Raw genomic sequence first — 90103 nt, forward strand, 5'->3', positions numbered from 1 at the left:
CCCCATCAGAACTTCAACCTGCCGTAACTTCACAACAATATCTTCAGGTTTGGGGCGCTTGATAGCCATCTATGGTCCTCCGGTTTCCTAACTATAGGCGTGGACCACTTCAAAGGGGGAGGCTCAATACGATCTGATTATTGACGAAAATACAGAGCATCCCTCTCAAATTTTGATGAAGATACTACAGGAAGATCAATCGTTTATTCAAACTGATCGCTTTAAACAAGCTTTGAAAATCTTTCGACGGGATTTGGTGCGAGATGCTGTATTATGTCAGGATATTCGCCCATGGAATATTTGTGTTCAGAAACGATCAAACGGAGATCTCAAGCTCATTCTGATTGATGGTGTTGGACATAATAAGAAGCAGTGGTTTGACGGCATCAAGCCATTTATTCAGCTCAAGATGATTTATTACTTCTTTAGCAAATACATCTATCCGGAAAATCGACTCCTGCAATTTTACAATAATCGCCGTAAGAACTATTCTTGGAAGCCTGGCCCTTTGTTCTCTAAGAACACAGATATCAAGGATGAAGCCGATCCAAGTTCATAGATTTCGGAACTCTCAAGATGCCACTTCAAAGAAAAAACTATCTCTGCATTCCTGAGGCAGTTGGTCCATATGTACATGCTGTGGCCCATCAGGGGATATTGCATATCTCAGGCCTGACTGCCTTTGCAACCAAGGCTCAGGCGCAGGAAACAGATCTACAGGCGAGAGAGATTGTCTCTCAAATTTCCGCAATTGCTGAAGAACAACGCGTTAGCCTCGCGAACCTTGTTAAGGTGACAATCTTTGTTACTGATTTGTCAGCTTTAGGAGAGCTGCGCTCAGTTCTGGCTAATGCTTATGGTGATCACCGTCCTGCGAGTTCACTCGTAGAAGTTCAAAAGCTCTTCCATCCTGATCTCAAGATTGAAATTGAGGCGACATTAGCACTCACATAAAGCTAAGAAACTTGCTCTGGTTGGTAAGTTGAGGCATTGTGCGCTTCAGTTTTCTGAACGGATGGAGTACTATTTGATCCCAATAGACGTACTGGCTGGTTTTTTCACTGTCACTGTTTTGCTGGCATTGGCACCTGGTCCTGATAATATTTTCGTGCTGACACAGTCTGCAGTGTGTGGTCGTATTGCGGGTATTGCGGTGACGCTTGGTCTTTGCACCGGCTTGATTATTCACACGACGGCTGTGGCGCTCGGTGTATCAGCGATTTTTCAGGCATCCGAGTTAGCGTTCACTTTCGTCAAGGTGCTAGGTGTTGGATATTTGCTTTATCTTGCATGGGGAGCCTTCAGAGCGAAGCCTGAGCCGGTGCAACAGAATAAAGTCGATCATTCTGCTTTGATCCCTTTGTATCGTCGCGGTGTGATCATGAACATCACCAACCCAAAGGTTGCGATCTTCTTCCTATCGTTCTTTCCGCAATTTGTTGATCCTGCTTATGGTCCTGTTATGCCGCAGTTCTTACAGTTGGGGGCAGTATTCATGCTCTCTGCAATTCTGGTCTTTGGTTCAGTCGCCGTCGCAGCAGGTGCCATCGGCGATCGTTTGAGCAAGTCTGTAACTGCTCAGAAAATTATGAACCGGATTGCCTCTGTCGTCTTTGTCGGAATGGCGCTGAAATTGGCAGCTGCGACCAGATAACATCGGATACAGATGCATCAGATACCAAAAAAGCCGCTGAACATTTTCAGCGGCTTTTTTATTGCAAATTCTTTCTGTTCTTACTCAGCAGGCACCATTGACGTGTCCTTGGAAAAGCGCTTGTTGCCGCGTTTTTCGCGGAACGTATCAGCACTTGTCTTTGCCAGCATAATCACCGGAATGATGCCCACCAACACGATACACAAGGCTGGCAGAGCAGCATCTTCAAACGCTTCACGAGAAGCTGCGTTGTAAACCGTTGTTGCAAGTGTCTCGAAATTAAACGGACGCAGAAGCAGCGTTGCAGGCAGCTCTTTCATGCACTCCACAAAGGAAAGTAGTGTCGCGGAGAGAATGACTGGCTTCATCAACGGCATGTGAACGCGGCCAAGGGTGCCCCACGCGGTCTGTCCCAGGCTCCGAGACGCCATATCATAGTGCGGGGTAATTTTGCCAAATCCGCCATCTATCTGTCCGTATGACATAGCCAGAAAACGGACGACATAAGCGTAGATGAGCGCTGTACCTGATCCAATCAGAAGCAACCCAGTGCCAAACCCAAACAGGGCTTCAAAACCCTCTGAGATCATGTTGTCCAATGCTGCGACGGGGAACAGAATACCAACGGCCAAAATGGTGCCAGGAACAGCGTAGCCAATTGAGGCCACCCGGCCCAGTGTCGTGGTTACTCTGCTTGGGAACAGGCGGTGACGATAGGCAAGGGTCAGGCTGATGCCGATAGAAACAGCAGCGGCCACAGCAGCCAGCCAAAGAGTGTTGCCAGCAGCAGCCCAAAGGGCAGGTTCAAACAGATCTTCCACACGGCGGCTTGCACGGCTCAGGAGCAACAATGACGGAAAGACAAAGCCCAGAATGATAGGCAGCGCACAGACAGCCACAGCAACCCAGCCTCGCCAGCCTCTCAGTTCGTAGCTCGGCAAAGCGCGATAGGTACCCGTTGTCTGGTGAAAGCGCTGCTTGCGACGGCCATAATACTCGATGAACATCAACGCCAGCACAAACACCAGCATGATTGTTGCGATCTGAGCTGCTCCCGTCAGATTAGAACGATTGAGCCAAGTGTCATAAACAGAGAAGGTGAGCGTCTGCACACCGAAAAAGGATACTGCTCCAATGTCGTTCAGGCACTCCATCAGAGCAAGCGTCACACCAACCACAATAGCAGGCCGAGCCAGCGGTAAAGCAACCTTCCAGAACAAGCGAAATGGACCGGCGCCGAGGGTACGGGACACATCCAGAGCGCAAGCTGACTGAATAAGGAATGAGGCGCGCGCACTCAGATAAACATATGGGTAGAGCACAAAACCCATAACAAACATGGCACCACCAAGAGAGCGGATCTCAGGGAACCAGTAGTCACGAGAGGTCTTGAAACCAAAGATATCGCGTATCAGACCTTGCACCGGACCGGTGTAGTCCAGCAGTTCGACATAAGAAAACGCGATAATGTAGGTCGGGACTGCAAACGGCAACAGCAGTGCTAGATCAAACCAGCGCCGCCCGGGAAAACGGCACATGGTAACTAACCATGCTGTGCTGACCCCGACGACAAACACGATTACACCAACACCGACCATCAGCTGGAATGTGGTGGCAATTGAACGCGGCAGAATTGTTGAGACAAGGTGCGGCCAAAGGTTGCCCGAAGACCCCATAGCCATAATTACAATTGCAAGAACCGGCATCACAACGAGGCCGGTCAGAAAGTAGGTCCCAAACGCAAGAAGCCGCTCCCCTCGAGAAGAGGGGGCGGCGGTTCTGTATTGTGGCGATCCACTATGTCCGTGTCTGGATGTCATGGAATGGCTTCAACTCAATTTACCTGTTGGAACTTAGCTGGATGGACCGTTATCAAAGCCAACGATATCAACCAGCTCACTAGCTTTTGCGCGTTGAGCAGCAATCTCGTTGAGAGGAACTTCATCAGCTTTGAAGGAACCCCAGGACGCAACCAGTTCAGATGGTGCGATGCCAGGCTCTACTGGATACTCGAAGTTCTGTGCGGCATAGATAGCCTGCGCTTCATCGGAAGCGAGGAATTCCATCAGCTTTACAGCGTTGTCTTTATTCGGAGCATTCTTCGCCAGAACCATGCCGGAGATGTTCACGTGAGTGCCACGACCTTCGGTGTTCGGGAAGAGAATGCGAACTGACGCTGCCCAATCCTTCTGTTCAGGATCTTTCTCGTTGGTCTGCATTTTACCCATGTAATAGGTGTTGCCCAATGAGATGTCGCATTCGCCAGCGAAGATGGACTTAACCTGTGCGCGGTCATTGCCGGTTGGCTTACGAGCGAGATTATCACGAACAGCTTCCAGCCACTTCTGTGTCTCAGCTTCGCCCTTGTGAGCAATCATGGAAGCGATCAGACCGATGGAATAAACGTGTTGACCAGAGCGGGTGCAGAGACGGCCTTTCCATTTTGGATCAGCAAGCTCTTCATAGGTGATGCTGTCTTGAGCAACACGATCTTTGGAAGCATAGATGACACGGGCGCGAGTTGTCAGACCGAACCAGTGGCCTTCAGAGTCGCGCAAGTTTGCTGGAATGTTGCCATTGATGACGTCGCTAACGACTGGCTGGGTTACACCGAGGTCTTTAGCACCCTGCAAACGGCCAATGTCTACAGAAAGAAGAACGTCAGCTGGAGAGTTCTTGCCCTCAGCCTTCATACGCTCACCAAGACCTTTCTTAGCGAAAACAACGTTTGCTTTGACGCCGGTCTCAGCAGTGAATGCATCGAGAAGTGGCTTGATCAATTCTGGCTGGCGGTAAGAATAGATATTCACTTCGCCTTCTGCCTGAGCTGATGCGACCATACCGGTTGTACCAAGTGCAAAACCAGCTGCTGTTAGCCCAATTCCCTTAAACAACGACTTCATCGGAACATCTCCTGAGTGATCTTGTACGCGTCTGCAAACGCTTGTCATTTGCCGTTATATCGGAAACTTGACTTTCTCTGTCAACTAATAAACTGCGTGAAAACAATGGGGTAGAACTATTCTAAACTGTAAAATTCAGCTTTTAAGGCGCTATCCATCTGCAATTGCGAATGATTTTCAATTGCGGCTTATGTCAACCTCACGGGAAAGTTTACTGAAAAACTCAGAGTTGTTGAAAACAAACGGGTCTGGAGGGAGTGCAGTACCTGCATTCATATGCAGAAACGATTCCAATTTTAAGGAGTTGGAGTGTCTCCTTGCAGCACTCGTGCCATCCAGATGCGGTTCATGTTTTGCCCGCAAAGGATGAAAGAAGCCTTTTTGTCTTGCAGATTGGCACGTTCTTTTGAAAGACCTGCCAGGCCAGCTGCTGCAGCACCTTCGCACGCATTGTGTGTTGTGCGATAGAGCAGGCGGATTGCTTCTGCAATCTCATCCTCGCTGACACGAATAATGCGCTCAGCGCCTGATCTGATTAAGGCAAAAGCTTCCCGGGCAGGCCCCCGCACACAAATCCCTTCAGCAAAGGTATTGGCTGACGACGTGAGTGTATATTCACCAGCTTCAATAGAGCGTGCGCACCCGTCCGCCTTTTCCGCGACCACGCCGATGATCTTCGTCTTCAGGCCAAAGAGGTCACGCACAGAAATTAGTCCGCATATGCCAGTGCCTAAACCAACAGGCACATAGATGGCATCCAGATCCTTAATCGCACGGAAGATTTCAAGCGCGTAAGTCGCGGCTCCAAGAACAAGGTCATAATCAAAACCGGGGGAGAGCACCTGCTTAGAATCCTCGGCCATCTGGCAGGCGAACGTATGGGCTTCTTCAAAGTCTTTGCCGTGCTCTATCAAAAATGCACCGTAGCTTTGGATGGCCGATGTCGTTTCTTTGGAAGTGCCTTGAGGAACAACAATTGCTGCTCGTTGGTGCAACATCTTTGCTGCCCACGCCATACCCAACCCAAAGTTACCGCGTGTGGCTGCAACAAAGCTCGTGGAGCTGACATGCCGTTGTGATTGGCGTAGGAGATAAAGCAAGGCGCATCGGGCCTTGAACGATCCGGTAGGCGCATGGTTCTCGTGCTTGATGAAAACCTCACAGTCCAAGGCGTCATTTAGCAAGGGCCAGCTGTAAAGCGCTGTCGGCGCCATACGGCGCCGCAGTTCCTGCGATGCATCTTCCAAAGCAGCCAGTGTGAGCATGCAAATCTCCTGCGATGGTCAGGCTACCACAGGAGCGCGTTATTCGGCGAGAACTCGCTGCGGTGGGAAAGTGACTTCTGCCAGCGTACCCTCATCCTCTTCAGAATTTATTGAAAACGAAGCACGGTTCGCTTCCACGAGGGCTTTGGTTAATGGAAGACCAAGACCAGACCCTTCTGTTGAAGAAGAGGCATTAAGGCGGCGGAACGGTTGAAGCGCAGCTTCAAGATCAGCCTTCGACATACCGTGGCCAGTATCCCGAACGCGCAAGCGCACTTCACCATTCGGATCAAGCACAAGCGAGATAATCACCTGACCGCCGGACCGATTGAACTTGATGGCATTGGACAACAGATTCAGCGTGATCTGGCGCAGCGTTTTCGGATCCGCCACAATCTTTGGAACAGACAGAGGCGTACTGGCGCGAATAATTACGCGCTGGTCATTCGCCTGAGGTTGCAGCAGTGCCACGCATTCATTGATGATGTCGGCTGCAGAAACAGCTTCAAACGCCAGATCCATCTTGCCAGCTTCAATCCTGGCCAGATCAAGCAGGTCGTTGATCAGTGTCAGCATATGGGAGCAGGAGCGATGGATATCGCGGGCATACTCTTTGTAACGCACATTCCCAAGCTCACCAAAACGCTCTTCCTGCATCACTTCTGAGAACCCGATCACCGCATTCAGCGGCGTGCGGATTTCATGGCTGATTTTAGTCAGATACTCAGACTTGTGAGTGTTGGCTTTCTCCGCCTTGTACCGGGCACTCACCAACTCTTCTTCAGCTCGCTTGAACTGCGTGATATCGCGCAACACAGCACAGAAAAGTTGCTCGTTTGCGTGGCTGACACGCCCCATGCTTAGGAAAGTTGGGAAGATATCGCCGTCCAGTGTTTGGCAAATGACCTCACGCCCGTCATTGAGCACACTGGAAACGCCATTGGCGACCAATCCATCCAGATAATCCAGCGCTGCAATGTGGCTCTCATCTGCAAGGAATGTCGTAAATGGAGCACCCAAAAGATCATCTTCGCCGACATTAAACAAAGCTTCCGCCGATTGATTTGCACTGCGGATGATACCGCGCTGATCCATCACAAGAACGCCATCTGTCGCAGTTGCGAGAACAGATTCCAGCTCTTCAATGCGTGTGTGCAAATGTTTGACTAGAGTTTCGGAGCCAGTCGGAGCCTGAACGTGAGCCGAAGCTGCAGGTGCATCTGCTTCACCCTGCATCTTCTCCACCACAGAGATCATGAGCGCTTGCGCACCATTCCAAGGCACAGCATGCATACGCGCATCAACGGAAAGCACACCACCTTCTGCGAGCCGTACGTGTACTATACGGTCTACAGTTTGAGAGCTCGGAGTAGGGCACTCTTCCGGTTCTGCAAAGATTGCCTCAAGGCCTCCTGCTTCATTCAATCCTTCAAAGCGCTCGTAACCAAGCAGCTCCAGCAGGGTGTCGTTTGCATAAACAACATCGCGGTCGCGAACAACGGCAACCCCAATCGGAAGTCGATCCAGAAGGCGCGGATCGATCGGCGCTACAATCGGTTTGTCTGGAATACGTCCAGTCTTTTCGCGAGCGCGTTCAGCAGCTTCTTCAATATCTGGTGGAACGCGTGGCAGAACCACATGGGTTACGTTGTCCTGCTTTGGCTCAGCTTCAACCTCAACGGTTTCATCACGTGCCGCTGATTCTGCAGGTAACGGAATAATGTTGTCAGTTTTAGCCGCAGTCGCAGGCTTTGGTTCCTCGTGGAATTCCGTCTCCACAACATCAGTTTCAGCTACCGCGAGAGCTGCTGTCTCTTCGGGTGTAGCAGGAACTATTTTTGCGGTTTCAGCTTGTGCCGGAACAGCAGCTTGCTCATCTTTCTTCTCAGCACCCAATGCCCGCGCAATCTTGTCGAAGGCATCTCGCTCTGGTTTGGAAAGTCCAACATTCTCTCTTGGAACAGGATGCATATCTACCAGCCGAACAATGCTGTTGGTCAATTCCGCAAGGCTGCGTGGACCAGTTCTGACTTTCTTTTGTGGCGCATCCGGCAAGTTTGCTATGGCGCGTTCAAAATCGTCTTTACTGGTAGGCTCCGGAATTGGCGGAGCTGCGCTCACCTGTTCTGCTGCCTCTGGAGGGGCATCCTCAATCTCAGTAAGATCCTCTTCAAAAGCCTGTAGATCAGAAACTGCAGGCACTTGCTCAGCAGCTTCCGGAGCAGACTCGGCCTGATCAACTATTTCTGGCTCAGAAATATCCTCTGGCTGCGCTTCGACCACAACGGGAGCGGCAATCTCAAGAGGGTCTGTCGGATCGCGAAGGACATCAGCATCCGTCAGCTGAAGGAACCCCTCATTCTCCTCAATAGCAATTGCTTCTTCGTCATGAAGAAAGTGCAGTCCATTTTCACCTGACTGCGTGTCTGATGCAGGTAGATTCGGTTCTGGAGGAAGGTTGATATCAGCTCCAGTGTCTGTTTCAGGTTCAAGAGTAGCCGTGACTACCACCTCTTCAACCGGAGCAGTCTCAGAAGAGGTTTCCGGCTCAGGATGTTCGGCACTCTCAACGACTTCTTGCTCTTCTTCCTCTGCATCCTCCCTGAAATCAACGATCAACTCTGGAATCTCAGGTTCACTCTGTAAGAAACCTGGGGCTGTAATGCCATCAACCAGCGGTGCCTCAACAATTTCCGTTACCTGATGTGTCTCAGCCTCGGAAAGTGCTTCGATTGGTGCGGCGTCTCCCTGCACAAATCGTTCAGGCTGATCGTGCTCAAGCGTCAGCCCTACATCAGGTTCACTGACCGGAGATTCTGTCTTTGCCGATTCAGAGGTAGCTTCAGCGCCTTCGCTTTCCTCTTTCAAAGAGGCACGTAATTTGATCAGGACTGCAAGCGGATCAACAGGTTCATCAGATTTCTTTGCATCGACGCTGCGGATAACCCCAAATCCGCGCAAGCCATCATACTCACCTGATTTTGTTTCTACTGGCTGAGCAGATAAATCGAGAGGAACAACCTTATTGGAATTGCAGGCGGGCCAAAGTAGTGTTGCACCGCTGACGGCACGTTGTTTTTTAATCGCCTTCGAAATCGCCGGGACCTTACCAATCCTCATCTTTTTGCGGACAGCATCGAAGGGGAGGCCGATCAGAGCGGCATCCTGTGGGCCTAATAGCTCGGCGAACTCCTTCGAGAAGCTACGAAAACAGCCGTTTCGGTCCAGCTCCCAAGTGAAGCGGATCGGCCGTTGTCGGCGTTTGAAGACAAAGTCAGCCACGAGCTCGGTCCCTACTCTGAAGGTTTCCCAAGAAGGGGTTGGTTGAGAAACGCAATCTACTCTCTTTCACAGGCACCAAGACTCAAAATTGGCGGTGCAATCAAATGATATCCGGTTTGAAACGGGCATGTAAGCGACTTCAGCAGTTTTGCTGTAAGCTTACTAAAGAAACCTGCCTCAATTTATCAGGGGTGTATTTTCCCAATTATAGCCCCACTCTACTTTATCTGTAAGCTTTGAAAAACCAGAGCCTGCCATTTATGGCAACCCACCCACCGGCATTTTCAAAAGCTAAATCCTGATAAAGGCTTAGAGTTTAACAAATGAGCGCCGAACTTCGCATCTGTCAATTCCAATAGATACAAGCCACCCAATTATTCACCCCACAATTCCTGTATACTTAAAGTACCGTAAACTGCACTGCTCGTTTAAGCTCCTATTTTCTTTCCCTATGGTTAAGTATAGCATTGCCACATCAGAGTAAACGAGTTGCAAATAGGGGAGGGAATAGGCCCTTTCCACAGTGCGAATGAAACCTTAATCAACAATGGTGGAGGCTTGAGCATGGCAGATACAAAAGTTCCTTTTGAAGTTTCGGATCAAATGCGTGAATTTGCTGATCGAAGCATTGATCAGGCACGCAAGGCTTTTGATAATTTCATGGATGCAACCGAAAATGCGGTGAGCAGCATGGAAGATGCATCAAGCACAATGCATGTGGATTCCTCAGACATGCATCGTCAGGCCCTTTCATTTGCTGAGCAAAATGTGAATTCCGCTTTTGAATTAGCGCAGCGCATGTTTCAGGCGCGCGATATGGAAGAGCTCGTAGGCTTGCAGCAAGAGTACTTGCACAAGCAGATGGAGCAAAGTGGAGCACAAATGCGTGAGATGGGTGAAAAGGCCTCCCGCGCTGTAAAAGACGCAGCAAAGAAAGCATGAGACTTTTGAGGAACCCTGGTTTTAAGGGGGCTGAGTCCTGCCCCACTTAACAGTGGAATGAAGCGTATTGGCGCCTCGTTCGAGAGGTGCCATTGAAACCCACCGCTGCAAATTCACGATTTGCACCACCAGAATAAAAAAGTTTTCTTCTTCGTTTCAGCAGCTTAAGCACGATCGATATTGTTGCGCCGCAAAATAATGTTGCAATGCACAAAATAGCTCCTATATTAATCTCAAGTTGACCTAAGGGGAGACAGTTCTCTCCCTCTTGATCCTTTATGTTTCTCCCAAGACGATAAGGAGCAATCCAAATGACTACTGCGAAAATTGATACTGCTAAATCCGAGAAGAAAACTGAACAGGCTGCTCCAAAAGCCGCCAAGTCTATAGAGAATGAGGTGTTTGCAATGAACAAGATGGAAGTGCCTGCATTTATTCAGGAAATGACCGAAAAGAGCGTTGATCAGGCGCGTGAAGGTTATGCCAAAGTGAAGTCTGCTTCTGAAGAAGCATCTGCAATGCTTGAAGAGAGCATGGAAGTGACACGTGACAGCTTCATGGAAATCAATCTGAAAGCTGTCGATGCAGCGAAAGACAATTCCGAAGCTGCATTCTCTCATATTCGCGACATGTTCGGTGTGAAGAGCTTGTCTGAAGCAATCGAGCTTCAGTCTTCTTACAGCCGCAAACAGTATGATGCGATGAGCCAACAGGTGAGAGAGATGCAGGAAACTGCAACGAAACTTGCAACCACGATGTCTCAGCCTGCAAAAGAAGCTTTCGACAAATCTATGAAAGATATGAAGCTGGCATAATTCCGGCTAAATTTTTTCAAGAACGTACATATCCTCCCGATTGGATTGCACAGCAATTTGCAACTCATACGGGAGGATTTTGCGTTTAAGCCTCTGAAAAACAGAGTGAAACCACCTAGTTAGAGTGTGTAACGAGCGGTTTTTTATCAGTGTTGTGGACTTTTTTCATTTTGATGTTCCAAGGGACTTGCCAACCTCAAAAATTGTACCTATGTTCCGCGCCACTGGCAAGCAGACGTAGCTCAGTTGGTTAGAGCGTCGGATTGTGGCTCCGAAGGTCGGTGGTTCAAATCCACTCGTCTGTACCATCTCTTCTTAAGGCTCCTTAGTGAGATAGTTGAGATCATCTGCTTCGCCAGTTCTTTTCCCTAGTTCCTTGAAAAGACTGGATCATTCCTCAGGTATCTGCTTGGGAATAAGAATGGTATTTGCATTCCTTTCAATAACTTCCCCAAGCCAGAACGCGCAATCGGATTGCTCAAAGAGATCCTCATAGGTTGTTTCGATGTTCGCACCCTGCAGGACATTGAAGTTTGATGGGTTGCCGATTTTCGGCCAGCTCCACAATTTCCAGTCTTTGGATGGTCCCTCTGTGGGTGTCTTTGCAAATTGCGCCCAAAGCGCGTTCATCTTCACAGCAAGGTCTTTGTCTTCTTGTGTCGCGTCCGGTGGCATAGTGTTGAACACGAACGGCAATTCCGAAGCATGGCAGGCGTTGTCCCACTGGTTGTGTGGGCCGCAAACATTATTCACCTTCGGGTTTGTAGGCGGTTTTTCCATATTCTCGACAGATGTCTGCGCAAAGAAATAGAGCCACGTGTTATCGCTCGGCTTTTCCCGCTCGCTGTTGGCGGACATAGTAGGGCAGGTGAGCACTGAGTTCCCAATCAGGTTGGAAAGAGCCGTGGCCGGTGTCTTTGGGCGCAAGCCATATGCAGCAGGAGTTTGTGCACCATATCCAGTACGGCCTACAATCAACATTGGGTTTTCGTAATCCCGACCCAATATCCCATTGAAAGTTACAGCGTTTAGCTTCCCGGTCGCGTCAATGGTGTTCGCGAACAGAACGCCTTCGTTCTTGTTAAAGCCCAACATCAAGGGCTTTTCATTACCCTTTTCCATCTGCACATTGGGCTGCTCTTTTAGGAAACTGCCATCGATGATGGGGGAAAAGGCTATGCTGCCAGGCAGGGCGCTCAGGAACACTCCTTTTTTGAAGAGCGTATCCTGAAGCAAAGCCTGAGCCAGAAGAATTTGTCGCGTATTCGCTTTCTCAAGATCATCAAGCTGTGCTGTTAATGCACATTCATCCGAGTCTGGATTGCGAATGACAGCTCTCAGGCATTTTAGATAGAAGTAGAAGAGGTCACGCCCTCCCTCTTTGTTGCGATACTTATAGGCAGATGCGCTGCTTTGCATGATGCCTGCGCGGAACAGATCCTGAGAGCTATCAGCGCTGAACATATGCAGGCCAACAGCCATCGCGCCGGAACTCACACCATAGATCGTGACCTGCTCAGGATCTCCGCCAAATGATGAAATATGCTTCTGCACCCACTTCAGTGCAGTCTGCTGATCCTGCAAGCCGTAATTGCCACCGTTGGAAGGCTCTTGTCCGGTGATCCCGTCAGTCGCAAGAGTGCCGAGAATGCCAAGGCGGAAGTTGACGGTTACGAGCACAATGTTCTGATCAGCAGCAAAAGACTTGCCGGAATAAAGCTCAATGATCTCTTTATTAGCAGCGTGATAGGCCTTGTCTGCTCCTCCAGCCATAAAACCACCACCATGGAAAAACACCATGACAGGCAGTTTGCTGAGGTTCTTGATAGCGTCAGCCGGTGCCCAGATATTCATATAGAGGCAGTCTTCTTCACCACGCAGCTGATCTTTGGGATTCCAAATCGGTTGCGGGCAACGAGCGCCGTACTGCAATGCCTCGTAGCCGTTGGGCTCATACTCATCAAACACACTGGAAGGCTGCCATCGGGTCGCTTGCCCATACTGCACGCCCTTGAACACGCTAAGAAGCTGGCTTCCGGCATCATCAGCTTTTCCGCAAAGGATCTTCTTATTACTGAGAGTGATGCAGGGCTGCTCAGGCGGTGCTGGTTGGTCAGGGGCAAAAAGCAGTTGGTCATCTGCATTTGGGCTTTGAGCAAATGACCACGTCATGCTGAGAATGCTGAATGCAAGGACAAGCACCGTTTTCATGGAACCCCACCTTCTTATTTGTTTTTGGGCTTCCTTCAGTGTTCATCTTTTAGGAAAAAACGGCGTTAAACAGCATGCTTTAAATTGCCTTGCGGAAATTGTGGCAAATTTTAGAGTGTCAAAAGGCTTTGTTTAATTCAGTGATGATTTGTGTGACTGCCATCACAAACCAAAGAAAATGGCTGTTTTCAGCGACAAATCCGGTGGAATTCAAGGACACACTCCTATTGGGCACTTGTATTAGGCGCTCAGTGGCTTTTGATAGGGTTAATGTTCGATAGGGAGACAGATTCATTGTGATTCATCTGTCCCCCAAAAATTACGATGTGAGAATTTTAAATGAAAAAACTGATGCACGCCGCGTTTGCTATTGTTCTCGGCCTTTCCGTTGCAGCATGTACGACAACCAATCCATACACGGGTGAGTCCCGCGTTTCCAAAACTGCAGGCGGTGCAGGCCTTGGTGCAGCCACTGGCGCAATCATCGGCGCAATCGCTGGCGGTAAAAGTGCTCGTGTTGAAGGTGCACTCGTTGGTGCAGCTGCAGGTGGTCTGATCGGCGGCGGTATCGGTAACTATATGGACCGTCAGGAAGCTCAGCTTCGTCAGCAGCTTCAGTCCTCTGGTGTTTCCGTAACCCGTAACGGCAACCAGATCGTGCTGAACATGCCAAACGATGTGACTTTTGCTGTTGGTCAGGCATCTCTGTCTTCCCGCGCAATGCAGGTCCTCAACAGTGTTGCTCTGGTGGCGAAAGAGTTCCAGCAGACTCGACTGAACGTTTACGGCCACACCGACAGCACCGGTTCCGCTCAGTTCAACCTGCAGCTCTCTCAGCGCCGTGCAGACTCCGTCAGCAACTACCTGTATAATCAGGGTGTAAACGGTGCACGCATCTCCGCAGCAGGTTACGGCCTGACCAGCCCGATCGCGTCCAACGCAACTGAAGCTGGCCGCGCGCAGAACCGCCGCGTAGAAATCGTCCTGTCTCCTCTGAACTAATCTTTCAGACAGGCAAAAGTTTTAGAACGCGGTCCCTTGCTGGGGCCGCGTTTTTTGTTAGTCTCCCGCCGTAAATAGGGGAGGCTGGCACATGACTCAGGACAATCTGGCTGCATCACATTTCCAGAATGCTGGAGAGAGTTACGCAAAGTATCGCCCAACCTATCCTGACGAGCTTGTTGAGTTTTTGGCCTCACAATGCCAGCAGCACAATCTGGCTTTGGATGTTGGCTGCGGGAATGGTCAGTTCAGTAGCATGATCGCCAAGCACTTCAGGCAAGTGCTTGCCACAGATGTCAGTGCCTCTCAAATCGAAAACGCAGCACCTGTTCCAAACATTCGCTTTGCAGTGGAACCAGCAGAGCACTGCTCAGCTGAAGACACGAGCCTCAATCTGATCGTCGCTGCACAGGCTGCACATTGGTTTGACCTGGCCAGCTTTTATGAGGAAGTCAGGCGTATTGCTGCGACAGATTGTGTGCTCGCACTCGTCAGCTATGGTGTTCTCTCCATCAATGATGCCGAATGCAACGCCCGCTTTCACCAGTTCTATTACGATGAAATTGGTCCTTATTGGCCACCAGAGCGCCAGCACGTTGACAACGGATACGCCAGTTTTGATTTCCCCTTTCAGGAGCTGGAGTATCCGGAGATGTCTATTGAGCGGGATTGGACGCTGGAGCACTTCCTCGGTTACGTGCGCACTTGGTCCTCTGTCAAAGTAGCAGCAAAGGCTGGCAAGCAAAGCCTGATGGAAAGCTTTGCAAAAGAGCTGACCAGCCTTTGGGGAGATCTACAGCAACCCCGCAAGATCAGTTGGCCCATCGCAATGCGGCTGGGCCGTCTCTGAGCAACAGCTGCTTTATAGGCTGCTAGGCCATCGTGTGTGTAGGTCGTCAATCTTGAACTCATGCACGTGGCTCTTGCCTACTTTGTCGACGCCCTTTGACCAATGTGGATCATTGTCTGGCAGGTCCTCGTGGGAATGCCGCAACTTCTTTGCATCCTTGCTCGGCCACAGCAGCATTGCTGCGAAAACACTGATCCACGCCAATACCGCCATGAAGAGAAAGCTGACCGGAATGCCCAGACGAGCGCCAACCCAGCCAGCCATTGGATAACCAATCAGCCAGCATATATGGCTGAGCGCAAACTGGCTTGCAAACACTGACGGAAGATCTCCACCTCTCGCAGAGCGTCGTAAAACCCGGCCAGAGGGTGTTTGTGCTGCAGAATAGCCAAGGCCCATCAGGAACCAGAGCGGAAGCAACTGCGTAAAGCTGCTCAACATAAATCCGAAGCTGAGGCAAACGGCCATGACACTGGCGCCCAAGATCATGACGCTTCTGTCTTTAAAACGCTCCAGAACTTTAGGAAGGCTGAGCGCTGTAATCATGGAGCCAGCACCAAAACAGGCTAGAGCAATGGCAACGTCATCAGCTTGCAGGCCAAACGTGCCTTGTACAATCACCACGGTGTTCACAATCACCATAGATCCACCTGCCGCAACAGCCAGATAAACAGCCAACATTCCGCGCAAGCGAGGGGTGCTGAGGTAAATGCGGGTGCCTTGCGTCATGCGCTTGATGGTGCGCTGGTTTTTGGCCGGTTTGAGCTTTGGCAAAGTCACCGAAACAACGAGAGCTGCAGAAGCAAGGAAACCGATCACCGTGCCACTAAACAGACCATGAAAATTGATCACCAACAGCAAGCCAGCCGCAATCGTCGGGCTGAGCAGATTTTCTAGATCATAAGCAAGGCGGCTCAAGGATAGAGCGTTGGTGTAGTCTTTCTCCTCCGGCAGCACATCAGGAATGACGGCTTGAAATGCGGGCGTGAAGGCAGCGGAAGCGGACTGCAGCACAAAGATAAGCAGATAGATCTGCCAGATCTCAGTTACAAACGGCAGGGCAAGAGCAACGACTGCACGGATGAGATCCAGCCCCACCAGCACAGCACGTCGCGGCAACCGTTCAACAAACGCAGCTGCAATCGGGGCCAGCCCAACATAGGCAATCATCTTGATCGCAAAGGCAGTTCCAAGCACTGAACCGGCGTCTTCTCCGGCGATGTTAAATGCCAGAAGACTTAGGGCGACAGTGGCAAGGCCAGTACCAAACAAGGCAATGACTTGAGCAAGAAACAGGTGGCGATAGGTTCGGTTCGCGAGTACGGACAGCACGCGGAAACTCCTTTGGCTTCTTGTTTTCTTGAGTTGACTATATCCCCCTAGAGGTAACGGGAGATTGCTTTGAACTCTTCAATCGTCTGTTCGGAATTTGCATCCGGATTGTTGACCGTGTCATCAAGGCAGTGGTCCAGATGATCGTAGATCAGGGTCTTCTTTGCCTGCATGACAGCCTTCTCAACCGCATGAAGTTGCTGGGCTATTTCCACGCACGGGCGACCATCTTCAATCATACCAATAATGGATTTGAGGTGCCCATCAGCGCGTTTAAGGCGATTAACAATTCCCGGATGGGACTGGTGTGTGTGCTTTTCAGTCATATCTCGCTTTTATCCCCCTAGGGGGATGTTGCAAGACGGCTGAATTTGGCAAATGTGCAGTTAAATCATTTGAATAACCCTTCGTGGTATCTTCCGCCCTATATGGATAACGGCAAGGTGGCCTGAAGACCTGAGGAAACGAGGGCTTGCTCACCAACGCAAAATGCTGAAACTGGCTTTGATTGACGGATACGCACTGCCAAAAAGGCGTGCCAGGAGAATGACGTGCCGGATAATTTTGTTTTTGCAGTGGACACGGATGGCGGTGTTGACGACGCCATCGCGGTCATGATGCTCATTGGCTCAGGCAAGAAGATAGATTTCATCACGACCACATTTGGCAATGTCGATCTGGAGCAGGCAACAAAGAATATTCTGGACACGCTCGCCATCTGCAATGCAGATATTCCGGTCCATAAAGGTGCATCTGATCCAATTTCTGGTGAGCGTATCGATGCGGTTTATGTTCATGGACCAGACGGATTAGGCGGAGTGGAACGCCCCCAGCACCTCCTGAGGCATTCAGGTGAGACAGCACACAATGCTCTCCGGGATGTTCTGCGCAAAGCTGCACTCGGTGGGCCAAAACTTCAGATCTTGACCATTGGACCACTCACAAATCTGGCAGAAGTTTTGCGCGAGGAGCCGGATCTGGTCGAAGGAGTTGATCGCATCTGGTCTATGGGTGGAACCTGCCATGGACGCGGCAACGTTACGCCTGCCGCTGAGTTCAACATCCTCTGCGACCCGGAAGCGGCAAAAGCAGTGTTTTCGCAGGCGATCAACACAACGCTCATTCCATGGGAACCAAGCCTCCATGATGCCCTCCCGGGGGATGTGGTCGATGGTATATTTGAGCGTTTGGGAGATACGATCCCAGCCAAGTTTGCAGAGCATATGTGTACGTTCATGCGAGAGCGTGGCAAGACGTGGTACCACGAAGACCTTCTCATCCTGCCTGATCCATTGGCCGCTGCTGCCCTGTTGGACTCTGAGGTCATAGCCCGAACCATTGTTTGCGGCGTACTCGTTGAAACAGGTGGAGAGTTTGCCCGCGGTGCGACTATTCTGGATCACGAGGGTAAAACGCAGGCACCTATTATCGGCATCATGGAGCGGGCAGACCGCCCTAAAGTGGAACGTATATTGGAAGGAACACTGGCAGCGCTTGCCTCGCGCCACCAGTGAAAACATTAGAGCAGCAAGGACCATGCAGTTGCTGCAAGCATCGCGACTGCCATAGCTATTGTGATGCCGCGCATCAAAGCGCCTTCGCCAATCACCTTAAGAATTGAAACCCCAACCATTGCCCACACACTGTGAGAGATCATTCCGCCGATCAAAAAGCCAGCTGTCAGGATCGCCGCATTCTCATAAAGTCCCATACCATTGGCCGCGAAGAAGCTGGTAAACGCCACCAGGCTCATTGCCCAGGTTTTGGGGCTAAGTGGATGAATGAGCAAACCTTCCCAAAATGTCGGCAAGCTAACTTCGCCCTTTGGCTTGATGTTCAGCTGCACAATGCGCCAGGCTAGGTATGTCATGTAGGCCATCGAGGCAAATTTGAAGGCATTGACCATCAGCCCCCCGCGCGCCATTAATTGCCCCAGTCCGAAAGCCACACAGAGGTTGAGCAGGAGGCTGCCCAGCTCTGCCGCTATGATAACCGGAAAGGCAGTGCGATAACCCGCGCTGGCACCAATCGCCATGAAGGTGAGGTTTCCCGGCCCCGGAGTGCCGGTCATAATGGCTACAAAAATCGCGAATGCGCTGAGCGTTGCCCAATCCATATTGTTATTCCAGTCAATTGATACAATCTACACGATGTGCTAAATTATTGTATCGATCGTATCTATCAATCTCTTTATTGTTATGAATACAATGTGGAAGCCTGACCCAAACAAGCTCTCAAGCCCAAAATACCTAAGTATTGCAACGGCTTTGGAACAAGACATCCAAACTGGCCGCCTTGTGGAAGGTGACAAGCTTCCGCCTCAGCGCGAGCTCGCCTATCAGCTTGGAGTAACGCTTGGTACAATCACGCGGGCTTATGCCGAGGCTGAGCGTAGAAAACTGGTGCGTGGAGAAACGGGCAGGGGCACATTCATTGCCAAGACAGCAAATGTGCATTCACCACTGATGCTGATGCCAAATACAGAAGGCATTCAGAGCTATGATTTAGCTCGCAACTTGGGTCTGGCACACCTCAACCCGGATCTTGGCCAAATACTCAAGCAATTGAGCAATGACCCTCTGGTCAACTCACTGAATGAATACGGTCCGTCTGAGGGGACGTTCTATCATCGGGAGATAGGCGCGCAGTTTCTCTCAGAGTTCTATGGCGCGCCTGCGAATGCCAACCAGACACTCGTTACATGTGGGGCACAACATGGCATTCAGATCGCCATGTTAGCCATGTTCAACCGTGGTGATGTCGTTGCTGTAGATGAGATGATCTATCCGCCTATTCTGTCTGTGCTCCCGGCTCTGGGCCTACAAATTGTACCCATTGAAGCCGAACGGGATGAGAACGGGCATATGGGGGCTATGTCTGCTGATGCATTGGAGGAGGCTTGCACTAAGCATGACATCCGTGGCGTCTTTTTGATACCAAACGCACAGAACCCGACAACTCATACGCTGAGTAATGCCGAGCGCCAGAGACTGGCAACTGTGATCGAAAAGCACAACCTCACGGTTATTGAGGACGATCCCTATACGCCCTTCATTTCCCGCAAGCAGAAGAGCTTTCTTGAGCTGGTGCCAGAGAACACTGTTCTGATCGGTTCCCCCTCCAAAGTCATGTCAGCTGGGTTGCGCACTGGCTACATCCATGTCCCGGGTAATGTCAAAACAGCCTTTGCCAACGCCATTGGTGAAAGCACATGGATGGCAGCTCCGCTCAACGTGGAGATTGTGTCCAGATGGATTACAGGTGGGGAACTGCAAGAAACGCTGCAGAGAAAACGAGAAGTTCTGAGGCAACGCTATCTGCACATCAAAGAGATGTTTCCAAACAACGTGCTGCAAGGCGGTGAGGAAAAACTCTTCATATGGCTGCAACTCCCAGAACAGCAAAGTGCAGAATTGGTGGCGCAAGCGGCTCTTTTGAGGGGCGTGGAAGTCCTGTCGCACCGCAATTTTCAGGCAATGCCACGCACGGACATCAACGCATTGCGTGTCAGCCTGTCAACGATCGCGCATCATAAGCACTTTGAAGAAGCGATATCTCTTCTGAAAGCGTCAATCGAACATCTGGAAGTCATACAGACCCCAAGACCAATGGTGGGGTAGAGCATAAAAAAAAGCCCCCGCCTGTGTTCAGGCAGGGGCTAATCTCTGACCTAAGCCAGCATACTAAGCAAATCTTAGTATGGGCAAGCCATGTCGCTCATGTAGTCATGAACGGTGATTTTGCCGGAAATGATGTCTGCGCGAGCTGCTTCAACTGCTGCTTTCATTTCTTCGCTAACCAGTGGAGCGTTGTTTTCGTCCATTGCGTAGCCAACACCGTCTTCAGCAAGGCCAAGAGACTGGATGCCGGTGGTGAAGTTGCCTTCTTTTGCATCCATGAATGCATTTGCAACCGCAACGTCAACGCGCTTAACCATGGAGGTTAGCACTTTGCCTGGAGCCAGATGGTTCTGGTTGGAGTCAACGCCGATGAACTTCTTGTCTTCATCAACAGCTGCCTGAAGAACACCAAGGCCGGTACCGCCAGCAGCAGCAAAGATTACGTCTGCGCCACGTGCGAAGTGAGACTTAGCAAGCTCGCCACCTTTAACCGGATCGTTCCATGCAGCTGGTGTAGTACCAGTCATGTTTGCGAAGACTTCACCGTCTTTGTTGGTGGTCAGTGCGCCCTGCTTGTAACCACAGGAGAACTTGGAGATCAGCGGAATATCCATGCCGCCCACAAAGCCAACCTTGCCGGTCTCGGATGAGAGCATTGCCATCATACCAACAAGGTAAGAACCTTCCTGCTCTTTAAAGACAACAGAACGTACGTTTGGCAGATCTACAACAGAGTCGATGATAGCAAAGCTGACATCTGGGAATTCTTTAGCAACTTTTTCAACTGGAGCAGCCTGCGCGAAGCCCATTGCAACGATTGGGTTCATGCCACGGCGCGCAAAGTTGCGAAGAGCCTGCTCACGCTGGGAAGCGTTGGAGATCTCAAATTCGCGATACTCGATACCGGTCTCAGCCTTGAAAGCCTCAGCACCATTATAGGCAGCTTCGTTGAATGACTTGTCGAACTTGCCGCCCATGTCAAAGATAACTGCAGGCTTAAAGTCCGCTGCCATAGCAGTTGTGCTCATTGCTGCTGCCAATACTGCAGTTGCAGCGATGGTTTTGATGGATTTCATACCCATTCCTCCGTTATATCCCAATGGGAAATCTTCACGTTGCCCCGTCACCAAGTCCGTCTTCACCACTAAATCCCAACCTGGAGACTCACCTCATTGAGGTGAACGTCTAAGTGCATAACTTCCCCTGCGTAAGTCCAGCTAAGTGTTAGCTTGTCCTTAATTATGCGCTTATAGGTTGTCCAAAACGATCAGGCATGTTGAAAACAGTTATGTGTACGGTCTTTAGTTGGACACATGCCGGTGGTAGGATCAAGGTTAAAATGCGAATAAATATATCAGGACTGCAAAAATTTTCAGTTATCCGCCAATTTGGCTACTTTTATTCGTTAGAAAGATCAAAATTGCTTAGTGAACATGCAGGAGTTTGGGGTGTTCGAATCATTTATTGACAAGGTTAAATTCAAAACCAGAAAAGCCGGGCTATTACTTGGCGCTGGTCTGGTGTTGCTAGGCGTATCTTCTGCTCAAGCCGCAACCTGTGGCGATACAGGGGCAGGCTTTGACCGCTGGCTGTCATCCTACAAAAAGACGCTCCAGTCCCAGGGGATCTCAAAAGCAACGTTAAACAGGTCTCTGAGTAGCGTAACTTATAACCGCAAGGTGATCGGTTACGACCGGAATCAGAAATCTTTCAAGCTCAGCTTTAAGGAGTTCTACAAGCTCCGCGTCAACAACGCCCTCATAAACAAGGGCCGTAGATTGATGAAGAAACACGACAGGCTTTTCACGCGTATAGAGAACGAATTTGGAGTTCCTCGTGAGATCATCACCGCCATCTGGGGCCTGGAGACTGGTTACGGGCGTGGCATAGGCAATATGAGCACCATACGCTCTCTGGCAACTTTGGCTTATGATTGCCGCCGTGCTGATTTCTTCCGCAATGAGCTCTATCATGCGCTGCTCATCGTCCAGAAGGGCGACTTGAAGCCGAGCGAAATGAAGGGAGCTTGGGCAGGTGAGTTGGGCCAGACCCAGTTCCTTGCATCCTCCTACATCAAGTTCGCGATTGACTACAGCGGTGATGGCAAACGGGATCTGCTATACAACACCTCAGATACTTTGGCTTCCACCGCGCACTTCCTCATGTCTTACGGTTGGCGGCCGGGTCAACCTTGGGGACCGGGCACACCTAACTACGGGGTGATCCGCTCTTGGAATCGTGCTGGCGTATATGTCAAAACAATCCAGATCATGGCTGAAAAACTGAGCAAGTAATTCAGCCTGAGAATTACAGAATAGGCCGCTGAGAATAAAACTCAGCGGCCTATTCTGTATGAGTGATGACTGCTAGTCAGCGCGGTTAATTAGTGCATTGAAGAAATTGGTTTTGAGAGCAAGTGCCCTTATCGGGTCCGCGTTGTTGCCTTCAGCAATGTTGGGAGCCATTACAATTCCAATGTTTCGTGCATCCATTTTATTCTTCGATTGATGTTCGAGCACCATCGTTGAAAACTTGATAGCGTCTTGAACCATTTCGGGTAACTCATTTACCGGTGGCAAGTTTCCGGGTCCCGGTAGTAACGAAAGGGGAAGATCGAAGTCTCTCATGAAGGCCAACATTTTTGCAGATTCAGTATTTGTCAGGTTATCTCTCAGATTTTGCTTGAAAACACTTGTGAGGTCGTGTTCTGAAAAGCTTTCAAAATCCACGGAGTGTCGAGCGGCAATCAGCTGCTGAATACTAGCCCGTTGACCAGGTACACGAGCTATCCCCACGCTCTTCAGCAAATCTGGGTTCTTTATAAAGTGCTGAATGATGTTCTTGTTTTGCTCTTCAGCTTCTTGTTTACGCTGTTCAGCGAAGTAGACGCCTGCCGAGATCTGCTTTGCAGTCAAACTGTGTGATTTTCCATCCGTATAACCGCAGGCTTTGCAAGCATACTGGTAAGCCTGACTACCCGACCTTTTGCCGTATTCGTTTTGCAGTGCAGTACGAAAAGTGCCTTGATCGACTGTTTTTCGAGTATGATCAACTGTGTGCTGCTTAACCCAGGAAACCACACGCCCCAAATGTGTCGTTTGGGTTTCCCGTTTTGCTAAGCTGCCATCAGTGATAGTTAGTTTCTGATCCCGACCGACAAAATCAGAGATACCTTGAAAAATGCTCAGATTAATTGCTGTCATACTCTCATACCCAAAGTTTCAAAAGAAGGTTCAGCGATAACAGGCGTAGAGTGTTGCCAGTCCATTTGAAGAGGTGCGGTACTGTTCAGTCGTTCATGCCAGGCGGCAGATGTACTGATGAACAGATCCAGCTTTTCCTGCAGCGTAAAAGAGGACTTATCGGCAATGCTAACCACCTGAGACAGATTGATGTGATCTGTCGCCGGATCAAGGTTGAAGCTCATGCCGTGTCCGTGTGTGAGGACACAGTTTGTCTGCATGAGAGCCTGCAGCTTCTCCAGGTCACTGCAAGGCTGCGTGCACAGCACGGCATTGAACAAGAGCGTCTGTGTCGAATCGCGCCACTGCACGTTCATAAAGAGCTCATGCTCCAGCCCAAGCAAGAGCGTGTTGTCTTCATTCAAAGACAGACCATCAAGGCCAATCCTTCGCCCGATCTCGTTAAAGAGTTCATCTAGTAGTTGATGCATGACTTTCTCAACTTTCCTGAAGCAGACAAACCTTGCGGCTTAAACACTTTCTGCTGTTAAAATCAGACTAGCATTCCTTTTGCGACAATCCTGTTCTGGCCATCAGTAAGCCGACAGACAGTTCCGGCAAGTAGCGCTTTCAATATGCGAGCTTGGATGGATTTCAGATTGTTGCAGTCAGTGCCGCCCTGAACGTCGGCCATCGACAAGCTGCACCACATGATCAGCCTCGTGGTACACCAGTTCTGGTAGACTACCTATCTTGCGAATACCTGTGATGTCTCGGTTTGCGTTATGCATCGTGTTTCCCCTCAAATACGTTGCTTAAGAAGAAGTTAGCGAGTCATCAGTGCCTGCGATGTGCTGAAAGAAACAATCTATTTGAAAATGCAAATAAAAATAAAGTGCTGGAAAGCTCAAGATATTTTGAACTTGAACACCACTACAAATAACAAAGGCCCCGAAGATGTTTCGGAGCCTTATCTATAAATCGATTGCAACTGTATAGGTGAGCCAGAGACAAAGAATGTTTGTCTGGCTGGCGCAGTGCCTTAACCGTTCAGGGCTTCAAAGAGCGGCGGTTCTTCGTCCAGTCCCATCAGGCGGCGCGCGGCGGTCAGGGTATTGCTCATCAGCATTGCGATGGTCATTGGCCCGACACCACGCGGAACTGGGGTGATAGCAGCTGTGTGACCGAGTGCTTCATCAAACGCCACATCGCCCACCAGGCGGGTCTTGCCTTCGCCTTTTTCAGGCGCTGGAATGCGGTTGATGCCCACGTCAATAACAGTCGCGCCCGGCTTCAACCAGTCGCCTTTGATCATCTGCGGGCGTCCCACTGCAGCGATAACAATATCTGCAGTACGAACCACATCAGGAAGATCTTTGGTGCGGGAGTGAGCAATCGTCACTGTGCAGTGCTCTTGCAGCAGCAGCTGAGCAATCGGCTTACCAACAATGTTGGAACGGCCAACGATTACAGCGGTTTTGCCGGAAAGGTTGTTGCCAAGTGCTTTCTTTGCCAGCAATACGCTGCCAGCAGGGGTGCATGGCACAAGCGCACGGTCCGTATTACCGCTGCCCAGCAGGCCAACATTGATCGGATGGAACCCGTCGACGTCTTTCTCAGGCTTAATGAGATCGAGGACCTTATTCTCGCTGATGTGCTTCGGCAAAGGCAACTGAACCAGAATACCGTGAATGGTGTCATCTTCGTTCAGTGATGCGACAAGAGCCAGAAGCTCTTCCTCATTCACATCAGCTGATAGCGTGTGTGTGACGGAGTTGAAACCACATGCTTTTGCGGTTCGGCCCTTGTTGCGTACATAAACCTGACTGGCAGGGTCTTCACCCACAATCACAACAGCCAAACCCGGCTTTATACTTGTCTCAGATTCAAGGCGTGCGACACGTGCAGCAATCTCGTCAGTGACAGATGCAGCAATGGCTTTGCCGTCGATAATAAGAGCCTCACTCATGGTAAGTCCTATTTAAAGATCACGGTACGGTCACCGTTAAGGAGAATTCGGTGCTCCAGATGATAGCGGACAGCGCGAGCAAGAACCTGACTTTCCGTATCACGCCCCTGGGCGATGAGTTCGTTCACCGAATGGAAGTGTTCAACCCGGCTCACGTCTTGCTCGATGATTGGTCCTTCGTCAAGGTCTGCGGTTACATAGTGCGCTGTGGCTCCAACCATCTTGACGCCGCGTGCATGGGCCCGGTGATACGGTTTTGCACCTATAAAGCTTGGCAGGAAAGAGTGGTGGATATTGATCACCTTGCCCGCAAGCTTCTCACAGAGCTCATTGGAGAGAATCTGCATGTAACGCGCGAGCACCACCAGATCGATGTTTTCGCGCTCTACCAAATCAACAATCTGGGCTTCCTGTTCCGCTTTGGTCTCTTTGGTCACTGGCAGATAGTGAAAGGCAATCTGCTCATGCTCAACGCGGGACTGATACTTAGTGTGGTTGGAAGCAACCGTCACAAGATCCATCGGCAGCTGTCCAGTGGAGTTGCGGTAGAGCAGGTCGTTCAGACAGTGCCCCATCTGTGAGACCAGCACCAGAACACGAGGTTTCTTGGAAAGATCATGCACCTTCCAGTCAAAACCATAGCCGGTTGCAACAGGGCCAAAGCCCTCTTCAAACTGTTCTTTGATCATCCCGTCCGGTGCGTTGAAAGAGATGCGCATAAAAAAGCGATCTGTCTCTGCATCGCCGTACTGAGCGCTTTCACAGATGTTGCAGTTTTGAGAAGCGATTGAGTTTGCAACCGCTGCCACGATCCCTTTTCTGTCTCCGCAGGAAAGGGTGAGCACATAGTTGGCCTTGGTGTTCATAGGAGGCTTAATCTACACGTTTGAACTGAATTTGCTGCCGCGCACAATAGGCGGGAGCACCTAATTTTTAAAGGGTAAATCAACACTGGGGCGCAGAAAAAAGCATTGTGCTGCAGCAATGTGATTCTTTTTCATAACCACGGTACAAACCACTAAAACCACTAAGCTTGTGCAGACAGATCCAGATACACAGGAGATAGGGTGCCAAGTAAGGAATTACCCTGATAAATGCATTGGGAGATAATTGGGTATCAAATCAACCAGATTGAGAACAACACCGTAGATTTCTAGATTGAGCTTCGGTGCGTGCTCTTAAAACCAGATTTTTGAGTGTCTGGAGGCGCATCTGTTCGACCGGTGGGCCGGGGGCGCGTCATGAAGCTCTTTATAGTACAGGAAAGCTTCCTTGATGAAGACATTACTGAGATCACCGAGGTGGTCTCCAACGGCCTTGCTGCGCGTCAACACAACATCACTCTGATCACTCTGACGGGCAAACCAAGAGACCTTTCCCACTACTCACCGCGAATTACGCCGGTCTTTCTGGAAAAGGCCAGAGCTGCAGCCGCAGCAGCAGGGGTTGCCAGACTGGTCGAGAAAGAGAAGCCGGATATCATTCTCTCTCACGGCACAGGCAGTAACATAGCTTGTCTGTCCGCGGTCAAGACACGCTCGCGTTTGAAGGTGCCTGTGGCGATCACGCTCCATTCGTCGGTTAACATTTCAGATCGTCTCGCACTGAAAACCCAAAAGAGCGCAGCCACCATAGCAGTGCCGCTGATTTACAGTGAAGCAGAGCGGGTGATCTGTACGCTCAAGTCTATCGAACATGTCGTTGATCTTTGCGAGCAGGTGCCCAAAGAAAAGATCAGTGTCATCTACAATCCTCTTGTCGAAATGAATGTGTTTGAAACGGCAGCAGAGCCGATTAAAGAGGAGTGGTTCGAAACGCACGGCACCAGCAAGGTGATAAGCGTCGGGGCCCCGTCCAGTCGCAATGCCCATCACCAACTCCTCCGCGCCATGGCACTCAGCCGTTACAAGGATAATCTGCGGGCGTATCTGTTGGGTAAGGGAGAGGAGCAGGAAGAACTCCAGCTGCTGGCATCCAATCTGGCACTCGATGATATCGTCACCATGCCGGGCGAAGTCGTCAAACCGGAGAGGTTCCTTAGAGCAGCCAATGTGTATGTCTCAACATCTCAACAAGACAGCGTGTCCGGCGAGTTGGTGCGTGCAATGGCCCTGGGAACACCCATCATAGCGCTCGACAGTGGCGCTGGTGCCCGCGAAGTGCTCAGCGATGTCCGCAATGGCTGGCTCGTTCCATCAGGTGATGCGGACAAACTATCAGAAGCGATCCTCGCCGCAGTGAAATGCGACAGATCTGACGACACTTTGGCCACCAGAGCACGTGATTTCTCTCAGGAACGTGCAATTGATGCCTATGAGAAACTGCTCCTCTCCATGATTTCTGAGCGTGTCACAGATCTGCACTAAGAGTGACCTCCATGGAATTTTCAGCCTAACTAGTTAATATAACTAGGTAAAATAGGGTGCCTCACGTCATTAACGTGGGATAACCCGGCACAGACCACAAGCGTGTTTGACCTGCAAAATCTGCATCAAGTACCATAAGGTCAGCCGTGTTCTTGGCCAGTGTTTGAGTGTGCGTACAGCTTCGTTCTCCGCTAACAATAGATACAGGTCATTGGAGCACCACTGTTGAGTGTCTGGTTCGGTTTTTGTAGCAAGACGAGGAGTTCTCCTGCGCCTACGGTGCGTCGGCGTTCCTCTCTTATGCTGTTCTTCCTGCTGTCAGCCTGCATGGTAGGCCCGGATTTCAAAAGGCCAGAGCTCTCACCAGAAGCCAAGTTTACCCGCAATGATCCCGGAGCAACTGTGTCCGCAGACATACAAGGCGGAGCCTCTCAATCCTTCTCTACCCAAAGAGATCTGCCAGGCGAATGGTGGGAGTTGTTTGAGTCAAATGCCCTCAACACGTATGTCAGCCTTGCCGTCGCCAACAGTCCCACAATTGCGCAGGCAGAAGCCAATCTCAGACAGGCACAGGAAAATGCCTATGTGGCTGGTGCTGGGCTCTACCCAACCGTCACTGGCAATGCAAGCCGTAACAGACAGAAGTTCCCCATAGGTGGCGGCGGAGCAAGTGAGATTGTTGCGAACCTGAACCCTTTCTTCACGACCTACAGCTTGTCATTGGCCATCTCCTATACACTTGATGTTTGGGGGGGCACACGCCGGAACATTGAATCTCAGGTCGCTAACATTCAGTACTCGCAGTTTCAGGTCGAGGCAGCACACCTGACGCTCACATCCAACCTGTTGAATGCCGTCATTTTGGAAGCCTCACTCAGAGGTCAGATCCGCGCAACTGAAGAGATAATCAAGGCACAACAGCGGCAACTCTCCATTCTCCAAGCACAGTTCAGGTTAGGCGGCGTGGATGAAAGTCAGGTCCTGCAACAACTGGCAACGCTTGAGCAAACCAAGGCGACTTTGCCACCACTCCAGCAACAATTGGTGGTGCAGAAAAATCAGATCAAAACGTTGGGCGGCTTCTACCCCACCCAGGACATCGTGAAGGAGTTTGATCTCTCTGATCTGAAACTGCCAAGAAAACTGCCGCTAAGCTTGCCTTCGCAGCTCGTAGCGCGAAGGCCAGACATCCGCTCTGCTGAGGCGCAACTCTGGCAAGCCAGTGCCAACATCGGTGTTGCATTAGCCAACCAGCTCCCAAGCTTCCAGATTACCGGCAACGTGGGCAACGACTCCGACGTGTTCAACCGTCTGTTCTTCTCCGGAACGGGTGCCTGGCAAATAACAACATCCGTAGCTCAAACCGTGTTTGATGCTGGAGCGCTCAACAGTCAGCGTAAAGCTGCGGTTGCAGCGTTCGAGTCCTCTGCCGCTAATTATCGCGAGGTTGTGCTGACCGCATTTGGCGACACCTCCAATGCGGTCAGCGCTTTGAAGAATGATGCCCGCGCCCTGAAGGCCAGTCTTGCAGCCGAACGCTCTGCCAGAAAGAGCCTGCGCCTGACCCAGCAACAGTACAATTTAGGCGCTATCGATCTCACAACACTGCTGCTTGCAGTCCAAACCTATCAGCAAGCGAAGATAAATCTGGTGCAGGCACAAGCCGCACGTTTCACAGACACTGTCGCACTGTTCTTTGCGCTCGGCGGAGGGTGGTGGAACCGTCCCAATGCCGCACCAATAAGGGATGGAAGACCTCTGACCATCATCTCGGCTGTCCCGCCGTTCAATCGCAAACAGATTCAGCCGGTGAACCAGCCATGAATGAACGCAAAAAGCCCAACACCAAAAAACACATGATCATTATGCTGATTTGCGTCGGTATAGCGTTTGGTGGGCTCTACGGATTTCAGCTCTACAAATCCAGAATACTTGGGAAGGTCGTGTCAGGTCTGCAAAACAAGATCGAGACCGTCTCCTCCTACAAATCCACCAAACAACTCTGGACCGAAAAAGTCTCGGCAGTTGGCACGCTTGTAGCAATCATGGGTACTGATTTGTCGCCTGAACTTCCCGGTACGGTGACCCATATCAACTTCGCATCTGGTGAGGACGTCCAGAAAGGCGCGCTGCTGATTGAGTTGGATACCACACAGGAGATTGCGCAACTAAAGTCCTTACAGGCTCAGGAAACTCTGGCGCGTCAAACGCTGGACAGAGACCTGAAGCAATACAAAGTCAACGCCGTCAGCAAACAGCAGATCGATTCCGACTGGTCGAGCCTGAGAGACTTTCAGGGACAAGTGCAAGACCAGCTTGCGATCATTGCCAAGAAAAACATCCGTGCTCCATTCTCAGGCCGTTTGGGCATCCGCCAGGTTAGCGTTGGCCAGTATCTCAATGTGGCCCAGCCCTACGTCAACCTTCAGCAGCTTGATGATCTCTTCGTTGATTTTTACATCCCCCAGCGCTTTCTGGGCACCATCAAGCGCGCTCAGGAAATTGAGGTCTCGGCTGATACCTATCCGGGAAAGTCCATCAAAGGCAAAGTGGTTGCCATAGATGCGCAGGTTGACATCAACAACGGTAACGCCAGAGTACGTGGTCGCTTTGCAAATCCGAATAAAGAACTGATCCCGGGCATGTTCGTCGATGTGCAAACAGTGATATCGGCGCCAAAAGAGCAGGTCACAGTGCCGCAAACGGCAATCACCTACAACTCCTATGGGGTCAACGTTTATGTGCTGACTAAGACCGACGAAAAGCACATGGATAAACCTGTCTACACTGCCAAGCAGCGCTTCATCGAGGTCGGTGCAAAACGAGGTGACCAGATCGTGATTTCAAAAGGTCTTAAGGTGGATGAACTCGTAGTGAGTGCAGGGCAGCTCAAGCTCCGCAATGGCTCCAAGGTCGTCATCGACAACTCAGTGCTGCCACTCAATGACCCTGACCCGAAACCCGTAGAGCAATAGGTGGGCCATGAACAGTTTCACAGAAATTTATGTTCGTCGCCCCGTTCTGGCCTCCACCATCAGCCTGATGATTTTGGCGCTGGGCTTGCGCGCAATCTTCTTACTACCGGTGTTGGAGTATCCAAAGACGGAAAACGCTGTCATCACCATTTCAACCACCTTGTTCGGCGCCAGCGCTGAGACTGTCGCGGGCTTCATCACCACCCCGCTGGAAGAAGCAATCGCGCAGGCCAACGGCATCGACTACATGACCTCGACCAGTGCCAGCACGGTCAGTACCATCACAGTCAATCTGGTGCTCAATTACGACGCGGACAAAGCCCTTACGGAGATCAACACTCACATCAGTTCGGTGCTGGACCAGCTGCCGCAGGAAACGCAGAACCCGGTACTCACAATTCAAATCGGTGAGACCATCGATGCTATGTACATCGGTTTCACATCCGACGTGATCGACCGTAACCAGCTCACGGACTACATCGTCCGTGTTGTTCAGCCTCAAATACAGGCGATCAACGGAGTTCAAACCGCTGAACTTATTGGCGAAAAACGCTTTGCAATCCGCGCCTGGCTGTATCCGGATAAACTGGCTGCCTATGGCCTCACTGGCACAGACATCGCAAATGCTCTGGCCCGCAATGACTTTATCTCCGGCGTAGGCAACACCAAGGGCCAGATGGTGCAGGTGGAACTCACTGCCAACACCAATCTGACAGATGTTGAGGATTTCCGTCAGCTTGCTGTGGCAGAAAGTGATGGTGCGATCATTCGCCTGCGTGATGTGGGCAGAGTGGAGCTGGGGTCAGAAGATTATAATCTGGCTGTGCTCTATTCCGGCAAGGTGGCCGTGTATATTGGGGTGCAGGCCGCGCCAGCCGCAAACGTGCTTGCCATGTTGGACCAAGTACGTCAGGTCGTGCCCAAAATCCAAAATGGAATGCCCCCGGGACTGGAAGCACGGATTGTCTACGACTCCGGTCTCTTTATCAACGCCGCAATTGATGAGGTAATCAGCGCCCTTCTTGAAGCATTAGTGATCGTAACCTTCGTGGTCTTCCTCTTCATCGGCTCCCTGCGCACGGTGGCCATTCCCATCATCGCGATCCCGCTATCGCTCATAGGCACCTTCTTCATCATGCTGGTTTTGGGCTACTCCATCAATCTGCTCACACTCTTGGCCCTGGTGCTCGCCATCGGCCTCGTGGTGGATGATGCAATTATCGTGGTGGAGGACGTGGAACGACACATCTCGGAAGGCAGTACCCCGTTTCAGGCTGCTATTCAGGCCGGACAAGATCTCGGCAGACCCATTCTCGCGATGACGGTCGTGCTTGTAGCAGTGTATGCCCCCATTGGCTTTCAGGGCGGTTTGACGGGAGCCCTGTTTACAGAATTCGCCTTCACAGTGGTTGGTTCGGTGACCATTTCAGCCATTGTAGCGCTCACTTTGACACCCATGATGAGCTCCAAGATCCTGAAAGCGAGATCACAGGAGACCTCAGGCTGGGATGATGCCATGACCCGCACGGTTGATGATATCTACGACCGGTTCCGCAAACGCTACTTGCGCGCCTTGGAAGCCTCACTGGACAACAGACTGGTCGTTCTCACCTTTGCCTTTCTGATCCTCGCCAGTATTCCCACACTCTATTCCACCTCCCAGCAAGAGCTTGCACCTCAGGAAGATCAGGGCCTTGTTCTGGCGCAGTCAACGCCAGCACCTTCGGCCACCCTGCAACAAAAAATGCTCTACACAGAAGAAATCTATCGCATCGCCCGAAAGTATTCTGAGGTTGAAGGCGTGTTCCAGCTGGTACTGTCCTCTAGCGTGCTGTCTGGCGTTCTGCTGACACCGTGGGATGAGCGCGACAAAACGGCCACCGAACTGCAATACGCCATGCAGCCCCCGATGGAAGGCGTGGCAGGTTTCAAAACCGTGATGTTCCAAAACCCGCCCTTACCGGGCAGCAGCGGCTTGCCCGTGCAATTCGTCATCAAAACCACCCAACCCGTCGATAAACTCAACGCTGTTGGGTCACAAGTGCTGGAAAAAGCGCAGGCCACGGGTAAGTTCATCTTTATTGATAAGGACTTGAAGATCGATAAGCCGCAGGGCAAAATCAACATCGATCGGGATCGAGTCGCCGAGCTCGGGCTCACTCTGCAGGATGTGGGGCAATCCCTCACAGCGCTCATGAGTGGCGGTTACATCAACTACTTCGATTTTGATGGCCGCTCTTACCGGGTCATCCCGCAAATCATTCAGTATGACCGCCTAAATCCGGAACAGCTGTTGGACACCTATATCCGGGTGCCGAACAGCTCGGCAACTCCAAGCAGTGCGGCGCAAAGCGGAAGCTCGTCACCCAGCTCCGCTGCCAGTTCATCGGCAGCAGGTGCGTCAGGAACGAACACAAGCAGCAATGCTCCGCGCAGTACAATCGTGCCGCTCTCCAGCGTTGCAACGTTGGATATGCAGGTCACGCCAGAATTCATTCCGCACTTCCAGCAACAAAACTCCATGACGCTCTCCGGCGTACCCAGCTTTGGGGTACCTCTGGCGGAGGCCTTGCAAGTCCTGCAGCAAATAGCGGCAGAAGAACTGCCAGAAGGTTATGATGTTGATTACGCCCAACAGTCGCGCCAGTTCGAGCAAGAAAGCAGCGGCTTTGTCGTCACATTCGTGTTTGCGCTGCTTATTATCTTTTTGGCACTTGCAGCCCAGTTCGAAAGCTTCCGTGACCCGATCATAATTCTCGTCTCGGTTCCAATGTCCATCGCAGGGGCGCTGTTCTTCATCAATATCGGATTGGGCGGAGCGAGCATTAACATTTATACGCAGGTTGGGATCATCACGCTCATGGGCCTGATCTCGAAGCACGGCATTCTGATCGTGGAAGTTGCCCGCGAACTCCAGGAAAATCAGGGCGCAACCAAACGTGAAGCCGTGATTGGCGCCTTGCAAATCCGCCTGCGCGCTATCCTGATGACAACCGCCGCCATGGTGCTTGGCGTGATCCCGCTAGTGCTGGCAAGCGGAGCAGGTGCAGCTTCTCGTTTCAACATGGGACTGGTGATTGCGACTGGCTTGTCCATCGGAACACTCTTCACTTTGTTCGTCGTCCCAAATGTCTACATGCTCATTGCACAAGATCGCTCCAAACTGGCACAACCCGATGATAAAGCGGAGGAATTGCCAAAGGGAAACGGTGAGCCAGACCCAACCTCATAGAGCAGTGGAACAGGACGAACTCTCAAAACGGCAGAATTCCTTGAGGTTTCAAACCTTCTGGGAAATGAGAGAAGCGGTTTTCAGATAAAAAATTACAAAGGCAAAAGCCCAGAGCAACAAGCCAGTTCCAGCACTCCCGCAATCCGCTTTTATGCTCACCTGTGGAACACTTGTAAGTTTCTCACAGCAAAAAGAAATTGAGTGGTTGCCTATTCCAAATCATAAAGCTATAACCCGCCCCACACACAGCGATGGGGTGTAGCCAAGTGGTAAGGCAACGGTTTTTGGTATCGTGTACCGTAGGTTCGAATCCTACCACCCCAGCCATTTTTTCCTGAAAATTTAATCGACTAGCTTAGAGTTAAGCATTGCTTTTATTCGCTCTCTAAAGCCTGTAATGAGATGTCAGTAACACTGGCTTAAATGCTGTTCTCTGTGCATGCACATTCCGGTTTTCAGTCATACTCCTTCCCAAAAATATGATTGTGTCGAACCTCAAGAAGATTTTGCATCATGTAACGTGTTGTTTTAATTGAGATAGTAGCACTTCATTGTCTGACGGACTTAGCTTGTCCAAATTTCATTGAGAGTGCGTTGGTCGCTCAGGCCACTCTGCTACCGGCTTAAGCAGAGGTTTCACCATGTCTGAGCAGATAGATACCTGCCCAGATGAACCAGAGAATGAAGCCAAGGCCGAAGATGATACCGCCCAGATCGCTCATGCCCGGAATGACTGTGGCAATCCCTGCCAGACCGATGATAATGCCAAGCCAGCCAAGTCCCTTGGAAAGACTGGAGCCACGCAAGCCGGCCCAGCCCAGCAGCAACACCCACAAGCCACCCGTGATCTCGTTGCCGCCGCCAATGCCTTCCTGCACATTGTTCAAGGTTGCCCACATCACCAGTGCTTCGTCATGGTCCAGTGCATAGAGCGCTGACACTTCTGCCAGAGAAATGTTGGCCAGCATGCCACTGGCCAAAATCAGACCCGCCCAGATCAACCCGAAAGCAGCAGCAACCTGAGAGAGCCCCGGTGTTGCAGCTTTCAGCCGGTCATGCAGCGCAATCACCAGCACTACCAGAAACACTGCATTGACGATGTAGATGATGAAATTCCAGAGATACATAAGGCTCTGATTGGAAACGATGAATGCCAGCAAGTTCGCATCACTGCCGTCTTCGCCAAAGCCAGCATCTGCCAGTAAAGTCGTTAAAAGAGCAAAGCCAATGATGTAGGTGGCCGCTTCAATAAGAGATGCTATTCCGCCAGCTTTTTGAAGGTTCATCACAGGCGTCCTTTTAAAACCACTAGTTGAATTTATGCAGAACATGGGATGTTCTGTGCAGCAAAGAAATGTAAAGTGCAGAAAGCCGCAGCGTAAACTTAGAAATTGCGTTAAACAAGAGGCGTATACCCAGACTTGCAAAAAACTATAGTATGCGCATCTTAAAGTTTGAGTGAAGCTGCCAACCAAATTTCGTCACCACAACGCTCCCAGACCAATAACAATACGTGAGTGAACAGTGCGTTATCGTCATAAACTACAAGGCGATGAGACGGCGGCAGCAGGATTGCTTTTGAGGAAAGCAATCTGATTTGAGGGGGAGACCGAATGAACCTGGCAGAGTGGCTGGCCCGTACAGCCAGAATAACACCGGACGCACCTGCGCTCTTTCACGGAACGCAGCTCGTAGCGACCTATGGCGAGTTCGGCGCGCGCTCCGCAGCCATCGCAGGGGCACTGCAAAACAACTACAGTGTAGCCAAGGGCGATCGCGTTGCCATCTTCATGAAGAACCGCACGGAGTACCTTGAAGCCAGCTACGGCATCTGGTGGTCCGGTGCTGCTGCAATCCCGATCAATGCCAAGTTGCATCCCAAAGAAGCGGCATGGATCATCGCGAACGCGGAGGCCACTGCCGTTTTCATCTCTGATGATGTGGGGGAGGATCTGATCAAGGAGATTGATCAGTCTAAAACCAAGGTCATCTCGGTGGATCAGGACAGCTACAAACAGATGCTCTCCGCAGAGCCTTTGGCGCAGCCGGTGCCCATTGATGCGCAGGACATGATCTGGCTGTTTTACACCTCCGGCACAACAGGCCGACCCAAAGGGGTGATGATGTCTTCGCAAAATATCCAAAGCATGATGCTCGGTTATTATGCAGGCATCGGCACACCAACGCACGAAGACGCCACGCTTTACGCTGCTCCCATGTCTCACGGTGCAGGCATTTACAGTTTCATGCACGTTGTGGCCGGTGGCCGCCACGTTTGCCCGGTCTCTGGTGGGTTTGACGCTGCAGAGATTCTGGAGGTCGCCCCGCAGATTGGCAGGATCGCCATGTTTGCAGCACCCTCAATGGTGCACAGGCTGGTGGAAGTTGCCAAAGCCTCAGGCGCAACAGGTGAGGGGCTGGACACCATCATCTATGCTGGCGGTCCAATGTACTTCGCTGATATCGTTGAGGCCGTTGACGTTCTCGGCCCACGCTTTGCGCAGATCTATGGTCAGGGTGAATGCCCGATGGGGATCACGGTTCTCAGTCGTGAGCAGGTCTGCGACAGAAAACATCCCAGTTGGGAAGGAAGATTGAAATCAGTTGGGGTAGCTCAAGTCGTCTCGAACGTCCGTGTGGTAGGAGAGGACATGAAAGACCTGCCCGTCGGTGATATTGGCGAGATTGTCGTGTCAGGTTCGGCGGTCATGCTAGGCTACTGGCACAATGAGGAAGCAACCGCTTCCACGATTATCGATGGTTGGTTGAAAACAGGCGACATGGGTGCGCTGGATGAGGATGGGTTTCTCACCATGCACGACCGCTCGAAAGATATGATTATCTCGGGTGGGTCCAATATCTATCCTCGCGAAGTGGAAGAGATCCTTCTGCTGCATCCGGATGTATCTGAAGTCGCTGTAGTCGGTCGGTTTCATGAGGAGTGGGACGAAGAGGTGGTGGCAATCATCTCGCCAGAGAAGGGAAAGACCGTCGATTTTGTAGAGCTGGATCAGCTTTGCATTGATAACATCGCGCGTTTCAAGCGTCCGAAGCAATATGTCGCCATGGATCAGTTGCCCAAAAACAATTACGGCAAGATCCTTAAGCGAGACTTGCGAGAGATGTTGAAAGGCTCGCAGAGAGGTGGATCAGTCTGATGAAGTCCTTTGAAATTCGTAGTGCTCGCTCAAAAGATATCCCGCAGATCGGAGAGGTCGGTCTCGCCTCATGGAAACGGGGCATCGGCCCCCACGTGCCACAGGTTGCTCACGAAACCATGAGCAAGGCCTCCTTCACCGATTTTGCAAGTGCCCGTCTGGATCAGATTGTAGTGGCAGTCAAAGAAGATCGCGTGCTCGGTTTCGCAGCCACAGAGCATGCCGACAACTTCATCACCGATCTCTGGATTGATCCGGACTATGAGAGCAGCGGACTGGGCACTGCGCTGGCAGAAGAAGCCGAACGCCGCATCGCCGCCCGTGGCTACCACACCGCAGAAATCTCTGTCCTCATCCAGAACGAACGCGCTCTGGGTCTCTATCACCACATGAGATACGAGGATGTGCGCGAGGCCACCAAGTTCGACGAAGACCTCAAATGCGAAATCACCTACATCCGCCTCCGCAAACATCTCCCATTCTACGCAGAAGAAATCGCCTGAGGTCTTCCCTCAGGCATGCCTTCGTGGGTGTGGGAAACTCTTTCATGCTGAGCCCTTCACGGAAGTTCGACAGTGTCTAACTCTTCGCGGTGTAGAGAGGCGTTGGGTGACCAAAGTGGACCTACGAACTTACTTGGCAAGTTCCCTGCCAGAGTGATGTTATAAGCCGGAGCATTGCTACGCTCACAAAACTTGCGTTTGAGCAGGGCGTCCACTTTTGCTTTTGATAAAGGGAGGACAAACAAAAGATTGGTTTGCTGTTCCTAAGGCAAGCTGAGATCCGGCTAAAATATTTCATTTCAATCTGACCGTCAACGTGCGCAAATACACGAGACTACCTCTATATAACTCTTTTCTAACCTGAACAAAAACACTTGGGCGAGCAAACGGGTTTCAAATAACGACAGCTATGTACCCAATGGGCCAATTATGATTGCGGGAGCGAACATCGTCCGAGTTGCCATAGCTTTTTGGGATTACTCACGCATACTTACGGCAGTTGGCGGAGCCCCATATCCCATACGCAATGATAAGACTGCCTTACGAGCGCCAAGACCAACAGTTTCCACCCACTCTTCGTGCAAAGCTCTGGCTTCAACCTTTAACTCTTCAGGCATTAGTGATGCCGCCTCATCTCCTGTTTGCGCATAAAGGAAACAGGGCGACCATGGCTGCGCCCAGAGCCTCCGGCAGGTAGCCTCGAGCCAAACACGCTGCAGCGCGGCACCTCCGCGCATATAGGCCTCTTGCCCTTCACCCTCAATCGTAATCACAAACCCCAGTCCGGCAGCCGCAAAAGCATCTTTTACTGGATCACCGAGGGCGGCCCCAAGGTTCCGTTCCCGAAGCGCTGCCATAATATCTGGACGCATGGCAAGCTTCACCTTTTCAAGATCGGGTGGGCTCAGCTCAAGTGTTCGCACATCAAGTCCCTGACGGACCGGCTCTTCTCCAGGCCAGACCAGTTCGCGGGCCAGATCATCATGCAATTGCGGTGAAAGAAACCTCAGTCGCTCGGCTCGTGCCAGAAAATTGGCATAGCTGTTACGTGCTTCCCCCTCAAACAGAACAAGCTCTCCGCCCTCAGCCCAGGCAGCATTTTTGAGCGCGGCTATGTCTTCCACTGAAAGACCACGGGCTTCCAGATGCCGCCGATTGGTCATTCGCCTTGGTATAAACTCAGCCAGATAGTTGGGCAAACCACCGTCGCCGTCACCCAGTTCTACCAGTGCACGATCACCTGAACTCAATCGGGCATCCCCAAGTGATCGCCGGGAGGCAGCCAGTGCACGGGCATTCATCCAGGCAGCCCCCACCGCAACCAGACTACCACGTTGGTCAATGTCCATGGCAACCTGCACCCCGTCGCTGACTGCAAGTTCAAGCTGGTTATCCTGCCACTCGAAATGCCAGCGTTGAGCATTGCCCCCGGACGGGGCCAGTTTTGCAGCAGCGATCATATCCCGTTTTAAATCGCCGGTTGCACAATTGGTATCGCGCGGCGGGGCAGAAGGGAACGACGCGTAGTCTGGCTCAGGTTGAACAAGGTCGAGATAAGATTGACCAAATGACCGCCCCGAGGCCACGGGCAGGCCGACCGCGATATGCCGGGCAATATCCACCACCGCTCCCGCACCTGAGGTAACATCACTGGAGAGTTGCGGCCAGGTTTGCAGGGTCCGATCAATCTCGAACAACGAAGCGCCCAACCCGGTCGAAACATTGTCGGCAACGATGATCCGCAAAGCAAGCCCCACGCGCTCATCAGCTCCCATATTTGAGAGGGTTGCAACATTCAAATCGCCAGCAAGACCATGAAACAAGGCACGCTCGGGCTCTTGATCATAACGTTCCACATCTAACATGCAGCGGTCAGAAGTATTCATGATGACGGGAACACGCGCTGTACGGCAGGTTTCGCGAAGAGCCACCTTAATGGAAAAGCTGTCACAAACTTCGATCAATTGATCGAGCCCAGCCACGAAATCAGTGCAATTGTCAGGGTTTACTCCGTCCTGATAGATCTCAATGTCACAATAGGGATTGATCTCAGCCATGCGCCGCGCTGCGGAAACGCATTTATTGAGACCAATATCCATGAGGGAGGCAGGAATGCGATTAAGATTAGTCAGCTCCAACGCATCGAAATCTGCAAGCCGAAAGCGCTGGAACCCAAGAGAAACCATCGCTATTGCAATCGCGTAGCCAGTTGAAAGCCCAACGATCCCCACGCGCGCTGCATGAATAAGTTCCGCCGCATGATCATCGATTTTCAATCTATTCCGGTTTTCACGGATGCCATGAAATGCACCCGCTTCTGGTAGGCGCAGCGCAAGATTGCGCCACGGGTAGTAAACTATGCGGTATGAGACTTCTTTCACGTCCGGCAGGCACTTGCCAATTTCATCCTGCAAGGCTGGACCGTGATCAACAAGCTGAACAGAATCTGACATCAACTCTTTAATGCGTGCGGCATCGCTGACATTTGCCGGGTCAAGGATCTCTGGCTTCCATAGTGTTGTCATCGTCAAAAACATCCTGCATTCATGCTATGTGAGACTGGTAGGAACTTGGCGATCTGTGCTTCAAGACGGTTCCTGTCAAACCAAACTACACCTGTGAGAATATCAGGCTTGGGGAAGGGAACCGGCTTGATATCACTGTCCATTACCCCGCCATAGCGGGTGAAAACCGGAACTGAGAATGGTGAAAGGGCAGCAACGATCCAGCGGCAGCCCGTTTGAGGCAACTGCAGATAAAGGCCCGCGACCAAAAGTGGGGCAATCGATGTGCTGTCACCACGAAACTCGTTATCCATCCATCCGGTCTTGCCTTCCAGAACACCTTCGCTCAGGCGCGACCGAACCTTGTTGTGGATCATTTCGAAAGCAGGGAAACCATCAAGCTCCTTACAAACCGGAAGGTCATTTTCGCCAAGAGCCCCCCGGGTCCTGGCCCCGGCGATTGGCCTGCCATCCAGCATCACAACGGAAAACCTCTCAATTCCCCTCAAAACCGCAGTTTGTGAAGCAAAAACCATTTCTTCTGCATCGTAGAGCTTGTAGCGCCGACGCGCACCAGCCAGAAACGCCTGCCACAATTCCGGTGAAGTCTTTGCCTCTGCCAGAACCAAAGTTAATCCCGTTGTTTCATCGTGATAGTGGATTTGATTTGTCACCCCAGCCCTGCCAGTCTTGGAGATGCATCTGAAGCGGCTTTTGGGATCAGCCCCTCTAGAGATTCGTTTCACAGATATTATTTCTTAAAAGAATATGATGCTATGCATTCATACTAATGTTTATTGGGGTAGGGTTTTATACAAATTGCTTATAAATTCCGTCAGGAGACAGAAATTGCAAGAGGTCTTTACAGGGCTACAGAACAGCATCTGATTATGTGGTCATCTTGTAGACTACATAGACAGCAGCAGCAAAAAAGTTGGGTTTAGCGGTAGGTGGGATATACTCGCCAACTGGCTAGGAATTGTCTTTGCTATTTTTTTGTGGGGAGCACTATGGTACGGTTCATTAGCCTCATGTCCTGAAGTACAGCTTTAATCCTACGATGGCATGACCTTGATCTTTTTTGCTTTTCTTATGCTGATCTAAGGCGTAAACACTCTGTTCGCAGATGGTATTCAACCAATCATTGTTAGTGATTTGAAGCCCAGGTTTCCAGGAGCCATGGATTGCATCTATGGCTCGTGTGGCCGTCATCTGTAGCTCTATTTGCCTGAAGTTGAGTTTTCGTTTTTGCGTTACAATGTGATGACAAATGTACTGCGAGAGTGATGCCAGCTGTTTTGTATTAAACTACCTTTCCCTTTGATAGCATAACCACCAAAAGTTCCGTTGTTATCCTTTGATGCGAACAACTTCATTTAGTTTACCTGAATTCTCATACTTACAGTGAAAATCCGCTTCGACCGAGTTTCACAAGTGAAGGCAAATCATGCTGGCTGGCAACCGCAGGTCAACGCACATCATGTCCCTCAACGCAACCGCTCGCCATCGGGCTTGAACAGCAATGCTCGTGAGGCGGGCAGGGTCAGGTGCAGGGTGTTGCTGTTTTGCTCAAGGCGGTTGCCGCGGCTTTCTGCAATGACCTGAACGCCTCCGGGCAAGGTGCAATAGGCGTAGCTGGTTTCGCCAAGGTTCTCGACCAGTGACACGCTCACATCGGCGCCAACGCCGCCTTCACCTGAGCCGACCACAAAGTGTTCCGGGCGAATGCCAACGCTCACCATTGCGCCCTCCACCACGGAGGAGGTGATCCCCGGCACGACCAGCGTCTGCCCGTCAAAACCGGATACGGAGATCTCTAGTCCGGCATCGGTTGAGCGTACAGCCTTACCACTCAGGAAGTTCATCTTGGGAGAACCGATAAAGCCTGCCACGAACTGGTTTGCGGGGTTATCGTAAAGCTCCAACGGCTTGCCTACCTGCCGGATGTAACCACCTTCCAGCACCACAATCTTGTCAGCCAGTGTCATGGCCTCCACTTGATCGTGGGTCACGTAGATCATCGTGGCTGCCACGTCCTTGTGCAGTTTGGCAAGCTCAATGCGCATTTGCACGCGAAGCTCTGCATCAAGGTTGGAAAGCGGTTCGTCAAACAGGAAGACCTTCGGATTGCGGACAATCGCCCGGCCAATCGCCACGCGCTGCCGTTGGCCGCCGGAAAGCGCTTTCGGGTGACGGTCCAGATACTCTTCCAGCTTTAAAATACGCGCTGCTTCATCCACCTGCCGCTTGATCTCGGCTTTGGGATGACCGGTCATCTTCAGGCCAAAGCCCATGTTCTCCGCAACTGTCATGTGCGGGTAGAGCGCGTAGCTCTGGAACACCATGGCAATGCCGCGCTGGGAGGGATCGATGTCCGTCACATCCTCATCCGCAATATGGATGGTTCCACTGTTGCTGGTCTCCAATCCGGCGATGGTCCGCAACAAGGTGGATTTTCCGCAGCCAGAGGGGCCAACGAAAACAACAAACTCGCCCTCCTCAATGTCGAGGTCCACACCGTGGATCACCTGCGTGTCGCCATAACTCTTCTTTAGATCGCGCAACACAACTGCGGTCATCTGTTCCCCTCCCGAAAAGTATCTTCAATATCTGAGCAAGGGCCTCCCCAAGCACCGCAAGTCAAAAACGAAATCAAACACCCAGTGCAATCTGAGCGTTTGCTGAAATCTCAATGGTCGCCGCCTTCATGGCTGGCAAATAGGTTTCGACCATGGTGTCGAGTGAGGTCACATAGGTCGTGCTGGTCACTGAAAGTGCACCAATCGGCTCCCCGCGCTTGTTCAGGATCGGCAAGGCCACACAAATGATAGTGCCTTCATGCTCCTCATCATCATAAGCATGCCCGCGCTCACGGATACGAGCCAGCTCATCACACAGCATTGTCTCGTTCACCAGCGTCTTATCGGTATGGCGCTGGAATGATTGCGCCTTGATCGCCTCAACAAGCCGCGCCTCAGGAAGCGCAGAAAGCATCGCTTTGCCCACGCCAGTGCAGTAGGCCGGACCAATCTTGCCGGGGCTGGAGAACATGGAAACGCTGCGCGGCGGCAATCGCTTGTCCACGTAAAGCACCTGATTGTTGTCCAGCACAGCCAGATGGATGGTCTCCGGAATTTGCGTGCTCAGCGTGTCCAGCGTATCCCGCGCCACACTGGCAAGGCTTGCTCGGCTCCAGGCAGAATGGGCCAGTCGCAGCACGCGCATGCCAATGGAGTAAGTCTGATGCACCTCATCATGCACCAGCATGCCTTCCTTCACCAATTGCCGCAATTGACGGTGCAACGTGGCCCGGCTCAGCGGCAAAGCATTCAAAAGCTCCACAAACCGTGGGGGTGATTCCGCAAGCGCAACTGCGTCCAGCACCACCAGTGCCTTAGAGATGGGGCTCGTGAGGTCTTGCTCAGTTTCCTCAGGGATACTCAGGGTTTGTGCGCCCATTTCCTGCTGTTTCCTTACCCGTTCCGGAAATCTGCAATTTTCATACAGATCCCTTCTTAGTTCCTTCGGTTGACAATTATGCATTACCACGCGACAATTTCAATGGTCAAAACAAAGTTTCATTGAATGGAACTTTTTTGATTGCTTTAACTGGGAGGTTTAGGGTGTTTAATTTTTGCAAAACAGCTGCGGGCGGGTTCGCAGCGGCATTTATGATTACAAGTTCAGCGTATGCAGCAGGTGATTTGGTTATCAATCTTGATCAGACTGATCCTGCTCCAAAGAAAGCATTTGAAGACATCGTTGCAGGCTTCTCCAAGGAGAACCCGGACGTGAACGTCATCGTCAACACGATGCATAAGGAGGGCTATAAAACCTCCATCCGCAACTTCCTCACAGCAGACGCGCCAGATCTGGCAACATGGTACGCAGGCAACCGCATGGCACCATTCGTCAATGCTGGCCTGTTTGAAGACGTCTCGGATGTCTGGGAAGAAAATGGCCTTAACGAGCAGCTGAAATCAGCCGCCGCATCCATGACCATTGATGGCAAAAAATGGGGTGTGCCCTACACCTACTACCAGTGGGGCATCTACTACCGCAAAGATATCTTTGAAGAGAAGGGCATTGCTGTTCCAACCAGCTGGGACGAGCTGGTTGCAGCGTCCGCAAAGCTCAAAGCAGCTGGCATTGACCCGTTCACAATCGGCACAAAAGCACTTTGGCCAACAGGCGGCTGGTTTGATTACATGAACCTGCGTGTCAACGGCTACGAGTTCCACATGGACCTCACCGCAGGCAAGGTGCCTTACACCGACCCGCGTGTGAAAGCGACTTTCGACAAGTGGGCAGAACTGGTTAAGCCAGGCTACTACAACGCAAACCATGCGGCTTTGGACTGGCAGGAAGCTGTACCAGCACTCGTGCAGGGCAAAGCAGCAATGTACCTGATGGGCAACTTCGCAGTTGACGTGTTCAAAAACGGGGGCCTGAAGGAAGAGCAGATCGGCTTCATGCAGTTCCCGGAAATCACACCAGGCATTCCAATGGCTGAAGATGCTCCAACTGACACCATTCACATTCCGGCAAACGCCAAAAACAAGGAAGATGCGAAGAAGTTCCTTGCTTACATGGCACGTGCAGATGTGCAGACAGCAACAAACGTCACACTCGGTCAGCTGCCAGTAAACTCCGGTGCAGAGCGTCCTGAAGAGCGCATCCTGCAACAGGGCTTCGACATGCTCTCCAATGCGTACGCGCTGGCGCAGTTCTACGACCGTGATGCTCCGGCAGCAATGGCAAAAGCTGGCATGGAAGGCTTCCAGGAATTCATGGTGAAGCCAGAGCGTGCTGACGCCATTCTGGACCGTCTCGAGAAGATCCGGACCCGCGTCTACAAGTAGTAGATAAGCGGAATTCTTAAGTAGGGTGGCGGAAGATTTCGCCGCCCTATGCTCTAGGAATGAATAGCGCAGAAGCATGATCTTCTGCAGGAGGACATAGATGAGCGAGCAGGCCTTGGCTCCTGTATCTTCCGGAAACTCACCAAAGTTTTCTGGAGGACCTGCCACATCAGGCGCCAGCAAAACCAGATCTTCAAAGTGGATTGCCAACCAGCGCAAACTTGCACCCTGGCTGTTTTTAGCGCCGGGTGTTGTGATGTTTTTGGTCTATGTGATCGCGCCAATCGGCCAGTCACTCTGGATCAGTTTGTATGAGTGGGATGGCATCGGCGTCAAAACATTCATCGGCATTGCAAACTATATTGAGCTTATAGATGACGAGGCATTTTACACCGCGCTGTACAACAACGTGTTGTGGCTCGTGCTGTACATGCTGGCGGTACCTGCCGGGCTGCTGATTGCGATTTTTCTCAATCAGACTGTGACTGGTATTCGTATTTATAAATCTCTGTTTTTCTTCCCGTTTGTCATCAGTCAGATTGTCGTCGGCCTCATCTTCTCGTGGTTTTATGCACCCAACTTCGGTTTGTTCACCAAACTGCTGGAGTTTGTGGGCATAGAAGGCATTGCCATCCTTGCTGATGAACGCTTTGTCACCTACGGCATCATCGTCGCCGGCCTTTGGCCGCAGATCGCATACTGCATGATCCTGTACCTGACGGGCCTCAACAACGTCTCACCAGACCAGATTGAAGCGGCACGACTGGATGGGGCCAAAGGCTGGAAGATGCTTTGGTATATCATCATCCCGCAGCTACGTCCGGCCACCTTCATTGCAGTTGTCGTCACAATCATCGGCGCCCTGCGCTCGTTTGATCTGGTCTCCATCATGACCAGCGGCGGCCCGTACGGTTCCAGCCGCGTGCTCTCCTATTACATGTACGAGCAAGCACTGTCTGAATACGGCTTCCGCATGGGCTACGGTGCGTCCATCGCAGTTGTGCTCTTCGCCATCATGATGGTGTTCATCACGCTGTTTATCGTGCGTATGCTGAAAGATGAAAGGGAGGGCTACTAAGATGTTTCCAACTCCCGTCGCAAATGCATCCGCACCAACCCGTGTTGCTTACAAGGTTGCACTGCCAATCTCCTTAGTGGTCTGGCTCTTACCGCTGATCGGGGTGATGGTCACCTCCATCCGCCCGGGCTCAGATCTTGCCATGGGCAACTACTTCGGTGTGCCGTCCTCGTTTGAGCTGGGTAACTACCTGACCGTTTTCCAAAACACGCCCATGGGCCTGTTCATCATGAACTCGTTCAAGGTCACCATCCCAACCGTGATTGGTGCCATCGCCCTGTCATGCCTGACCGGATACGCGCTGGCGACCTACAAGTTCAAAACCAACCTCTGGCTGTTCTTCATGTTCGTGGCTGGCAACTTCGTACCCTTTCAGATCCTCATGGTGCCGGTTCGTGATCTCACGCTGAAGATGGGCCTATACGACACGGTGACAGGTCTGGTGCTCTTTCACGTGGCCTTCCAGACGGGCTTTTGTACGCTGTTTATGCGCAACTTCATCAAGGCACTGCCGAGTGAACTGATCGAAGCCGCCCGCGTGGAAGGCGTCTCGGAACTGCGCATCTTCTGGTTCGTGGTGCTGCCCCTCATGCGGCCTGCCATCGCGGCTTTGTCGGTGCTCATCTTCACCTTCATCTGGAATGACTTCTTCTGGGCGACCGTTCTGGTGCAGGGCACGCACGCCATGCCAGTCACAGGCGGCATCATTTCGCTCAATGGCCAGTGGGTTGCACAATGGCATCTGGTATCAGCTGGGTCTGTCGTTGCAGCCATGCCGCCGGTCATCATGTTCTTCCTCATGCAAAAGCACTTCATTGCAGGGCTAACGCTGGGGGCGACCAAGGGCTGACAGAATACCGGAAGCAGGAATGTCCCAAGCAATCCTGCTTCCAAAAATCCATCAATGCCAAAGGCGCCTGAAAATGTGCCTGAAGCTAATAATAAACATAAAAGGGAACAGGGGGCATAAGTGAACCATATGGCATCGCCAGATAACGACCTCCGTCAGATCACAACTGCAAGCAGCTGGGTCGCCGTTGATTGGGGGACCTCCAGTCTTCGTGCATGGCTGATTGACGAAAACGGTGTAACGCAAAGCAACGCAAAATCAACGCAAGGTGCAGGAACACTGCAACCTTCTGAATTTGAGGGTGTTTTACTGGGCCTGGTCGGAGACTGGTTACATAGCAACGCAAAACCAACGCAAGTGTTCATTTGCGGCATGGCTGGCAGCCGTCAGGGCTGGCAAGAGGCGGAATATGTGCCTGTGCCAACCAAACTGACAGAACTGCACCATCATCTGGTTGCACCCAAAACAAGTAATGCCCGTATCCAACCGTTCATAGTGCCCGGTCTCTGCCAAAAATCAGAGCAGCATCCGGATGTTATGCGCGGAGAAGAGACACTCCTGCTCGGCATTCTGGATGAGTTATCCGACAAATCCGGCGTTTTCTGCCTGCCTGGCACCCACAGCAAATGGGTAGAGATGGAAGAGGGGACAGTAACGCGAACCTCCACCTTCCTGAGTGGAGAGTTATTCGCGCTCATCGCCAAACAATCCATCCTCCGCCATTCGCTGGATACGCAGGCAGAGCTGGACAAAGATGTTTTCCTCACCACGCTGGATCAGCTGAAAAATCAGGAAGCTACACTGCTCGGCAACCTGTTTGGTCTGCGCGCCGGACAACTGCTCAACGACACCAGCACACAGGCAGGCGCTTCCAAACTTTCCGCACTTGTTATCGGAACAGAGCTTCTCGACATGCTCGCAAAGTGCGGGGACAACCCACCCAAGCAAGTCCACCTCGTTGGGGGCAACACGCTTGCACAAAATTACGCGCTGGCCCTGCAACATCTCGGCTTAACACCGATCGTGCATGATGCAGACAAAGCCGCACTCACTGGACTATCCGCCGTCAGACAAGGGGCACTCAATGACAACAGTTAAACAAACACCAGAGCGCAACCTCATGGCTATCCTCCGTGGAGTAAAGCCAACCGAAATTCTGGATATTGTGGAAGTGCTTATAGAAGCAGGGTTTTCACAGATCGAAGTGCCACTCAACTCACCGGACGCTCTCAAATCTATCAGGATGGCGCAAGAAAAGTTCGGCAAGTTATCCGCTATCGGCGCGGGGACAGTTCTCACCGCGGAGCAAGTCAAACAAGTCCGCGCAGCAGGCGGAACCTTCATTGTCTCTCCCAACTACGATGAAGACGTTATCCGCACCACCAAAGCGGAAGGCATGGCATCTTATCCGGGCGTTCTCACCCCGACGGAATGCTTTGCAGCGCTGAAAGCAGGCGCAGACGCGCTCAAGATCTTCCCGGCCTTTCAGGTGGGAGTAAAAGGCATTCAGGCAGTGCGTGCAGTTCTGCCAAAAGAAACTCTGGTCTACGCCGTTGGCGGTGTCGGCCCTGCGGAATTTGCGCAATATGTGGAAGCAGGCTGTCAGGGCTTCGGCATGGCAAGCAATCTATACAAGCCGGGCTTTACGGCAGCGCAGGTTTCTGAAAACGCAAAAGAAATGGTTGCAGCATACGATGCGCTCAAACTCGGAGAGAGTGCATGAGTGAGCCATATGTTTTCGCCAAAACAGAATGCAGCTTAGGGGAGGGCCCTCTTTGGAGCGCCCGCCATGACGCGCTGTTTTGGGTGGACATCAACAACCATCTGGTGCTGAAAAAGGGCATAACCGGTCCTATTGAAACATGGAAGTTCGATGAGCCGGTCTCCGCCTTTGCGCAGATCCCAAGCAGCGATGACTTCATGTTATCCTCTGCAACAGGTCTGTATCGCTGGTCTCCGGGAATGCACAGTCGCAACCTTATCCTCCCTGTAGAGGACCAAAACCCCGTCACCCGCTCCAACGACGCCCGCACCGACCGTACCGGCGGGTTCTGGATTTCCTCCATGGGCCACAAGGCAGAAAAAGGCGCAGGTAGCCTTTATCGTTTTTTCAAAGGGGAATTAGTGAAGGTTGCTGGGGACATCACAATCCCGAATTCCCTTTGTTTCTCGCCAGATGGGGACACTGCGTACTTTTCAGACACGGTGACATCTCAGATCATCAAATGGTCACTAAATGCGCAAACTGGCCTGCCAGAAGGGCCCGCGGAGATATTTGCTGATATCTCCGGGACAGGATTTGGCCCCGACGGTTCCGTGGTTGATGCTGAGGGATATCTCTGGAACGCTCAATGGGGCGGATACAGAGTCGTTCGCTATAAACCTGATGGAATGGTGGATCGCATTATTGAGATTGACGCAAGTCAGGCATCTTGTCCTGCGTTTGGTGGGGCCGACTACAAAACGCTGTTCATTACCACGGCTCGCGAAAACCTGAGTGAGGAGCAATTGGCGAAAGAGCCTCTCGCTGGATCGGTTTTTGCAGTCCCTATTGATACTCCAGGTCTGCCGGACCCTGAACTACAAATGTGATCTCATGAGCGATAAGAAACACTTAGGTATCTGTTACTACCCAGAACATTGGTCAGAGGACTTATGGCAGCAAGACGCCAAAGAAATGGCCGAGCTGGGCATTACCTATGTGCGCATCGCTGAGTTTGCCTGGTCGCGCATTGAGCCTGAACCTGGGCGTTTCTCATGGGATTGGCTGGACAGCGCAATTGAGACTCTCGCAAGTGCGGGTCTCAAGATCGTGATGTGCACCCCAACCGCCACCCCGCCGCGCTGGATGGTGGATAAACACCCGGACATGCTCGCCGTTGACGAGAACGGCCACCTCCGAAAATTCGGCAGCCGCCGCCACTACTGCTTCTCCCACGAAGGTTACCGCTGGGAATCCCGCCGGATCACAGAAATCCTCGCTGAGCGATATGGTAATCACCCCTCCGTCGCAGCTTGGCAAACCGATAATGAGTACGGCTGTCATGAGACAGTCCGCTCTTGGTCTGGCTCCGCCCACAAGGCCTTCCAACTCTGGCTGGCGCAAAAGTACGGCAATATCAAAGCCTTGAATGAGACTTGGGGCAATGTGTTCTGGTCAATGGAATACAACAGCTTTGAGCAGGTCGACCTACCAAACCTGACGGTGACAGAGAGTAACCCGTCTCATAGGCTTGATTTCAAAAGGTTTTCATCAGATCAAGTTGCTGAGTTCAATGGTGAGCAAGTCGATATCCTGCGCAAGCTCTCTCCGGGTCGCGCAATCCTCCATAATTTCATGGGTAACACGTTTTCCTTCGACCACTACAAAGTCGGAGACCAGCTCGATATCTCCAGCTGGGATTGCTATCCCCTTGGGTTCCATAGCCAATATCAGATGGAGAACCCGCTGGGCACACCGGATGGCTACTGGGAAGACTACTTCCAGCAAGGTGATCCCGATTTTCAGGCCTTCCACCACGACCTTTACAGACAAGCGGGTCATGGCCGCCTCTGGATCATGGAGCTGCAACCCGGCCCCGTGAATTGGGCGCCGTATAACCCGATCCCACTGAAAGGAATGGTGCGCCTGTGGAGCTGGGAAGCTTTCGCTCATGGTGCTGAAACCACAAGCTATTTCCGCTGGCGACAGGCCCCATTCGCACAGGAGCAAATGCATGCAGGGCTCAAGCAGACCGATAATAAGCCTGCGCAGGCGTATGTCGAAGCCGCTCAGGTTGCCCGCGAAATTGAGGAGCTGGGCGCCTTCACCCCGTCAGAAGCTCCTGTTGCACTCATTGTTGACTACGAAAGCCACTGGGCACACGAAACTCAGCAGCAGGGTCAAGACTTTAGCTACTTCCGTCTCGTCCTTTCCTACTACCGTGCGCTGAGACAAAAGGGCGTCGATGTAGAAGTCATTAGACCAGCCTCTCAGGACTTATCCCCCTACAAGCTGGTCATTGTCCCCGCTCTTTATGCAATGAGCGAGGAACTCTCAGAAAACCTCAAAGCCTATATCGAGTTTGGCGGTGTCGTCCTCGGTGGTCCCCGTCTTGCGCAAAAAGACAAGAACTACCAGATCTCTCAAAAGACCCTACATCTTCCTGAACCCTTTGAAGGCGTTGAGGTTCTGCGCGTCAGCACCAGCCCGATAAAGTTCGCGACACCAGTCTCAGATCTGGCAGATCAGGAACGCGGCAAAGCCTACGTCTGGCAAGAAGAGGTCACCACCAGCTTGCCAATCCTGTTCGAAGACGAGAGCGGCCAACCGATCTTCATGGGCGAAAACAACATCTACTACGTCTCCGCCTGGGCCGACCCAACACTCATGGGCGCCATTTTGGACGAGGTCTTCAAGCCTGCAAAAATTGATAAGGTGGAATTGCCGAGCGGATTGAGAAGAAGCAAAACATCTGTTGGCACCTTCTACTATAACTATTCGAAAAATAAGATGAATTTGAAAGCGCTGCGTCTTGCTGATGCAGCAGAATTGGATGGATTGGAGCTGCCTCCAGCAGGGGTTGCTCTGGTTCGGGAAGGAACTGAAGAGCTATGACTGAAGCTCCAAAAACAAAACTCCGCTCACAAGAGTGGTTTGACTCGCCAGACGATCCGGGCATGACCGCACTGTATCTGGAGCGCTACCTGAATTACGGCATTACGCGTGAAGAGCTTCAGTCAGGCAGACCGATTATCGGTATTGCCCAGACGGGGTCCGATTTATCCCCGTGCAACCGCCACCATCTGGTGCTGGCAGAGCGCGTGCGCGAAGGTATCCGCGAAATGGGCGGCATCTGCTTCGAGTTTCCTGTTCATCCTATTCAGGAAACCGGCAAACGCCCGACTGCAGCGCTTGATCGCAACCTTGCCTATCTCGGGCTTGTCGAAACGCTCTACGGTTATCCGCTCGATGGTGTTGTGCTGACCATCGGCTGTGACAAGACCACGCCAGCGCTGCTCATGGCCGCCGCAACCGTCAACATTCCTGCCATCTGCCTGACCGTTGGACCAATGCTCAATGGGTATCACAAGGGGGAGCGTGTTGGTTCCGGCACGGTTATCTGGAAAGCCCGCAAGATGTTGGCGACCGGAGAGATCGACTACAAAGAGTTCATGGAAATGGCCGCAGATTCTGCGCCATCCGTTGGTTACTGCAACACCATGGGTACGGCGTCTACCATGAATTCGCTGGCGGAAGCTCTGGGCATGAGTCTGCCCGGTTGCGCATCTATCCCCGCGCCATATCGCGAACGCGGTCAGATCTCCTATGAGACCGGTAAGCGGATCGTGCAGATGGTGCATGACGATCAAAAGCCGTCAGACGTCCTCACCCGCAAGGCGTTTGAAAACGCAATTGCAGTGAACTCGGCCATCGGCGGTTCAACCAATGCGCCAATACATATCAACGCTATCGCACGACATATCGGCGTTGAGCTGCACAACGATGATTGGCAGAACCTAGGCCATAAAATCCCACTGCTTGCCAACGTTCAACCGGCTGGGGCTTACCTTTCAGAAGAGTTCCATCGTGCAGGCGGTATACCGGGCATCTTCTCAGAGCTGATGAAACACGACCACATCCATAAAGATGCTGTCACTGTTTCAGGAAAGACCACAGGTGAAATCTATGGAGAGAGCACAGTCGCTGACTACGACGTGATCTACCCCTATGATAAGCCGATGATGAAAGACGCCGGGTTCCTCAACCTCAAAGGCAACCTCTTCAAATCCGCAATCATGAAAACCTCTGTGATTTCAAAGGATTTCAGAGAGCGTTATCTGTCTAATCCAGATGACCTGGATGCTTTTGAGGGTAAAGTTGTGGTGTTTGATGGTCCTGAAGAGTACCACCACAACATCAACAACGAGGCTCTTGGCATTGACGCCAACACAATCCTCGTCATTCGCGGAACTGGCCCGATCGGCTATCCGGGCGGTGCTGAGGTTGTGAACATGCAGCCGCCGGATGAACTCTTGAAGCAAGGCATTGATGCACTGCCGTGTATCGGTGATGGTCGCCAGTCAGGCACCTCCGGCTCTCCCTCTATCCTCAACGCATCCCCGGAAGCCGCCGTCATGGGTGGCCTAGCTCTGTTGCGTAACGGAGATATCGTTCGCCTTGATCTGAACAAGGGGGACGCGAATGTGCTGATCTCTGAGGAGGAGCTGGCGAAGCGAAAGCAGGAGCTAGCTGAAAGTGGTGGCTATGAATTCCCTGAGCATCAAACGCCATGGCAGGAAATCCAGCGGGGTATCGTAGATCAGTTTGATGAAGGCATGGTGCTGAAGCCAGCAGTCAAATACCAGCGCATCGCGCAAAAAGGCCTGCCGCGTCATAGTCATTGATAGTGGTTCAAAACGAAAAAAGCCGCCTCAGTTTGAGGCGGCTTTTTTGTTGTTTAAGAACAGCTTAGCCTTCTGTCGCAGCCAGCAGGCTCGCGTTGCCACCAGACGCTGTTGTGTCAATGCAGAGGTGACGTTCCAGCTGATAACGCTCAGGCTGGTTACGCTCCATAATCAGCTGCATCAAAGCCCCCTCACGTTCGGCAAGCTCAGCTTTCATTTCTTTCAGCTCTTGCTCGCTGTGGTTCGCTGCAATGGCATCAACCCCATGAAGTTCTTTCAGAGCACCAACGGCCAGATTGCCTTCCAATGCGACGATTGGAGCGGAAAGAGTGCGCAGCTTCACAGCCAGCTTCTCAGCGTCTTGTCCAACAGCAATCACCCCGTTGCCAGCTGCCAAAGCCAGAACCACCTGATGCTTCAGGCTTTCTGTATCCGGGCCCAGGCAAAGCACGGTGCCACGTGGCGCAGCATAAAGGCGGTTGGATTCACCGGTTGGCCCAGGCATGTTGCGTGCGTGATCAGCCGCAACACGGTTCAGCAGACCTGTTTCCTTCTCAAACAGGGTTGCCAGCTCGGTGAAGCGACCAAAATTACCTTCCCACGTGCTGGTGCGTAATGCCCCTCGCGCTTTAAAGATATCCTCGGCGGAGACGGTTTTGCTCAGCTCCACACTGGTCGCCGCTGACGTGTCTGCAAGACGGAAACGAGCCACATAGTGAGGACCACCTGCTTTCGGGCCGGTACCAGACAGACCTTCACCACCAAACGGCTGAGATCCAACAATCGCGCCAATCTGGTTTCGGTTCACATAAAGGTTGCCCACCTTCACGCGCTCTACAATGTGCTGAACACGGCTATCTACACGGGTATGCAGACCAAATGTCAGACCGAACTCTTTTGTATTGATCGCGTCAATCGTCTGGTCGATCTCTTCTGCCTTGAAGGTTGCAATGTGCAGAACAGGACCAAAAATTTCTTCGTCCAGCTCTTCGATACCGTCCAGTTTGATCAGTGTCGGAGCAATGAAGTGACCTTTGGTTGGTGCCTTCATCTGTTTGATAACGCGACCTTTTTCAGCCCACTTCTCACAATGTGCAGCAATCTTCTTCTGCGCAGATGCATCAATCACCGGACCAACATCCGTTGACAGGGCTGATGGATCACCCAGTTCCAACTCACTCATGGCACCTAGAAGCATCGCTTTGAAATCTTCAAAGATATCTTCCTGAACATAAAGCATGCGCAGTGCAGAACAACGCTGACCCGCACTTTGGAAACTGGAAGCAATCACATCACGAACAGCCTGCTCAGGCAGAGCCGTGGAATCCACGATCATAGCGTTAAGCCCACCTGTTTCCGCGATCAGCGGTGCAGATGGAGCAAGCGCTTTTGCCATAGCACGGTTGATGTGCTGCGCAGTTCCGGTAGATCCGGTAAAGCAAACACCAGCCACACGGCTGTCAGATGTCAGTGCTGCGCCAACTTCGCCAGCACCCGGCAGCAACTGCAGAGTCTCGACAGGAATGCCAGCCTTGTGCATCAGGCCAACAGCAAATGTTGCGATCAGTGGTGTCTGTGGCGCAGGCTTGGCAAGCACTGGGTTGCCAGCTGCCAGAGCGGCAAAAATCTGCCCCGAGAAAATCGCAAGCGGGAAGTTCCAGGGAGAGATACAGGTGATTGGACCACGAAGGCCGCCTTTACCATCACGCTCATCAAGACGGATCGCTTCGTTCGCGTAGTAGCGTGCAAAGTCAACCGCTTCACGCAGTTCGTTGATGGCATCCATGTAGGTCTTGCCAGCTTCACGGGTGAGCAGAGCAAAGATCTCAGGAGCATTCTCTTCAAACAAGTCTGCCGCTTTGCGAAGGATGACAGCGCGGTCTTCCGCACTCTTGTCTGCCCATTCAGGGCAGCCATTATGTGCGGTAGTCAAAGCCGCTTCAATCTGCTCCGGCGTCGCGGTCGCTACGCTGCCAACAACATCCCGCAGGTCTGCAGGGTTTTTCACGCTCACCGCTTCAGCGTTCTTGACGGAAGCTGCAATGACAGGATGGCCGTTCCACTTGGTTGCTGAGAAGGACTTCAGGTTCTCAACATACTCAGCTTCCTGGCGTGTATCACTCAGGTCCCAGCCCTTTGCGTTTTTACGTCCCGCACCGTAAAGCGCTGGTGGGAGAGGGATCTTGGAGTTGGCAACATGCTCGCCATACTTTTCGATATGAACAAGCGGATCCTGTGCAATCGCCTCTGGTGTCACGTTTTCATCACGGATCTGGTGCACGAAAGAGCTGTTCGCACCATTTTCCAAGAGGCGGCGAACCAGATAAGCCAGCAGGTCTTTGTGTGCACCAACCGGAGCGTAGATGCGGCAGTTGGAGCCGTGTTTCTTCATGGTGCGCTCGTGAAGCGCTTCGCCCATGCCATGCAGGCGTTGGAACTCGTAAGAGCTTAGCGGAAGATTTTTCCCCAGTTCCAGAATGGTTGCAACACTGTGCGCATTGTGAGTTGCAAACTGCGGATAGATGCGATCCGTCATACCCAGCAGTTTTTCAGCACAAGCAGTGTAGGAGATGTCAGTGGATACCTTACGGGTGAAGACCGGATAGCCATCAATACCGAGGGTCTGCGCACGCTTGATCTCGCTGTCCCAGTAAGCACCTTTCACCAGACGCACCATGATCTTGCGATCATACTTCTCAGCAACCGCATAAAGCCAGTCGATCACGTGAGTTGCACGTGGTCCAAACGCCTGTACAACAATACCGAAACCGTCCCAGCCCTCAGTTGCAGGATCCGCCAGCAACGCTTCAATCACATCAAGGGAAATGTCGAGGCGATCCGCTTCTTCTGCATCAATGTTGAAGCCCATATTGGAGGACTTCGCCAGCATGATAAGGGAAAGAGTGCGAGGAACCAGCTCTTTCATGACACGTTCGCGCTTGGCAAACTCATAGCGTGGGTGCAGAGCCGAAAGCTTGACTGAAATGCCTGGATTTTCGCGAATGCTTGCTTTCGTGCAATTGCTGGAAAGCGCGGTAATCGCTTTGGAGTAGGACAGATGATAGCGCTTTGCATCAGCCTCGGTCCGAGCAGCTTCGCCAAGCATGTCGTAGGAGTAGGTGAAGCCGTTGCCTTCTTCCGCACGCGCATTACGCATGGCTTCGCGGATGGTACGGCCAAGAACGAACTGGCGACCCAATTCTTTCATTGCCTGCGCAACAGCAGTACGAACCACAGGCTCACCAAGGCGCTTCACAACACCGCGAATGGTGCCAACGAGCCCCTGATCATCTTGCGCCAGAACTTTACCAGTCAGCAGCAGCGCCCATGTGGACGCGTTGATCAGTGTGGAAGAAGACTGACCCAGGTGCTCTCCCCAGGCACTTGGAGTAATCTTATCCGCAATCAACGCATCAATTGTCTGGGCATCAGGCACGCGAAGCAAAGCTTCCGCAAGGCACATCAGCGCAATGCCTTCCTGAGTTGAGAGGCCGTATTCGCCGAGAAAACTCTCCATGATTGTTGGAGAGGTGTTCGCCCGCAAATCTGAGATCAAATCTGCCGCTTTATCAGATGCCCGCTTACGCGCCGCCTCATCCATTTGCAGGGATGAAATGAGCTCCTGAACCACCTGATTTTCGTCAGGAAGGTAGTTATCTCTGATTTTGTTGCGGATGATCTCCGGCGTAGCCTCTGATCCCATGCCGTGCTCCCTACTGTTAAATACCTATTGTTGAACTGACATTAGCAAAATACCCATAGGGATGTTTCCTGTATTTTTTGATGGTAAAGACTATTCGACTTTGATATTCAGTCGAAATGGTCGTTATGAATAATAAAATGGCATATCATGGAGAAATTGGACGATTTTGATCGTAAGATTGTAGAAGAACTGCAAAAATGCGGGCGCATCACTGTCACTGACCTTGCGAAAAAGGTAGGCCTCTCTAAAACGCCTTGCCAAATTCGCATGAAGAAGCTGGAGGATGCGGGATACATTCTTGGCTATCGGGCAGAAGTCGATCACACCAAGTTAGGTGCTGGTCATATCGCGTTTGTACAGGTCAAACTTAACGACACGCGCTCACGCTCACTGGAAGCTTTCAACGCAGCTGCGCGGGAAATCCCAGAGATCGAAGAATGCCACATGATTGCAAGCGGATTTGATTACCTGCTGAAAGTGCGAACCAAGGATATCGGAAGTTATCGCCGCGTACTGGGAGAAAAACTCTCTGAAATGCCTTATGTAGCGCAGACATCGACATTCGTTTGTATGGAGCAGGTCAAAGACAGGCCGTTCTAGTCGACACCACGCTGCATGTAGTGTGCGTTCGCTCCATATGCTCTGAGTTTATCCTTGAGCAGTTGTTCGTGCACTGCTCGAAAGCCACGTGCCAGCCAGAACTCATTGGCGGTGTCCAGAGCAACCAGCGCAAACGTGTTGATGTAAAGACTGCGGGCGACCTGGCTCAACTGCTCAAGAACAGCTCGGGCTGCACCAATGCCTTGTGCCTCCGACAGCAGGGCTATGTCGTGAATGTAATAGACTTCGGCCTTAAAGGGCAGGGAGCCCAGTAAGCTTGAAAGCGGCGGGATACTGCGATTTTCCCATGGATGAGAGATGATGTAGCCGAGGATGGTGTCTCTATCGTTTTGTCGCAGCACCTGACAGCCATGAGGAAACAGTCGCACACGTTCCCGAACACAGTCGATATCCTCCGGCAAATGCGGATAGGTCTGCTGCATGATCTGGTCGATCTCGTGCAGGTCGTCTTCTTGCATCTGGTGCCAGCTAAAATTCTCCATGGCGGTGCTGCATTTCTCACTAATCAGGCTTCTTGCTCATCATCCGGCAGCACAATACGCTCAGGCTTGTGATCTGTCATCGTCAACATTCTCCATCCCATCACAGCAAACAGAATTGTCAGGAGGGGGCTGACGATGTTGAAGAAGGCAAATCCAGCAAATGCCAGCGTTGGAACACCAAGTGTAGCCGCCATATAAGCGCCACAGCTGTTCCATGGAATGAGAGCGGAGGTCACTGTTGCGCTATCCCCAACCGCACGGGACAGAACCTCAGGCCGCAAACGGCGTTGGCGGAAAGATTTGCGATACATCCGACCCGGAATAACAATTGCAATGTACTGGTCTGCAGCCAGAATGTTAGTCGCGATTGCAGTTGAAACCAGTGACAATACCAGCGCACCAGTGGTCTTGGCTGCGTGCAGGATAGGGCCAATAATCCGATCCAGAATACCAGCTTTCTCAACCACGCCACCAAACGCTAAAGCAGTCATGATCAGCCAGATGGTCGTCAGCATATTGCCCATGCCACCACGGCTTAAAAGAGCATCAATGGAAGGGTCTCCTGTGACGCTCACATAGCCGTTGGACATCGCGATCCAGACGCCTTTGATCACCTCAAGCGAGTAGGGCAATGCCGGAGATGCGGCAAGACCAATCACTTTGTCTGGATCCATAATGATTGCAAAAAGCCCCCCCGCCAGCGCGCCAATAAAGATAGTTGTAAACGGAGGATAGCGGATCATTGCCAGTCCCAAAACCAGCAGGAGTGGAAGGAAATTGAGCAAGGTAATGTCGTAGTGCTGCTCAATACTGGTCAACGTGCCTTGCGCGACAAAGTCTCCGGGTTCTCCGAGCCACCAGAAGAGGGCTAGCGAAATGATGAGAGCAGGTATGGACGTCCAGAGATTTTCTTTGATGTGCGTATAAAGGTTGGATCCTGCCGCCGCAGTTGCCAGATTAGTTGCATCAGAAAGTGGGGAGGACTTATCCCCGAAATAGGCACCTGACAGGATCGCGCCGGCAGTGATAGCGGGATCGAGGCCCATCTTTGTCGAGATTCCCATCAACCCGATACCAATGGTTCCTGCAACGGTCCACGAACTACCAATACTGACCGAAACCAAGGCGCAAATGATGACGGTCGTGAAGTAGAAGTAATTTGGGCTAAGAAGTTGTAATCCATAATAAACCATCGCCATGATGGTGCCGGACATAGCCCATGTGCCGATCAGCGAGCCCACTGCAAATAAAATGAAGATCGCATGAAGGCCGGTGCTCACGCTATCAACGACAGCATCCTTCAGTTCATCAAATTGAAAACCATGAAACAGAGCCACAAAGCTGGCGATCAGGGCACAAAACAAGAGCGCAATCTGGTTTGGTCCTGAGGAGGCTTCATCTCCAAACAGATAGTAGGAAAGCGCAAGCAGGATAACGAGCGAGGCAACGGGAATGATCGCTCCGGCCAGCGACATTTTTTGAGAATATGGAGCTGGCACTTTGGCCATATGCAATTCGTCCTTTGTTTTCCTGTTGTTTTGATGGGCAAAATGAAGCCCAAGGACAATCAAATGCATTTGAAAACAGGAACGCCCCAAAGCTCACTCAGCTTCGGGGCGTTCATCTCAGTAAAACGTGGTGTCACCAGCCGCTGTGGTAATCGAAGTCCCTTTCTCTCCCAAAATTGCTTGAGGCACTTCAGCGAGCGTGCATATGACGGATTTTTTGCCGGTTTGCCGTGCAAAAGTCTGTGCTGCTTCTACTTTTGGTCCCATAGAACCTGCAGCAAAACCGTAGGCATCTAGTGCATCCGGAGAGGCCGATTTGATCGCGCGTTGGCTTGGTGTACCCCAATCCAGATAGACGGCATCCGCATCTGTTGCCATAATGTAGACGTCAGCATCAATCTCTTTGGCAAGAAGGCCTGAACACCGGTCTTTATCGATCACACATTCCACACCAACGAGCTTCTTTTCTTCGTTGTACATAGTTGGAATGCCGCCCCCACCTGCTGCGATGACAAGCACATCATGGTCCAGAAGCCACTTGATAGGCCGGATCTCAAAGATGTGTTTGGGTAATGGGCTTGGCACAACGCGCCGCCACTTATCTCCATCTTCTCGAATGGACCAGCCTTTCTCATCAGCAAGTCTCTCCGCTTCTTCTTTGGAGTAAAGCGGACCGATGGGCTTTGTTGGGTCTTTGAAAGCCGGATCGTTCGGATCAACCTCAACCTGCGTGAGGATCGTGGCAAATGGCTTTTCAAAGGGCAGGAGGTTCCCAAGTTCCTGCTCGATCATGTAGCCAATCATGCCAACTGTTTCAGCGCCCAACACATCCAGTGGGTAGGCCTCAACCTGCTCGTAAGCAGCACCTTGCAGAGCCAACAAGCCGACCTGAGGGCCATTCCCGTGCGTGATGACCACTTCATGACCATCATCATAAAGTGGCGCCAGCGCTTCTGCGGCGATCCGCGCATTCTTTCGTTGGTTTTCGGCAGTCATTGCCTCTCCACGCCGGAGAAGGGCATTCCCGCCAAGAGCGACGACAACACGCATTATCGACCTCCAATCGTCGCAACCATGATGGCTTTAATAGTGTGGAGCCGGTTTTCAGCTTGCTCAAACGCCAGGTTGCGATCCGATTCAAAGACATCATCGGTCACTTCCATCTCGGAGATACCGAACTTCTGGAAGATCTCTTCACCCACCTTGGTCTCCCGGTTATGGAAGGCTGGCAAACAATGCATAAAGAACGTGTTCGGGTTGCCGGTGCCTTCAATCAGGGCCTTGTTGATCTGGTAGTCACGCAACAATTTGATCCGGCTTTCCCAGACATCCGGCGGCTCACCCATTGAGACCCAGACATCTGTATGGATGAAATCAACACCTTCGGTGCCTTCTTTAACGTCATCCGTAATTGTGATGCGCGCGCCATACCGCTTCGCATTGAGTTCGGCTGCTTTCAGCACATGCGGTTCGGGGTGCAGCTCTTGCGGGCCAATAATGCGAACATCACAGCCACATAGAGCACCCAGCATCAGCAAAGAGTTGCCCATGTTGTTGCGAGCATCGCCCAGATAGGCAAATGAAATTTCATGCAGTGGCTTGGGGCTGTGTTCGGTCATTGTCAACATATCAGCGAGCATCTGGGTTGGATGCCAGTCATCAGTCAAACCGTTATAGACCGGGACGCCGGAATACTCCGCCAGAGTTTCAACGGCCTTTTGCCCGGAACCACGAAACTCAATGGCATCGAACATCCGACCCAGCACACGCGCGGTATCCTTCATGGATTCTTTGTGACCGATCTGAGAGCCGGATGGATCCAGATAGGTGACATGTGCTCCCTGATCGTGAGCGGCAACCTCGAAGGCGCAACGGGTACGGGTAGAGGTTTTTTCAAAGATAAGGCAGATGTTCTTATCGACAAGTGTCTGCCGTTCTGTTCCAGAGTATTTGGCTCGCTTGAGATCACGGGCCAGATCCAGCATGTAAAGTACTTCGCGTTGGCTGAAGTCTTTGAGCTTAAGGTAACTGCGACCTTTCAGATTGAAAGCCATTTTTCCTTACTCTCCATCTCTTGGATGTTTTTATAATTCAACGGAGTTTGAAAAGACTAGAACTCCACGGCCTCACGCACCGTTGGGCAGGTCATGCAGTGTCCACCACCGCGACCACGGCCCAGTTCAGACCCGTCTATGGCGATAACCTCCACACCGGCTCGTTGGAGTTTTGAGTTTGTATAGGTATTTCGGCGATACCCAACCACGACACCAGGTTCGATGCAGACAACGTTGTTGCCATCATCCCATTGCTCGCGTTCCTGGTCATAAGCATTGCCGCCTGTGGTCACCACATGCAGCTTCTGCATACCAAGTGCATTGGCGATGACATCGAACAGATGTCCTTCATCCTGCCTGTAATCGACGCTTTCCGGTTTGTCTCCGGGACGGATCGAGAAGCAGATGATCTCATCACAAACGCCTGAGAACGCTGTTGCTTTGTCGCGATCAAGAAGGGTGAAAACAGTGTCCAAGTGCATCGCTGCACGGCTCTTTGGCATCTGGCAGGCAATGACCCGAGTTGCCGCCTTTTTGCGGAAAAGAGCACGCGCCACCTGACCGACAGCTTGAGGTGTGGTGCGTTCACCCATCCCGATTAAAACAACCCCATTGCCGATTGGCATGACGTCGCCGCCTTCCACGGTTGATTCATGGAAGTCCTCATCCGGATCACCCCACCAGAAGTTGACCTTGCCCTTGAAGTGGGGGTGGAATTTGTAAATTGCAGTGGTGAGGAGCGTCTCGTTCTGGCGCGCCTGCCAGAACATCGGATTAAGCGTGACGCCGTTATAGATCCAGCAGGTCGTATCGCGGGTGAACAGTGTATTCGGCAGAGGCGGAATGACGAAATCATTTGCATCCAGATAGCTACCAAACACACCTGTTGGTTTGAAACCCAACTCACACCGTGCAATGCCGCCAATCAGATGATCCGCGAGGAATTTCTCGGGTTGTTCGTAAAGCCAGGCTCGCAGATCCTCGGCCATGCCATACCCAACGCGGTTGTGCGTGATACGGCGTTCCAGCACCCACTTACGAGCTTCCTGATCCTCCAACGTCTCCTTCAGCAGATTGTGCATTTCCAGTACGCTCACACCGCGCTCTTCCATTCTGAGGCAGAAATCGTAGTGGTGTTTTTGCGCTTCACGAACCCAGATAACATCATCAAATAGCAACTCCTGACAGTTGCCGGGCGTAAGGCGCATATGCGCAAGTCCGGGACGGCAAACCAATACTTCTTTCAGTTTGCCAACTTCCGAATGAACACCAAATTCAGTCATGTTGCAGACTCCGTTCCAGAATTCTTGTTTTGTGAGAGATCAACGTCTCTATGTTTGGTTCAGAGGTTTGATTTGTGCGGTGCAGAGGCATGTTTGCCTCTGCAAAGATTGGAGAAACCGCCTCTAAACGCTGAGCGACAGCGCGAGTGAGATCAAAATGAACAGAATGATCACGAGCGGAATGGCAAATCGAAGCCACTTGTCATAAGGCACACGGCCAATTGCAAGGCCGCCCATCACAACGGCAAAGGTTGGGTTGAACAGGTTCAGCAGTCCACTGGCGGACTGGAAGGCTGTGACCACATATTCTGCGCCAACATTTGAGAAGCCTGCCAGCGGAGCCATAATCGGCATGGACAGGACTGCGAGGCCCGAGGATGAGGGCACGAAGAACGACAGCACCAGCTCCAGCCAGAACATCACATTGATAAAGGCTACTTTGCTGAGACCACTGACCGCCTGCTCGGACCAGTAAAGGATTGTATCGGTAATTGAACCAGCATCCATCACCACAACGATACCGCGGGCAACCCCGATGATCAGCGCGACACCAAGCAGATCACGCGCACCATCCAGGAAGTTGTCGACGAACTCGTGTTCACCTTGTCGGGCAACGATCCCCACGAGAATAGAGGCTGCGAGGAAGAGGGCAGCCATTTCGCCCATCCACCAGCCAAGGACAGCAACACCATAGATCAGTAGTCCGAAGGTGACGACGAAGATCGCCATAATCCAGCCGTGCTTTGCCGTGAAGTCGGGAATATCGTCCGTTGAAACGCCTTGCAGGAAGTGCTTTTCGTTTTCTTCCTTCATTTCGGAAACAAGGGAAGAAGTATGATCAGCTTTCACCTTTGCAGCATAACGCATTACCCAAGCCACACAGACTAGCCAACCAACAATCAGGATAAGGAAGCGAAGGCCGATGCCGTCGGTAAAAGGCACACCAGCTGCGTTGGAAGCGATGACGGTTGCGAACGGGTTGATGGTTGAGCCAAGCGTACCGATGCCTGCGCCCAGAAGAATAACGGCAACACCCGTCATAGAGTCATAACCTGCGCGGATCATCACTGGAATGATGAGCGCGTAAAATGCAAGACTTTCCTCCGCCATCCCATAGATCGTGCCCCCAGCTGCAAAGAAGGCCATCAGTATCGGGATCATCAGGTTCTCTCGCCCCTTTAATCCTGTCATAATCTTAGCGATCCCTGCATCAATTGCACCTGTTCGGGTCACAACCATCAGGAAGCCACCAATCACAAGAACAAACACCGCAACGTCGATGGCATTCGCCGTGTAGGAGATCGGATCATAAAGACCTGCAATTGGAGCCATAAAGACTTCAACAGGGCCTTGAGGATTGGCCTCTACCAGATGATAGGTGCCGGGGACTGGAACTTCCTTATCGAGGATTGGGTTGATCACCCGATCATACTTCCCAGCAGGAACGAACCAGGTTGCAATTGCAACGAGAATGATGAGGGCAAATAGAATTGTAAACGCGGTAGGAAACTTGAACTTCGACATTTGCTTTTCCGCTTGGTTATGTGTCGAATGTAAACATGCTCCTACTACCTAATATCTATGCGTATACTTGCGTCAACATGTCTTCTGTTTCTTGATTAAGCGTCATTGCAAATAAAATATTGTGAGGCGTTGGGCAGTTTTTAAGTAAAGTTGAAGATGATATTCGAGGTGATCTAACTAAGTTGCAACAATCAACCGACAATAGGGCAAGGCAAACTATTGCAAATCATCTGCTTCTGTCAGATGTTGCATTGCGAAAGGAATAAATCACGAAAATACAATGATTTAACTGAACGAAAAGGACTTTAGAGAAAACTCAATAACATGCAAACTAGTTTTTCTGGGTCGTAATAAGGAACCGAATGCGTGCTTGTCAGATCAGCTCCAATCAAGGAAATGCCCTGTGCTTCCAGCTCAGCCCAATCAAATTCAGCAGCATGTTTTTCATCTGTGACGACAAAATTGAGTAGCTTGTCTGTTGGCGTATCTTCCCCCGCATCAGCGCGCAGATGTTCCAAGAGTGCATCCACCGTCTCATTTGGGCTCATCCCGAATTGCTCAGGATCATTGCCGAGGTTAGGGACATACACTTTCGGGTTTGGGCTACGTGCAATAGACTTGCCCACGCCCTTTGGCAGAAGGTTTGCAATCAAGCTGCTGTGAAAGCTTCCTGGAGGATAGCAGATCATGTCCGCAGTCTCGATAAGATGCTGCTTTTTAGGAGAGACTTCAATCTCCACCGGATCACCTCCAGCCAAAGAACGGGTCAGATAGGTCCGTTGAATCCGGCTTGCAATGGGCGAGGTTTCTTTGCCAGTCATATTATGCTGGCCCACAATGATTTCACCAGAATCCAGCTCAACAGCCAGATGTAAACGTGCATCGACTGTCGCCAGAACTGTGCCGAGCGTGTTCACCAGTTTTGAGAATAGGAAGATGATCGGATCAAGCTTCTGATTGTTGTTCAGATACCCCCCGGCAAGGATCAGATTTCCAATGCTGGCGCCTCTAAGATCGAAGTCTGATGGCATTGCATCATGAAAAAATGCCAGCTGATGCCGGATCAGGCGTCTCATTGGATTGGGAACCCGTGCGATCAGTTGATCATGCCCTTCCAACAAATCCACCAGTTCACCGTGCAAGTCATCAAGAGAAGCTGTTTTTGGAAACCTATGTGTGAAGAGACGGTAGATCTCGGACTGCCCAAGAACGCTTTCATCTGCCAGTGCAATCAAGCGTGAGCGCAGATCTCCGATTGCAGGCATACCAAAGGCATGACGCAAAACAGCAGAACTTCCACCGCTATCAAACGGAGTCATCAGGTGAATGGAGTTGTGGGTGTACTGCTTCAAAGCGCGGGCTGTTGGATTTAGCGCACTTCCTCCGCTGAAGAACAAGAGGGCAGGGCCAAGTTCTGGCAGACGCTTGTAGCGACTGATGCGAACAGGATCTGGTAGGTTTAGACCGCGCGTAACACTGAACTGCTGCATAAATGAACTTGCCCGACTGAGTGACTTTCGATCCCAGTTACCATAGGAGATCTATTCCTCTGGTTTACCGCTAAATTGCAGAAACCACTCAACTAAATAAGAAGCATCCCCAAAGAACTCTTGGGATAATGATTAATATTTAATGCCTCTAAGAAGCATTAAAGTAAATTTCCAATTAGATATGTCAGGGATTCAGTAAAATTTCTGTCAAATCAAAAATGAATATTCGTTGCTCATGAACCAGAGAGATGAAAATAAGAGAAAATTCCTGTAGTTCTTGTGGGTTTGATGGGTATTCTTGGTATCTGTATTTGACACCGACAAATTCAGAGGATGTAAAGCTCTGGAAATAATAAACATAGAGAGAATAACATGAGTTCGCAGGCCCGGCCCGTTACTCAAGCACAAGCTCAAAACACATTTATACCCATTCCCCAAGCATTCATGGAATCTGTCGAGCGTCTTGCAGACAAACCAGCATATTTTGTTCGTGGGAAAGATAGATGGGAAGCAACGAGCTGGACCGAATATGGCGAGCAGGTACGTAACGCTGCAAAAGCACTGCTCGCACTGGGCGTTAATCCCGGCGACTCTGTTTGTATTCTAAGTTACAATCGTCCTGAATGGACCATCATGGACGTAGCTGCCATGATGATCGGGGCTGTACCAACGGGCATTTACTGGACAGCTGCTGCACCTGAGATCAATTACATCCTGCGCCATTCGCAAGGCCGCATCTTGCTTGCTGAAACCAAAACTCAGCTCAAAGGTATAGGCGAGCAAGCGGAGAACATGCGCCACCTGCGTAAGACCATTCGTTTGGATGGGCGCGTCGAAAATCCAGATCAATACACATGGGCTAGCTTTATGTCTCTGGGTGAGAACAGCCCTGGACTGGATGCTGAGCTTGACCAACGCCTCAATGACATCGCTGCCGAAGACATTGCACTCCAGATTTACACCTCGGGGACGACAGGTTTGCCAAAAGCCGTGCAGATCAGCCATCGCGCAATCCGTGCAGAATCTGATGCACTGAATCTGGCCTTTAAGCCGACCTCAGCTGACCGCTATATTTCCTATCTGCCCATGGCTCATATCGCAGAGCAGTGTGGCACCATTATTCAGGCTTGTGACACTGGCTACCCGGTTTACTACGCCAAGTCCGTAACCAGTCTGGGGGAGCACTTGACAGAGGTGAGGCCGACTGTAACCTTTGGGGTTCCGCGAATTTTTGAGAAGATCAATGAGAAAGTCGAAAAGCAGCTCAGCAAAGAGAAAGGCTTCAAAGGCAAACTCATCCAATGGTCTCTTCAAATCAGCAAGGATTGGTACAAAGAAAGCATCAACGGCAAGTCTGCTGGCTTGGTACTGAACACTAAAAAGAAGATCGCGAACCGTCTCGTACTCGATAAGATCAAACACAAGATCGGCCTCGATAAAATGCGCATGTTCGTGAGCGGTGGTGCGCCCGTATCCAAACGCGTTCTGGAGGCCTTTACAGGACTGGATATCGTCATCCGCGAAGTCTATGGCCAGTCAGAAAACTGTGGTGGTGCGACCATCAACATCATTGGAGCAACCCGTCTGGGTTCTGTCGGAAAGCCTATGGATGGTGTCACGATCAAGATCGCCGCAGATGGTGAGATCCTCTGCAAGGCAGACACCAACTTCTCTAGTTATGCGCATGATCCTGCCGCAACAGATGAATCTCTGCGCGATGGTTGGCTCTACAGCGGCGATATCGGCTACTTCGACAAGGAAGGCTATCTCTTTATCACAGGCCGTAAAAAAGAGCTTATCATCACCTCTGGAGGTAAGAACATCTCGCCTGCGTTGCTTGAGCAAGACCTTATGGAAATTCCTTTTGTCGAATATGCTGTTGTTGCAGGCAACAATCAGAATTTTTTAAGTGCTCTGATCACCATTGATGGTGCGATGGCACAGCGATTTGCAACTGAGAACAACATCGAGCCTGAAGATGTTCTGAAATCAGATCAGTTGCGGAGTATAATTCAGGCCAGCATCAAAAAAGTGAATGCACGTCATTCACGGGTTGAGCGTATTCGCAAGTTTGAGATCTTACCAGATGGCTTCTCGATCCAGACCGGCGAACTGACGCCAACATTGAAGATCAGACGTGCGAAAGTACTCAATAACCATGCTGATGCTCTGGAAGCAATCTACAAGCACGACGATTAAAGCAGGTCCCTGATGTCAGAAGCCCCTTGGTCCAGAGGCATGGTCCAAGGGGCTTCCAAGGGATAAAGCAGGGGCCAAAGCTTACCTACTTTTCATCAAGGAACCAGTTTGCTGCATTGTTGTAGCAAATGTCCCTGATCATGCCTCCCGCAAGCTCAAAATCACCCGGAATGTGGCCTTTATCCATCCACTCCCCAACGATCCTGCAAAGCAAGCGACGGAAATACTCGTGTCGAGGGAAAGATAGGAACGATCTGCTGTCTGTCAACATGCCGAGGAACTGAGAAAGCAGTCCCATCTGCGCAAGTTGTGTCATCTGGCGTTCCATGCCGTCCAGTTGGTCATTGTGCCACCAGCCTGTTCCTGCTTGAATTTTGCCGCCGAAGGAACCGTCCTGGAAATTTCCGGCTGTTGTTACGACAACTTCGTTCTTGGTTGGATCAAGAGAATACAGCACAGTTCTGGGCAATGCTTTTTCACGATCTAACGTGTCGAAGAACTGGTTGAGTGGATTAGCAAGCTCACGATCATCAATGCCATCACAGCCGACATCTGGCCCCAGCGCTTTGAACATGCGGCTACGGTTGTTCCGTGTTGCGCCAATGTGCATCTGCATCACCCAGCCACGTTTTGCGTATTCCTTTCCTAGGAACACCTGAACAGCTGATTGAAATGCAGTCACATCGTCAATACTCAGCGTTGCTCCGCCTTGCCCTTCTTTAAAGATGCGGTTCAATTCGGTGCCGGACGGAACCGGGCAGAACAGCATGGAGTCCAGACCATGGTCCGCCGCACGGCAACCATGTCGTCCAAAGTGATCCAACCGAATGGATAGCGCCTCAAGCAAACGCTCATACTTGTCGATATGGAAACCAACGGTTCTGCTGAGTTTCATGATGTAATCAGGAAACGTCGGCTTATCGATCTTGAAGGCCGGGTCAGGCCGGAAGGTGGGCCGAACAACCATTGTAGAGGTTGGATCCTGCGCGATCATCTTATGCCAATGCAGGTCATCGCAAGGGTCATCAGTCGTTCCCAGCATCTTCACGTGCTGCATCTGCAACAGGCCACGAGCGGAAAATGGTTTGGTCGCAAGCTTTCCGTTGCAAACTTCCCAGACAGTCTCAGCAGACTTCTCTGAGAGGATCACACCTTCCAGCCCGAAGTAGCGATACATCTCCAGATGCGTCCAATGGTACAGCGGGTTCCCAAGAAACTTCGGCATCACGGAAGCGTAGGCGACGAACTTCTCTTTGAAGCTGGTGCCCTTACCGGTGATGAGGCTTTCATCAATCCCGGCCCACCGCATAGCACGCCATTTGTAGTGATCGCCCTCAAGCCAGACGCGGCCAATATCATCAAAGCGATGGTCTTCAGCAATGGTCTGCGGACATAAGTGGTTGTGGTAGTCCACGATTGGCATTTCAGCTGCATAGTCGTGGTAAAGCCGCTGTGCTGCTTCTGTCTCGAGGAGGAAGTCTTGTCCAAGAAATGGCTGCATCGTTTTTGCCCTGAAGGTAGGGGGATTGATCCTGTGACCAATCCCTGAGTATGAGCGTTTGCTCAGCCTGCGGCCGAGCAAGGATTTCCGTAAAACCTAGTCAACCAAATCAGCGACGGCCTGCGCGGCACCTTTTTCTGCCACTGCGCAGTAGGCCTTGTGAACCGCTTTCTTGAACTTATCGTTAGCAACAAGTTCAGATGGGAACACAGAATGCATAGCAAGCAGTGCATCGACATAGGTTGTTGCGTCGCCGCCGTCTTTGGCGACAATTTCGGCAAGCTTCTCTTTCATCGGATCAACTACTTCGTAACTTTCGCCATTGCGATCCGCGCGGATGTAGTTCATCCAGCCACCAATACCGAGCACCAGATGACGATAGTCGCCGCCATTGGCGAGATGAAACTTCACAGAGTTTAACCAGCGCTGCGGCATCTTCTGCGTTCCATCCGCAGCAATCTGCCAGGTACGGTGTTTCAGCTTGGAGTTGGAGTAGCGTTTGAGCAATGAGTCCGCATAAGCCTCCAAATCCACATCGCCTGGAACATCCAGTGTGGGCAACTGTTCATCCACCATCAGCTTGCGCGCTTCTGCGTAAAATACAGGATCGGCAGCGCAATCCGCAATGGTCTCCTTGCCAGCAAGGAAGCCAAGGTAGGCAAGGAAGGAATGAGAGCCGTTCAGAGTGCGAAGCTTCATTTCTTCAAACGGCTCAACATCCGCAACAAGTTGCGCGCCAGCAAGCTCCCACTGTGGCCGTCCAGCTTTGAAGTTGTCTTCAATCACCCACTGACGGAACGGCTCGCATACGATGCCATTCAGATCGACTTGTCCGCCAAGGCTCTCGCGGATGAGGTCTCGGGACTCGTCAGTCAGCGCAGGCACGATGCGGTCCACCATGGTGGATGGAAAAGAGACATTTTCCTCGATCCATGCAGCTAACTCTGCATTCTGCTTGGTCGCAAACTCACGAACAGCAACTCCGCATAGCACGCCATTATGAGGTAAGTTATCGCAAGACATCACCGTGATAGGGCCGTTGCCAAGCGCCCGACGTTTCGCAAGGCCAGCAACGATCAATCCGATAGCGGTTTGGGGAGCTTCTGGTGCTCTTAGATCCTGCTGGATCATTGGATTATCCAGATCCAGCTTCCCGTTTGTAACGCAGTAGCCTTTCTCGGTAATGGTGAGAGAAATGACCTTCAGCTGCTCTTCGGCTAGTCCGTCGATCAGTGTTGATACGCCATCGCGTGCCACGTGTTGTGTCTCGCATACAGCACCGAGGAGCCGGGTATTGGTGCCCTCATCAGCAGTCTCAACCAACGTGTAGAGGTGATCATTCTCTGCAAGCTTATTGAACAGATCCGGCGTGCCGAACAACTCAATCACCCGCAAGCCCCAATCTCCACCACCGGCAGCAAGTGTTTCGTGCAGATGCATTGCAACATGAGCACGGGCAAAGGCACCAAAACCAATATGAGCGACACGCGGCTTTAGTGATGTACGATCATAAGATGGGACAGACACATCACCTGGAAGCGCATTGAGATCGAGTTTCTGAAATTCAAAAGTCATAGGAGGTGGACCTTATCAAAGCTCATTGAGTGAGAAAGTGTTAGTGTCATCCGAAACCTTTTGTCCGTTCACGACCACAGTCGGAACAAGACCATTCGGTGAGCGGCCTTTGATGAAAACGGAAAGTTCTCGTCCATCAATCTCAAGTGAACCGCTGCGGCACAAAGTTAAAATTTGCTCGTTGGAACTGCAGGAAAGAACCATATGCAAGGTGCTGTGCGTGCCATCGAGCCATTTATGGCTGATGCCATCATCTTCAAAAACAGCAAGCTCTCGCTTTCCGGTGCCTTGGAACGGGAAGATCGCCAGGGCTTCAAGATGGCACTCAGTGGTGTTTTTAGCTGTTGGGTTAGCAAGCGGAATGACGGTACCAGCACGCACGAACAGGGGGAGGCGTTCCAAAGGTGCATCAACAACGATGGTCTGTCCGCTCTTGTGATACGCGCCTGTATCGAATTCGTACCAGCCATCGCCATTATCTGGCAGATAAACCTCACGTATTGTCGCTCCTTGCTCAACCACAGAAGCAACCAACAGGTCCTTGCCGAGCAGATAATCATCCGTCTCCGCAAAGGTGCGCGCGTCTCCTTCGTGATCAAGGAATGTTGGGCGCAAAAGCGGCTCATCCATCACATGCATGTCGTGCAGCATGGTGTAGAAATACGGCATCAGATGCTGACGCAGTTGGATGGCATTGCGGATGAGGGGCGTAACTTCCGGATACATCCAGGCTTCATTGACCGTTGCATCATCATTCCACGAATGGATCGTGAAACGCGGATGCATGACGCCATTTTGAACCCAGCGTACAAACAACTCAGGATCAGGACGAGCACCAGAGAAGCCGCCCACATCGTGGCCGACATTGTAGATACCTGACATCGACAGCCCGAGACCCATCTTGATGTTGTATTTCAGGTTGTTCCAGCCAGTTCGGTTATCACCAGTCCACGTCTGTACATAGCGTTGCAAGCCGGGACAGCCACTGCGAGAGATTAGATAAGGGCGTTCTTCCGGTGCATACTCCACCTGTGCTTCATAAGAGGCACGCATCATCAGGAAAGAATGAAGCGGACGAATGAGCCCGACGTCAATCTCTTCACCAAACCCCTGACAGCGAGCAGAGAAATCCCAGATCTCATACTCGTTGTTGTCGTTCCAGGTAGAACCGATACCGCGCTCAAGCAACTGCTCGGTGAGGTTGGCTTTCCACCAACTCACAGTATCCGGATTGGTGAAGTCGAGGTGAGAACCTTCATCATCCCAGAACAGAGACCGCTCTGGCTGATCAACCTCACTGTCTTGAATGAACAGGCCTTTCGCTGCCACATCACCATACATAGGATGGTCCTGTAGTAGACATGGCTTGATGTTCGCGGCGAGATGAACGCCAGCATCCAGAAACTTTGAAGTCATGGCTTTTGGATCAGGACATTTCTCGTAGTTCCAGTTGAACACATAGCGCTTGGAGCCAATTGATGTGTAACCGGAGGAAAGCTGGAAACTGTCGCAAGGAATGGCGTGCTCTTTGATCAGATCAACAAAGCCTTCCAGCTGTTCCTGCGCATTCTCCGCATCGGTGTAATACATGGTCGAGCCGGAATACCCGAGGCTCCACTTCGGTGGGAAGATGTGCTTGCCAGTCAGCCAAACCTGCGTCTTGGTCACCTCCAATAGGGAAGGGCCAAGCATAAAGTAATAGTCCAGATCTCCGTCTTCAGCACGGTATGATCTGTAAGGCTGATGATAGTTGTCGATCTCGTTGCCAAGATCAAACCAGCAGCTCACAAGATTGTCGTAGAACACCCCATAAGAGACACCAGAACCGGTGCGTGTCAGCGTAAACGGCAGATGTTTGTAAAGTGGGTCGGTGGTCTCTGCATCATACCCCATTGCATCCAGATTACGCATTTCGTAGCGGCGACCATTGCGCAGCAGATCGCCAGTCTTTTCACCGAGACCATAAATCCGGTCATCTGCAGGTTGGCTGAAGAAATGCGAGTTCTTGTGATCTTTAACGCCTAGCATATAAGCGCCTGTAGGCCGTTCGCTGGCGATAACCTGGTAAGACCCGTCTTCGCATTTTGCCTCCCAGATTATCTGAAGCGGCGTTTTCACGCAGACGCGCAAAGCCCGCGTCTCCAGTGTAAGTGTATCCTCTGCAAGCTCTTGCTTAAACTCTGGCAGCGAAAAGCCTTCGACAGAAAGACGAGACCGGCCTTCAAACGGTACCGGCGTTTCTGCCGGAGTGATGGACCATGTTCGTCCTTGCCGGAACTCACCATTCTTGCGCAAAAGAACCCGAACAAGCTTGTCTTCAAGAACGAACAGAGAAAGCAGATGCTTGTTATCTACAAGCAGGTCAACCCGGTTCTGTTCGGTCGCGATGTAGGACCACTTACCTAGCGTTTTCATTATGCTTCAACCAGTTTTGTTGGGTGTTGTTATGGTTGCAAAGTGTCTGTCTGTTATCCGCCGTAACCAAGAATGACGCGCGGCAGGAACAGGCTGATTTCTGGAATGAAAGTCACCAGCATCAGGATGGAAATCACCGCAGCATAGAATGGCAGCATTGGTTTGATCAGATCCTGAATAGCAACTTTGCCTACAGAGCAACTGATGAACAACGCACTGCCCACTGGCGGCGTAATGATGCCGATGCACAGGTTGTAGGTCATCATGATACCGAAGTGCACAGGATCCATGCCAAGCTCAGTCGCGACAGGCAGGAAGATTGGTGTGAAGATCAGCAGCGCAGGGGTCATGTCCATAAAAGTACCAATCACCAGCAGGCAGATGTTGATCACCAGCATGATGATGAATGGGTTCTCGGAAACATTCGCCAGCGCTTCACCAATTGCGTACGGAATGTCAGAGAATGTCATGGCCCAGGACATGCCGATAGAGCAACCAATCAGCAGCAGCACGATGGAACTGGTGATCGCACTCTCAAGAATGATGGTTGGTAGATCAGTGACCTTCACTTCGCGGTAAATGCCAACCGCCAGCAGCAAGGTGTAAACAACCGCCACCGCAGAAGCTTCAGTCGCTGTGAAGACGCCACCAATGATACCGCCCATGATGATGAAGATGAGCAACAACGGCAGGAAAGCATCAGCGATTTTGAAGAGGATCTCTTTGAAACTTGGCAGCGGGATCAGCGGATAGCCACGTTTCGCAGCAACGATACCAGCCACAACCATCACACCAAGACCCATCAGGATACCTGGCAAGTATCCGGCAACGAACAGCGTTGCCACGGATGTGCCACCAGAGATCAGAGAGTAAACGATCAGCGTTGAGGAAGGTGGGATCAGCATGCCAGTTGGGCAGGAGGCTGCATTCACCGCAGCAGAAAAGGCAGGGTCATAGCCTTCTTTGCGCTGTAGCGGAGACATGATGCCACCGATTGCAGCAGCAGAGGCTACAGCAGAGCCCGAAATGGAGCCAAACAGCATATTTGCCAGAACGTTGACGTGTGCCAAAGCCCCCGGCAAACGTCCGCCAACAATCTTGGCCAGCTCAATCAAGCGGCGTGCGATACCGCCAGAGTTCATGATGTTGCCAGCGAGAATGAAGAACGGGATCGCCAACAGTGTAAAGCTGTCCAGACCACTCGCCATCTTCTGTGAAACAACAAAAAGGGCCTGATCAAACGAGATCAGAAAGGTGATTGTTGCTGTTGCCGCCAGCCCGATTGCAAAGGAGATCGGCACGCCGAGTGTAACGAGAATGCCAAACACACCAAACAGAATAAGACCGCTTTGAAGCTCACTACTTAAAAATTCCATCAGACTTACTCTTATTTTGCAGCAGGATCAGCGGCATCAGGCATCTGGTCGTTTGGACCTGTGCCCGTGCCATTGACGAGACCAATGAAGAACTCAATGCAGTAGAACAGCATGATGCCGCCAGAGAACGGAATAGCTGCGTAGATGTAGCCCATTGGAACGCGAAGAGCGGGCGAGACCTGCCCGTTGGCGAGTGTCTTCAGGACCAGTTGTCCGCCGCCGTAAAACATGACAACACCTGAGAAGAAGGCGATCGCCAGAATGATGAAGTAATCTGAAAACAATTTCCGTTTGCCGACCAGTGAGCCGGTTAAAAGATCAATTGCCAGGTGTCTTCGCATTCCAAGCGTATAGGCCGCACCAATCAGGCCGATCCACATAAACATGAAACGAGCAAGTTCATCGGTCACGGTGCTTGGCGTGCCAAGAACGTATCTCGAAAAAACCTGCCAAACCACACACACCACGAGCACGACAAAAACCGACACCGTGACGGCCTTGAGGATCGTGTTAACTATTTTGGTCAGCGCTTGCATTTTATTTCCCTAATCCAGGTGAAGGCGCGGGCTCAGTATGCAGAAAGAATCTACAGTGGGCGACCAATTTCTCCTGAGGGGTTGTTTAGGAGATCTTGAATTCGTGAGAGGGTTTCAGTTGGAGATCTGCAAATCTACGGATATCCAATGAATCCAATTAAATTACCTCTCCTCCAATTAATTGCTGATTTTTGATTATTGGTCAACCAATATGATAAAATGGTTTGACAATGTCGCAGTTTTGTACAAATGTGACATGTGTGGAGAGAGGTTTGGTTGATCTCCTTTCTCCACAATTCAACGGTATCAGCGGAATTGCTCTGACCTCTTGTTTTTAAAGGAAGATGTAGAGACGGGAGCAATGCCAACCAATGGTAGCGTGCTGAAAGATGTATTCTGAGGCAAAGGGAAGAGGAACAAGCTCTCAGTCAGCTATTTAAACTATTTATAACAGCAGCTTGAGAGTTTGGATTATTGGTTTGATACATACATTTCGGAATGATGAGGCTCTTTGAGTGTACAGAGGTTCCGGTGTGATGATTTTCAGATCAATGGCACGTTCGCCTGATTTTCTCAAATACACACAAATAGGTCGACCAACTTGGACGGATGTCCCAACAACGACGAAACCAATATTGGTCAACGAGGATCAGTGATGCTTGAGCGGATGGAAGGTGCCGATAACGGCCTGGCTTGCTTGCATGATGAGGACTATGACGTTCCTTTCAATAAGCAGAATCTGAACAGCAGCACGCTGATTTTCACAGGCGGCCGTAAGGCTGAGTCGCTAAACGGAGAGTGGAACTTCTGCGTCGACCTGCTGGATACCGGTCTACGCCAGAAATGGTTCTCTTTCACTTCAGAAGCGCCGGAAGATAAGACTGAGCCGTACGATTACGACCCTTATGCGGGCGAGACCGTTCCAGTCCCTTCGTGCTGGTCCGTGCTCAAGGACAAATGGTACTTCTTTGAAGGCAGTGCGTGGTACACCCGCCCGCTGGATCTGGAAGACGTGCCGGAAGACGAACGCCTTTTCCTCAGAGTAGGGGCGGCTCAATACGACTGTAAGGTGTTCCTGAATGGCGAGTTTCTCGGCAACCACTACGGCGGGTCCACACCATTCAATGTAGAGCTAACCGATCACGCAAAATCAGGTCGCAACTGGTTGATGCTGTGCGTGAACAACACCCGCACGCTGGATCGTGTCCCGATGCGAAATACCGATTGGTTCAACTACGGTGGCATTTATCGGGACGTAGAGCTCTATAGAACCCCGAAAACATTCATCTCAGATTTCTTCGCTTACCTGATCCCTGACAGCTCCTACGATAAAATCGCGATTGAGCTGCAGGTCAACGGTCCAGACAGAGCGTCCGTCACAGTCGAATTCAAAGAGTTGGGCATCAAGTCTGAGGTTCCCGTTGACAAAGACGGCTTCGGAAAACTGGTTATCCCATCAAAACCAGAGCTGTGGTCACCAGAACACCCGCGCCTCTATCAGGCAACAGCCTCTGTTGGTGAAGATCGTGTCGAAGACATGATCGGGTTCCGTCAGATAGATCAAGTCGGAACGGACGTTCAGCTCAATGGCAAGCCAATCTTTTTCCGAGGCATCTCCGTGCACGAGGATGACGAGTTCACCGGCAAAGTCTTACGTGATGAGGATCTGGAGCAACGGTTCCGACATGCCAAGGAGCTGAACTGCAACTTCATGCGGTTCGCCCACTACCCGCATGATGAGCGCGCCGCCAAAATGGCCGATCGTGAAGGTATTCTTCTTTGGGAAGAGATACCGGTTTACTGGGCAATCGACTTCAAGAACCCGGATACCCTCAAAGACGCCCGCAACCAGCTTCAGGAGCTAATCAAGCGTGATCGCAACAGAGCATCTGTCGTCATCTGGTCTGTTGGGAATGAGAATCCAGACACTGACGAGCGCCTTTCGTTCATGAAGCACCTGGTCGATACCGCAAAAGAGATGGACCCAACACGCCTGACCTCTGCTGCTTGCCTTGTGAACCACACCAAGAACCGTATCGAGGATCGCCTGATCCAGCATATCAATGTGATCGGCATCAACGAGTACTATGGCTGGTATGAGGAGAATTTCGACGACCTGATCGACTTCTTGGACAACTCCGAGCCGGGCAAACCTGTAGTCATCTCCGAAACTGGTGCAGATGGTTACATAGGTGAGGGCAAGTTGGAGAAGGGCTTCTTCAGTGAGAGTTACATGGCTGAGGTTTACCGCAAGCAGATTGCCACCTTACGCCAGCGAGAATTCGTAAAGGGCATCTCACCATGGATTCTCTATGATTTCCGTGTCGAACGTCGACAGAACATGTTCCAGCAAGGTTGGAACCGCAAAGGCTTGATCGCCTCAGACAAGAAAACAAAGAAAACAGCCTTCAAACTTCTTGCAGATTTTTATGCAGAGCTGAAAGCGAAAAACTGATCTGGATTGCACCATGACATTAGACTCGAACAGAAGACGTTATCAGGATGTGGCAGAAGAGCTGGTTCGCGATTTAGCGAACGGTGCTTTTGCAATTGGTGACAAGCTCCCTACAGAGCGCAAGATTTCTGAGGATCTGGGCGTTAGTCGGTCGCTGGTCAGAGACGCGATGATCATGTTGGAAGTGCAGGGGCTTGTTGATGTACGCAAAGGCTCAGGTACTTATGTGCTCCGTCTTCCTGGTGATGTGACACCAGACAGTTCATTAGAGCAGGACATTGGCCCATTTGAACTGCTGCAGGCACGCCAGCTGTTGGAAAGCAACATTGCAGCTTTTGCCGCAACAATGGCGACCAAGGCCGACGTTATGCAAATGCGCGAGACGCTGGCAAAGGAGCGGGTTGAAATCGAATCCGGTTCCGGAAGCCACAAAGCTGACGAGGAATTCCACCGTCTGGTCGCTCAGGCAAGCCAGAATTCTGTCCTGACTGAATCGGTTGAGCATCTTTGGACCCTGCGCAAGCGTTCCCGCATGTGGGAGCAACTGCACCAGCGCATCTTCGACCAAGGCTATCAGATTAAGTGGCTGGATGATCACCAGGCAATCCTGTCGGCGCTTCAATGCCGGGATCCGCAAATGGCCCGGCAAGCCATGTGGCAGCATCTGGAGAATGTGCGGATGACGCTGTTGGAGCTTTCAGATGTCGATGATCCTGCATTTGACGCATACCTGTTTGATACCGATCCGCTGGCCGCGGTGAATGATCTCAAAAAAATAACCGAAGTGAAATGTTAAACCGGGCCTTGGCCCCAAAATTTGAAAAGCAAAGAGCTAAACATGGAACAGACTTGGCGCTGGTATGGCCCACATGATCCGGTCACTCTCAAAGATGTTCGGCAGGCAGGGGCAACGGGCATTGTCACCGCTCTCCATCACATCCCGAATGGCGTAGTGTGGCCAGTTGAAGAAATTCAAAAGCGCAAAGATGAGATCGAAGCCGCCGGTCTTGTCTGGTCTGTTGTCGAAAGTGTTCCGGTCCATGAGCATATAAAAACGCGCACTGGGGATTTCGAAAAGTATATCGAGACTTATAAGCAATCCATCCGCAATCTGGTGGCCTGCGGCATCACCAAGATCTGCTACAACTTCATGCCTGTACTGGACTGGACACGTACAGATCTGACCTACGAACTGGAAACAGGCGCGACCTGTCTTCGCTTTGATGCGGATGTCTTCACAGCGTTCGATATCTTCATTCTCGAGCGCCCGAACGCTAAAGAAGAATACTCAGCAGAAGAAGTTGCGCGTGCAACTGCTGTTTTCGAAGCGATGTCTCAGGAAGATAAAGACGGATTGGTCAAAACGATCCTTGCCGGACTTCCAGGTTCGGAAGAATCCTACACGGTTGCAGATATTCGCGCCCACCTGGAGCGCTACAACGGCATTGATGCAGATAAGCTCAGAGAGCATCTGGCGCTGTTCCTCAAAGAAGTCATTCCAGTGTGTGCAGAAACTGGAGCGGTGATGGCAATCCACCCGGATGATCCTCCACGTCCTCTTTTGGGTTTGCCGCGGGTTTGTTCCACTGAATCTGATTACGAATATATTTCGAAAGCAGTCGATGTACCTGAGAACGGTTTTACATTCTGCACTGGCTCTCTGGGTGTTCGGGCTGATAATGATCTTGTAGGTATTGTGCAGCGCTACGCCAAGCGCATACATTTCGTCCATCTGCGAGCGACCAAACGCGAAGACAATCCGCTGTCCTTCCACGAGGCGGACCATCTGACTGGCGATGTTGACATGGTTGGTGTGATCTCGGCTTTGGTGGATGAAGAAGAGTGCAGAAAAGCAGCTGGCTCTGATGATCTGATACCGTTCCGTCCAGACCACGGTCATGCCATGCTCTCAGACCTGCAAATGAAATCTGCACCGGGTTATCCAGCAGTGGGCCGTTTGCGTGGCCTTGCAGAGTTACGAGGTGTTGAAACAGCAATACGAGCGATGCGCGAACCTGCATAAGCTAAATTCGGAAAATCAAGCATCAATAAGCCGGAGCATTGCTCCGGCTTTTTTGTACCCACTGTGAAATCAACGAATATTTTATTTGTGTAATATTATTACATAACATATAAAAGCCATCCCCTTCGTGGTGCTGCCCATGGTGAGTTGAGGTGCCTATTGTGCAATTGATTGAGATGGATGGAGTTGGGATCAAACGGCAAGGTCGTTGGTTGATCCAGAATGTGACTCTGAGTGTGAAAGCTGGTGAGATTGTAACGCTAATCGGGCCGAATGGCGCTGGCAAAAGCACGACCGCGAAAACCGCGTTAGGCGTGTTGAAAGCGGATGCCGGAAAGATCAAGCGCAAACCTAATCTCAAAGTCGGCTATGTCCCTCAAAAGCTTGCCGTGGACTGGACAATGCCTTTGACTGTCGGTCGCTTGATGAGCCTGACCGCCAAACCGTCCAAGACTGAGATTGATAAGGTGCTGGAGAAAACGGGCATCTCGCATCTCATCGATGCCAATGTGCAGCAGCTTTCGGGTGGTGAATATCAAAGAGCATTGTTGGCAAGAGCGATCCTGCGCACACCAGACCTTCTTGTTCTGGATGAGCCTGTACAGGGTGTCGACTATTCCGGTGAGATAGGTCTTTACAATCTGATCCTCCAAATTCGTGAGGAACTGAACTGCGGTATCCTGCTCATTTCGCACGACTTGCATGTGGTGATGGCGCAGACAGATACTGTGGTCTGCCTTAACGGCCATGTGTGCTGCAGCGGCGCACCGGAACATGTGGCAGCCTCGGATGCCTACAAGCAGCTCTTCGGAGATGCTGCCTCACAGTCTCTGGCGATCTACCACCACCATCACGACCACAGCCACAAGGCCGACGGAACAATCGTTCCATCCAAAGGGGATTCTGGAGACTGCTGCAATCATGGATGATTTTATTCTAAGAGCCATGTTAGCCGGGATCGGGCTTGCTCTCGTCAGCGGACCTCTTGGCTGTTTCGTCGTATGGCGTCGGATGGCCTATTTCGGCGATACCATGTCCCACTCAGCGCTTCTTGGAGTTGCACTTGCCTTCCTGTTGAACATCAATCTCATGGTGGGCGTCCTGGGTGTGACTGTAACGGTTTCTCTGTGCCTGCTCATCTTGCAAAAACGGGGCTCACTCTCAACGGATGCTTTGCTGGGGTTACTGTCGCATTCGGCCCTTGCACTCGGCATGGTCCTGTTTGCGTTCATGAGCTCAGTGCGTTTTGATCTGCTCTCCCTGCTGTTTGGTGATATCCTCGCTGTTGGCAATGAAGACGTCTTTGCTATTTATGCCTGTGCCGCAGTCATTCTCGGTTTGATGTACTTTCTCTGGCGCCCATTGCTGGCGTCCACGGTCAATCGGGAACTGGCAGAAGCTGAAGGTTTCAATCCAGACCTGACACAGCTCGTTTTTATGGTCATGATGGCAGCAATCATCGCCATTGCCATGAAGATCGTCGGTGTTTTGCTGATCACAGCGCTTCTGATTATCCCAGCAGCAACAGCGCGCTGGTTTGCCAGAACACCGGAGCAAATGGCTGTTGCTTCTTCTATCATCGGTGTTGCGAGTGTTATCCTTGGTCTGGAAGGCTCGCTGCAGTTTGACAGCGCGTCCGGTCCATCCATCGTTGTGGCCAGCCTGTGCTTATTTTTGCTTTCATTGTTTGCATCCCGGCTCATAAACAGAGTATTGGGAAAGGAGCGAGGGCAGTAGAGCGTATTCCCGAAAAGTGGTTCCGGTTTTTGGATAAGAAGACGCTTGAGAACAAAGTGTTCGGGCGTGATGCGTGAATGCATATGAACGCAACAAGCTGTGGAGTGAAAGAAGTGGCAATGGCAACTGCAGAAGTGAAGCTCACAAAAAATCAGCGTCTGGTTCTGGATTTGCTGTGCGCTTCAGATGCACCTATGAGCGCGTACTCCATTCTGGATCAACTTCGCTCTGAGGGACTTCGCGCACCATTGCAGGTCTACCGTGCTCTGGACAAGCTCATCGGGCTGGGCCTGATCCATCGTCTCGAAAGTATGAACGCTTTTGTCGCGTGTGCACATCCCTCATGTCATTCTGTAGAGATGGTTGGCTTTGCGATTTGTGAAGCTTGTGGCAAGGCGCTGGAATTTGCTGACAATGATGTCGCGGAAATTCTGAGCGGTTGGGCCAGCGCGAATGGCTTTGATGCCAAATCAACCTCCATCGAGATTAAAGGTACCTGTGCATCCTGCCAAGAAAAGTTGGAAAACTCCTCAGGAACTGAGTGAAAACCTGCGCCGTAGATCAAAGAGGCTGGGTACATCGCTCTCTGTGTGGTGCAGTTCTGAAGGTTCGATCAGCTCTCGCGAAATCCAGTTTGTCGTGTAAAGCAAAGGCTTCTTCTGTTGGCGCGACGTTGGTTGGCCGCCAAACCCGCTGCCATCGACAAGAATAAGATCACTTGGAAGTTTTCGCCGAAGTTCAGAGAGGCTGGAAAACAGCAGGGAACGGTTCTTACTACATACCTGTAACCCAGTGGCTCGTTCTGCAAGTCTTGCAAGGATATCCGGGAAGGAACGAGTACGTTCACTCACCACGTACCTCAGAAAGATGCCGGGTGAGTAATCCCCAAACAGACTTTCAATATCGTCCTCTGGATGTACTTCGCTCCAATTTCGAAACGGAACATACAGCGCATTTTCGTTGTTGTAGAAGGCTTCATGGCTAACCGCGTTGAAGTGGCCTTGATGTTTGGACGAAAACACAAGGTTCAACTGGTTCTGCTCAGGCGCGATAGCTTCGTCTATAATGCGGAGCCCACCATTATAGAGCGGATCTCCATAGGCAAGCACAAGCGCACCAGAAATGCGTTGAAACGTCTGGTCGAACTCTCTGTCCGGTGAGGGACCGATGCTTAAGAGCAAATCAGAAGCAACAAGGGTGCGCGTGGGGATCGGACATATACCGCCATGATCGCTCCAAATGACCTCAAGGTCGCTCAAACTGGCAAAATCGCTTGGCTGCACAGTTTTCTAGTCCTCTGAAAGATTGAAGCCGGGCCTTGGGAGCCTACAAAATCAATAATGAGGAAAAGTTGACGCTACGGCAAGTGCATGTAAGGCGCAAACAGTCAAACTGGAAAAACAAATTGCTTGCTGTGGCAAGAGCGCTACAGCAACGCCACCTGTTGGACTGGTCGTTGCTGTAACACCCGTAAAAGGAAGGAGAATAAACTGCGGCGAGGGAGCGGTAATCTCGCCACAGGTGTGTCAGTTCCGTTTAAGGAGCTGCAACATACGTCGGCTGCAATGTGGAGGACGGTGTCACACCAGTACCCGCGCCTGAGATTTTGTAGCCATTGGCTCCGCGGCGTGCATTGGTCTTGGCACGCGCCGCTTTGCGGTTGCCGCCACGATAATCCACGTTGATGCCCAGCTCATTGATCATTGCGACCAGCTGAGAGCGGGAGTAAAAGCCCAGGGTGCTCAGCAGTGCAGAAACATGATGCTTCACGGTCGCTTCGGAAATTCCGAGCTCATGAGCGATTTGTTTGTTCAACTTACCTTCTTTCAAGTAAGTCAAAATGGTAGCCTGACGGCGTGTCAGATTGGCCAGACCTTCATAAAAGTCGATACCAAACGCGTTCTGCGCATCTTCGGATTCTGTGGTCACCTCAACAGTGCCGCCGGTTAAAATCGCTTTGAAGACAGAAAAATCAGCAGTCTTTGGAACAGCTGCACTTGCACCGCGGGCAATGAAGTAATCTGCAAGGCCCGGATTGTCTTGCTCAAGCAGCATGACAAGGCTGGAAATCTCATAGGTCTCCAGCAGTGCGGATGCCGTGCCGAGTCCTGGTGCCCCCTTCATACGAGGGTTCACAAGTACCACTGCGGAAGGGTGAAGTTCTACCCAAGTCTGCAACTCGGAAAAGCTTTTTGTCACAAGTACATTCACGCCATGACACTCATTGGAGTAGATACTCGCAAGTGCTCTGGAAAATGCCGGATGTGGATCACCAATAATAACAGTGTGCATGGAAACCTTCTCCCTTAGGGTTCCAACAGTGGACTGACGCTCCCGATACATAATTTCTCCTCCCTAAACTATGCACTACGTGTTTCGTCTTATCTCTTGAAAAAAATACATGCATATGGTTTTTTTACAAGCGTTGATGTGAGGCTCCATGAAAAATAATTTTCAAGATACCGGCGAAACGCGAAAGTCTACTCAGGCAGAGAAGAGTGACCGCATGCGTAAGGAGATCCTCCTTGCGGCTATCAGCTGTTTGCACGAATTTGGCTATCACCGTGCATCTATTAAGAAAATTACCGAAAAGACCAGATTTTCGCAGGGTGCGCTGCAGCATCATTTCCCGACTAAAGAAGATCTGATGGTCTTTGTTCTGGAAAGGCTGCTCGCGAAATCCGTTCGGTTGACTTTGGAGTGGTTGAACGAAATCGGTGAGGATAAAAGCAGAATTTCTGAGTTGACTATCAAATGGTGGACGAATCAGGCGAACTCTCCTGAGTACCTCACCATGGTGGAAATTCTTGTTGCAGCGCGAACGGAAGACTCGCTGCGTCGCCGCATCAAACCCACCTTCGACAACTTCGCGAAAGTGACTGACGATCGAATTCTGGCAATTTTTGATAGCAATAGAATAAGTCAGACAATCGCACGTACGCTCATCACAGCCTCCCGTCAGATGATGACAGGCCTGATCAGCTCAGATGGTTTGTTTATGAAGGAAGAAGATAAGCAGGCTTACATCGAGCACTGGGCGATGTTTTTGCAGCAACTCATCGAGCATAGAATGCAGGAATCTGCGTAGACTTTAGTCTATGTGGCATCCGGGCACGTGGCCCGAATGCACGATCTTTTAGCAGCCGAGATTACATCAGCTGGCTAAGTTTCATTGCAACGCTCATGTCACCATCAATAGTGAACTTGCCCTGCATGAATGCCGCTGTTGGATCCAGATCGCCAGCAATCAGAGACTGCAGGTCTTCAAAGGTCACGCCGATTGTGCAATCAACGTCTTTGTTGTCGGTGGATATGGAATTGCCATCAATCACCAGAACACCTTCGTCACCACAGTCAAACTTGATTGAGCTGTCAAAGTCGCTGGATTCTACGCGGCCTTTCAGGTCATTCAAAAGTGCGTCCATGCTCATATTTGTTCCCTCCATCTGTTAAATTACAGTGTTTGAAAAATCCGGGCAGATGCCTAAGGTGTTCTAAGTAGCGCACTACGTATTACGCATCAGGCATCGTGTTAACGTAAGCGTAATTCAGCATGCGTTGAATGTAAAGACACCAGATTCCGCTTATTCGGGATTAGCCCTGCTGCCTTAGTAGGGCGTTATGCCAGCTGATCCGCCAAAGACTTCGTCTTCTCAGTCACAACATCGCCCGTGTGCTTTGTCGCTACCGGCTCAATGAGCACGATCCAGCATTCCTCTTGAGCAACCGGGTTATGCATTTTACCTTTGGGGACAACATGGAAGTCACCCTCATTTAGGGTAACAGCTGCCCCTTCGTACTCAATAAGGACACTGCCTTTCACAACATAGAAGAGCTCATCTTCCTCATCATGCTTGTGCCAGGCGAGATCTCCTTTGACCTTGGCGACCTTAACATACTGGTCGTTCACTTGAGCGACGACCCGAGGAGACCAGTAGTCAGTGATCTTTTCAAATTCAGAATTAAAATTGCCAATCATGAGAGCCTCATAAAAACAGGATACTGACGGTTATATGGGGCTGTTGCAGTCTCGTACAACACAGACAGGCTCATCCGTTGACGTTTGCTTACAAGCCATTATAAGCGCCCCCATGAACACTCCGAGCCCATCCTTTATCTACGCACCGCCCATGGAGCCCTTCCTTGATGTCGTCCAACAGGATGAGCAGCTTCTGGTCCTCAACAAGCCAAGTGGTTTGCTGAGTGTGCCTGGTCGGGCAGATGAGCATAAGGACTGTCTGGAAAGCCGTGCACAATCCGCCTACCCAACAGCAACAACCATCCACCGGTTGGATATGGACACCTCTGGTCTGCTTGTTATGGCCATGAACAAAGACGCGCATCGTCATGTCGGGCTTCAGTTCGAGAAGCGTATGACGCGAAAGACATATATTGCCCGTGTGTGGGGGCATGTCTCTGAGGATCAAGGGGAGGTTGACCTCCCTTTAAGATGTGATTGGCCCAATCGCCCAAAGCAGATGGTTGATCATGAGCAGGGCCGTTCAGCACTCACGCGCTGGGAAGTTGTCCGCCGTGAGGAAGCGACGACCCTTGTAAAGCTGATGCCAGTCACAGGCCGCTCTCACCAGCTCCGCGTACACATGCTCGCGCTTGGTCATGTCATTGTGGGAGATCGCTTCTACGCAGACGGAGAGGCGCTGATGTTCTCAGAGCGATTGCACCTCCACGCGCAAACGCTTGAGCTGCGTCATCCCATAGGTGGTGAATACAATACCTTTACAGCTTCCTGTCCGTTTTGGGATCTGTAAGTCGCCAAAACCTGCCAGACTCATATAATTTGTAAAATGAGTCATATTAAATACGGGTAATATCGTATTTTGTGCAGCCAGAGCGCACTATTCACAAGCACTAGGTGAAACTACCGTCTAATTATTGCAGAAAAAGAGCTTTCGCACAGTATAAGACAGAGTACTTGTCCTATAAGCAAATCGCTTGCTACCTCTCAGTCATATGCCTACTCTCGTGCGTTATTAAGTTATTGAAATTAAAGTGTAATATCATTGATTTTGCAAGTGAAAACTGTATGCAATGCTATGCAATAAATGACAAGTTTGGCTTTTATGGTGATTTCAGTCTCTGAAAGCAGCCATCAGACGGCCGGTTTTATGACATCCTATTCATATATCTCTGATTTTTGACTTAAGTCATGCGCCTAAAGTACAATGTGACCCAATAATATCTGTGTCGAACAGAAGAGCGGTTTCCTCCCTAGAGCTGTTTTGTGACAACTACGGATAGTCTGTCACGTTTCTGCTTCGGATCTTGCCTACGGAGAAGAAAATGCCTGTCACTAATCGCGAAGAATTAGACGCCCTGGTTGCTCGGGTTAAGAAAGCGCAACGGACTTACGCTACATACACACAAGAGCAGGTAGATAAGATTTTCCGTGCGGCGGCTTTGGCTGCTGCGGATGCTCGCATCCCACTCTCCCGTATGGCGGTTGAAGAAACCGGTATGGGCGTCATGGAAGACAAGGTTATCAAAAACCAGTTTGCTTCCGAATACATCTACAACAAATACAAGGATGAAAAGACCTGCGGTATCCTCGATGAAGATGACACCTTTGGTACCATCACCATTGCAGAACCAACAGGCATCATCTGCGGCATTGTCCCAACCACAAACCCGACCTCTACTGCGATCTTTAAAGCGCTGATCTCTTTGAAGACCCGCAACGGTATCATCTTCAGCCCGCACCCTCGTGCAAAACTGGCAACCAATGAAGCTGCTCGCATTGTTCTGGATGCAGCGATCAAAGCTGGCGCGCCAAAAGACATCATCGGCTGGATTGACGTTCCAACAGTGGAACTCTCCAACGCGTTGATGACACACGATGAGATCAACCTGATCCTCGCAACCGGTGGTCCGGGCATGGTGAAGGCGGCTTACTCCTCTGGTAAACCAGCCATTGGCGTGGGCGCAGGTAACACCCCGGTTGTGGTTGATGAGTTTGCCGACGTGAAGCGCCTCGTTGCTTCTGTCCTCATGTCCAAGACATTCGATAACGGCGTGATCTGCGCATCTGAGCAGTCTGTCATTGTTGTCGAGGAAATCTACGAGCAGGTTAAAGAGCGCTTCTCCAGTCACCAGGGCTACGTGCTGAAAGGCAAAGAACTTCAGGCTGTTAAAGATGTACTGCTGAAAAATGGCGGTCTCAACGCAGCTATCGTAGGTCAGCCAGCACCAAAAATTGCTGAAATGGCAGGCGTAAAGGTTCCTGCTGGCACCAAGATCCTGATCGGTGAAGTCACCGAAGCCAGTGAAGCCGAAGCCTTCGCACACGAAAAGCTGTCTCCAACGCTTGCTATGTACAAGGCAAAAAATTTTGAAGACGCATGTGACATCGCTGAAAAGCTCGTCACCATGGGTGGCATCGGTCACACCTCAGTGTTCTATACAGATCAGGACCGTTGCGCAGATCGCGTGAAAGAATTTGGCCGTCGGATGAAGACTGCCCGTATTCTCATCAACTCTCCTGCATCCCACGGCGGCATTGGTGACCTTTACAACTTCTCCCTCGCGCCAAGCCTCACACTGGGCTGCGGCTCTTGGGGTGGTAACTCCATCAGTGAGAACGTAGGTCCAAAGCACCTGATCAACAAAAAGACCGTTGCGAAGCGAGCTGAAAACATGCTGTGGCACAAACTGCCTGAATCCATTTACTTCCGTCGCGGCTGTCTGCCAATCGCTCTGGGTGATCTGGAAGGCAAAAAGCGCGCACTGATCGTAACCGATGGGTTCTTGTTCAAGAATGGCTACGCTGATGAGACTGTTCGTGTTCTCAAAGGCCTGGGCATGGAAACAGATGTCTTCTACGAAGTAGAGGCAGATCCAACACTGTCCATCGTGCGCAAAGGAGCTGACCTTTGTAAGGCATTCAAGCCAGATGTGATTGTTGCCATTGGTGGTGGTTCCCCAATGGATGCAGCAAAGATCATGTGGGTCATGTACGAACATCCTGAAGTTGATTTTGCTGATCTGGCATTGCGCTTCATGGACATTCGTAAGCGTATCTACAAGTTCCCTAAAATGGGCGAAAAAGCCAAGATGGTTGCAATCCCAACCACTTCTGGCACCGGTTCTGAAGTAACCCCGTTCGCGGTGGTGACTGATGACGAAACCGGCATGAAGTACCCAATTGCGGATTACGAACTCACACCAAACATGGCAATCGTGGATGCGAACCTTGTCATGAACATGCCGAAGTCTCTGACAGCGTTTGGCGGCATTGATGCCATCACCCACGCAACAGAAGCTTACGTCTCTGTTCTGGCAAACGAGTACTCTGACGGTCAGGCTCTGCAGGCTCTCAAACTCCTTAAAGAGAACCTCGTAGAGTCTTACGAAAAGGGTGCTGAATCCCCGAATGCGCGTGAGAAAGTGCACAATGGCGCAACCATCGCCGGTATCGCATTTGCGAACTCCTTCCTCGGTGTTTGTCACTCTATTGCGCACAAAGTAGGTGCAGCGTTCCACGTACCGCACGGTTTGGCCAATGCCATGCTGATCTCTAACGTGATCCGCTACAACTCAAATGACAACCCAACCAAACAGACCGCATTCTCTCAGTATGCGCGCCCTCAGGCAAAATGCCGGTACGGCGATATTGCTGACCATCTGGGCCTCACAGCAGCTGGAGACAGCCGTGAAGCAAAGGTTGAGAAACTGGTTGCTTGGGTAGAAAGCGTCAAGAAGGCTCTTGAGATCCCAGCAGGCTTCAAAGACCTGGGCATCACTGAAGAGCAGTTCATGGCGAAACTCGACGAAGTCGCAATGGAAGCATTCGATGACCAGTGCACCGGAGCTAACCCACGGTACCCACTGATCGATGAGATCAAACAGCTCCTTCTCGATGGTTACTACGGTCGCGTCTACGTAGAGGGCCGCGCGGAGGATGTTGTAGATCTTGCGCAGGAAAAAGCGAAAAAAGCCTCTAAAGCGAAAGCTTAAGTCCAACGCCAATCCTGCAAACTAAACATTGCGGCTCGAAAAAAGACCCCGGGGCACCAGCTCCGGGGTTTTTGCATTACAGTGACCAACATAAAGTGATAACTCTTGTGCATGGAAACGAAGCAACTCAAGTTCTCCTATCGGGATGATAACAGCATCCCAGCATTCCCAGATGATGGACCCATTTCAATCATGGATGCCCACTGCGGACTGTGTGCGAAGGGAGCTGCTTGGATAGCAAGGAATGATAGGAAAGAAGAGTTCAGGATTGTGCCTCTGCAATCCAGACTGGGGCAGGCATTGGCTGTCCATTATGGACTTGATCCATCTAATCCATTGACCTGGCTGTATCTGGAAAATGGAGCGGCACATACCTCTCTGGATGCGCTGATACGCGTTGGCTTACGCCTTGGAGGAGTGTGGAACATGCTGTTTGTATTGCGAATTCTACCGCGCTTTTTGCAGGATGCGATATACGGGGTTGTAGCTCGTAACCGCTACAAGTTTTTCGGCAGGGCAGATTTGTGTTCAGTGCAAAATTCTGAAGTCAAAAAAAGGCTGTTATTTTGAAAATATTGGTACTAGAGCGTGCTGCGCCAGATCTGATTCAGGTTTCTCATTTTAACTTTTTGTGATTCAATGTTGCCATCCTTGTTTTTGGAGGGCACATGGGCAAGCCATATCCGATAGAATTACGTGAACGGGTTG

The 90103-nt window shown here is 51.3% G+C and carries 72 protein-coding genes and 2 tRNA genes; 38 read left to right on the top strand and 36 right to left on the bottom strand.

Going from position 1 to position 90103, the window contains the following annotated elements; translation table 11 throughout:
- Positions 1–139 precede the first annotated feature (139 nt).
- The 3 genes from PsAD37_RS05480 to PsAD37_RS05490 all read left to right on the top strand — a co-directional run bounded on the left by PsAD37_RS05480 (position 140) and on the right by PsAD37_RS05490 (position 1654).
- Positions 140–559 carry a YrbL family protein gene (locus tag PsAD37_RS05480; RefSeq protein ID WP_275078307.1) on the top strand — a complete coding sequence of 140 codons (420 nt, stop codon included), beginning with the start codon at positions 140–142 and terminating at the stop codon, positions 557–559.
- Between the two features lie 17 nt (positions 560–576).
- Positions 577–954, top strand: a complete 378-nt coding sequence (locus PsAD37_RS05485) for a RidA family protein (protein ID WP_063295290.1) — start codon at positions 577–579, stop codon at positions 952–954.
- Between the two features lie 73 nt (positions 955–1027).
- Entirely contained in the window at positions 1028–1654 is a 627-nt protein-coding gene (locus PsAD37_RS05490) for a LysE family translocator (protein WP_063295348.1), read from the top strand.
- Between the two features lie 80 nt (positions 1655–1734).
- Here PsAD37_RS05490 and PsAD37_RS05495 read toward each other — a convergent pair whose 3' ends face one another.
- The 4 genes from PsAD37_RS05495 to PsAD37_RS05510 form a co-directional block, all read right to left on the bottom strand.
- Positions 1735–3360, bottom strand: a complete 1626-nt coding sequence (locus PsAD37_RS05495; RefSeq protein WP_063295291.1) for an iron ABC transporter permease — start codon at positions 3358–3360, stop codon at positions 1735–1737.
- A gap of 147 nt (positions 3361–3507) precedes the next feature.
- Positions 3508–4557, bottom strand: coding sequence for a Fe(3+) ABC transporter substrate-binding protein (locus PsAD37_RS05500; RefSeq protein ID WP_063295292.1), 1050 nt, complete (start codon positions 4555–4557; stop codon positions 3508–3510).
- Positions 4558–4853: 296 nt separating this feature from the next.
- Entirely contained in the window at positions 4854–5822 is a 969-nt protein-coding gene (locus PsAD37_RS05505) for a threonine dehydratase (protein WP_063295293.1), read from the bottom strand.
- A 39-nt stretch (positions 5823–5861) separates the two neighbouring features.
- Entirely contained in the window at positions 5862–9104 is a 3243-nt protein-coding gene (locus PsAD37_RS05510; protein ID WP_063295294.1) for a PAS domain-containing sensor histidine kinase, read from the bottom strand.
- Positions 9105–9668: 564 nt separating this feature from the next.
- Between PsAD37_RS05510 and PsAD37_RS05515 the strand changes: the two genes are divergently transcribed.
- The 3 genes from PsAD37_RS05515 to PsAD37_RS05525 all read left to right on the top strand — a co-directional run bounded on the left by PsAD37_RS05515 (position 9669) and on the right by PsAD37_RS05525 (position 11169).
- Entirely contained in the window at positions 9669–10046 is a 378-nt protein-coding gene (locus tag PsAD37_RS05515) for a phasin family protein (RefSeq protein WP_063295295.1), read from the top strand.
- A gap of 311 nt (positions 10047–10357) precedes the next feature.
- On the top strand, positions 10358–10861 hold the full coding sequence (locus PsAD37_RS05520; RefSeq protein WP_063295296.1) for a phasin: 504 nt from the start codon (positions 10358–10360) through the stop codon (positions 10859–10861).
- A gap of 231 nt (positions 10862–11092) precedes the next feature.
- Positions 11093–11169, top strand: a tRNA-His gene (locus PsAD37_RS05525).
- Positions 11170–11251: 82 nt separating this feature from the next.
- Here PsAD37_RS05525 and PsAD37_RS05530 read toward each other — a convergent pair.
- The gene (locus tag PsAD37_RS05530) at positions 11252–13072 is read right to left on the bottom strand and encodes a carboxylesterase family protein (protein WP_063295297.1); all 1821 of its coding nucleotides are present in this window, start codon (positions 13070–13072) and stop codon (positions 11252–11254) included.
- Between the two features lie 339 nt (positions 13073–13411).
- Between PsAD37_RS05530 and PsAD37_RS05535 the strand changes: the two genes are divergently transcribed.
- On the top strand, positions 13412–14074 hold the full coding sequence (locus PsAD37_RS05535) for an OmpA family protein (RefSeq protein WP_063295298.1): 663 nt from the start codon (positions 13412–13414) through the stop codon (positions 14072–14074).
- A 91-nt stretch (positions 14075–14165) separates the two neighbouring features.
- The gene (locus PsAD37_RS05540; RefSeq protein ID WP_063295299.1) at positions 14166–14924 is read left to right on the top strand and encodes a class I SAM-dependent methyltransferase; all 759 of its coding nucleotides are present in this window, start codon (positions 14166–14168) and stop codon (positions 14922–14924) included.
- 12 nt (positions 14925–14936) lie between these two features.
- Here the strand turns inward: PsAD37_RS05540 and PsAD37_RS05545 are convergent, their stop codons facing one another.
- Both PsAD37_RS05545 and PsAD37_RS05550 read right to left on the bottom strand, forming a co-directional pair.
- Positions 14937–16256, bottom strand: coding sequence for an MFS transporter (locus PsAD37_RS05545; RefSeq protein WP_063295300.1), 1320 nt, complete (start codon positions 16254–16256; stop codon positions 14937–14939).
- Positions 16257–16303: 47 nt separating this feature from the next.
- Positions 16304–16582 carry a metal-sensing transcriptional repressor gene (locus PsAD37_RS05550; protein WP_063286897.1) on the bottom strand — a complete coding sequence of 93 codons (279 nt, stop codon included), beginning with the start codon at positions 16580–16582 and terminating at the stop codon, positions 16304–16306.
- A gap of 225 nt (positions 16583–16807) precedes the next feature.
- Here PsAD37_RS05550 and PsAD37_RS05555 point away from each other — a divergent pair, with 225 nt between their 5' ends.
- Positions 16808–17770, top strand: coding sequence for a nucleoside hydrolase (locus tag PsAD37_RS05555; RefSeq protein WP_063295301.1), 963 nt, complete (start codon positions 16808–16810; stop codon positions 17768–17770).
- 5 nt (positions 17771–17775) lie between these two features.
- On the opposite strand, the gene PsAD37_RS05560 is transcribed toward PsAD37_RS05555, so the two are convergent.
- Positions 17776–18372, bottom strand: coding sequence for a LysE family translocator (locus PsAD37_RS05560; RefSeq protein WP_063295302.1), 597 nt, complete (start codon positions 18370–18372; stop codon positions 17776–17778).
- A 91-nt stretch (positions 18373–18463) separates the two neighbouring features.
- Between PsAD37_RS05560 and PsAD37_RS05565 the strand changes: the two genes are divergently transcribed.
- Positions 18464–19876, top strand: a complete 1413-nt coding sequence (locus PsAD37_RS05565; protein WP_063295303.1) for a PLP-dependent aminotransferase family protein — start codon at positions 18464–18466, stop codon at positions 19874–19876.
- Positions 19877–19950: 74 nt separating this feature from the next.
- Here the strand turns inward: PsAD37_RS05565 and PsAD37_RS05570 are convergent, their stop codons facing one another.
- Positions 19951–20952, bottom strand: a complete 1002-nt coding sequence (locus PsAD37_RS05570; protein WP_063295304.1) for a BMP family protein — start codon at positions 20950–20952, stop codon at positions 19951–19953.
- Positions 20953–21303: 351 nt separating this feature from the next.
- Here PsAD37_RS05570 and PsAD37_RS05575 point away from each other — a divergent pair, with 351 nt between their 5' ends.
- Positions 21304–22170, top strand: a complete 867-nt coding sequence (locus tag PsAD37_RS05575) for a lytic murein transglycosylase (protein WP_153039678.1) — start codon at positions 21304–21306, stop codon at positions 22168–22170.
- Positions 22171–22242: 72 nt separating this feature from the next.
- On the opposite strand, the gene PsAD37_RS05580 is transcribed toward PsAD37_RS05575, so the two are convergent.
- The 5 genes from PsAD37_RS05580 to purU form a co-directional block, all read right to left on the bottom strand.
- Positions 22243–23079 carry a hypothetical protein gene (locus PsAD37_RS05580; protein ID WP_063295306.1) on the bottom strand — a complete coding sequence of 279 codons (837 nt, stop codon included), beginning with the start codon at positions 23077–23079 and terminating at the stop codon, positions 22243–22245.
- Positions 23076–23549: a type III secretion system chaperone gene (locus tag PsAD37_RS05585; protein WP_063295307.1), complete on the bottom strand. Its 474-nt coding sequence runs from the start codon at positions 23547–23549 to the stop codon at positions 23076–23078. The genes PsAD37_RS05580 and PsAD37_RS05585 overlap by 4 nt, the downstream gene beginning before the upstream one ends.
- 177 nt (positions 23550–23726) lie before the next feature.
- A complete protein-coding gene (locus tag PsAD37_RS29365; protein ID WP_275078306.1) occupies positions 23727–23849 on the bottom strand; it encodes a hypothetical protein in 123 nt (40 codons plus the stop codon).
- 251 nt (positions 23850–24100) lie between these two features.
- Positions 24101–25027: a bifunctional methylenetetrahydrofolate dehydrogenase/methenyltetrahydrofolate cyclohydrolase gene (locus tag PsAD37_RS05590; RefSeq protein ID WP_063295308.1), complete on the bottom strand. Its 927-nt coding sequence runs from the start codon at positions 25025–25027 to the stop codon at positions 24101–24103.
- Between the two features lie 8 nt (positions 25028–25035).
- On the bottom strand, positions 25036–25893 hold the full coding sequence (gene purU, locus PsAD37_RS05595) for a formyltetrahydrofolate deformylase (RefSeq protein WP_063295309.1): 858 nt from the start codon (positions 25891–25893) through the stop codon (positions 25036–25038).
- Positions 25894–26268: 375 nt separating this feature from the next.
- On the opposite strand from purU, the gene PsAD37_RS05600 reads away from it, so the two are divergent.
- The 5 genes from PsAD37_RS05600 to PsAD37_RS05620 all read left to right on the top strand — a co-directional run bounded on the left by PsAD37_RS05600 (position 26269) and on the right by PsAD37_RS05620 (position 33927).
- Positions 26269–27393, top strand: a complete 1125-nt coding sequence (locus tag PsAD37_RS05600; RefSeq protein WP_063295310.1) for a glycosyltransferase — start codon at positions 26269–26271, stop codon at positions 27391–27393.
- A gap of 279 nt (positions 27394–27672) precedes the next feature.
- On the top strand, positions 27673–29217 hold the full coding sequence (locus tag PsAD37_RS05605; protein ID WP_208985536.1) for an efflux transporter outer membrane subunit: 1545 nt from the start codon (positions 27673–27675) through the stop codon (positions 29215–29217).
- Positions 29214–30368, top strand: a complete 1155-nt coding sequence (locus PsAD37_RS05610) for an efflux RND transporter periplasmic adaptor subunit (RefSeq protein ID WP_063295311.1) — start codon at positions 29214–29216, stop codon at positions 30366–30368. The genes PsAD37_RS05605 and PsAD37_RS05610 overlap by 4 nt, the downstream gene beginning before the upstream one ends.
- Positions 30369–30375: 7 nt before the next feature.
- Positions 30376–33600 (top strand): efflux RND transporter permease subunit, encoded by a 3225-nt coding sequence (locus PsAD37_RS05615; RefSeq protein WP_063295312.1) that lies wholly within the window; start codon positions 30376–30378, stop codon positions 33598–33600.
- Between the two features lie 252 nt (positions 33601–33852).
- Positions 33853–33927, top strand: a tRNA-Gln gene (locus PsAD37_RS05620).
- Positions 33928–34223: 296 nt separating this feature from the next.
- Here PsAD37_RS05620 and PsAD37_RS05625 read toward each other — a convergent pair.
- Positions 34224–34886, bottom strand: a complete 663-nt coding sequence (locus PsAD37_RS05625; RefSeq protein ID WP_063295313.1) for a DUF4386 family protein — start codon at positions 34884–34886, stop codon at positions 34224–34226.
- Positions 34887–35213: 327 nt separating this feature from the next.
- On the opposite strand from PsAD37_RS05625, the gene PsAD37_RS05630 reads away from it, so the two are divergent.
- Positions 35214–36758 (top strand): class I adenylate-forming enzyme family protein, encoded by a 1545-nt coding sequence (locus PsAD37_RS05630; RefSeq protein ID WP_063295314.1) that lies wholly within the window; start codon positions 35214–35216, stop codon positions 36756–36758.
- Positions 36758–37261, top strand: coding sequence for a GNAT family N-acetyltransferase (locus PsAD37_RS05635; protein WP_063295315.1), 504 nt, complete (start codon positions 36758–36760; stop codon positions 37259–37261). Before PsAD37_RS05630 ends, PsAD37_RS05635 begins: the two co-directional genes overlap by 1 nt.
- A 476-nt stretch (positions 37262–37737) precedes the next feature.
- On the opposite strand, the gene PsAD37_RS05640 is transcribed toward PsAD37_RS05635, so the two are convergent.
- The 4 genes from PsAD37_RS05640 to PsAD37_RS05660 all read right to left on the bottom strand — a co-directional run bounded on the left by PsAD37_RS05640 (position 37738) and on the right by PsAD37_RS05660 (position 43224).
- The gene (locus PsAD37_RS05640) at positions 37738–39786 is read right to left on the bottom strand and encodes an Rv1355c family protein (RefSeq protein WP_063295316.1); all 2049 of its coding nucleotides are present in this window, start codon (positions 39784–39786) and stop codon (positions 37738–37740) included.
- Positions 39787–39788: 2 nt separating this feature from the next.
- On the bottom strand, positions 39789–40439 hold the full coding sequence (locus PsAD37_RS05645) for a hypothetical protein (RefSeq protein ID WP_063295317.1): 651 nt from the start codon (positions 40437–40439) through the stop codon (positions 39789–39791).
- Between the two features lie 813 nt (positions 40440–41252).
- Entirely contained in the window at positions 41253–42344 is a 1092-nt protein-coding gene (locus tag PsAD37_RS05655) for an ABC transporter ATP-binding protein (protein ID WP_063295319.1), read from the bottom strand.
- A 73-nt stretch (positions 42345–42417) separates the two neighbouring features.
- Positions 42418–43224: an IclR family transcriptional regulator gene (locus PsAD37_RS05660; protein WP_063295320.1), complete on the bottom strand. Its 807-nt coding sequence runs from the start codon at positions 43222–43224 to the stop codon at positions 42418–42420.
- A gap of 212 nt (positions 43225–43436) precedes the next feature.
- On the opposite strand from PsAD37_RS05660, the gene PsAD37_RS05665 reads away from it, so the two are divergent.
- The 8 genes from PsAD37_RS05665 (at position 43437) to PsAD37_RS05700 (ending at position 52942) form a co-directional block, all read left to right on the top strand.
- A complete protein-coding gene (locus PsAD37_RS05665) occupies positions 43437–44627 on the top strand; it encodes an ABC transporter substrate-binding protein (protein ID WP_057464807.1) in 1191 nt (396 codons plus the stop codon).
- 256 nt (positions 44628–44883) lie between these two features.
- Positions 44884–45705 carry a carbohydrate ABC transporter permease gene (locus PsAD37_RS05670; RefSeq protein ID WP_063295350.1) on the top strand — a complete coding sequence of 274 codons (822 nt, stop codon included), beginning with the start codon at positions 44884–44886 and terminating at the stop codon, positions 45703–45705.
- A 1-nt stretch (position 45706) separates the two neighbouring features.
- Positions 45707–46555, top strand: a complete 849-nt coding sequence (locus PsAD37_RS05675) for a carbohydrate ABC transporter permease (protein WP_063286916.1) — start codon at positions 45707–45709, stop codon at positions 46553–46555.
- Between the two features lie 129 nt (positions 46556–46684).
- Entirely contained in the window at positions 46685–47653 is a 969-nt protein-coding gene (locus PsAD37_RS05680; RefSeq protein WP_063295321.1) for a 2-dehydro-3-deoxygalactonokinase, read from the top strand.
- On the top strand, positions 47640–48278 hold the full coding sequence (locus PsAD37_RS05685; RefSeq protein WP_063295322.1) for a 2-dehydro-3-deoxy-6-phosphogalactonate aldolase: 639 nt from the start codon (positions 47640–47642) through the stop codon (positions 48276–48278). Before PsAD37_RS05680 ends, PsAD37_RS05685 begins: the two co-directional genes overlap by 14 nt.
- On the top strand, positions 48275–49147 hold the full coding sequence (locus PsAD37_RS05690) for an SMP-30/gluconolactonase/LRE family protein (protein WP_063295323.1): 873 nt from the start codon (positions 48275–48277) through the stop codon (positions 49145–49147). The genes PsAD37_RS05685 and PsAD37_RS05690 overlap by 4 nt, the downstream gene beginning before the upstream one ends.
- A gap of 4 nt (positions 49148–49151) precedes the next feature.
- Positions 49152–51152: a beta-galactosidase gene (locus tag PsAD37_RS05695; protein ID WP_063295324.1), complete on the top strand. Its 2001-nt coding sequence runs from the start codon at positions 49152–49154 to the stop codon at positions 51150–51152.
- The gene (locus tag PsAD37_RS05700; protein WP_063295325.1) at positions 51149–52942 is read left to right on the top strand and encodes an IlvD/Edd family dehydratase; all 1794 of its coding nucleotides are present in this window, start codon (positions 51149–51151) and stop codon (positions 52940–52942) included. The genes PsAD37_RS05695 and PsAD37_RS05700 overlap by 4 nt, the downstream gene beginning before the upstream one ends.
- A 64-nt stretch (positions 52943–53006) precedes the next feature.
- Here the strand turns inward: PsAD37_RS05700 and putA are convergent, their stop codons facing one another.
- A complete protein-coding gene (gene putA / locus PsAD37_RS05705) occupies positions 53007–56645 on the bottom strand; it encodes a bifunctional proline dehydrogenase/L-glutamate gamma-semialdehyde dehydrogenase PutA (RefSeq protein WP_063295326.1) in 3639 nt (1212 codons plus the stop codon).
- A 147-nt stretch (positions 56646–56792) separates the two neighbouring features.
- Here putA and PsAD37_RS05710 point away from each other — a divergent pair, with 147 nt between their 5' ends.
- Positions 56793–57245 (top strand): Lrp/AsnC family transcriptional regulator, encoded by a 453-nt coding sequence (locus PsAD37_RS05710; RefSeq protein ID WP_063290746.1) that lies wholly within the window; start codon positions 56793–56795, stop codon positions 57243–57245.
- Here PsAD37_RS05710 and PsAD37_RS05715 read toward each other — a convergent pair.
- From PsAD37_RS05715 to PsAD37_RS05745, 7 genes are all read right to left on the bottom strand, one after another.
- Positions 57242–57748 carry a GNAT family N-acetyltransferase gene (locus tag PsAD37_RS05715; RefSeq protein WP_063295327.1) on the bottom strand — a complete coding sequence of 169 codons (507 nt, stop codon included), beginning with the start codon at positions 57746–57748 and terminating at the stop codon, positions 57242–57244. The two genes, PsAD37_RS05710 and PsAD37_RS05715, sit on opposite strands and share 4 nt — an antisense overlap.
- 23 nt (positions 57749–57771) lie before the next feature.
- Entirely contained in the window at positions 57772–59256 is a 1485-nt protein-coding gene (nhaC, locus tag PsAD37_RS05720) for a Na+/H+ antiporter NhaC (protein ID WP_063295351.1), read from the bottom strand.
- 117 nt (positions 59257–59373) lie between these two features.
- Entirely contained in the window at positions 59374–60306 is a 933-nt protein-coding gene (gene arcC, locus PsAD37_RS05725; protein ID WP_063295328.1) for a carbamate kinase, read from the bottom strand.
- Positions 60306–61310, bottom strand: a complete 1005-nt coding sequence (argF, locus tag PsAD37_RS05730) for an ornithine carbamoyltransferase (RefSeq protein WP_057464772.1) — start codon at positions 61308–61310, stop codon at positions 60306–60308. Before argF ends, arcC begins: the two co-directional genes overlap by 1 nt.
- A gap of 56 nt (positions 61311–61366) precedes the next feature.
- A complete protein-coding gene (gene arcA, locus PsAD37_RS05735) occupies positions 61367–62593 on the bottom strand; it encodes an arginine deiminase (RefSeq protein ID WP_063295329.1) in 1227 nt (408 codons plus the stop codon).
- Positions 62594–62716: 123 nt separating this feature from the next.
- Positions 62717–64117 (bottom strand): YfcC family protein, encoded by a 1401-nt coding sequence (locus PsAD37_RS05740; protein ID WP_063295330.1) that lies wholly within the window; start codon positions 64115–64117, stop codon positions 62717–62719.
- A gap of 305 nt (positions 64118–64422) precedes the next feature.
- Positions 64423–65607 (bottom strand): GAK system CofD-like protein, encoded by a 1185-nt coding sequence (locus PsAD37_RS05745; protein WP_063295331.1) that lies wholly within the window; start codon positions 65605–65607, stop codon positions 64423–64425.
- 372 nt (positions 65608–65979) lie between these two features.
- Between PsAD37_RS05745 and PsAD37_RS05750 the strand changes: the two genes are divergently transcribed.
- Positions 65980–67806 (top strand): long-chain fatty acid--CoA ligase, encoded by a 1827-nt coding sequence (locus PsAD37_RS05750; protein WP_063295332.1) that lies wholly within the window; start codon positions 65980–65982, stop codon positions 67804–67806.
- Between the two features lie 85 nt (positions 67807–67891).
- On the opposite strand, the gene uxaC is transcribed toward PsAD37_RS05750, so the two are convergent.
- From uxaC to PsAD37_RS05775, 5 genes are all read right to left on the bottom strand, one after another.
- Positions 67892–69307, bottom strand: coding sequence for a glucuronate isomerase (uxaC, locus tag PsAD37_RS05755; RefSeq protein ID WP_063295333.1), 1416 nt, complete (start codon positions 69305–69307; stop codon positions 67892–67894).
- Between the two features lie 96 nt (positions 69308–69403).
- Positions 69404–70882, bottom strand: a complete 1479-nt coding sequence (locus PsAD37_RS05760; RefSeq protein ID WP_063295334.1) for a mannitol dehydrogenase family protein — start codon at positions 70880–70882, stop codon at positions 69404–69406.
- 15 nt (positions 70883–70897) lie between these two features.
- Positions 70898–73297: a glycoside hydrolase family 31 protein gene (locus PsAD37_RS05765; protein WP_063295335.1), complete on the bottom strand. Its 2400-nt coding sequence runs from the start codon at positions 73295–73297 to the stop codon at positions 70898–70900.
- Positions 73298–73350: 53 nt separating this feature from the next.
- Positions 73351–74673 (bottom strand): TRAP transporter large permease, encoded by a 1323-nt coding sequence (locus PsAD37_RS05770; RefSeq protein ID WP_057464764.1) that lies wholly within the window; start codon positions 74671–74673, stop codon positions 73351–73353.
- 11 nt (positions 74674–74684) lie between these two features.
- Positions 74685–75209 (bottom strand): TRAP transporter small permease, encoded by a 525-nt coding sequence (locus tag PsAD37_RS05775; RefSeq protein ID WP_063295336.1) that lies wholly within the window; start codon positions 75207–75209, stop codon positions 74685–74687.
- A 655-nt stretch (positions 75210–75864) separates the two neighbouring features.
- Between PsAD37_RS05775 and PsAD37_RS05780 the strand changes: the two genes are divergently transcribed.
- The 6 genes from PsAD37_RS05780 (at position 75865) to PsAD37_RS05805 (ending at position 81969) form a co-directional block, all read left to right on the top strand.
- Positions 75865–77664: a glycoside hydrolase family 2 protein gene (locus tag PsAD37_RS05780; RefSeq protein WP_063295337.1), complete on the top strand. Its 1800-nt coding sequence runs from the start codon at positions 75865–75867 to the stop codon at positions 77662–77664.
- Between the two features lie 13 nt (positions 77665–77677).
- A complete protein-coding gene (locus PsAD37_RS05785; RefSeq protein ID WP_063295338.1) occupies positions 77678–78460 on the top strand; it encodes an FCD domain-containing protein in 783 nt (260 codons plus the stop codon).
- 42 nt (positions 78461–78502) lie between these two features.
- Entirely contained in the window at positions 78503–79687 is a 1185-nt protein-coding gene (uxuA, locus tag PsAD37_RS05790; RefSeq protein WP_063295339.1) for a mannonate dehydratase, read from the top strand.
- Positions 79688–79848: 161 nt separating this feature from the next.
- Positions 79849–80616 (top strand): metal ABC transporter ATP-binding protein, encoded by a 768-nt coding sequence (locus PsAD37_RS05795; RefSeq protein ID WP_063295340.1) that lies wholly within the window; start codon positions 79849–79851, stop codon positions 80614–80616.
- Positions 80609–81424, top strand: a complete 816-nt coding sequence (locus PsAD37_RS05800) for a metal ABC transporter permease (protein ID WP_063295341.1) — start codon at positions 80609–80611, stop codon at positions 81422–81424. The genes PsAD37_RS05795 and PsAD37_RS05800 overlap by 8 nt, the downstream gene beginning before the upstream one ends.
- Positions 81425–81543: 119 nt before the next feature.
- Positions 81544–81969 (top strand): Fur family transcriptional regulator, encoded by a 426-nt coding sequence (locus PsAD37_RS05805; RefSeq protein WP_063295352.1) that lies wholly within the window; start codon positions 81544–81546, stop codon positions 81967–81969.
- On the opposite strand, the gene PsAD37_RS05810 is transcribed toward PsAD37_RS05805, so the two are convergent.
- Positions 81955–82707 (bottom strand): hypothetical protein, encoded by a 753-nt coding sequence (locus PsAD37_RS05810; protein WP_063295342.1) that lies wholly within the window; start codon positions 82705–82707, stop codon positions 81955–81957. The genes PsAD37_RS05805 and PsAD37_RS05810 overlap by 15 nt on opposite strands.
- 253 nt (positions 82708–82960) lie before the next feature.
- A complete protein-coding gene (locus tag PsAD37_RS05815) occupies positions 82961–83767 on the bottom strand; it encodes a response regulator transcription factor (protein ID WP_063295343.1) in 807 nt (268 codons plus the stop codon).
- 97 nt (positions 83768–83864) lie between these two features.
- Here PsAD37_RS05815 and PsAD37_RS05820 point away from each other — a divergent pair, with 97 nt between their 5' ends.
- Complete coding sequence (locus PsAD37_RS05820) at positions 83865–84512, top strand: TetR/AcrR family transcriptional regulator (RefSeq protein ID WP_063295344.1); 648 nt, start codon at positions 83865–83867, stop codon at positions 84510–84512.
- A gap of 61 nt (positions 84513–84573) precedes the next feature.
- Here the strand turns inward: PsAD37_RS05820 and PsAD37_RS05825 are convergent, their stop codons facing one another.
- Together PsAD37_RS05825 and PsAD37_RS05830 are read right to left on the bottom strand one after the other, a co-directional pair.
- Positions 84574–84855, bottom strand: coding sequence for an SCP2 sterol-binding domain-containing protein (locus PsAD37_RS05825; RefSeq protein ID WP_057464754.1), 282 nt, complete (start codon positions 84853–84855; stop codon positions 84574–84576).
- Between the two features lie 188 nt (positions 84856–85043).
- On the bottom strand, positions 85044–85403 hold the full coding sequence (locus PsAD37_RS05830; protein WP_063295345.1) for a cupin domain-containing protein: 360 nt from the start codon (positions 85401–85403) through the stop codon (positions 85044–85046).
- A gap of 151 nt (positions 85404–85554) precedes the next feature.
- Between PsAD37_RS05830 and PsAD37_RS05835 the strand changes: the two genes are divergently transcribed.
- The 3 genes from PsAD37_RS05835 to PsAD37_RS05845 all read left to right on the top strand — a co-directional run bounded on the left by PsAD37_RS05835 (position 85555) and on the right by PsAD37_RS05845 (position 89965).
- Positions 85555–86193 (top strand): pseudouridine synthase, encoded by a 639-nt coding sequence (locus PsAD37_RS05835; RefSeq protein WP_063295353.1) that lies wholly within the window; start codon positions 85555–85557, stop codon positions 86191–86193.
- 532 nt (positions 86194–86725) lie between these two features.
- Positions 86726–89395, top strand: a complete 2670-nt coding sequence (adhE, locus tag PsAD37_RS05840) for a bifunctional acetaldehyde-CoA/alcohol dehydrogenase (RefSeq protein ID WP_063295346.1) — start codon at positions 86726–86728, stop codon at positions 89393–89395.
- Positions 89396–89506: 111 nt separating this feature from the next.
- Positions 89507–89965, top strand: a complete 459-nt coding sequence (locus PsAD37_RS05845; protein ID WP_063295347.1) for a thiol-disulfide oxidoreductase DCC family protein — start codon at positions 89507–89509, stop codon at positions 89963–89965.
- Positions 89966–90103: the final 138 nt, after the last annotated feature.

Origin of the sequence: Pseudovibrio sp. Ad37 (genome assembly GCF_001623075.1) — a bacterium.
Lineage (GTDB): Bacteria > Pseudomonadota > Alphaproteobacteria > Rhizobiales > Stappiaceae > Pseudovibrio.

Excerpts from the sequence above, each read along its gene's own strand:
- PsAD37_RS05485 (WP_063295290.1), top strand. The coding sequence starts at position 577 with ATGCCACTTCAAAGAAAAAACTATCTCTGCATTCCTGAGGCAGTTGGT.
- PsAD37_RS05495 (WP_063295291.1), bottom strand. The coding sequence starts at position 3,360 with ATGCCGGTTCTTGCAATTGTAATTATGGCTATGGGGTCTTCGGGCAAC.
- PsAD37_RS05500 (WP_063295292.1), bottom strand. The coding sequence starts at position 4,557 with ATGAAGTCGTTGTTTAAGGGAATTGGGCTAACAGCAGCTGGTTTTGCA.
- PsAD37_RS05505 (WP_063295293.1), bottom strand. The coding sequence starts at position 5,822 with ATGCTCACACTGGCTGCTTTGGAAGATGCATCGCAGGAACTGCGGCGC.
- PsAD37_RS05515 (WP_063295295.1), top strand. The coding sequence starts at position 9,669 with ATGGCAGATACAAAAGTTCCTTTTGAAGTTTCGGATCAAATGCGTGAA.
- PsAD37_RS05520 (WP_063295296.1), top strand. The coding sequence starts at position 10,358 with ATGACTACTGCGAAAATTGATACTGCTAAATCCGAGAAGAAAACTGAA.
- PsAD37_RS05530 (WP_063295297.1), bottom strand. The coding sequence starts at position 13,072 with ATGAAAACGGTGCTTGTCCTTGCATTCAGCATTCTCAGCATGACGTGG.
- PsAD37_RS05535 (WP_063295298.1), top strand. The coding sequence starts at position 13,412 with ATGAAAAAACTGATGCACGCCGCGTTTGCTATTGTTCTCGGCCTTTCC.
- PsAD37_RS05540 (WP_063295299.1), top strand. The coding sequence starts at position 14,166 with ATGACTCAGGACAATCTGGCTGCATCACATTTCCAGAATGCTGGAGAG.
- PsAD37_RS05550 (WP_063286897.1), bottom strand. The coding sequence starts at position 16,582 with ATGACTGAAAAGCACACACACCAGTCCCATCCGGGAATTGTTAATCGC.
- PsAD37_RS05560 (WP_063295302.1), bottom strand. The coding sequence starts at position 18,372 with ATGGATTGGGCAACGCTCAGCGCATTCGCGATTTTTGTAGCCATTATG.
- PsAD37_RS05565 (WP_063295303.1), top strand. The coding sequence starts at position 18,464 with ATGTGGAAGCCTGACCCAAACAAGCTCTCAAGCCCAAAATACCTAAGT.
- PsAD37_RS05570 (WP_063295304.1), bottom strand. The coding sequence starts at position 20,952 with ATGAAATCCATCAAAACCATCGCTGCAACTGCAGTATTGGCAGCAGCA.
- PsAD37_RS05580 (WP_063295306.1), bottom strand. The coding sequence starts at position 23,079 with ATGACAGCAATTAATCTGAGCATTTTTCAAGGTATCTCTGATTTTGTC.
- PsAD37_RS05585 (WP_063295307.1), bottom strand. The coding sequence starts at position 23,549 with ATGCATCAACTACTAGATGAACTCTTTAACGAGATCGGGCGAAGGATT.
- PsAD37_RS29365 (WP_275078306.1), bottom strand. The coding sequence starts at position 23,849 with ATGCATAACGCAAACCGAGACATCACAGGTATTCGCAAGATAGGTAGT.
- PsAD37_RS05590 (WP_063295308.1), bottom strand. The coding sequence starts at position 25,027 with ATGAGTGAGGCTCTTATTATCGACGGCAAAGCCATTGCTGCATCTGTC.
- purU (WP_063295309.1), bottom strand. The coding sequence starts at position 25,893 with ATGAACACCAAGGCCAACTATGTGCTCACCCTTTCCTGCGGAGACAGA.
- PsAD37_RS05600 (WP_063295310.1), top strand. The coding sequence starts at position 26,269 with ATGAAGCTCTTTATAGTACAGGAAAGCTTCCTTGATGAAGACATTACT.
- PsAD37_RS05610 (WP_063295311.1), top strand. The coding sequence starts at position 29,214 with ATGAATGAACGCAAAAAGCCCAACACCAAAAAACACATGATCATTATG.
- PsAD37_RS05615 (WP_063295312.1), top strand. The coding sequence starts at position 30,376 with ATGAACAGTTTCACAGAAATTTATGTTCGTCGCCCCGTTCTGGCCTCC.
- PsAD37_RS05625 (WP_063295313.1), bottom strand. The coding sequence starts at position 34,886 with ATGAACCTTCAAAAAGCTGGCGGAATAGCATCTCTTATTGAAGCGGCC.
- PsAD37_RS05630 (WP_063295314.1), top strand. The coding sequence starts at position 35,214 with ATGAACCTGGCAGAGTGGCTGGCCCGTACAGCCAGAATAACACCGGAC.
- PsAD37_RS05635 (WP_063295315.1), top strand. The coding sequence starts at position 36,758 with ATGAAGTCCTTTGAAATTCGTAGTGCTCGCTCAAAAGATATCCCGCAG.
- PsAD37_RS05640 (WP_063295316.1), bottom strand. The coding sequence starts at position 39,786 with ATGACAACACTATGGAAGCCAGAGATCCTTGACCCGGCAAATGTCAGC.
- PsAD37_RS05655 (WP_063295319.1), bottom strand. The coding sequence starts at position 42,344 with ATGACCGCAGTTGTGTTGCGCGATCTAAAGAAGAGTTATGGCGACACG.
- PsAD37_RS05660 (WP_063295320.1), bottom strand. The coding sequence starts at position 43,224 with ATGGGCGCACAAACCCTGAGTATCCCTGAGGAAACTGAGCAAGACCTC.
- PsAD37_RS05665 (WP_057464807.1), top strand. The coding sequence starts at position 43,437 with ATGATTACAAGTTCAGCGTATGCAGCAGGTGATTTGGTTATCAATCTT.
- PsAD37_RS05670 (WP_063295350.1), top strand. The coding sequence starts at position 44,884 with ATGTTTTTGGTCTATGTGATCGCGCCAATCGGCCAGTCACTCTGGATC.
- PsAD37_RS05675 (WP_063286916.1), top strand. The coding sequence starts at position 45,707 with ATGTTTCCAACTCCCGTCGCAAATGCATCCGCACCAACCCGTGTTGCT.
- PsAD37_RS05680 (WP_063295321.1), top strand. The coding sequence starts at position 46,685 with ATGGCATCGCCAGATAACGACCTCCGTCAGATCACAACTGCAAGCAGC.
- PsAD37_RS05685 (WP_063295322.1), top strand. The coding sequence starts at position 47,640 with ATGACAACAGTTAAACAAACACCAGAGCGCAACCTCATGGCTATCCTC.
- PsAD37_RS05690 (WP_063295323.1), top strand. The coding sequence starts at position 48,275 with ATGAGTGAGCCATATGTTTTCGCCAAAACAGAATGCAGCTTAGGGGAG.
- PsAD37_RS05695 (WP_063295324.1), top strand. The coding sequence starts at position 49,152 with ATGAGCGATAAGAAACACTTAGGTATCTGTTACTACCCAGAACATTGG.
- PsAD37_RS05700 (WP_063295325.1), top strand. The coding sequence starts at position 51,149 with ATGACTGAAGCTCCAAAAACAAAACTCCGCTCACAAGAGTGGTTTGAC.
- putA (WP_063295326.1), bottom strand. The coding sequence starts at position 56,645 with ATGGGATCAGAGGCTACGCCGGAGATCATCCGCAACAAAATCAGAGAT.
- PsAD37_RS05710 (WP_063290746.1), top strand. The coding sequence starts at position 56,793 with ATGGAGAAATTGGACGATTTTGATCGTAAGATTGTAGAAGAACTGCAA.
- PsAD37_RS05715 (WP_063295327.1), bottom strand. The coding sequence starts at position 57,748 with ATGGAGAATTTTAGCTGGCACCAGATGCAAGAAGACGACCTGCACGAG.
- nhaC (WP_063295351.1), bottom strand. The coding sequence starts at position 59,256 with ATGGCCAAAGTGCCAGCTCCATATTCTCAAAAAATGTCGCTGGCCGGA.
- arcC (WP_063295328.1), bottom strand. The coding sequence starts at position 60,306 with ATGCGTGTTGTCGTCGCTCTTGGCGGGAATGCCCTTCTCCGGCGTGGA.
- argF (WP_057464772.1), bottom strand. The coding sequence starts at position 61,310 with ATGGCTTTCAATCTGAAAGGTCGCAGTTACCTTAAGCTCAAAGACTTC.
- arcA (WP_063295329.1), bottom strand. The coding sequence starts at position 62,593 with ATGACTGAATTTGGTGTTCATTCGGAAGTTGGCAAACTGAAAGAAGTA.
- PsAD37_RS05740 (WP_063295330.1), bottom strand. The coding sequence starts at position 64,117 with ATGTCGAAGTTCAAGTTTCCTACCGCGTTTACAATTCTATTTGCCCTC.
- PsAD37_RS05745 (WP_063295331.1), bottom strand. The coding sequence starts at position 65,607 with ATGCAGCAGTTCAGTGTTACGCGCGGTCTAAACCTACCAGATCCTGTT.
- PsAD37_RS05750 (WP_063295332.1), top strand. The coding sequence starts at position 65,980 with ATGAGTTCGCAGGCCCGGCCCGTTACTCAAGCACAAGCTCAAAACACA.
- uxaC (WP_063295333.1), bottom strand. The coding sequence starts at position 69,307 with ATGCAGCCATTTCTTGGACAAGACTTCCTCCTCGAGACAGAAGCAGCA.
- PsAD37_RS05760 (WP_063295334.1), bottom strand. The coding sequence starts at position 70,882 with ATGACTTTTGAATTTCAGAAACTCGATCTCAATGCGCTTCCAGGTGAT.
- PsAD37_RS05765 (WP_063295335.1), bottom strand. The coding sequence starts at position 73,297 with ATGAAAACGCTAGGTAAGTGGTCCTACATCGCGACCGAACAGAACCGG.
- PsAD37_RS05770 (WP_057464764.1), bottom strand. The coding sequence starts at position 74,673 with ATGGAATTTTTAAGTAGTGAGCTTCAAAGCGGTCTTATTCTGTTTGGT.
- PsAD37_RS05775 (WP_063295336.1), bottom strand. The coding sequence starts at position 75,209 with ATGCAAGCGCTGACCAAAATAGTTAACACGATCCTCAAGGCCGTCACG.
- PsAD37_RS05780 (WP_063295337.1), top strand. The coding sequence starts at position 75,865 with ATGCTTGAGCGGATGGAAGGTGCCGATAACGGCCTGGCTTGCTTGCAT.
- PsAD37_RS05785 (WP_063295338.1), top strand. The coding sequence starts at position 77,678 with ATGACATTAGACTCGAACAGAAGACGTTATCAGGATGTGGCAGAAGAG.
- uxuA (WP_063295339.1), top strand. The coding sequence starts at position 78,503 with ATGGAACAGACTTGGCGCTGGTATGGCCCACATGATCCGGTCACTCTC.
- PsAD37_RS05800 (WP_063295341.1), top strand. The coding sequence starts at position 80,609 with ATGGATGATTTTATTCTAAGAGCCATGTTAGCCGGGATCGGGCTTGCT.
- PsAD37_RS05805 (WP_063295352.1), top strand. The coding sequence starts at position 81,544 with ATGGCAACTGCAGAAGTGAAGCTCACAAAAAATCAGCGTCTGGTTCTG.
- PsAD37_RS05815 (WP_063295343.1), bottom strand. The coding sequence starts at position 83,767 with ATGTATCGGGAGCGTCAGTCCACTGTTGGAACCCTAAGGGAGAAGGTT.
- PsAD37_RS05820 (WP_063295344.1), top strand. The coding sequence starts at position 83,865 with ATGAAAAATAATTTTCAAGATACCGGCGAAACGCGAAAGTCTACTCAG.
- PsAD37_RS05825 (WP_057464754.1), bottom strand. The coding sequence starts at position 84,855 with ATGAGCATGGACGCACTTTTGAATGACCTGAAAGGCCGCGTAGAATCC.
- PsAD37_RS05830 (WP_063295345.1), bottom strand. The coding sequence starts at position 85,403 with ATGATTGGCAATTTTAATTCTGAATTTGAAAAGATCACTGACTACTGG.
- PsAD37_RS05835 (WP_063295353.1), top strand. The coding sequence starts at position 85,555 with ATGGAGCCCTTCCTTGATGTCGTCCAACAGGATGAGCAGCTTCTGGTC.
- adhE (WP_063295346.1), top strand. The coding sequence starts at position 86,726 with ATGCCTGTCACTAATCGCGAAGAATTAGACGCCCTGGTTGCTCGGGTT.
- PsAD37_RS05845 (WP_063295347.1), top strand. The coding sequence starts at position 89,507 with ATGGAAACGAAGCAACTCAAGTTCTCCTATCGGGATGATAACAGCATC.